97 protein-coding genes and 2 pseudogenes (1 of these 99 only partly in view) are annotated in these 115,343 nt (G+C 60.4%); 54 read left to right on the top strand and 45 right to left on the bottom strand.

Features of this window, described 5'->3' with window-relative positions; translation table 11 throughout:
• Positions 1–67: 67 nt before the first annotated feature.
• Positions 68–688 (bottom strand): outer membrane lipoprotein chaperone LolA, encoded by a 621-nt coding sequence (lolA, locus tag V9L13_RS03180; protein ID WP_338801435.1) that lies wholly within the window; start codon positions 686–688, stop codon positions 68–70.
• A 78-nt stretch (positions 689–766) separates the two neighbouring features.
• The gene (locus tag V9L13_RS03175) at positions 767–3,175 is read right to left on the bottom strand and encodes a DNA translocase FtsK 4TM domain-containing protein (protein ID WP_338801434.1); all 2,409 of its coding nucleotides are present in this window, start codon (positions 3,173–3,175) and stop codon (positions 767–769) included.
• Between the two features lie 309 nt (positions 3,176–3,484).
• Here V9L13_RS03175 and trxB point away from each other — a divergent pair, with 309 nt between their 5' ends.
• From trxB to infA, 4 genes are all read left to right on the top strand, one after another.
• Entirely contained in the window at positions 3,485–4,444 is a 960-nt protein-coding gene (trxB, locus tag V9L13_RS03170; RefSeq protein ID WP_338801433.1) for a thioredoxin-disulfide reductase, read from the top strand.
• Between the two features lie 62 nt (positions 4,445–4,506).
• Positions 4,507–5,187 carry a leucyl/phenylalanyl-tRNA--protein transferase gene (gene aat / locus V9L13_RS03165; protein ID WP_338801432.1) on the top strand — a complete coding sequence of 227 codons (681 nt, stop codon included), beginning with the start codon at positions 4,507–4,509 and terminating at the stop codon, positions 5,185–5,187.
• A gap of 57 nt (positions 5,188–5,244) precedes the next feature.
• Positions 5,245–5,952, top strand: coding sequence for an arginyltransferase (locus V9L13_RS03160; protein WP_226501327.1), 708 nt, complete (start codon positions 5,245–5,247; stop codon positions 5,950–5,952).
• A 112-nt stretch (positions 5,953–6,064) separates the two neighbouring features.
• A complete protein-coding gene (infA, locus tag V9L13_RS03155) occupies positions 6,065–6,283 on the top strand; it encodes a translation initiation factor IF-1 (RefSeq protein WP_002553999.1) in 219 nt (72 codons plus the stop codon).
• Positions 6,284–7,338: 1,055 nt separating this feature from the next.
• Here the strand turns inward: infA and clpA are convergent.
• Both clpA and clpS read right to left on the bottom strand, forming a co-directional pair.
• On the bottom strand, positions 7,339–9,609 hold the full coding sequence (clpA, locus tag V9L13_RS03150; RefSeq protein WP_003223837.1) for an ATP-dependent Clp protease ATP-binding subunit ClpA: 2,271 nt from the start codon (positions 9,607–9,609) through the stop codon (positions 7,339–7,341).
• Between the two features lie 30 nt (positions 9,610–9,639).
• Positions 9,640–10,023, bottom strand: a complete 384-nt coding sequence (gene clpS, locus V9L13_RS03145) for an ATP-dependent Clp protease adapter ClpS (RefSeq protein WP_338801431.1) — start codon at positions 10,021–10,023, stop codon at positions 9,640–9,642.
• Positions 10,024–10,247: 224 nt separating this feature from the next.
• Here clpS and cspD point away from each other — a divergent pair, with 224 nt between their 5' ends.
• A complete protein-coding gene (gene cspD / locus V9L13_RS03140) occupies positions 10,248–10,529 on the top strand; it encodes a cold shock domain-containing protein CspD (protein WP_338801430.1) in 282 nt (93 codons plus the stop codon).
• 81 nt (positions 10,530–10,610) lie between these two features.
• On the opposite strand, the gene icd is transcribed toward cspD, so the two are convergent.
• Entirely contained in the window at positions 10,611–11,867 is a 1,257-nt protein-coding gene (gene icd / locus V9L13_RS03135) for an NADP-dependent isocitrate dehydrogenase (protein WP_338801429.1), read from the bottom strand.
• Positions 11,868–12,348: 481 nt separating this feature from the next.
• On the opposite strand from icd, the gene V9L13_RS03130 reads away from it, so the two are divergent.
• From V9L13_RS03130 to nuoN, 22 genes are all read left to right on the top strand, one after another.
• Positions 12,349–14,574: an NADP-dependent isocitrate dehydrogenase gene (locus tag V9L13_RS03130; RefSeq protein WP_103486068.1), complete on the top strand. Its 2,226-nt coding sequence runs from the start codon at positions 12,349–12,351 to the stop codon at positions 14,572–14,574.
• Between the two features lie 199 nt (positions 14,575–14,773).
• Positions 14,774–15,220, top strand: coding sequence for an NUDIX hydrolase (locus V9L13_RS03125; RefSeq protein ID WP_003223828.1), 447 nt, complete (start codon positions 14,774–14,776; stop codon positions 15,218–15,220).
• Positions 15,221–15,279: 59 nt separating this feature from the next.
• Positions 15,280–16,404, top strand: a complete 1,125-nt coding sequence (gene mnmA, locus V9L13_RS03120; protein WP_338801427.1) for a tRNA 2-thiouridine(34) synthase MnmA — start codon at positions 15,280–15,282, stop codon at positions 16,402–16,404.
• Positions 16,401–17,024, top strand: coding sequence for a high frequency lysogenization protein HflD (hflD, locus tag V9L13_RS03115; RefSeq protein WP_003223824.1), 624 nt, complete (start codon positions 16,401–16,403; stop codon positions 17,022–17,024). Before mnmA ends, hflD begins: the two co-directional genes overlap by 4 nt.
• Before the next feature lie 127 nt (positions 17,025–17,151).
• Positions 17,152–18,522 carry an adenylosuccinate lyase gene (purB, locus tag V9L13_RS03110; protein WP_003223822.1) on the top strand — a complete coding sequence of 457 codons (1,371 nt, stop codon included), beginning with the start codon at positions 17,152–17,154 and terminating at the stop codon, positions 18,520–18,522.
• 86 nt (positions 18,523–18,608) lie between these two features.
• Positions 18,609–19,781, top strand: a complete 1,173-nt coding sequence (locus tag V9L13_RS03105; protein ID WP_003223820.1) for a cupin domain-containing protein — start codon at positions 18,609–18,611, stop codon at positions 19,779–19,781.
• Complete coding sequence (locus tag V9L13_RS03100) at positions 19,774–20,199, top strand: GNAT family N-acetyltransferase (protein WP_003223818.1); 426 nt, start codon at positions 19,774–19,776, stop codon at positions 20,197–20,199. Before V9L13_RS03105 ends, V9L13_RS03100 begins: the two co-directional genes overlap by 8 nt.
• A gap of 243 nt (positions 20,200–20,442) precedes the next feature.
• Positions 20,443–21,180, top strand: a complete 738-nt coding sequence (locus V9L13_RS03095; protein WP_201138135.1) for a secretin N-terminal domain-containing protein — start codon at positions 20,443–20,445, stop codon at positions 21,178–21,180.
• A gap of 473 nt (positions 21,181–21,653) precedes the next feature.
• Positions 21,654–22,979, top strand: coding sequence for an isocitrate lyase (gene aceA / locus V9L13_RS03090; RefSeq protein WP_003223815.1), 1,326 nt, complete (start codon positions 21,654–21,656; stop codon positions 22,977–22,979).
• Between the two features lie 643 nt (positions 22,980–23,622).
• The gene (locus tag V9L13_RS03085) at positions 23,623–24,036 is read left to right on the top strand and encodes an NADH-quinone oxidoreductase subunit A (protein WP_003223812.1); all 414 of its coding nucleotides are present in this window, start codon (positions 23,623–23,625) and stop codon (positions 24,034–24,036) included.
• Positions 24,037–24,046: 10 nt separating this feature from the next.
• Positions 24,047–24,721: an NADH-quinone oxidoreductase subunit B gene (locus V9L13_RS03080; protein WP_003223809.1), complete on the top strand. Its 675-nt coding sequence runs from the start codon at positions 24,047–24,049 to the stop codon at positions 24,719–24,721.
• 72 nt (positions 24,722–24,793) lie between these two features.
• A complete protein-coding gene (gene nuoC, locus V9L13_RS03075; protein WP_338801426.1) occupies positions 24,794–26,578 on the top strand; it encodes an NADH-quinone oxidoreductase subunit C/D in 1,785 nt (594 codons plus the stop codon).
• 2 nt (positions 26,579–26,580) lie between these two features.
• Positions 26,581–27,078 carry an NADH-quinone oxidoreductase subunit NuoE gene (gene nuoE / locus V9L13_RS03070; RefSeq protein ID WP_003223804.1) on the top strand — a complete coding sequence of 166 codons (498 nt, stop codon included), beginning with the start codon at positions 26,581–26,583 and terminating at the stop codon, positions 27,076–27,078.
• Complete coding sequence (nuoF, locus tag V9L13_RS03065) at positions 27,075–28,430, top strand: NADH-quinone oxidoreductase subunit NuoF (protein ID WP_103520971.1); 1,356 nt, start codon at positions 27,075–27,077, stop codon at positions 28,428–28,430. The genes nuoE and nuoF overlap by 4 nt, the downstream gene beginning before the upstream one ends.
• 135 nt (positions 28,431–28,565) lie before the next feature.
• Positions 28,566–31,280: an NADH-quinone oxidoreductase subunit NuoG gene (gene nuoG, locus V9L13_RS03060; protein ID WP_338801425.1), complete on the top strand. Its 2,715-nt coding sequence runs from the start codon at positions 28,566–28,568 to the stop codon at positions 31,278–31,280.
• A complete protein-coding gene (gene nuoH / locus V9L13_RS03055; protein ID WP_003223797.1) occupies positions 31,277–32,284 on the top strand; it encodes an NADH-quinone oxidoreductase subunit NuoH in 1,008 nt (335 codons plus the stop codon). The genes nuoG and nuoH overlap by 4 nt, the downstream gene beginning before the upstream one ends.
• Before the next feature lie 11 nt (positions 32,285–32,295).
• Positions 32,296–32,844, top strand: coding sequence for an NADH-quinone oxidoreductase subunit NuoI (nuoI, locus tag V9L13_RS03050; protein WP_003223795.1), 549 nt, complete (start codon positions 32,296–32,298; stop codon positions 32,842–32,844).
• A gap of 9 nt (positions 32,845–32,853) precedes the next feature.
• Positions 32,854–33,354 carry an NADH-quinone oxidoreductase subunit J gene (gene nuoJ / locus V9L13_RS03045; protein WP_003223793.1) on the top strand — a complete coding sequence of 167 codons (501 nt, stop codon included), beginning with the start codon at positions 32,854–32,856 and terminating at the stop codon, positions 33,352–33,354.
• 3 nt (positions 33,355–33,357) lie between these two features.
• Positions 33,358–33,666, top strand: a complete 309-nt coding sequence (gene nuoK / locus V9L13_RS03040; protein WP_003223790.1) for an NADH-quinone oxidoreductase subunit NuoK — start codon at positions 33,358–33,360, stop codon at positions 33,664–33,666.
• Entirely contained in the window at positions 33,663–35,516 is a 1,854-nt protein-coding gene (gene nuoL, locus V9L13_RS03035) for an NADH-quinone oxidoreductase subunit L (RefSeq protein ID WP_201138137.1), read from the top strand. The genes nuoK and nuoL overlap by 4 nt, the downstream gene beginning before the upstream one ends.
• 39 nt (positions 35,517–35,555) lie before the next feature.
• Positions 35,556–37,088: an NADH-quinone oxidoreductase subunit M gene (nuoM, locus tag V9L13_RS03030; RefSeq protein WP_338801423.1), complete on the top strand. Its 1,533-nt coding sequence runs from the start codon at positions 35,556–35,558 to the stop codon at positions 37,086–37,088.
• A 7-nt stretch (positions 37,089–37,095) separates the two neighbouring features.
• Positions 37,096–38,559, top strand: coding sequence for an NADH-quinone oxidoreductase subunit NuoN (gene nuoN, locus V9L13_RS03025; RefSeq protein ID WP_338801422.1), 1,464 nt, complete (start codon positions 37,096–37,098; stop codon positions 38,557–38,559).
• A 190-nt stretch (positions 38,560–38,749) separates the two neighbouring features.
• Here nuoN and V9L13_RS03020 read toward each other — a convergent pair whose 3' ends face one another.
• Complete coding sequence (locus V9L13_RS03020) at positions 38,750–39,214, bottom strand: GNAT family N-acetyltransferase (RefSeq protein WP_338801421.1); 465 nt, start codon at positions 39,212–39,214, stop codon at positions 38,750–38,752.
• Positions 39,215–40,139: 925 nt separating this feature from the next.
• On the opposite strand from V9L13_RS03020, the gene V9L13_RS03015 reads away from it, so the two are divergent.
• Positions 40,140–41,465 (top strand): OprD family porin, encoded by a 1,326-nt coding sequence (locus tag V9L13_RS03015; RefSeq protein ID WP_338801420.1) that lies wholly within the window; start codon positions 40,140–40,142, stop codon positions 41,463–41,465.
• A 158-nt stretch (positions 41,466–41,623) separates the two neighbouring features.
• On the opposite strand, the gene V9L13_RS03010 is transcribed toward V9L13_RS03015, so the two are convergent.
• The 8 genes from V9L13_RS03010 to V9L13_RS02975 form a co-directional block, all read right to left on the bottom strand.
• Positions 41,624–42,145, bottom strand: a complete 522-nt coding sequence (locus V9L13_RS03010) for a hypothetical protein (protein WP_338801419.1) — start codon at positions 42,143–42,145, stop codon at positions 41,624–41,626.
• Positions 42,103–42,393 (bottom strand): DUF1778 domain-containing protein, encoded by a 291-nt coding sequence (locus V9L13_RS03005; protein ID WP_041073246.1) that lies wholly within the window; start codon positions 42,391–42,393, stop codon positions 42,103–42,105. The genes V9L13_RS03010 and V9L13_RS03005 overlap by 43 nt, the downstream gene beginning before the upstream one ends.
• Positions 42,394–42,683: 290 nt before the next feature.
• Positions 42,684–43,064, bottom strand: a complete 381-nt coding sequence (locus tag V9L13_RS03000; RefSeq protein WP_095138906.1) for a DUF6124 family protein — start codon at positions 43,062–43,064, stop codon at positions 42,684–42,686.
• A gap of 460 nt (positions 43,065–43,524) precedes the next feature.
• Positions 43,525–43,857 (bottom strand): DUF2790 domain-containing protein, encoded by a 333-nt coding sequence (locus tag V9L13_RS02995; protein ID WP_103521748.1) that lies wholly within the window; start codon positions 43,855–43,857, stop codon positions 43,525–43,527.
• Positions 43,858–43,937: 80 nt separating this feature from the next.
• Positions 43,938–44,141 (bottom strand): co-regulatory protein PtrA N-terminal domain-containing protein, encoded by a 204-nt coding sequence (locus V9L13_RS02990; protein WP_338801418.1) that lies wholly within the window; start codon positions 44,139–44,141, stop codon positions 43,938–43,940.
• A gap of 212 nt (positions 44,142–44,353) precedes the next feature.
• On the bottom strand, positions 44,354–47,503 hold the full coding sequence (locus tag V9L13_RS02985) for a CusA/CzcA family heavy metal efflux RND transporter (protein ID WP_338801417.1): 3,150 nt from the start codon (positions 47,501–47,503) through the stop codon (positions 44,354–44,356).
• 15 nt (positions 47,504–47,518) lie between these two features.
• Positions 47,519–48,721 (bottom strand): efflux RND transporter periplasmic adaptor subunit, encoded by a 1,203-nt coding sequence (locus tag V9L13_RS02980; protein WP_338801416.1) that lies wholly within the window; start codon positions 48,719–48,721, stop codon positions 47,519–47,521.
• Positions 48,722–48,770: 49 nt separating this feature from the next.
• Positions 48,771–50,018, bottom strand: coding sequence for a TolC family protein (locus V9L13_RS02975; RefSeq protein ID WP_338801415.1), 1,248 nt, complete (start codon positions 50,016–50,018; stop codon positions 48,771–48,773).
• 412 nt (positions 50,019–50,430) lie between these two features.
• Here V9L13_RS02975 and V9L13_RS02970 point away from each other — a divergent pair, with 412 nt between their 5' ends.
• The 3 genes from V9L13_RS02970 to V9L13_RS02960 all read left to right on the top strand — a co-directional run bounded on the left by V9L13_RS02970 (position 50,431) and on the right by V9L13_RS02960 (position 53,133).
• A complete protein-coding gene (locus V9L13_RS02970; protein WP_003223767.1) occupies positions 50,431–51,105 on the top strand; it encodes a heavy metal response regulator transcription factor in 675 nt (224 codons plus the stop codon).
• Positions 51,102–52,535 (top strand): heavy metal sensor histidine kinase, encoded by a 1,434-nt coding sequence (locus tag V9L13_RS02965; RefSeq protein ID WP_338801414.1) that lies wholly within the window; start codon positions 51,102–51,104, stop codon positions 52,533–52,535. The genes V9L13_RS02970 and V9L13_RS02965 overlap by 4 nt, the downstream gene beginning before the upstream one ends.
• A 394-nt stretch (positions 52,536–52,929) precedes the next feature.
• Entirely contained in the window at positions 52,930–53,133 is a 204-nt protein-coding gene (locus tag V9L13_RS02960; RefSeq protein WP_259698377.1) for a type II toxin-antitoxin system prevent-host-death family antitoxin, read from the top strand.
• 305 nt (positions 53,134–53,438) lie between these two features.
• Here V9L13_RS02960 and V9L13_RS02955 read toward each other — a convergent pair whose 3' ends face one another.
• Genes V9L13_RS02955 through V9L13_RS02930 form a run of 6 tightly spaced genes read right to left on the bottom strand, consistent with a single transcriptional unit; the run spans position 53,439 to position 59,393 of the window.
• Positions 53,439–55,181, bottom strand: coding sequence for an ABC transporter substrate-binding protein (locus tag V9L13_RS02955; protein ID WP_338801412.1), 1,743 nt, complete (start codon positions 55,179–55,181; stop codon positions 53,439–53,441).
• A 45-nt stretch (positions 55,182–55,226) separates the two neighbouring features.
• On the bottom strand, positions 55,227–55,499 hold the full coding sequence (locus V9L13_RS02950) for a DUF2160 domain-containing protein (RefSeq protein ID WP_338801411.1): 273 nt from the start codon (positions 55,497–55,499) through the stop codon (positions 55,227–55,229).
• Positions 55,500–55,509: 10 nt separating this feature from the next.
• Positions 55,510–56,310 carry a carbohydrate ABC transporter permease gene (locus tag V9L13_RS02945; protein WP_003223758.1) on the bottom strand — a complete coding sequence of 267 codons (801 nt, stop codon included), beginning with the start codon at positions 56,308–56,310 and terminating at the stop codon, positions 55,510–55,512.
• 10 nt (positions 56,311–56,320) lie between these two features.
• Complete coding sequence (locus tag V9L13_RS02940) at positions 56,321–57,187, bottom strand: sugar ABC transporter permease (RefSeq protein ID WP_338801410.1); 867 nt, start codon at positions 57,185–57,187, stop codon at positions 56,321–56,323.
• A complete protein-coding gene (locus V9L13_RS02935; protein WP_338801409.1) occupies positions 57,184–58,299 on the bottom strand; it encodes an ABC transporter ATP-binding protein in 1,116 nt (371 codons plus the stop codon). Before V9L13_RS02935 ends, V9L13_RS02940 begins: the two co-directional genes overlap by 4 nt.
• On the bottom strand, positions 58,299–59,393 hold the full coding sequence (locus V9L13_RS02930) for an ABC transporter ATP-binding protein (RefSeq protein WP_338801408.1): 1,095 nt from the start codon (positions 59,391–59,393) through the stop codon (positions 58,299–58,301). Before V9L13_RS02930 ends, V9L13_RS02935 begins: the two co-directional genes overlap by 1 nt.
• A gap of 383 nt (positions 59,394–59,776) precedes the next feature.
• On the opposite strand from V9L13_RS02930, the gene V9L13_RS02925 reads away from it, so the two are divergent.
• Both V9L13_RS02925 and uppP read left to right on the top strand, forming a co-directional pair.
• The gene (locus tag V9L13_RS02925; protein WP_338801407.1) at positions 59,777–61,624 is read left to right on the top strand and encodes a sigma-54-dependent Fis family transcriptional regulator; all 1,848 of its coding nucleotides are present in this window, start codon (positions 59,777–59,779) and stop codon (positions 61,622–61,624) included.
• Between the two features lie 253 nt (positions 61,625–61,877).
• A complete protein-coding gene (uppP, locus tag V9L13_RS02920) occupies positions 61,878–62,750 on the top strand; it encodes an undecaprenyl-diphosphatase UppP (RefSeq protein ID WP_003223749.1) in 873 nt (290 codons plus the stop codon).
• A 60-nt stretch (positions 62,751–62,810) separates the two neighbouring features.
• Here uppP and cysS read toward each other — a convergent pair whose 3' ends face one another.
• Complete coding sequence (cysS, locus tag V9L13_RS02915; RefSeq protein WP_103522141.1) at positions 62,811–64,193, bottom strand: cysteine--tRNA ligase; 1,383 nt, start codon at positions 64,191–64,193, stop codon at positions 62,811–62,813.
• Between the two features lie 21 nt (positions 64,194–64,214).
• A complete protein-coding gene (locus V9L13_RS02910; RefSeq protein ID WP_064586979.1) occupies positions 64,215–65,915 on the bottom strand; it encodes a glutamine--tRNA ligase/YqeY domain fusion protein in 1,701 nt (566 codons plus the stop codon).
• A gap of 250 nt (positions 65,916–66,165) precedes the next feature.
• On the opposite strand from V9L13_RS02910, the gene V9L13_RS02905 reads away from it, so the two are divergent.
• Positions 66,166–66,672 carry a peptidylprolyl isomerase gene (locus V9L13_RS02905; protein ID WP_003223743.1) on the top strand — a complete coding sequence of 169 codons (507 nt, stop codon included), beginning with the start codon at positions 66,166–66,168 and terminating at the stop codon, positions 66,670–66,672.
• A complete protein-coding gene (gene lpxH, locus V9L13_RS02900) occupies positions 66,669–67,421 on the top strand; it encodes a UDP-2,3-diacylglucosamine diphosphatase (protein ID WP_045122383.1) in 753 nt (250 codons plus the stop codon). The genes V9L13_RS02905 and lpxH overlap by 4 nt, the downstream gene beginning before the upstream one ends.
• A gap of 125 nt (positions 67,422–67,546) precedes the next feature.
• Here the strand turns inward: lpxH and V9L13_RS02895 are convergent, their stop codons facing one another.
• The 8 genes from V9L13_RS02895 to V9L13_RS02860 all read right to left on the bottom strand — a co-directional run bounded on the left by V9L13_RS02895 (position 67,547) and on the right by V9L13_RS02860 (position 80,240).
• Positions 67,547–69,076: a DHA2 family efflux MFS transporter permease subunit gene (locus V9L13_RS02895; RefSeq protein ID WP_103485343.1), complete on the bottom strand. Its 1,530-nt coding sequence runs from the start codon at positions 69,074–69,076 to the stop codon at positions 67,547–67,549.
• 237 nt (positions 69,077–69,313) lie between these two features.
• Complete coding sequence (locus V9L13_RS02890; RefSeq protein WP_103485344.1) at positions 69,314–70,516, bottom strand: HlyD family efflux transporter periplasmic adaptor subunit; 1,203 nt, start codon at positions 70,514–70,516, stop codon at positions 69,314–69,316.
• A 15-nt stretch (positions 70,517–70,531) separates the two neighbouring features.
• Positions 70,532–72,001, bottom strand: coding sequence for an efflux transporter outer membrane subunit (locus tag V9L13_RS02885; RefSeq protein WP_103522140.1), 1,470 nt, complete (start codon positions 71,999–72,001; stop codon positions 70,532–70,534).
• Entirely contained in the window at positions 71,991–72,473 is a 483-nt protein-coding gene (locus tag V9L13_RS02880) for a MarR family transcriptional regulator (protein WP_045122382.1), read from the bottom strand. Before V9L13_RS02880 ends, V9L13_RS02885 begins: the two co-directional genes overlap by 11 nt.
• Positions 72,474–72,710: 237 nt before the next feature.
• Positions 72,711–74,030: a hypothetical protein gene (locus tag V9L13_RS02875; protein ID WP_338801406.1), complete on the bottom strand. Its 1,320-nt coding sequence runs from the start codon at positions 74,028–74,030 to the stop codon at positions 72,711–72,713.
• A gap of 94 nt (positions 74,031–74,124) precedes the next feature.
• Positions 74,125–77,799: a translocation/assembly module TamB domain-containing protein gene (locus V9L13_RS02870; RefSeq protein ID WP_338801405.1), complete on the bottom strand. Its 3,675-nt coding sequence runs from the start codon at positions 77,797–77,799 to the stop codon at positions 74,125–74,127.
• Entirely contained in the window at positions 77,796–79,523 is a 1,728-nt protein-coding gene (locus tag V9L13_RS02865; protein ID WP_338801404.1) for an autotransporter assembly complex family protein, read from the bottom strand. Before V9L13_RS02865 ends, V9L13_RS02870 begins: the two co-directional genes overlap by 4 nt.
• A gap of 66 nt (positions 79,524–79,589) precedes the next feature.
• Positions 79,590–80,240 (bottom strand): GNAT family N-acetyltransferase, encoded by a 651-nt coding sequence (locus V9L13_RS02860; protein WP_007912451.1) that lies wholly within the window; start codon positions 80,238–80,240, stop codon positions 79,590–79,592.
• Between the two features lie 303 nt (positions 80,241–80,543).
• On the opposite strand from V9L13_RS02860, the gene xthA reads away from it, so the two are divergent.
• On the top strand, positions 80,544–81,356 hold the full coding sequence (xthA, locus tag V9L13_RS02855; protein WP_003223715.1) for an exodeoxyribonuclease III: 813 nt from the start codon (positions 80,544–80,546) through the stop codon (positions 81,354–81,356).
• A gap of 244 nt (positions 81,357–81,600) precedes the next feature.
• Positions 81,601–82,935, top strand: a complete 1,335-nt coding sequence (locus V9L13_RS02850; protein WP_338801403.1) for a phosphate ABC transporter substrate-binding/OmpA family protein — start codon at positions 81,601–81,603, stop codon at positions 82,933–82,935.
• Positions 82,936–83,066: 131 nt separating this feature from the next.
• On the opposite strand, the gene V9L13_RS02845 is transcribed toward V9L13_RS02850, so the two are convergent.
• Positions 83,067–84,296, bottom strand: a complete 1,230-nt coding sequence (locus tag V9L13_RS02845; protein WP_003223710.1) for an acyl-CoA dehydrogenase — start codon at positions 84,294–84,296, stop codon at positions 83,067–83,069.
• 157 nt (positions 84,297–84,453) lie between these two features.
• On the opposite strand from V9L13_RS02845, the gene V9L13_RS02840 reads away from it, so the two are divergent.
• The 4 genes and pseudogenes from V9L13_RS02840 to V9L13_RS02825 all read left to right on the top strand — a co-directional run bounded on the left by V9L13_RS02840 (position 84,454) and on the right by V9L13_RS02825 (position 87,029).
• The gene (locus tag V9L13_RS02840; protein ID WP_045122379.1) at positions 84,454–85,383 is read left to right on the top strand and encodes a LysR family transcriptional regulator; all 930 of its coding nucleotides are present in this window, start codon (positions 84,454–84,456) and stop codon (positions 85,381–85,383) included.
• A gap of 197 nt (positions 85,384–85,580) precedes the next feature.
• The gene (locus V9L13_RS02835) at positions 85,581–85,982 is read left to right on the top strand and encodes a MerR family DNA-binding transcriptional regulator (RefSeq protein ID WP_007951507.1); all 402 of its coding nucleotides are present in this window, start codon (positions 85,581–85,583) and stop codon (positions 85,980–85,982) included.
• Positions 85,982–86,098 (top strand): annotated as a pseudogene (locus tag V9L13_RS02830) (DUF4381 domain-containing protein); the annotation flags it as partial. The gene V9L13_RS02835 and the pseudogene V9L13_RS02830, both read left to right, overlap by 1 nt.
• 31 nt (positions 86,099–86,129) lie before the next feature.
• Positions 86,130–87,029, top strand: a complete 900-nt coding sequence (locus V9L13_RS02825; RefSeq protein WP_003223706.1) for a hydroxymethylglutaryl-CoA lyase — start codon at positions 86,130–86,132, stop codon at positions 87,027–87,029.
• Between the two features lie 666 nt (positions 87,030–87,695).
• Here V9L13_RS02825 and V9L13_RS02820 read toward each other — a convergent pair.
• Complete coding sequence (locus V9L13_RS02820) at positions 87,696–89,393, bottom strand: AMP-binding protein (protein ID WP_338801402.1); 1,698 nt, start codon at positions 89,391–89,393, stop codon at positions 87,696–87,698.
• A 297-nt stretch (positions 89,394–89,690) separates the two neighbouring features.
• Between V9L13_RS02820 and V9L13_RS02815 the strand changes: the two genes are divergently transcribed.
• The 4 genes from V9L13_RS02815 (at position 89,691) to V9L13_RS02800 (ending at position 95,359) form a co-directional block, all read left to right on the top strand.
• Positions 89,691–90,854, top strand: a complete 1,164-nt coding sequence (locus V9L13_RS02815; protein WP_338801401.1) for an isovaleryl-CoA dehydrogenase — start codon at positions 89,691–89,693, stop codon at positions 90,852–90,854.
• A gap of 13 nt (positions 90,855–90,867) precedes the next feature.
• Positions 90,868–92,475, top strand: coding sequence for a carboxyl transferase domain-containing protein (locus tag V9L13_RS02810; protein ID WP_338801400.1), 1,608 nt, complete (start codon positions 90,868–90,870; stop codon positions 92,473–92,475).
• A 119-nt stretch (positions 92,476–92,594) separates the two neighbouring features.
• A complete protein-coding gene (locus tag V9L13_RS02805; RefSeq protein WP_003223699.1) occupies positions 92,595–93,410 on the top strand; it encodes a gamma-carboxygeranoyl-CoA hydratase in 816 nt (271 codons plus the stop codon).
• A complete protein-coding gene (locus tag V9L13_RS02800) occupies positions 93,410–95,359 on the top strand; it encodes an acetyl/propionyl/methylcrotonyl-CoA carboxylase subunit alpha (RefSeq protein WP_338801399.1) in 1,950 nt (649 codons plus the stop codon). The genes V9L13_RS02805 and V9L13_RS02800 overlap by 1 nt, the downstream gene beginning before the upstream one ends.
• A gap of 39 nt (positions 95,360–95,398) precedes the next feature.
• Here V9L13_RS02800 and V9L13_RS02795 read toward each other — a convergent pair whose 3' ends face one another.
• Complete coding sequence (locus V9L13_RS02795; RefSeq protein WP_003223693.1) at positions 95,399–96,058, bottom strand: S24 family peptidase; 660 nt, start codon at positions 96,056–96,058, stop codon at positions 95,399–95,401.
• A gap of 131 nt (positions 96,059–96,189) precedes the next feature.
• Between V9L13_RS02795 and V9L13_RS02790 the strand changes: the two genes are divergently transcribed.
• Complete coding sequence (locus V9L13_RS02790) at positions 96,190–96,528, top strand: DUF3077 domain-containing protein (protein ID WP_003223691.1); 339 nt, start codon at positions 96,190–96,192, stop codon at positions 96,526–96,528.
• A 219-nt stretch (positions 96,529–96,747) separates the two neighbouring features.
• Here the strand turns inward: V9L13_RS02790 and V9L13_RS02785 are convergent, their stop codons facing one another.
• The gene (locus V9L13_RS02785) at positions 96,748–96,912 is read right to left on the bottom strand and encodes a hypothetical protein (RefSeq protein ID WP_157160359.1); all 165 of its coding nucleotides are present in this window, start codon (positions 96,910–96,912) and stop codon (positions 96,748–96,750) included.
• Between the two features lie 96 nt (positions 96,913–97,008).
• On the opposite strand from V9L13_RS02785, the gene V9L13_RS02780 reads away from it, so the two are divergent.
• Positions 97,009–98,160, top strand: coding sequence for a M14-type cytosolic carboxypeptidase (locus V9L13_RS02780; RefSeq protein ID WP_338801398.1), 1,152 nt, complete (start codon positions 97,009–97,011; stop codon positions 98,158–98,160).
• Positions 98,161–98,309: 149 nt separating this feature from the next.
• Positions 98,310–99,509: an MFS transporter gene (locus V9L13_RS02775; protein ID WP_103520331.1), complete on the top strand. Its 1,200-nt coding sequence runs from the start codon at positions 98,310–98,312 to the stop codon at positions 99,507–99,509.
• Here the strand turns inward: V9L13_RS02775 and V9L13_RS02770 are convergent.
• Together V9L13_RS02770 and V9L13_RS02765 are read right to left on the bottom strand one after the other, a co-directional pair.
• The gene (locus tag V9L13_RS02770; RefSeq protein ID WP_003223686.1) at positions 99,506–100,051 is read right to left on the bottom strand and encodes a cytochrome b; all 546 of its coding nucleotides are present in this window, start codon (positions 100,049–100,051) and stop codon (positions 99,506–99,508) included. The genes V9L13_RS02775 and V9L13_RS02770 overlap by 4 nt on opposite strands.
• Complete coding sequence (locus tag V9L13_RS02765; protein ID WP_338801397.1) at positions 100,048–101,142, bottom strand: catalase family peroxidase; 1,095 nt, start codon at positions 101,140–101,142, stop codon at positions 100,048–100,050. The genes V9L13_RS02770 and V9L13_RS02765 overlap by 4 nt, the downstream gene beginning before the upstream one ends.
• A gap of 157 nt (positions 101,143–101,299) precedes the next feature.
• Here V9L13_RS02765 and V9L13_RS02760 point away from each other — a divergent pair, with 157 nt between their 5' ends.
• The 3 genes and pseudogenes from V9L13_RS02760 to V9L13_RS02750 all read left to right on the top strand — a co-directional run.
• Entirely contained in the window at positions 101,300–101,806 is a 507-nt protein-coding gene (locus tag V9L13_RS02760; RefSeq protein WP_338801396.1) for a sigma-70 family RNA polymerase sigma factor, read from the top strand.
• Positions 101,803–102,558: an anti-sigma factor gene (locus tag V9L13_RS02755; RefSeq protein ID WP_338801395.1), complete on the top strand. Its 756-nt coding sequence runs from the start codon at positions 101,803–101,805 to the stop codon at positions 102,556–102,558. The genes V9L13_RS02760 and V9L13_RS02755 overlap by 4 nt, the downstream gene beginning before the upstream one ends.
• A pseudogene (locus V9L13_RS02750) lies at positions 102,543–102,665 on the top strand (metal ABC transporter ATP-binding protein); the annotation flags it as partial. The gene V9L13_RS02755 and the pseudogene V9L13_RS02750, both read left to right, overlap by 16 nt.
• Before the next feature lie 17 nt (positions 102,666–102,682).
• Here V9L13_RS02750 and V9L13_RS02745 read toward each other — a convergent pair.
• From V9L13_RS02745 to V9L13_RS02715, 7 genes are all read right to left on the bottom strand, one after another.
• Positions 102,683–103,654 carry a spore coat U domain-containing protein gene (locus tag V9L13_RS02745; RefSeq protein ID WP_338801394.1) on the bottom strand — a complete coding sequence of 324 codons (972 nt, stop codon included), beginning with the start codon at positions 103,652–103,654 and terminating at the stop codon, positions 102,683–102,685.
• Positions 103,651–106,008: a fimbria/pilus outer membrane usher protein gene (locus V9L13_RS02740; protein ID WP_338801393.1), complete on the bottom strand. Its 2,358-nt coding sequence runs from the start codon at positions 106,006–106,008 to the stop codon at positions 103,651–103,653. The genes V9L13_RS02745 and V9L13_RS02740 overlap by 4 nt, the downstream gene beginning before the upstream one ends.
• A 257-nt stretch (positions 106,009–106,265) precedes the next feature.
• Positions 106,266–107,054 carry a molecular chaperone gene (locus V9L13_RS02735; RefSeq protein ID WP_338801392.1) on the bottom strand — a complete coding sequence of 263 codons (789 nt, stop codon included), beginning with the start codon at positions 107,052–107,054 and terminating at the stop codon, positions 106,266–106,268.
• Positions 107,055–107,088: 34 nt separating this feature from the next.
• On the bottom strand, positions 107,089–107,589 hold the full coding sequence (locus V9L13_RS02730) for a spore coat U domain-containing protein (RefSeq protein ID WP_003223672.1): 501 nt from the start codon (positions 107,587–107,589) through the stop codon (positions 107,089–107,091).
• A 4-nt stretch (positions 107,590–107,593) separates the two neighbouring features.
• Positions 107,594–108,130 (bottom strand): spore coat protein U domain-containing protein, encoded by a 537-nt coding sequence (locus V9L13_RS02725; protein ID WP_338801390.1) that lies wholly within the window; start codon positions 108,128–108,130, stop codon positions 107,594–107,596.
• Positions 108,131–108,150: 20 nt separating this feature from the next.
• Positions 108,151–108,684: a spore coat U domain-containing protein gene (locus V9L13_RS02720; protein ID WP_201138164.1), complete on the bottom strand. Its 534-nt coding sequence runs from the start codon at positions 108,682–108,684 to the stop codon at positions 108,151–108,153.
• Positions 108,685–108,788: 104 nt separating this feature from the next.
• Positions 108,789–109,310, bottom strand: coding sequence for a spore coat U domain-containing protein (locus V9L13_RS02715; RefSeq protein WP_338801389.1), 522 nt, complete (start codon positions 109,308–109,310; stop codon positions 108,789–108,791).
• Positions 109,311–109,596: 286 nt separating this feature from the next.
• On the opposite strand from V9L13_RS02715, the gene zapE reads away from it, so the two are divergent.
• Positions 109,597–110,718, top strand: a complete 1,122-nt coding sequence (gene zapE, locus V9L13_RS02710) for a cell division protein ZapE (protein WP_338801388.1) — start codon at positions 109,597–109,599, stop codon at positions 110,716–110,718.
• Positions 110,719–110,933: 215 nt separating this feature from the next.
• A complete protein-coding gene (locus tag V9L13_RS02705; RefSeq protein ID WP_338801386.1) occupies positions 110,934–112,247 on the top strand; it encodes a protein kinase in 1,314 nt (437 codons plus the stop codon).
• Between the two features lie 123 nt (positions 112,248–112,370).
• Here the strand turns inward: V9L13_RS02705 and V9L13_RS02700 are convergent, their stop codons facing one another.
• Positions 112,371–113,075, bottom strand: a complete 705-nt coding sequence (locus V9L13_RS02700) for a YebC/PmpR family DNA-binding transcriptional regulator (RefSeq protein WP_003223660.1) — start codon at positions 113,073–113,075, stop codon at positions 112,371–112,373.
• Positions 113,076–113,296: 221 nt separating this feature from the next.
• On the opposite strand from V9L13_RS02700, the gene tssI reads away from it, so the two are divergent.
• Complete coding sequence (gene tssI / locus V9L13_RS02695) at positions 113,297–114,682, top strand: type VI secretion system tip protein TssI/VgrG (protein WP_338801385.1); 1,386 nt, start codon at positions 113,297–113,299, stop codon at positions 114,680–114,682.
• Positions 114,683–115,208: 526 nt separating this feature from the next.
• Here tssI and V9L13_RS02690 read toward each other — a convergent pair.
• Positions 115,209–115,343, bottom strand: partial view of an FAD-dependent oxidoreductase gene (locus V9L13_RS02690; RefSeq protein WP_338801384.1) — the end only. 1,257 nt of this gene lie beyond the right edge of the window; the window shows 135 of its 1,392 coding nt (coding positions 1,258–1,392); its start codon lies off the right edge, out of view — the gene reads right to left on this strand; its stop codon occupies positions 115,209–115,211.

Below are 115,343 nucleotides of genomic sequence, written 5' to 3'. Positions count from 1 at the left end.
TCGCAGCCCATCGGGGATGAATCCCCTCGCCACAAAAGCCCCTTCACAGAACTACAGGGCTGAGGACTTATTCCTGGATAACGTCAGCACCCTTCGGGATGTCAAACTTGAACTTCGACGCCGATACAGGTTCGTTGGCCTTGACCCCGGTGAACAGGATGTTGGTGCGCTGACCGACGCTGTCGATCAGTTGCATGTCATTGACCAGACCATTACGGAACGACAGGCGCAGGCTGTCGAACAGGGTGTCCTTGGTTTTCGGCTTGAGGGTGAAGTCGATCACGCCGCCCGCCTCTTTCGCGCTGATCTCAAAGCTCTGGCTGATCTTCGACACATCACCGGACAGCAGCAGCGCCGGGGTCTGGGTCAGACGTTCGTCGAGCTTCTTGATGGTGGCCTGTTCCAGGTCAGGGTCCCACAGGGTGACTTTCTTGCCATCGGAGACCATGGTCTGCTCGTTTGGCGCTTCGGTGTGCCAGTAGAACAGGCCCGGACGCTGCAGAACCATATCACCGCGAGTTTCCTGCAACTGCGTGCCGCTGCCGTCGAGGGTCAGCTGGGAAAAATTCGCGGTCAGGGTTTTCGATGTTTCCAGCAATTGGGTCAGGCGCGCCACGTCTTTGTCATCGGCGTGGGCCGTGAAAGTGGTCAGCGCCAGTACTGGCAACAGCATGCGGATAAGACGCATGGGAGTCCTCTTGAATACTTGTGGGGAGGGGACGGCGCGTCATTGCGCCATCCTTTGTTGCAAATCGGAGCGGCCGAATCAGTCGCGCATCGGGCCCGGGGCCAGCACTTCACGCGAACCGTTGGTGTTCATCGCAGTCACCACGCCGGCCATTTCCATGGCTTCGATCATGCGCGCAGCGCGGTTGTAACCGATCTTCAGCTTGCGCTGTACCGCGGAAATCGACGCCCGACGGCTTTCAAGCACGAACTGCACGGCTTCGTCATACAGCGCGTCGGTCTCCGGATCATCACCGTCGCCGCCACCGCTGCTGCCTTCAAAACCGCTGCCCGCCTCTTCGACACCGTTGAGGATGTCATCGTTGTATTCCGGTGCGCCACGCAGTTTCCAGGCTTCCACCACGCGGTGTACTTCATCGTCGGAAACGAACGCGCCGTGAACCCGGATCGGCAGGCTGGTGCCCGGCGGCATGTAGAGCATGTCACCGTGACCGAGCAGTTGCTCGGCACCGCCCTGGTCGATGATGGTCCGCGAGTCGATCTTGCTCGACACCTGGAACGCCATCCGCGTCGGGATGTTGGCCTTGATCAGACCAGTGATCACGTCCACCGAAGGACGCTGGGTAGCGAGGATCAAGTGAATACCGGCGGCACGCGCCTTCTGCGCGATACGGGCAATCAGTTCTTCAACCTTCTTGCCGACGATCATCATCATGTCGGCGAATTCGTCGACGACCACGACGATGGTCGGCAGCTTCTGCAGCAGCGGCGCTTCGTCGTGAATGCTTTCGCGCTTGTACAGCGGATCGCTCAACGGCTCGCCGGCGTCCTGCGCTTCCTTGACCTTGGCGTTGAAGCCGGACAGGTTACGCACGCCCATCTTCGCCATCAGCTTGTAGCGGCGCTCCATCTCGGCAACGCTCCAGCGCAGGGCGTTGGCGGCGTCCTTCATGTCGGTGACCACTGGGCACAGCAGGTGCGGAATGCCTTCGTAGATCGACAGCTCGAGCATTTTCGGGTCGATCATGATCAGCTTGGCGTCTTCCGGGCCAGACTTGAACAGGATCGACAGGATCATCGCGTTCACACCCACCGACTTACCGGAACCGGTCGTACCAGCGACCAGCAGGTGCGGCATCTTCGCCAGGTCGGTGATGACCGGTTTGCCGCCGATGTCGTGGCCCAGAGCGAGGGTGACTGGCGATTTGAAGTTGTCGTACTCGGGGGTCGACAGCACTTCGGAGAAACGCACGATCTGCCGGTCTTCGTTGGGAATCTCGATACCGACCGTGGTCTTGCCCGGAATCACCTCGACCACCCGCACACTGGTCACGGCCAGCGAACGTGCAAGGTCTTTGGCCAGATTGGCGATGCGGCTGACTTTGACGCCGGCGGCAGGCTGAATTTCGTAACGGGTAATCACCGGGCCCGGATGGATCGAGTCCACGGTGACTTCGACGCCGAACTCCTTGAGCTTGATCTCCAGCAAGTGGCCGACCGCTGCCAGGGATTCCGGCGAATAATTAAGTTGTTTCTTTTCCGCAGGATCGAGAATCGAGATCGGCGGCAAGGTGCCTTCGACGGCGCTGTCGACGAACAAAGGCGCCTGCTTTTCTTTCTGCACGCGCTTGCTAGGCTCGGGCGCCTTGACCGGAGCCGGGGCGATGACCGGCGGCACCTGCTTCTCGCGATCGGACATGTGCTTGCTCAGGGCCTGTTCGCGCTCGATCAGGCGCTCCTTGACCTTGGCCTGTTCACGCTTGTCGGTAACGGTCGGCGCCACCACGTCGTGGACGCGATCATCGACTTCACGCAGCTGCGCAACCAGTTGCTTACGCTCGGTACGCGCCGACCACCAGCGGTTGACCGCGCCCTGGAACAATTCGAACAGGTCCAGAGTGATCTTGCCGGTGACGTCCATCACCTTGAACCACGACAGGTCAGTGAATACGGTCAGGCCGAACAGGAACAACGCAATGAACAGCAGCGTGCTGCCCTGGATATTCAGCGCGTTACGCGCCAGATCACCGAGACTTTCCCCCAGCGCCCCGCCCGCACCCGCCGGCAGCCCGGTGGCCGCATGGAAATGGATATGCGCCAGCGCGGCGCCCGACAGCACCAGGAACACCAGACCGATCAGACGCCAGGAGAACAGCCAGCCGCTCCACTGCCACGGCTCGTGACGTTGACGGAAGATCTGATAGGCCTTGACCGCCAGCAGCAACGGGAAAATGTATGCGAAATAACCCAGCACCATGAACAGGATGTCGGCGCTGTAGGAACCGGCCGGGCCGCCGAAGTTCTGCACGTCGTCGATCTTGCTGTTATGGCTCCAGCCCGGATCGTCCTTGCCGTAGGTCAGCAAGGCCATCATCAGGAACAGGCACAAGGCACCGATGGCGATCAATGCACCTTCCTTGAGCCGGTAGTGCAATTGCTGGCGCCAGAGCGGAACGACTGTTTTTGGTGCTGCGGTGGATTTCTTCAAAACGCTTCTTTTCCTGCGCCCGGGGCGCGTCCATCTATTGAATGACGATAAAAAACTGCCCAATCCAGGCAGGTAAAAAAGTGAACCGGCGCAACTGAGACTACTTTTAACACTGTGCCGCTGCTTTTATAAACACAGCTATAAACACTGCGCACGGCGAATATTCTGTAACAGTCCGGCATTGTACGGGTTTGTGCGGCTGATGCCATGCTTCAAAACCCTTAGCTGAGCATAGCCAATCCCACAAACCCTGCGGTTCAATTTGAGCATGCATTGTCTTTTGTGACAAAGGCTTATGAGGTGTATTTGATGAACGCAGCGAAGCATTCACGCCTGATCATTCTTGGCTCCGGCCCTGCCGGTTACAGCGCCGCCGTATACGCCGCCCGCGCCAACCTCAAACCCGTGGTGATTACCGGCCTGCAGGCCGGTGGCCAGCTCACCACCACCGTCGAAGTCGACAACTGGCCCGGCGACGTCGAAGGCCTGACCGGCCCGGTACTGATGGAGCGCATGCAGAAACACGCCGAGCGCTTTGCCACAGAGATCGTTTACGACCACATCCACACCGCCAAGTTGCAGCAGCGCCCGTTCGAACTCATCGGCGATAGCGGCACCTACACCTGCGACGCGCTGATCATTGCCACCGGCGCTTCGGCGCAGTATCTGGGACTACCCTCGGAAGAAGCCTTTGCCGGCAAAGGGGTGTCGGCCTGCGCGACCTGTGACGGCTTCTTCTACCGCAATCAGGTGGTCGCGGTGGTGGGCGGCGGCAACACCGCCGTCGAGGAAGCGCTGTACCTGTCGAACATCGCCAAAGAGGTGCACTTGATCCACCGTCGCGACAAATTGCGCTCGGAGAAAATCCTTCAGGACAAACTCTTCGAAAAAGCCGCCAACGGCAACGTTCGCCTGCACTGGAACCAGAATCTGGATGAAGTGCTGGGCGACGCCAGTGGCGTGACCGGTGCACGCCTGCGTGACAGCCACACAGGCAAAACCCGCGAGTTGCCGCTGGCCGGCGTGTTCATTGCCATCGGCCACAAACCCAACACCGACCTGTTCCAGGGCCAGTTGCCGATGCGTGACGGCTATCTGTTGGTCAGGGGCGGCAATGACGGTGACGCCACCGCCACCGAGATTCCCGGCGTCTTCGCTGCCGGCGACGTGGCCGACCACGTTTATCGCCAGGCCGTGACCTCGGCGGGAGCCGGCTGCATGGCGGCACTGGACGCGGAGAAGTATCTGGACGACATTCCTGTCATTTAACGGCACACTTTATCGCGGGCCTCATGCCCGCACCGCCCTCCCCTTCTGCAAGCCTGGACGCCATGCTGACTTGGTTACAACGCAATTCCCTGACTTTCCCACCTCTGGAAAAGGCCATGCGCGATCCCAATGGATTGCTGGCTGCCGGTGGCGACCTGTCCGCCGATCGCTTGGTGCAGGCTTACCGGCATGGCTGTTTTCCGTGGTTCTCCGAAGGCCAGCCGATTCTCTGGTGGTCTCCGGATCCGCGCACCGTTCTGTTTCCCGACGAACTGCACGTCTCGCGCAGCCTCGGCAAACTGCTGCGCCAGCAACGCTATCAGGTGACCTTCGATCAGGATTTCGCAGCCGTCATTCGCGCCTGCGCTGCACCACGGGACTACGCCGACGGTACCTGGATCACCGAAGCCATGCAGGACGCCTACCTCGAACTGCACCGCCGCGGCTTCGCCCATTCGGTCGAGGTCTGGGATCAGGGCCAACTGGTCGGCGGCCTGTATGGCCTGGCGATGGGTCATCTGTTTTTCGGCGAATCGATGTTCAGTCGCGCCGACAATGCCTCCAAATTTGGCTTTGCAACGCTGGTGCAGCACCTGAAAGAAGCCGGATTCGTCCTGATTGACTGCCAGATGCCGACCGATCATCTGCACAGCCTTGGCGCGCGGGCGATCCCCCGCCGCGAATTCGCCGACTATCTGGCTCGCCACCTGGATCAACCCAGTCGTGCCACCTGGGTTTGCTGAGCGACTTTTGCGCGCGTGGCTTACACTTAATTCACCAGCTTATCCCGAGGGTTGATCATGACCGAGTTGGCGCGCTTGAAGTTCTATGCCACTCAGCCTCATTCCTGCAGTTATCTGCCCGAGGAGCAGGCGACGACGCTGTTCCTCGACCCTAGTCAGCCCATGGATGTGCATGTCTACGCAGACCTGTCGGAAATGGGTTTTCGTCGCAGCGGCGATCATCTGTATCGACCTCATTGCCAGAATTGCAATGCGTGCGTGCCTGCGCGCATCCCGGTGGCGCAGTTCAGCCCCAACCGCCAGCAGAAACGCATTTTCAAACGCAATGCCGACCTGCAGGTGCGCCCGGTAAAACCGCACTTCAGCGAAGAATATTTCGATCTGTACCAGCGTTATATCGAGCAGCGACATGCCGATGGCGACATGTACCCGCCGAGCCGCGACCAGTTTTCAACCTTCCTGGTACGTGACCTGCCCTTTTCGCGCTTCTACGAATTTCGTCTCGACGGACGGTTACTCGCCGTCGCCGTCACCGACTTGCTGCCCAACGGCTTGTCGGCGGTCTATACGTTTTACGAGCCTGACGAAGAGCGCCGCAGCCTGGGGCGTTTCGCAATCCTGTGGCAAATCGCTGAAAGTCAGCGCCTGGGACTGGAGGCGGTGTATCTCGGTTATTGGATCAAGAACTGCAAAAAGATGAACTACAAGACCCAATATCGCCCCATCGAATTGCTGATTAATCAGCGCTGGGTGATCCTGAACTAATCGCAAGCCGTAAACCCCTTGGCTTGAACCCCCTTTTTCGGGCACAATGCACGCCGCTTTTGCCTGGCGCAGTTGCACCGGGCCATTCATTGGACACCGAGGGCTTTACTGCATGTCGAAAGAAGACAGCTTCGAAATGGAAGGCACTGTCGTCGACACCCTGCCCAACACCATGTTTCGTGTGGAGTTGGAAAATGGGCACGTCGTAACCGCGCATATCTCCGGCAAGATGCGCAAGAACTACATTCGTATTCTTACCGGTGACAAAGTGCGCGTCGAGCTGACGCCCTATGACTTGAGCAAAGGGCGCATCACTTACCGCGCTCGCTAATCAAGTCAATACAAGACGCCCGGTTTATGCCGGGCGTTTTTGTTTGTCTGCGATTTGGGGTTTGGGTTTGGGTTTTGGGTGTATATCCGTTGCTGCGGTAACGGCCTCCTATGGTTTCGCTCTTACAGCGAGTCACCTTTTCCAAACGCCGAAAAGGTAACCCAAAAGGCTTCCCCCGGCGTACGGCACTTCGCTGAGGCTCAGTGTTCCCTCGCTACGGTGTCCATCCGGGGGCATCGCCTACGGTTTGCTTCGCTGCACCTCCTCTCGATGGATGCGGCTTCGCCGCATGGCGCTGCGCGCCCACCCCCTGATGGACACCTTCGCTCGGCCTGCCGAAGGGGATGAAGATCAAAAGCCACATCAAAAGCCAAAGCCAAAGCCAAAGCAGATCAAAAAATCACAGCCTTCGGCAGTTCCTGCATGGTACTGGATGCGTTCAGTTAGAAATTGGTCGGCTGGCAGGCCGCCTTCGCGAGCAAGCCCGCTCCCACAGTGGATTGGGGTAGGCAGTTGGAGATTGGTAGGCTGGTTGGCCGCCATCGCTGGCAGGCCAGATCCCAAAGTTGGGCCGGGTGCATCCGCAAGAGATTGGTCGGCTGACAGGCCGCCATCGCCAGCAGGCTGGCTCCTACAGTTCAGATTGCGTGCCGCCCTCTGCGGCGAAGCCGCCCCACTCAACACAATGAGCGTTAGCTCGAGTACCGCTTTTGATTTTGATCTCAGGGCCCGTCGGCAGGCTGAGTGGAGGGATTTATCCGGGGGTGGGAGCGCAGCAACCGTTTGGCGCAGCCAAACACAGCGAGAGGAGGTGCAGCGAAGCAAACCGTAGGCGCTGCCCCCCGGATGAATCCCGGAGCGAAGGAACCCGAGCCTAAGCGAGGGCCGAACGTCAGGGCACAGACCTTTTGGTTACTTTTGGGGCGTTTGCCAAAAGTGACCCGCCGTAAGGGCGGAACCCTAAGCAGCCATAACCGCAGCAACGGATATACACCCAAAACCATCAGCCAACAAAAAGGCGCCCGAAGGCGCCTTCCAAACCAACAACCAAGCCGTCAGGCCATCTCAGCCGTAGTCTCGAAGTCAAACGTCAACTCACCATCCTTGATGTCGATGTGCACCACACCGCCATGCTCGGCCAGCTCGCCAAACAGAATCTCTTCCGCCAACGGACGCTTGATCTTGTCCTGAATCAGACGCGCCATCGGACGCGCGCCCATGGCCGAATCGTAGCCACCGGCCGCCAGCCAACTGCGCGCCGCATCGGTAACCTCCAGCAACACACGCTTGTCTTCCAGCTGCGCCTGCAGTTCGGTAAGGAACTTGTCCACCACACTTTTGATGACCTCATGACTGAGGCGACCAAACTGGATAATGGTGTCCAGACGGTTACGGAATTCCGGCGTGAAGCTCTTCTTGATCACTTCCATCGCATCAGACGAGTGGTCCTGATGGGTGAAACCGATCGAAGCACGCGCCGCGGTTTCGGCGCCGGCGTTGGTGGTCATGATGATGATCACATTGCGGAAGTCCGCCTTGCGCCCGTTGTTGTCGGTGAGCGTACCGTGGTCCATCACCTGCAGCAGCAGGTTGAAGACTTCCGGATGCGCCTTCTCGATTTCATCGAGCAGCAATACGCAGTGCGGTTGCTTGGTGATCGCTTCGGTCAACAGACCTCCCTGATCGAACCCGACATAGCCTGGAGGCGCACCGATCAGACGCGATACGGTGTGACGCTCCATGTACTCGGACATGTCGAAGCGAACGAGTTCGATCCCCAGTGCCTTGGCCAATTGCCGCGCAGCTTCGGTTTTACCGACACCGGTCGGACCGGCGAACAGGAACGAACCGACTGGCTTGTCAGGCGACTTGAGGCCGGCGCGGGACAGCTTGATCGCAGTCGACAGCGAATCGATGGCTGCGTCCTGACCAAACACCGTCAGCTTCAGGTCACGTTCCAGGTTACGCAGCAGTTCCTTGTCGGAGCTGGTGACGTGTTTCGGCGGAATCCGCGCGATCTTCGCCACGATGTCTTCAACCTGCGGCACGTCAATGCGCTTCACGCGTTTATCGGCCGGTTGCAGGCGCTGATAGGCACCCGCCTCGTCGATCACGTCGATGGCCTTGTCCGGCATATGCCGGTCATTGATGTAGCGCGATGCCAGTTCAGCAGCGGCGCGCAACGACTCATCGCTGTATTCGATGTTGTGGTGCTGCTCGAAACGCCCTTTCAGGCCGCGCAGGATACCGATGGTGTCTTCCACCGAGGGCTCGACGACATCAACCTTCTGGAAGCGTCGTGCCAAGGCCCGATCCTTCTCGAAGATGCCGCGAAATTCCTGGAACGTGGTCGAGCCAATGCAGCGAATGTCGCCAGACGACAGCAGCGGCTTGAGCAGGTTCGAGGCATCCATCACGCCACCGGACGCAGCACCCGCACCGATGATGGTGTGAATTTCGTCGATGAACAGGATCGCCTGCGGACGTTTTTTCAGTTCATTGAGCAGCGCCTTGAAGCGCTTCTCGAAATCACCGCGATACTTGGTGCCTGCAAGCAGGGCACCGAGATCGAGCGAATAGACGACGCTGTTGGCCAGCAGATCCGGCACCTGGTTGTCGACAATGCGCTTGGCCAGGCCTTCGGCAATCGCGGTTTTACCCACGCCCGCCTCGCCGACCAGCAGCGGATTGTTCTTGCGCCGACGCGCCAGAATCTGCGCGACACGCTCGACTTCCATCTCGCGGCCGACCAGCGGATCGATCCGACCCTGGCGTGCGAGTTCGTTGAGATTGCTGGCATAAGCATCCAGCGGATTGCCTGAAGAAGAAGACTCACCGCCCTCGTCGTCCTGCATATCTTGTTCACCTTCAGAGTGATCGCCGTGCCCTGGCACTTTGGAAATGCCGTGGGCGATGTAATTGACGACATCAATGCGCGCAACGCTCTGCTGTTTCAGCAGGAATACGGCCTGACTCTCTTGCTCACTGAAGATGGCAACCAGCACGTTGGCGCCGGTTACTTCGCGCTTGCCCGAGCTCTGTACATGAAAGACAGCACGTTGCAGTACACGCTGGAAGCCCAGGGTTGGCTGGGTTTCGCGATCTTCGTCATGGACGGGGATCAGTGGCGTGGTGGAGTCGATGAACTCCTGCAGGTCGTGCTTGAGTTTGTCGAGGTTTGCGCCGCAGGCACGCAATACGGTGGCGGCAGCCTCATTGTCCAATAGGGCCAGCAGCAGGTGTTCGACGGTCATGAATTCATGACGCTTCGAACGAGCCTCCTTGAAGGCAAGATTGAGGGTGACTTCGAGCTCGCGGTTTAACATAGCTTCACCTCATACCCAAGTGGTCGGCGATTAACCGTCCTTCTCGATTTCACAGAGTAGCGGATGCTGGCTTTCCCTGGCGTACTGGTTGACCTGCATGGCCTTTGTCTCGGCGATGTCGCGGGTAAACACTCCACATACTGCCCGTCCTTCTGTGTGAACGGCCAGCATGACCTTGGTCGCCAGCTCGCGATTCAGGTTAAAAAACACCTCGAGCACTTCGACGACGAAATCCATCGGTGTGTAGTCATCATTGAACAAAACCACCTTGTACATCGGCGGCGCCTGTAACGCAGGCTTTGCTTCCTGAACAGCAACGCCTGCCGAATCGTCGTCGTGCTCCTCTAGATGATCCTTTTGGAGAAGCGGGCGATCCTGATTGAATGTTAGTCGAATCTGGCTGATTGCATGCATGGAAAGAAAGGTTCGTCAGTTGTGCAAATACAGTGGTGGGGGCGGCTGTACACCTTTTCAACTCCGACTGCCCGGTCACCTTGACTATCGGGAAAACGGTGTTACAACCAATAGAGCCCACAGTGGGTAAAAAAGATCCGCGGAGTCAATCCTTTTAACGGATTAGATTGCGGATGTCCTGGATGATACTCCAGCGATGGAGTCTGTTGCAGAGGGATTTGAGCATGGCTGTCGGCAAGGTCAAGTGGTTCAACAATGCCAAGGGGTTTGGATTCATTATCGAGAACGGCCAGACAGAAGACCTGTTTGCCCACTACTCGGCTATCAAGATGGATGGCTATAAAACTCTGAAGGCAGGCCAAGAGGTGTACTTCGAACTCCTTCAAGGCCCCAAAGGCCTGCACGCAATCGCGATTCAGGACAAAAAAACAGTGGACGCTGTGGGTGCAGCAGGAGCCGCTGCCGCCGCAACCGGCGCCATCAGCCACGCTACAGTCGTGAGCTGAACAACCTCACTCAAGAAACCCGACCATAAAAAACCGCCTGACCCAATTCAACGAGTCAGGCGGTTTTTATGTGCCCGCGTTTTACATATGCGAAATCAGCGCATCCCCAAAGCCCGAAGAAGACACCAGCGTGGCACCGTCCATCAGACGCTCGAAGTCATAGGTCACGGTCTTGGCCTTGATGGCGCCGTTGGTGCCCTTGATGATGAGATCCGCCGCTTCGGTCCAGCCCAGATGACGCAACATCATCTCGGCCGACAGAATCACCGAACCCGGGTTGACCTGGTCCTTACCGGCGTACTTCGGCGCGGTACCGTGGGTCGCCTCGAACATGGCCACGGTGTCGGAAAGGTTGGCACCCGGCGCGATACCGATACCGCCCACTTCCGCCGCCAGGGCGTCGGAGAGGTAGTCACCGTTGAGGTTCAGCGTGGCAATCACATCGTATTCGGCCGGACGCAACAGGATCTGCTGGAGCATGGCGTCGGCGATGGCATCCTTGACGATGACTTCACGGCCGGTTTTCGGGTTCTTGAATTTCATCCATGGGCCGCCATCGAGCAGCTCGGCGCCGAATTCTTCCTTCGCCACCTCGTAACCCCAGTCCTTGAAGGCACCTTCGGTGAATTTCATGATGTTGCCCTTGTGCACGATGGTCAGCGACTTGCGGTCGTTGTCCACCACGTATTGCAGGGCCTTGCGCACCAGACGCTTGGTGCCTTCCTTGGAAACAGGCTTGATGCCGATCCCGCAATCCTGGTCGAAACGGATCTTGGTGACGCCCATTTCTTCTTTCAGGAACTTGATGACCTTGGTGGCCTCAGGGGAGCCGGCCTTCCATTCGATACCGGCATAAATGTCTTCGGAGTTCTCGCGGAAGATCACCATATCGACGTCGCCAGGCTTTTTCACCGGGCTCGGTACACCTTCGAACCACACCACGGGACGCAGGCATACATAAAGGTCGAGTTGCTGACGCAGGGCTACGTTGAGGGAGCGGATGCCACCACCGACCGGGGTGGTCAGCGGGCCCTTGATGGAGACCACGTAATCCTTGACGGCGTCCAGGGTTTCCTGGGGCAGCCAGGTGTCCTGGTCATAGACCTGAGTCGCTTTTTCGCCAGCATAAACCTCCATCCAGGAAATCTTGCGCTTACCCCCGTAGGCCTTGGCCACGGCAGCATCAACCACTTTGATCATCACCGGGCTGACGTCGACGCCAATGCCGTCACCTTCAATGAAGGGGATGATCGGGTTATCAGGAACATTGAGAGAATGGTCTGCATTGACGGTGATTTTGTCGCCGACGGCTGGAACCTGAATCTTCTTGTAACCCATGCTGAACTCCATTGTTTGGATTGAACATCTGGCTTGGTTCGAGCGTAACCCAGTTAAATCAACACGCAAACCCTCTGTTCACGGCGCGGCCACATCTGGTTTCGTACAAGCCTGAAAGCAAAGGGAAAAGCGCCAAACTCAAGCATTCGCAGCGACTCTACGCCCCACCCGCCCCTGCGACCTTTAGACCAATGGACGAGAATCGTTGCATATGAACCATCGGCAGATTGCCAGCTACCTATGTATAATGCCGCCCGCTGACCAAAGGGTCACGACGGCTGGCCTCTCTAGCACGAGACTTTCCGCCTGATTGGTCGGGTTGTTACCGCAGTCCGACTGCTTGACGCTCTACTGATGCACCCAACATCACCGCGAAGAATCTCGACATTCGGTTCATGGATGACTTTGAACGAACGCGCTTACCCGGCGCCCCTCGAGTTTCTGCGCACGCTTTAGCAAAGAAGAGAGAGTTAATCCGAATATGCCCACCCGCTCGAAGATCATCTATACCTTCACCGACGAAGCCCCAGCCCTCGCCACCTATTCCCTGCTGCCGATCATCGAGGCTTACACCGCCTCGGCCGATATCGCCGTGGAAACCCGCGATATCTCTCTTGCAGCGCGCATCCTGGCCAGCTTCCCCGAGCAACTGGGCGACAAAGCCGTAGCCGACCACCTCGCCGAACTGGGCGACCTGGCCGTTACGCCTGAAGCCAACATCATCAAGCTGCCGAACATCAGTGCTTCGGTGCCTCAGCTGCAAGCAGCAATCAAAGAGCTGCAAGCCCAGGGTTACAACCTGCCGGACTACCCGGAAACCGTGACCAACGACGCCGAAAAAGAAGCCAAGGCGCGTTACGACAAGGTCAAGGGCAGCGCCGTGAACCCGGTTCTGCGTGAAGGCAACTCCGACCGCCGCGCCCCGCTGTCGGTAAAAAACTACGCGCGCAAGCACCCGCACAAAATGGGCGCCTGGGCCAAAGACTCCAAGTCCCACGTAGCTCACATGAGCACCGGCGATTTCTACGGCAGCGAAAAAGCTGCCCTGATCGACGCCGCTGACGCTGTGAAAATCGAGCTGATCGCCAAAGACGGCACCGCGACCGTCCTGAAAGAAAAAACCAGCGTTCAGGCCGGCGAGATCCTCGACTGCGCCGTGATGAGCAAAAACGCCCTGCGCGCGTTCATCGCCGCTGAAATCGAAAGCGCCAAGGCCCAGGGCGTGCTGCTCTCGGTTCACCTGAAAGCGACCATGATGAAGGTCTCCGACCCGATCATGTTCGGCCAGATCGTTGCCGAGTTCTATAAAGACGCCCTGACCAAGCACGCTGACGTGCTGGCCCAGATCGGCTTCAACCTGAACAACGGCATCGGCGACCTGTACGCTCGCATCAAGGCCCTGCCGGCCGAGCAGCAAGCGCAGATCGAAGCGGACATCGCAGCGGTCTACGCCGCGCGTCCGTCGCTGGCGATGGTCAACTCCGACAAGGGCATCACCAACCTGCACGTGCCGAGCGACGTCATCGTCGACGCCTCGATGCCGGCGATGATCCGTGACTCCGGCAAGATGTGGGGCACCGACGGCCAGTTGCACGACACCAAGGCCGTGATCCCGGATCGTTGCTACGCAACCATCTACCAGGCCGTGATCGAAGATTGCAAAGCCAACGGCGCGTTCGATCCGACCACCATGGGCAGCGTGCCGAACGTTGGCCTGATGGCGAAGAAAGCCGAAGAGTACGGCTCGCACGACAAGACTTTCCAGATCAAGGCTGACGGCGTGGTTCGCGTCACCGACAGCAAGGGCAACCTGCTGATGGAACAGACTGTTGAAGCCGGCGACATCTTCCGCATGTGCCAGACCAAAGACGCGCCGATCCAGGACTGGGTCAAACTGGCCGTCAACCGCGCTCGCGCCAGCAGCACCCCGGCGATCTTCTGGCTGGACCCGATGCGCGCCCACGACGGCGTAGTGATCGAGAAGGTTCAGGCTTACCTGAAGGATCACGACACCAGCGGTCTGGACATCCAGATCATGGCGCCGGTCGATGCCATGAAGTACACCCTGCAGCGCACCCGCGAAGGCAAGGACACCATCTCGGTGACCGGCAACGTACTGCGCGACTACCTGACTGACCTGTTCCCGATCATGGAACTGGGCACCAGCGCCAAGATGCTGTCGATCGTGCCGCTGATGAACGGCGGTGGCCTGTTCGAAACCGGCGCCGGCGGTTCGGCGCCGAAGCACGTGCAGCAACTGGTTGAAGAGAACTTCCTGCGCTGGGATTCGCTGGGCGAATTCCTGGCTCTGGCAGCGTCCCTCGAGCATTTGGGTGTGAACTACAACAACCCGAAAGCGCTGGTTCTGTCGAAAACCCTGGATCAGGCCACCGGTCAGTTCCTCGACAACAACAAGTCGCCATCGCGCAAAGTCGGCAACATCGACAACCGCGGCAGCCACTTCTATCTGGCGATGTACTGGGCTCAGGCCCTGGCCGCCCAGACCGAAGACGCTGCACTGCAAGCGCAGTTCGCGACCCTGGCCAAAACCCTGACCGAGAACGAGGCGACCATCGTTGCCGAGCTCAACGCCGTGCAGGGCAAGCCAGTGGACATCGGCGGTTACTACCACGCCGATGCCGAGCTGATCAGCAAGGCCATGCGCCCAAGCGCAACCTTCAACGCGGCGATTGCTGCGCTGGTTTAAGGTTGTAATGCTGTAAAGAAGCCCCGGCCCAGTGCCGGGGTTTCTATTTCCGAACACAACACAAAACCCCTGTGGGAGCGGGCTTGCTCGCGAATGCGGTTTATCATTCAACATTGTCATTGACTGACCCACCGCATTCGCGAGCAAGCCCGCTCCCACAGGGGGATTGAGTTTTAATCTGGATATTGAGGAAGGTTTTATGGAGTGGCTCCCCCACATCACCGTCGCCACCATCGTCGAAGACAACGGCCGCTTCCTGATGGTCGAAGAACACAAGGCCGGGCGTAACGTGCTCAATCAGCCGGCCGGCCACCTTGATCCGAACGAAACCCTGATCGAAGCTGCCGTCCGCGAAACCCTCGAGGAAACCGGCTGGGACGTCGAACCCACCGGCGTGGTCGGGATTTACCTGTACACCGCGCCGAGCAACGGCGTGACTTATCAACGCGTGTGCTTCAGCGCCAAAGCGGTGAAACACCACCCGGACTATCAACTCGACGATGGCATCGTCGGCGCCAAGTGGTTGACCCGCAGCGAATTAATCGCCCAGCGCGACAACTGGCGCAGCGAGCTGATCATCCGTTGCATCGACGACTATCTGGCCGGCCATCACTTCAGTCTCGAACTGATCCGCCCTTCTCTTTAGCCTTGAGGCCGTGAGCCTGATAGAATCGCGTCCTTTTTCAAGACACTCATTGAATCCCTATGCGTGATCCAGCCCCTTCTGACACATCCAAGAAGCGCGTCATTGTCGGCATGTCCGGCGGCGTGGACTCTTCCGTTTCCGCTCTCCTGCTGATCGAGCAGGGTTACGAGGTGGAAGGCCTGTTCATGAAGAACTGGGAAGAAGACGACGGAACGGAATACTGCACCGCCATGGACGACCTGGCGGATGCCCAGGCCGTGTGCGACAAGATCGGCATCAAGCTGCACACCGCCAACTTCGCCGCCGAGTACTGGGACAACGTGTTCGAGCACTTCCTGGCCGAATACAAGGCCGGTCGCACGCCGAACCCGGACATCCTGTGCAACCGCGAGATCAAGTTCAAGGCGTTCCTCGACTACGCCATGATGCTTGGCGCCGACCTGATCGCCACCGGCCACTATGTGCGCCGTCGCGACATCGATGGTCGTACCGAACTGCTCAAGGGCCTCGACCCGAACAAGGACCAGAGCTACTTTCTGCACGCTGTCGGCGGCGAACAGATCGCCAAGACCCTGTTCCCGGTCGGTGAACTGGAAAAGCCCGAAGTTCGCGCCATTGCCGAGAAATACGAGCTGGCGACCGCCAAGAAGAAGGATTCCACCGGGATCTGCTTCATCGGCGAGCGACGTTTCAGCGACTTCCTCAAGCAATACCTGCCGGCGCAACCGGGCGAGATCAAGACCACCGAAGGCGAAGTCATCGGCCGTCACCACGGCTTGATGTACCACACCATCGGCCAGCGTCAGGGCCTGGGCATCGGCGGCCTGAAAGATGCCGGCGACGAGCCGTGGTACGTGCTGCGCAAGGATCTGGACACCAACGAGCTGATCGTCGGCCAGGGCAACAACCATCCGTGGCTGTTCTCCAGCGCCCTGCTCGCTTCGGAAATCTATTGGGTCAACCCGATCGACCTGAGCCAGCCGCTGCGCCTCACCGCCAAAGTGCGTTATCGCCAGAGTGATCAGGCCTGCACCCTGGAAAAAACCGTCAGCGGCTACCGCGCCGTGTTCGACGAACCGCAACGCGCAGTGACCCCGGGCCAGTCCGTGGTGTTCTACGACGGTGAAATCTGCCTCGGTGGCGGCGTGATCGAAGTCGCCGAGCCGTGGAGCGGCCAGGCATGAGCCCGACTCAGGAGCAACTGACGGCGCTGGGCGGCGTGTTTCTCGCCGCCGTGCTGGTCGACCGCATTGCCAAGACCGGGCAGACCAGTGAGGCCGGCCTGAGCTGCATGCTCGGCAGCCTGCTGGTGCGCGACCCGAAAGACACACTGGATGTGTACGGTGGCGACGACCTCAATCTGCGCGAGGGTTATCGGGCATTGATCGGCGCTCTCGAGCGCGACCCGAGCACCCTGCAACGCGAACCGCTGCGCTATGCCCTGTCGATGCTCGGCCTGGAACGCCAACTGGCCAAACGTGACGACATGCTCGACACCATTGGCAAGCGCCTGCCGCAGATCCAATCGCAAGTCGAACACTTCGGCCCGGCCCACGAAAACGTGATCGCCGCCTGCGGTGCGCTGTATCAGGACACCCTGAGCACACTGCGCCAGCGGATTCAGGTACATGGCGACATGCGCAACCTGCAGCAACCGAGCAACGCCTCGAAGATCCGCGCCCTGCTGCTGGCCGGCATCCGTTCGGCACGCCTGTGGCGACAGCTCGGCGGGCACCGCTGGCAGTTGGTGATCAGCCGGCGCAAGCTGCTCAAAGAGCTGTATCCGTTGATGCGCAGCGAGTAAATCGTCGCGCAATAAAAGTTTTGTAGTCTGTAGCGCGTAATACGCCGGTCAGTTGGCAACGGACCGGCGGATTTTTTCATGTATGATACGCGCCCCATTTCGTTGCCCGACTGTCCGAGAACACCCCATGCAGCTCTCTTCGCTCACTGCGGTTTCCCCTGTTGACGGCCGCTACGCCGGCAAAACCCAGGCCCTGCGCCCGATTTTCAGCGAGTACGGCCTGATCCGTGCCCGCGTCCTGGTTGAAGTGCGCTGGCTCCAGCGCCTGGCCGCCCACGCCGGCATCCCGGAAGTGCCAGCCTTCTCCGCCGAGGCCAACGCCGTTCTCAATGAACTGGCTGAAAACTTCTCGCTGGAGCACGCCGAGCGCGTCAAAGAGATCGAGCGCACCACCAACCACGACGTCAAGGCGATCGAATACCTGCTCAAGGAGCAGGCGGCCAAGCTGCCGGAGCTGGCCAAGGTCAGCGAATTCATCCACTTTGCCTGCACCAGCGAAGACATCAACAACCTGTCCCACGCCCTGATGCTGCGCGAAGGCCGTGACGACGTGATGCTGCCGCTGATGCGCCAGACCGCCAACGCCATCCGCGAACTGGCGATCCGTTTCGCCGACGTGCCGATGCTGTCGCGCACCCACGGTCAGCCGGCCTCGCCGACCACCTTGGGCAAAGAACTGGCGAACGTGGTTTACCGTCTCGAGCGTCAGATCGCTCAAGTCGCTGCCGTGCCGCTGCTGGGCAAGATCAACGGTGCCGTGGGCAACTACAACGCGCACCTGTCGGCCTACCCGCAGATCGACTGGGAAGCCAACGCCCGCGCCTTCATCGAAGACGAGCTGGGCCTGGGCTTCAACCCGTACACCACGCAGATCGAACCGCACGACTACATCGCCGAGCTGTTCGACGCGATCGCACGCTTCAACACCATCCTGATCGACTTCGACCGTGACATCTGGGGCTACATCTCCCTGGGTTACTTCAAGCAGCGCACCATCGCTGGCGAAATCGGTTCGTCGACCATGCCGCACAAGGTCAACCCGATCGACTTCGAAAACTCCGAAGGCAACCTGGGCATCGCCAACGCACTGTTCCAGCACCTGGCGAGCAAACTGCCGATCTCCCGCTGGCAGCGCGACCTGACCGACTCCACCGTACTGCGCAACCTCGGTGTGGGCTTCGCTCACAGCGTGATCGCCTACGAAGCCAGCCTCAAAGGCATCAGCAAACTGGAGCTCAACGAGCAGAAGATTGCTGCTGACCTCGACGCCTGCTGGGAAGTGCTGGCCGAGCCGATCCAGACTGTGATGCGCCGCTACAACATCGAAAACCCGTACGAAAAGCTGAAAGAACTGACCCGCGGCAAGGGCATCAGCCCGGAAGCGCTGCAGACTTTCATCGACGGCCTGGACATGCCAGCCGAAGCGAAAGCCGAGCTGAAACAGCTGACTCCGGCCAACTACATCGGCAACGCTGTGGCGCAAGCCAAACGCATCTGATTCACCGCTTGACCCGTTTGAGACGCCCGGCCGCGCCGGGCGTTTTTATTCCCGTCTGAAAAATGCTTTTTTTCAATAGGTTACACATGAATCCTGATACTCCTCTTCAACTTCTGGGCGGTCTCACGGCGCGCGAATTCATGCGCGATTACTGGCAGAAAAAGCCGCTGCTGATCCGTCAGGCCATTCCTGACTTCGAAAGCCCGATCGACGCCGATGAACTGGCCGGCCTGGCCCTGGAAGAAGAGGTCGAGTCGCGCCTGGTGATCGAGCACGGCGAGCGTCCGTGGGAGCTGCGTCGCGGCCCGTTCGCCGAAGACGAATTCAGCAAACTGCCGGAAAAAGAGTGGACGCTGCTGGTTCAGGCCGTTGATCAATTCGTCCCGGAAGTCAGCGAGCTGCTGGAAAACTTCCGCTTCCTGCCGAGCTGGCGCGTCGATGACGTAATGATCAGCTTCGCCGCCCCGGGTGGCAGCGTTGGTCCGCACTTCGACAACTACGACGTGTTCCTGCTGCAAGGCCACGGCCAGCGCAACTGGAAGATCGGCCAGATGTGCGACTCCGAGAGCCCGCTGCTGCAACACGCGGATCTGCGCATTCTCGCCGAATTCCACGAGACCGAAGAGTGGGTGCTGGAACCGGGCGACATGCTCTACCTGCCGCCGCGCCTGGCTCACTGCGGTGTCGCCGTGGACAACTGCATGACCTACTCGGTCGGCTTCCGCGCCCCAAGCGCCTCGGAAGTGCTGACCCACTTCACCGATTTCCTCAGCCAGTTCCTGACTGACGAAGAACGCTACACCGACGCCGATGCGAAACCGGTCAGCGATGATCCACATCAGATCCAGCACGACGCACTCGGCCGCCTGAAAAGCCTGCTCGCCGAGCACATGAGCGACGAGCGCCTGCTGCTGACCTGGTTCGGCCAGTACATGACCGAGCCGCGCTACCCGGAACTGGTGGTTGGCCCGGAAGACGTTGAAGAAGATGACTTCCTCAATGCCCTGCAAGACGGCGCGGTGCTGATCCGCAACCCGAGTGCGCGCCTGGCCTGGTCGGAAGTCGATGACGACCTGCTGCTGTTCGCCAGCGGCCAGAGCCGTTACCTGCCGGGCAAGCTGCGCGAGCTGCTGAAGATGATCTGCGCCGCCGATGCGCTGCACGTCGACAACCTCGGCGAGTGGCTGAACGACGAAGACGGTCGCGGCCTGCTGTGCGAGCTGGTCAAACAAGGCAGCCTGGGATTTGCCGATGAATAAGATTCGCGTACGTGTCGCAGACTGGCAAAAGGACAACGCCGAGATCCGGCGCATTCGTGAAACGGTGTTCATCGCCGAACAATCGGTGCCACCCGAGCTTGAATGGGACGCCGATGACGCGACCGCCGTGCATTTTCTGGCGTTCGAAGGCGACTTTCCGATCGGCACCGCCCGCCTGCTGCCCGACGGGCACATTGGCCGGGTTTCGGTGCTGAAGGACTGGCGCGGCATGAAGGTAGGCGATGCGCTGATGCAAGCGGTCATCGCTGAAGCCGAAGCCCGTGGCCTGCAGCAGCAGATGCTCAGCGCCCAGGTACAGGCCACGGCGTTCTATGAGCGTTTGGGCTTCAGCCTGGTCAGCGAGGAATTCCTTGAAGCCGGGATTCCGCATGTCGATATGGTTCGCCATTCGGCCTGAGACCGCGGCGCGGCTTTCGCGAGCAAGGTCGCTCCCACAGTTGATCTGCATTAGACACAGATTGTGTGTCAGACAGAGATTCAATGTGGGAGCGAGCTTGCTCGCGAAGAGGCCAGCAAAAACACCACAAAACGCCCCGACATCAACCGATGCCGGGGCGTTTTGCTGTCTACGATTCAACTTGCCCCACCCCGGGCCGACAAACTGGCAATATCAAGCCTTTCGAAAGCGGAGATAACGGACATGTCCCTACGCACCCTGCTCACCACCCTGCTGCTCGGCTGCAGCCTGTCGGTGATGGCAGCCACAGAAATCGTGCCTCTCAAGTACCGCACCAGTGCCGACATGCTGCCGATGGCGCAGGACTTCATCGGCAAGGACGGCCAGGTCAGCGCCTACGGCAACCAACTGATCATCAAGGCTGAGCCTGACAAGATCCAGGAAGTCAAAGCGCTGATCACCCAGCTCGACACTGCACCCAAGCGCCTGCTGATCACGGTCGACACCAACGAAAACAACCAACAGAACACTGGCGATCAACAAACCCGGATCATCAACTACAGCACCGCCAGCCGTGATGGCGGCATCCAGCAGATTCAGGCCAGCGAGGGCGCGCCGGCGCTGATCCAGGTCGGCCAGAGCGTGCCGATCACCAGCAGCCAGAGCAATTCCTACGGCGATTACAGCAGCCAGACGCAATATCGCAACGTCACCCAGGGTTTCTACGTGACAGCCAGCGTCACCGGCGACATCGTTCATCTGGCGATCAGCACCAATCGTGACCGAATGAGCCAGGAACGTCCCGATGTAGTGAACGTGCAAAGTACCGACACAACCGTCAGCGGACGCTTGGGCGAATGGATCACCCTGGCCGGGGTGAACCGCGAAACCCAGGCCGACAAACAGGGCGCGACCCGCAGCTACTCGACTCAAGGCCGGGATGACATGACGCTGCGGGTCAAAGTCGATTCCCTGGACTAAAGCACCGAAAACTGACTGATTAGTCGTATTAGACGAAAGATGTAGTGCTTGAAAAAAAGCACTACAAAACGTTTGACGGACCAAAAAAGCGAAGGCATGATGGCCTCGCTCCCGCTAATCAGAGGCCCTGGCAAGGGCCTTCGAAGCGATGTTCGCACCTACCCCGCGAACCGCTTCGTGTCTGTACCGCCCACAAGGTGTGTTTGACGAGGTTGTCGACTGGAACGAAGTTGTCCCGAGGGACGGAAGCGTTATTAGGTAACCCGGCACCACACTGATGTTCGTACCAAGGCCCACGACGCCTGAATGCGCCCGCAGTCCGCCTTTACCTGCTCACTTCCCCTCGAGCCCATCGTTCATCCCGTCGCCTCCCCCGCCGAATCCGACTTGACCACCTAAGCTTCTGGTCAGCGAGCGCAGGAATTTTCCACCGCAGAACAACTTTTCATAAAGACGCGACGAGGTTTATCTCCATGGCACTGACACGCGAACAGCAAATTGCAGCCCTTGAAAAAGACTGGGCTGAAAACCCGCGCTGGAAAGGCGTGACTCGCACTTACTCCGCTGCTGACGTCGTCCGTCTGCGTGGCTCGGTTCAACCTGAGCACACTTTCGCGAAAATGGGCGCCGAGAAGCTGTGGAACCTGGTGACCCAGGGTGCCAAGCCGTCCTTCCGCCCAGAGAAAGATTTCGTCAACTGCATGGGCGCCCTGACCGGCGGCCAGGCTGTTCAGCAGGTCAAGGCCGGTATCCAGGCGATCTACCTGTCGGGCTGGCAGGTGGCTGCGGACAACAACTCCGCAGAATCGATGTACCCGGACCAGTCGCTGTACCCGGTGGACTCGGTGCCAACCGTGGTCAAGCGCATCAACAACTCGTTCCGTCGTGCCGACCAGATCCAGTGGAAAGCCGGCAAGAATCCGGGCGACGAAGGCTACATCGACTACTTCGCACCAATCGTGGCTGACGCTGAAGCCGGTTTCGGCGGCGTGCTGAATGCCTACGAGCTGATGAAGAGCATGATCGAAGCAGGCGCCGCCGGCGTTCACTTCGAAGACCAACTGGCTTCCGTGAAGAAATGCGGCCACATGGGCGGCAAGGTACTGGTTCCGACTCAGGAAGCGGTACAGAAGCTGACCGCTGCTCGTCTGGCGGCTGACGTTGCCGGTACGCCGACCATCATCCTGGCCCGCACCGACGCCAACGCGGCTGACCTGCTGACTTCGGACTGCGACCCGTACGACCAGCCATTCGTGACTGGCGAACGTACTCAGGAAGGTTTCTACAAGGTTCGTGCCGGCCTGGATCAGGCAATCGCCCGTGGTCTGGCTTACGCGCCTTACGCCGACCTGATCTGGTGCGAAACCGCCAAGCCGGATCTGGAAGAAGCCCGTCGCTTCGCTGAAGCGATCAAGAAGGAATACCCGGACCAACTGCTGTCGTACAACTGCTCGCCTTCCTTCAACTGGAAGAAAAACCTGGACGACGCGACCATCGCCAAGTTCCAGCGCGAACTGTCCGCCATGGGTTACAAGCACCAGTTCATCACCCTGGCCGGCATTCACAACATGTGGCACAGCATGTTCAACCTGGCGCACGACTACGCCCGCAACGACATGACTGCCTACGTGAAGCTGCAGGAGCAGGAATTCGCTGACGCCGCCAAGGGTTACACCTTCGTGGCTCACCAGCAGGAAGTGGGCACCGGCTACTTCGACGACATGACCACCGTGATTCAGGGTGGCTCGTCCTCGGTGACCGCGCTGACCGGTTCGACCGAAGAAGAACAGTTCCACTGATTCGGCTTCGCTGAGCAAACGGCCTTTGCGGATCGGATGGAAAGCTAACCGCAAAGCCGCAAGACTGACGCCCCGACTGGTTCGGGGCGTTTTTTTTGCCTGCCGATTTCCCAAAGACCACAATCCCCCTGTAGGAGTGAGCCTGCTCGCGATAGCGGTGGGTCAGTCAATGCAGGTGCTAGCTGACAAACCGCTATCGCGAGCAGGCTCACTCCTACAGGGATCGACGTCGCCCGGACAAAAACATTGATCCAGAGCGGTATGAACGCCAGAAAAATCAGCTAAAACTGGCGCCACCGCTACTTGCAGTAACAGGCATATAAGACAACTTCCTGATTACTGCACCGCTAAACAGTTACAAAACCACTCCAAACGATATTAATTATCATTTAGCGACAACTATGTTCGTTACATTTCCTACAAAACATAATTGGCAGAATCCCGGCTAATGCCCGCAACGCATGGCCTGCAGGGCATTGGAGGTGCGCTATGTCCTTATTCCAATAAATAATTTCGCTATAGGAATTTTACTTGCCGGGTGTTTAGCCATAAAATCAGCGCGATTGATTGCTGCGACATATCGTCACTGCCTTATTTCTTTATCAAGCTCAGAGACCTTTGCTCTCTGTTAAGGATTACCAGCATGCCCGAAGCGACAGGACTCATGGCCCACAACTGGGGCTTTGCCATTTTCCTTCTGGGTGTAGTCGGCCTGTGTGCCTTCATGCTCGGCGTCTCCAGCCTCCTCGGGTCAAAAGCCTGGGGCCGCAGCAAAAACGAACCGTTCGAGTCCGGCATGCTACCTACCGGTGGCGCCCGCTTGCGGCTCTCAGCCAAATTCTATCTGGTCGCGATGCTGTTCGTGATCTTCGATATCGAAGCCCTCTTTCTCTTTGCATGGTCTGTGTCCGTCCGCGAAAGCGGCTGGACCGGATTCGTCGAAGCTCTCGTTTTCATAGCAATTCTGTTGGCAGGTCTTGTCTACCTGTTCCGAGTGGGCGCCCTTGACTGGGCTCCGGAAGCTCGTCGCAAGCGGCAGGCGAAGCTGAAACAATGAGGCTTTGGCAATGCAATACAATCTCACCAGAATCGACCCCGATGCTCCTAACGAGCAGTATCCGATTGGCGAACGGGAAACCGTTTCCGATCCGTTAGAGGATCAAGTTCACAAAAACATTTTCATGGGCAAGCTCGAAGACGTGCTGAGTGGCGCGGTCAACTGGGGGCGTAAAAACTCCCTGTGGCCGTACAACTTCGGCCTTTCGTGCTGCTACGTGGAAATGACCACCGCCTTCACGGCGCCCCACGACATCGCGCGCTTTGGCGCCGAAGTGATCCGGGCATCACCGCGTCAGGCCGACTTCATGGTTATCGCCGGTACCTGCTTCATCAAGATGGCGCCGATCATTCAGCGTCTCTACGAGCAGATGCTCGAGCCGAAGTGGGTTATCTCCATGGGTTCGTGCGCCAACTCCGGTGGCATGTACGACATCTACTCCGTGGTTCAAGGGGTGGACAAGTTCCTGCCCGTGGACGTCTACGTACCTGGCTGCCCGCCTCGTCCAGAAGCATTCCTTCAAGGCTTGATGCTGTTGCAGGAATCGATTGGACAGGAGCGTCGTCCGCTTTCCTGGGTCGTTGGCGACCAAGGCGTTTATCGCGCCGACATGCCTTCGCAAAAGGAACAGCGCCGCGAACAGCGAATCGCAGTCACCAACCTGCGCAGCCCTGACGAAGTCTGATCCAGTCTGTTCTTACAAAGAAACGAGAAGCTGGCTTCATTCTTTACGTTGACCGAAAGCGAAAAAATAACCATGACTACAGGCAGCGCTCTGTACATCCCGCCTTATAAGGCAGACGACCAGGATGTGGTCGTCGAATTGAACAACCGTTTTGGCGCCGAAGCGTTCACCGCTCAGTCGACCCGCACCGGTATGCCGGTGCTGTGGGTGGCGCGCGCCAGACTTGTCGAAGTCCTGACCTTCCTGCGCAACCTGCCCAAGCCGTACGTCATGCTCTATGACCTGCACGGCGTGGACGAGCGTCTGCGCACCAAGCGTCAAGGGCTGCCATCGGGCGCCGACTTCACCGTGTTCTATCACCTCATGTCGCTTGAGCGTAATAGTGACGTGATGATCAAAGTCGCTTTGTCCGAAAGCGACCTGAGCTTGCCGACCGTCACCAGCATCTGGCCGAACGCCAACTGGTACGAGCGTGAAGTCTGGGACATGTTCGGCATCGACTTCAAAGGCCACCCGCACCTGTCGCGCATCATGATGCCGCCGACCTGGGAAGGTCACCCGCTGCGCAAGGACTTCCCGGCGCGCGCCACCGAATTCGATCCGTTCAGCCTCAACCTCGCCAAGCAGCAGCTTGAGGAAGAAGCCGCGCGCTTCCGTCCTGAAGACTGGGGCATGAAGCGTTCCGGGGCCAACGAGGACTACATGTTCCTCAACCTGGGCCCGAACCACCCTTCGGCGCACGGTGCGTTCCGCATCATTCTGCAACTCGATGGCGAAGAGATCGTCGACTGCGTACCGGACATCGGTTACCACCACCGTGGCGCCGAGAAGATGGCCGAGCGTCAGTCCTGGCACAGCTTCATCCCGTACACCGACCGTATCGACTACCTCGGCGGCGTGATGAACAACCTGCCGTACGTGCTCTCGGTCGAGAAACTGGCCGGCATCAAGGTCCCGGAGAAGGTCGACGTCATCCGCATCATGATGGCCGAGTTCTTCCGGATCACCAGCCACCTGCTGTTCCTGGGGACCTACATCCAGGACGTCGGCGCCATGACCCCGGTGTTCTTCACCTTCACCGACCGCCAGAAGGCGTACACGGTGATCGAAGCCATTACCGGTTTCCGTCTGCACCCGGCCTGGTACCGCATCGGTGGCGTCGCCCACGACCTGCCGCGCGGCTGGGACAAACTGGTGAAAGACTTCGTTGAATGGCTGCCAAAACGCCTCGACGAATACACCAAGGCGGCCCTGCAGAACAGCATCCTCAAAGGTCGGACCATCGGCGTCGCGCAGTACAACACCAAAGAAGCCCTGGAATGGGGTGTCACCGGTGCCGGCCTGCGTTCGACCGGTTGCGACTTCGACCTGCGTAAAGCGCGTCCGTACTCCGGCTACGAGAACTTCGAGTTCGAAGTACCGCTGGCCGCCAACGGCGATGCCTACGATCGCTGCATGGTCCGCGTCGAAGAGATGCGCCAGAGCATCAAGATCATCGACCAGTGCCTGCGCAACATGCCGGAAGGCCCGTACAAGGCGGATCACCCGCTGACCACGCCGCCGCCGAAAGAGCGCACGCTGCAGCACATCGAAACCCTGATCACGCACTTCCTGCAAGTTTCGTGGGGCCCGGTCATGCCGGCCAACGAATCCTTCCAGATGATCGAAGCGACCAAGGGCATCAACAGTTATTACCTGACGAGCGACGGCGGCACCATGAGCTACCGTACCCGGATCCGCACTCCGAGCTTCCCGCATCTGCAACAGATCCCTTCGGTGATCAAAGGCAGCATGGTCGCGGACTTGATTGCGTACCTGGGTAGTATCGACTTCGTTATGGCCGACGTGGACCGCTAAGCATGAACAGCACGCTTATCCAGACAGACCGTTTCACCTTGAGTGAAACCGAGCGCTCGGCCATCGAGCACGAGTTGCATCACTACGAAGACCCGCGCGCGGCGTCGATCGAAGCCCTGAAGATCGTTCAGAAAGAACGCGGCTGGGTGCCGGATGGCGCCCTGTACGCGATCGGCGAGATCCTCGGCATCCCGGCCAGCGACGTTGAAGGCGTGGCGACGTTTTACAGCCAGATCTTCCGTCAGCCGGTCGGCCGCCACATCATTCGCGTCTGCGACAGCATGGTCTGCTACATCGGCGGCCACGAGTCGGTGGTCAGCGAAATCCAGAACAATCTGGGCATCGGCCTGGGTCAGACCACCGCCGACGGTCGTTTCACCCTGCTGCCTGTCTGCTGCCTCGGCAACTGCGACAAGGCACCGGCGCTGATGATCGACGACGACACCTTTGGCGACGTGCAGCCTGCCGGCGTGGCCAAACTGCTCGAGGGCTACGTATGACCCTGACATCTTTCGGTCCTGCCAACCGCATCAAGCGTTCGGCCGAGACTCACCCGCTGACCTGGCGTCTGCGTGACGACGGCGAAGCCGTGTGGCTCGACGAATACCAGGCCAAGAACGGTTACGCCGCTGCGCGCAAAGCCTTCGCAGACATGGCTCAGGACGACATCGTCCAGACCGTGAAAGACGCCGGCCTCAAAGGTCGCGGCGGTGCAGGCTTCCCCACTGGCGTGAAGTGGGGCCTGATGCCCAAGGACGAATCCATCAACATCCGCTACCTGCTGTGCAACGCGGATGAAATGGAACCGAACACCTGGAAAGACCGCATGCTGATGGAGCAACTGCCCCATCTGCTGATCGAAGGCATGCTGATCAGTGCCCGCGCTCTGAAAACCTACCGTGGCTACATCTTCCTGCGTGGCGAGTACACCACCGCCGCCAAGCACCTCAACCGTGCCGTGGAAGAAGCCAAGGCGGCAGGTCTGCTGGGCAAGAACATTCTGGGCAGCGGCTTCGATTTCGAGCTGTTCGTGCACACCGGCGCCGGGCGTTACATCTGCGGTGAAGAAACCGCACTGATCAACTCCCTCGAAGGCCGCCGCGCCAACCCGCGCTCCAAGCCGCCCTTCCCTGCCGCCGTTGGCGTGTGGGGCAAGCCGACCTGCGTAAACAACGTTGAAACCCTGTGCAACGTGCCGGCGATCATTGCCGACGGCGTTGACTGGTACAAATCGTTGGCCCGCGAAGGCAGCGAAGACATGGGCACCAAGCTCATGGGCTTCTCCGGCAAGGTCAAGAACCCTGGCCTGTGGGAACTGCCATTCGGCGTCACCGCTCGCGAGCTGTTCGAAGACTACGCCGGCGGCATGCGCGACGGTTACAAGCTCAAGGCCTGGCAGCCAGGTGGCGCCGGTACCGGTTTCCTGTTGCCGGAACACCTCGACGCACAAATGTACGCCGGCGGCATCGCCAAAGTGGGTACCCGAATGGGTACCGGCCTGGCGATGGCGGTGGACGACAGCGTCAACATGGTTTCCCTGCTGCGCAACATGGAGCAGTTCTTCGCTCGCGAATCCTGCGGTTTCTGCACCCCGTGCCGTGATGGCTTGCCATGGAGCGTCAAGCTCTTGATGGCCATCGAAGAAGGCCGCGGTCAGCCAGGCGACATCGAGACCCTGCTGGGTCTGGTCGGCTTCCTCGGCCCAGGCAAGACCTTCTGTGCTCACGCACCGGGTGCCGTGGAGCCGTTGGGCAGTGCCATCAAATACTTCCGTCCAGAGTTCGAAGCCGGTATCGCGCCTGCAAGCGCCGCCGTCCCGCCTCTGGCAAGGCCGATCACAGTCGGCGCGTAAACGCTTAAAAGGCGAAGGGTCCGTGCCCTTCGCCTTTCGTCCGATGACGCCTTTCGGGGCTGACTGGATTCGGACGGATAACAAGATTCCATTAGCCACGCCCGCTGACACCGGGCCAACGAAGACCTTTGAACCATGGCCACTATCCACGTAGACGGCAAAGCGCTCGAAGTCGACGGGGCAGACAACCTGTTACAGGCATGTCTGTCGCTGGGCCTCGACATCCCTTATTTCTGCTGGCACCCCGCGCTTGGTAGCGTCGGGGCCTGCCGCCAGTGCGCGGTCAAGCAGTACACCGACGAGAACGACACCCGTGGTCGCATCGTCATGTCCTGCATGACCCCTGCCACCGACAACACCTGGATCTCCATCGACGATGAAGAATCCAAGGCGTTCCGCGCCAGTGTTGTCGAATGGCTGATGACCAACCACCCGCACGACTGCCCTGTGTGCGAAGAAGGCGGTCACTGCCACCTGCAAGACATGACGGTGATGACCGGCCACAACGAGCGCCGTTATCGTTTCACCAAGCGCACCCACCAGAACCAGCAACTGGGCCCGTTCATTTCCCACGAAATGAACCGCTGCATCGCCTGCTACCGCTGTGTGCGTTTCTACAAGGACTACGCCGGCGGCACCGACCTCGGTGTATTCGGCGCCCACGACAACGTGTACTTCGGTCGCGTTGAAGACGGCACCCTCGAAAGCGAATTCTCCGGCAACCTCACCGAGGTCTGCCCGACCGGTGTGTTCACCGACAAGACTCACTCCGAGCGCTACAACCGTAAATGGGACATGCAGTTCTCGCCGAGCATCTGCCATGGCTGCTCCAGCGGTTGCAACATATCCCCGGGCGAGCGTTACGGCGAACTGCGTCGCATCGAAAACCGCTTCAACGGTTCGGTGAACCAGTACTTCCTGTGCGACCGTGGCCGTTTCGGTTATGGCTACGTCAACCGCACCGACCGTCCACGTCAGCCAATGCTGGCCGACGGCACCAAGCTGGGTCTGGATCAGGCGCTGGACAAGGCGGCCGATCTGCTGCGCGGGCGCAACATCGTCGGTATCGGTTCGCCACGTGCCAGCCTCGAAAGCAACTACGCGCTGCGTGAACTGGTCGGCGCCGAGCACTTCTACTCCGGTATCGAGGCCTCCGAACTGGAGCGCATCCGTCTGGTCCTGCAAGTGCTCAAAGACAGCCCGCTGCCCGTGCCGAACATGCGCGACATCGAAGACCACGACGCCGTTTTCGTCCTCGGTGAAGACCTGACCCAGACCGCCGCCCGTATGGCGCTGTCCCTGCGTCAGTCGGTCAAGGGCAAAGCTGAAGACATGGCCGAAGCCATGCGCGTGCAGCCGTGGCTCGACGCTGCGGTGAAGAACATCGGTCAGCACGAACTGAACCCGCTGTTCATCGCCAGCCTGGCCGAAACCAAGCTCGACGACATCGCTGAAGAATGCGTTCACGCCGCTCCCGACGATCTGGCGCGCATCGGTTTCGCCGTGGCCCACGCGCTGGACGCCAGCGCCCCTGCCGTTGAAGGTCTGGACGCGGAAGCCCAGGAACTGGCCAAGCGCATTGCTGATGCCCTGCTCGCGGCCAAACGTCCGCTGATCATCGCCGGTACTTCGCTGGGCTCCAAAGCCTTGATCGAAGCGGCGGCGAACATCGCCAAAGCCCTGAAGCTGCGCGAGAAGAACGGTTCGATCAGCCTGATCGTGCCGGAAGCCAACAGCCTTGGCCTGGCCATGCTCGGTGGCGAATCGGTCGACGCGGCGCTGCAAGCCGTGATCGATGGCAAGGCCGACGCCATCGTCGTGCTGGAAAACGATCTGTACACCCGCACCTCGAAAGCCAAGGTCGATGCCGCGCTGAACGCTGCGAAAGTAGTGATCGTTGCCGACCACCAGAAGACCGCCACCACTGACCGCGCGCAACTGGTGCTGCCAGCGGCGAGCTTTGCTGAAGGCGACGGTACGCTGGTCAGCCAGGAAGGTCGCGCCCAGCGCTTCTTCCAGGTTTTCGATCCGCAATACATGGATGCGAGCATTCTGGTTCACGAAGGCTGGCGCTGGCTGCACGCCCTGCGCTCGACCCTGCTGAACCAGCCGATCGACTGGACGCAACTCGACCACGTCACCGCTGCCGTGGCGTCGAGCACCGAGCAACTGGCGCGCATCGTCGACGCCGCACCGTCTGCCGCGTTCCGCATCAAGGGTCTGAAACTGGCGCGTGAGCCGCTGCGTTATTCCGGTCGCACCGCGATGCGCGCCGACATCAGCGTTCACGAACCGCGTACCCCGCAAGACAAAGACACCGCGTTTGCCTTCTCCATGGAAGGTTACTCGGGCTCGGCCGAACCGCGTCAGCAGGTGCCGTTTGCATGGTCGCCGGGCTGGAACTCGCCGCAAGCCTGGAACAAGTTCCAGGACGAAGTCGGTGGTCACCTGCGTGCTGGCGACCCGGGCACCCGCCTGATCGAAAGCGCCGGCGATTCGCTGAACTGGTTCGCCGCTGCTCCGCGCGCCTTCAACCCGGCGCCGGGCACCTGGCAAGCCGTGCCGTTCTACCACCTGTTCGGCAGCGACGAAAACTCGTCGAAAGCCGCGCCGGTGCAGGAACGCATCCCGGCTCCGTACGTGGCTCTGGCCAAATCCGAAGCGGATCGCCTGGGCGTCAACGACGGTGCTCTGCTGAGCCTGAACGTGGCCGGCCAGACCCTGCGTCTGCCGCTGCGCATCAATGAAGAACTGGGCGCTGGTCTGGTGGCCTTGCCTGCGGGCATCGCCGGCATTCCACCGGCATTCGCCGGCCTGTCCGTCGACAGTCTGCAGGAGGCAGCGCAATGACCTGGTTCACCCCTGAAGTGATCGATGTGATCCTGACGGTCATCAAAGCCATCGTGATTCTGCTGGCCGTCGTGGTCGCGGGCGCGTTGCTCAGCTTTGTCGAACGTCGCCTGCTGGGCTGGTGGCAGGACCGTTATGGTCCGAACCGCGTTGGCCCGTTCGGCATGTTCCAGATCGCCGCCGACATGCTGAAGATGTTCTTCAAGGAAGACTGGACCCCGCCGTTTGCCGACAAGGTGATCTTCACCCTGGCACCGGTGGTGGCCATGTCCGCCCTGCTGATCGCGTTCGCGATCATCCCGATCACCCCGACCTGGGGCGTGGCGGATCTGAACATCGGCCTGCTGTTCTTCTTCGCCATGGCCGGTCTGTCGGTCTACGCGGTGCTGTTCGCCGGCTGGTCGAGCAACAACAAGTTCGCCCTGCTCGGCAGCTTGCGTGCCTCGGCGCAGACCGTGTCCTACGAAGTGTTCATGGGCCTGTCCCTGATGGGCATCGTGGTGCAGGTCGGCTCGTTCAACATGCGCGACATCGTCGAGTACCAGGCGCAGAACCTGTGGTTCATCATTCCGCAGTTCTTCGGCTTCTGTACCTTCTTCATCGCTGGCGTCGCCGTGACTCACCGTCACCCGTTCGACCAGCCGGAAGCGGAACAGGAACTGGCCGACGGTTACCACATTGAATACGCCGGTATGAAATGGGGCATGTTCTTCGTCGGTGAATACATCGGCATCATCCTGATCTCGGCGCTGCTGGTCACCCTGTTCTTCGGTGGCTGGCACGGTCCGTTCGGCATCCTGCCGCAACTGTCCTTCGTCTGGTTCGCACTGAAGACCGCGTTCTTCATCATGCTGTTCATCCTGCTGCGCGCTTCCATCCCGCGTCCGCGTTATGACCAGGTGATGGATTTCAGCTGGAAATTCTGCCTGCCACTGACCCTGATCAATTTGCTGATAACCGCTGCGGTTGTGTTGTGGAACACACCTGCGGTTGCGGTTCAGTGAGGATTTGACCCATGTTCAAATATATTGGCGACATCGTTAAGGGTACCGGTACCCAGTTGCGCAGCCTGGTCATGGTCTTCGGCCATGGCTTCCGCAAGCGCGACACCCTGCAATACCCGGAAGAGCCGGTCTACCTGCCGCCACGCTACCGTGGTCGCATCGTCCTGACCCGTGACCCCGATGGCGAAGAACGTTGCGTAGCCTGCAACCTGTGCGCCGTGGCGTGCCCGGTAGGTTGCATCTCGCTGCAGAAAGCTGAAACCGAAGACGGTCGCTGGTACCCGGACTTCTTCCGTATCAACTTCTCGCGCTGCATTTTCTGCGGTCTCTGCGAGGAAGCCTGTCCGACCACCGCAATCCAGCTGACCCCGGATTTCGAGATGGCCGAGTTCAAACGTCAGGACCTGGTGTACGAGAAAGAAGATCTGCTGATCTCCGGCCCCGGCAAAAACCCTGATTACAACTTCTATCGTGTTGCAGGTATGGCAATCGCTGGCAAGCCGAAAGGCTCTGCGCAGAACGAAGCCGAACCGATCAACGTGAAGAGCTTGCTGCCTTAAGGAAGAACGATGGAATTCGCTTTCTATTTCGCATCGGGTATCGCGGTGGTGTCCACGCTTCGTGTGGTCACCAACACCAACCCTGTGCACGCCCTGCTCTACCTGATCATCTCGTTGATCGCCGTGGCCATGACCTTCTTCGCACTCGGCGCACCGTTCGCCGGCGTGCTGGAAGTGATCGCCTACGCCGGCGCCATCATGGTGCTGTTCGTGTTTGTGGTGATGATGCTGAACCTGGGTCCTGCCTCGGTTCAGCAGGAACGCACCTGGCTTAAGCCCGGTATCTGGGCCGGGCCGGTGATTCTCGCCGCCCTGCTGCTGGCCGAACTGCTGTATGTGCTGTTCGCTCACCAGAGCGGTCAGGCCATCGGCCACACCACCGTCGATGCAAAAGCCGTGGGCGTCAGCCTGTTCGGTCCGTATCTGCTGGTGGTCGAACTCGCCTCGATGCTGCTGCTCGCCGCAGCCGTCACGGCGTTCCATTTGGGCCGTAACGAGGCGAAGGAGTAAGACATGCCTGCTATCCCTCTCGAACATGGTTTAGCCGTCGCCGGCATCCTGTTCTGCCTTGGTCTGGTCGGCCTGATGGTCCGCCGCAACATTTTGTTCGTGTTGATGAGTCTGGAAGTGATGATGAACGCCTCTGCCCTGGCCTTCATCGTTGCAGGCGCCCGTTGGGGCCAACCGGATGGACAGATCATGTTCATCCTGGTGATCAGCCTGGCAGCCGCCGAGGCCAGTATTGGCCTGGCGATCCTGCTGCAACTGTATCGCCGCTTCCACACGCTCGATATCGACGCTGCCAGTGAGATGCGCGGATGAACCTAATCTTTCTGACTTTCGTATTCCCTCTGATCGGTTTCCTGCTGCTGTCGTTCTCCCGTGGACGCTGGTCGGAAAACCTCTCGGCGCTGATCGGCGTGGGTTCCATTGGCTTGTCGGCGATTGTCGCCGCCTACGTCATCTGGCAATTCAACGTCGCGCCTCCCGAGGGCGGTCACTACACCCTGGTCCTGTGGAAGTGGATGGCGGTCGAAGGCTTCAAGCCTGACTTCGCCCTCTACATCGACGGCCTGTCGATCACCATGCTCGGCGTGGTGGTGGGCGTGGGTTTCCTGATCCACCTGTTCGCGTCCTGGTACATGCGCGGCGAAGCGGGTTACTCGCGCTTCTTCTCGTACACCAACCTGTTTATCGCCAGCATGCTGTTCCTGGTGCTCGGCGATAACCTGTTGTTCCTGTACTTCGGCTGGGAAGGCGTGGGTCTGTGCTCGTACCTGTTGATCGGTTTCTACTACAGCAACCGCAACAACGGTAACGCCGCACTCAAGGCCTTCATCGTGACCCGGATCGGCGACGTGTTCATGGCCATCGGCCTGTTCATCCTGTTCCAGCAAGTGGGCACATTGAACATTCAGGAACTGCTGGTGTTGGCACCGCAGAAATTCCAGGTCGGCGACTTCTGGATCACCCTGGCGACCTTGATGCTGCTGGGTGGTGCGGTCGGTAAATCGGCGCAACTGCCACTGCAAACCTGGCTTGCGGACGCAATGGCCGGTCCGACCCCGGTGTCGGCACTGATCCACGCTGCAACCATGGTGACCGCCGGTGTCTACCTGATCGCCCGTACCCACGGTCTGTTCACCCTGGCGCCGGAAATCCTGCACCTGGTCGGCATCGTCGGTGGTGTGACGCTGGTTCTGGCGGGTTTCGCCGCACTGGTACAAACCGACATCAAACGCATCCTCGCCTACTCGACCATGAGCCAGATCGGCTACATGTTCCTGGCGCTGGGCGTTGGTGCCTGGGATGGCGCGATTTTCCACCTGATGACCCACGCCTTCTTCAAGGCCCTGCTGTTCCTTGCGTCCGGTGCGGTGATCGTTGCCTGCCACCACGAGCAGAACATCTTCAAGATGGGCGGTCTGTGGAAAAAACTGCCACTGGCCTACGCCAGCTTCATCGTCGGTGGTGCTGCACTGGCCGCCCTGCCACTGGTCACCGCAGGCTTCTACTCCAAGGACGAAATCCTTTGGGAAGCGTTCGCCAGCGGCAACCACGGTCTGCTCTACGCAGGTCTGGTCGGCGCGTTCATGACTTCGCTGTACACCTTCCGCCTGATCTTCATCACGTTCCACGGTGAAGCCAAGACTGAAGCCCACGCCGGTCACGGCATCGCTCACTGGCTGCCACTGTCGGTACTGATCGTGCTGTCGACCTTCATCGGCGCCATGATCGTTCCACCGCTGCACGGCGTACTGCCTGAGAGCGTTGGCCATGCCGGTGGCGAAGCCAAGCACAGTCTGGAAATCGCTTCGGGCGCCATCGCCCTGGCCGGTATCCTGCTGGCGGCCCTGCTGTTCCTCGGCAAGCGTCGCTTCGTGACGGCGATCGCCAACAGCGGCATCGGCCGTTTCCTTTCGGCCTGGTGGTTCGCTGCCTGGGGCTTCGACTGGATTTACGACAAACTGTTCGTCAAGCCGTACCTTGCGATCAGCCATGTACTGCGCAGAGACCCGCTCGACCAGACCATCGGTCTGATCCCGCGTATGGCCAAAGGCGGTCACACCGCCCTGAGCCGCACCGAGACCGGTCAACTGCGTTGGTATGCCGCCTCGATGGCTGCTGGTGCCGTGCTGGTAATCGGCGCCATCGTGCTGGTAGCGGTCTGATATGAACCTTGCGAATTTGCGAAAGGAAACGAGCCCGTCATGATTCTGCCTTGGCTAATCCTGATCCCCTTCATCGGCGGCCTGCTGTGCTGGATGGGTGAGCGCTTCGGCGCTACCCTCCCCCGCTGGATTGCGCTGTTGACCATGACCCTGGAACTCGCCCTCGGCCTCTGGCTGTGGGCCCACGGTGACTATTCATTTGCTCCGGCGCCTGGCGCCGATCCGACCTGGGCGCTCGAGTTCAAGCACGTCTGGATCCAGCGCTTCGGCATCAACGTGCACTTGGCCCTCGACGGCCTGTCGCTGTTGATGATCCTGCTGACCGGCCTGCTGGGTATCCTCTCGGTACTCTGCTCGTGGAAAGAGATTCAACGTCACGTTGGCTTCTTCCACCTGAACCTGATGTGGATCCTGGGCGGCGTTATCGGCGTGTTCCTCGCCCTCGACCTGTTCATGTTCTTCTTCTTCTGGGAAATGATGCTGGTGCCGATGTACTTTCTCATCGCGCTCTGGGGTCACAGTTCTTCGGACGGCAAGAAAACCCGGATCTACGCAGCGACCAAGTTCTTCATCTTCACTCAGGCTTCCGGCCTGATCATGCTGGTGGCGATCCTCGGTCTGGTGCTGGTCAACTTCAACAACACCGGCGTGATTACCTTCAACTACGCCGACCTGTTGAAGACCAAGATGTCGATGACCACCGAGTACATCCTGATGCTCGGCTTCTTCATCGCCTTCGCGGTCAAGCTGCCAGTCGTACCGTTCCACTCGTGGTTGCCTGATGCCCACGCCCAGGCGCCGACTGCCGGTTCCGTCGACCTCGCCGGTATCCTGCTGAAAACCGCGGCTTACGGTCTGCTGCGTTTCGCCCTGCCGCTGTTCCCGAATGCTTCGGCCGAGTTCGCGCCGATCGCCATGACCCTCGGTCTGATCGGGATCTTCTACGGTGCGTTCCTCGCTTTCGCGCAAACCGACATCAAGCGTCTGATCGCCTTCTCGTCCGTTTCCCACATGGGCTTCGTACTGATCGGCATCTACTCCGGCAGCCAACTGGCGCTGCAGGGTGCCGTGATCCAGATGCTGGCGCACGGTCTGTCAGCCGCGGCACTGTTTATTCTCAGCGGTCAGCTGTACGAGCGTCTGCACACCCGTGACATGCGTGAGATGGGCGGTCTGTGGTCGCGTATCGCTTACCTGCCGGCGATCAGCCTGTTCTTCGCCGCCGCCTCGCTGGGCCTGCCGGGTACCGGTAACTTCGTCGGCGAGTTCCTGATCCTGATCGGTACGTTCGCCAGTGCGCCATGGATCACCGCGATTGCCACCTCCGGTCTGGTGTTCGGTTCGGTCTACTCGCTGATCATGATCCACCGTGCCTACTTCGGTCCGTCGAAATCGGATTCGATCCTGCACGGCATGGACGGTCGCGAACTGATCATGGTGCTGGGCCTTGCGGTGCTGCTGGTTTACCTCGGCGTCTACCCGCAACCGTTCCTCGACACTTCCGCCGCCACGATGCATGGCGTGCAGCAGTGGCTCGGCACCGCCTTCACTCAACTCGCTTCGGCCCGGTAAGAGCGCTATGGAATTCACGATTCAACACTTTATTGCGCTTGCGCCACTGTTGATCACCAGCCTCACCATTATCGTGGTGATGCTGGCAATCGCCTGGCGCCGCAACCACTCGCAGACCTTCCTGATCTCGGTCGCCGGTCTGAACCTGGCCTTGCTGTCGATCCTGCCAGCCCTGAAAGTCGCGCCTCTGGCCGTGACGCCACTGCTGCAAGTCGACACCTTCGCCTGCCTGTATATGGCGCTGATCCTGGTCGCCACCCTCGCCTGTGTAACCCTCGCCCACGCCTACCTCGGCGATGGCGGTTCGGGTTACCCGGGCAACCGTGAAGAACTGTACCTGCTGATCCTGATGGCCGCCGCCGGTGGTCTGGTTCTGGTCAGCGCGCAGCACCTGGCCGGGCTGTTCATCGGTCTGGAACTGCTGTCGGTACCGGTCTACGGTCTGGTGGCTTATGCCTTCTTCAACAAGCGTTCGCTGGAAGCCGGCATCAAGTACATGGTGCTGTCGGCGGCCGGTTCCGCGTTCCTGTTGTTCGGTATGGCCCTGCTCTACGCTGACGCCGGCACCCTGAGCTTCAACGGTATCGGTCAGGCCCTGGCTACCACCAACCTGCCGAGCTCGCTGGCGCAGTTGGGTCTGGGCATGATGCTGATCGGTCTGGCGTTCAAGCTGTCGCTGGTACCGTTCCACCTGTGGACCCCGGATGTCTACGAAGGTGCTCCGGCACCAGTCGCCGCGTTCCTCGCCACGGCGTCGAAGGTTGCCGTGTTCGCGGTGATGGTGCGTCTGTTCCAGATCTCCCCTGCTGCCAGCAGTGGCGTGCTGAGCGACGTGCTGAGCGTGATCGCCATCGCTTCGATCCTGTTCGGTAACCTGCTGGCCCTGACCCAGAGCAACCTCAAGCGTCTGCTCGGTTACTCGTCCATTGCGCACTTCGGCTACCTGCTGATTGCCTTGGTGGCGAGCAAGGGTCTGGCGGTGGAAGCCATCGGCGTGTACCTGGTCACCTACGTGATCACCAGCCTCGGCGCATTCGGCGTGATCACTCTGATGTCTTCGCCGTACAACGGCCGTGACGCCGACGCGCTGTACGAGTACCGCGGCCTGTTCTGGCGCCGTCCGTACCTGACCGCCGTACTGACCGTGATGATGCTGTCCTTGGCCGGTATCCCGCTGACTGCCGGCTTCATCGGCAAGTTCTACATCATCGCTACCGGCGTCGAGTCGCACCAATGGTGGCTGGTCGGTTCGCTGGTACTGGGCAGCGCCATCGGCGTGTTCTACTACCTGCGCGTGATGGTCACCCTGTACCTGATCGAACCGAACCTGCGCCGCCACGACGCCCAGCTGCACTGGGAACAGAAGGCTGGCGGCGTAATGCTGCTGGCCATCGCCCTGGTCGCTTTCTTCCTGGGTGTGTACCCGCAGCCATTGCTGACTCTGGTTCAGCAGGCGGGTCTGACGGGCTGATATTCGGCTGGCTGGAAACGGAAACGGCACCTTCGGGTGCCGTTTTTGTTTTACGGATTCTATGTAGCAACAAATAACCTGTGGCGAGGGAGCTTGCTCCCGCTGGGACGCGAAGCGGCCCCGCTGTTCAGTTGAGAAGTGGGGCCTGCTACGCAGTCCAGCGGGAGCAAGCTCCCTCGCCACAATGGCATCACAGTTTCTTCACCATTGGCACGCAGGCCAGTTGCAAACCTGAAGGCGATTGATAAATCGCACTCTCCTCCCCGACATAACCACAGCGACGATAAAAGTCGACCGCATTCAACGTCGCGTCTAGACACACCTCGGTCAGCCCGAGATTCCGCGCCAGATCTTCGAGAAAGAACAGAACACGCTTGCCCAGCCCACGCTGCATGAAATCCGGGCGAATGAAGATCGCGCCGATTTCACGGTAATCCAGATCGAGCATGCCGGTCGCTACAGCCTCACCCTCAATGCAGCCCAGATAAAAGTGTTTTTCCATCAGCGTGTCGTAGCCGTCTTTGGCCGCCCCTTTGGTCCAGTCGAGCATTTGCTGCTGGCTGTAGGCACCGATGCATTGGTGCCGGATGGCCAGGCGCCGAATGTCGAACGCGATCCAGGCATCGTCCGGGGTAGCTCTTCTGATGTCGAACATTTCTCTCTCCATGAGGTATGTGCGGACGGGAATGAACCTGCGAAGGTAACAGCCATTTCTGCACAAATGTGGATCAATCAGTCCACATTTCCACAGATGCCGTGGCAAACCCGGATCATTGTGGGAGCGTGGCTTGCCCGCGAAGGCGTCGGCACATTCAATATCTTCATTGACTGACACTCCGCTTTCGCGAGCAAGCCCGCTCCCACAGGTTACGTGTCGTTCACAGCCCTTATGGCAACCCCGATTACCGTGGGAGCGTGGCTTGCCCGCGAAGGCGTCGGCACATTCAATATCTTCATTGACTGACACTCCGCTTTCGCGAGCAAGCCCGCTCCCACAGGTTACGTGTCGTTCACAGCCCTTATGGCAACCCCGATTACCGTGGGAGCGTGGCTTGCCCGCGAAGGCGTCGGCACATTCAATATCTTCATTGCCCGACACTCCGCTTTCGCGAGCAAGCCCGCTCCCACAGGTTACGTGTCGTTCACAGCCCTTATGGCAACCCCGATTACCGTGGGAGCGTGGCTTGCCCGCGAAGGCGTCGGCACATTCAATATCTTCATTGACTGACACTCCGCTTTCGCGAGCAAGCCCGCTCCCACAGGTTACGTGTCGTTCACAGCCCTTATGGCAACCCCGATTACCGTGGGAGCGTGGCTTGCCCGCGAAGGCGTCGGCACCTTCAATATCTTCATTGACTGACACTCCGCTTTCGCGAGCAAGCCCGCTCCCACAGGTTTGCGTGGCGTTCACAAAACCCAGGTTCAGCCACATGACGAAATTGTAATTCCCCCATCACCTTGGCGTTATCCGCAGCTTGCAACGATGTGACCCGGCGACCAATGCCGGCGGGCCTTTGCCCGTCGAACAATAAAACCACGCCGACGCACGTTCCCGTTCTGCCGAACCCAAGGAGTGTTTGATGGTTAACAATACAAAAATGTCGATGGCCGCTTTAGCGGTGGTGGTCGGCTCCGGGCCGTCCATGGTGTTTGCAGAAGACAAGCCTGAGGGCTTTGTCGAAGGCAGCAGCCTGACGGTGCTCAACCGCAACTTCTACTTCAATCGTGATCATCGCGACGGCCAGTCCAGCCCCACCGGCAACGGTTATTCCGAAGCCTGGGCGCATGCGGTGATCAGCAAGTTCGAATCCGGTTTCACCCAAGGCACCGTCGGGGTCGGTGTCGATGCATTTGCCATGCTCGGCTTGAAACTCGACACCGGTGACGGCCGCAACGGCGGGCGCAGTTCGTTCGATGTGCTGCCGGTCAACAGTGACGGCCAGGCGCGGGATGAATACACCAAGATCGGTGGCGCCGCCAAAGTGCGGGCCTTCGATACCGTGGTCAAGGTCGGTGATGTGTTCCCGGCCAACCCGGTGGTGGCCGCAGGTGATTCGCGCCTGCTGCCGGAAAGCTTTCGCGGTGTGACGGCGTCCAACACCAGTATCGACGGTCTGTCGATTCAGGGCGGTCGTTTGCATGCGATGAGCCAACCGGTGTCCAGCGACATGCGCGAAAATTTCGCCACGTTCTACGCCGGCCCGGTCAATTCGCCGTGGATCGCTTATGGCGGGGGCGACTACGTGCTGAACAAGAACCTCAGTTTCAGCCTGTACTCCAGCCGCCTCAAGGATGCCTGGAACCAGTATTACGCCGGCACCGCTTGGACCTATCCACTGACGGACGACCTGTCGCTGTTCGGCGGCCTGAACTATTACAAGGCGGTCGACGAAGGCAAGCAACTGCTCGGCGAGTTCGACAACAACATCTGGAGCGGCCGCGTCGGGGTGAAACTCGGTGCGCACTCCGTCGCCCTCTCCCACCAGCGCAACAACGGCAATGACGACTTCGATTACCTGCGCCAGTCCGACTCGATCTTCCTCGATAACTCGATCCAGTACAGCGACTTCAACTCGCCGAAGGAACGTTCGTGGATGGTGCGCTACGACCTCGACATGAGCCCTTACGGCGTACCCGGTCTGTCGTTCATGACCCGTTACGCACGCGGCACCGACGCCGACTACTCCAACGCCAACGCCGTGTACATGCGCCGCGATGCCGAAGGCAATCCGCTGACCGACCAGAAGCGCTGGGAGCGCGACGTCGAAGTCAAATACGTGGTGCAGAGCGGTTCGATGAAAGACCTGTCGCTGCGTTTGCGCCAGGCCACCACCCGCGCCACGGCGTTCGAGTCGGATCTGGATGAAGTGCGGGTGATTGTCGAGTATCCGCTGGCGATTCTTTGATTACGCGGCTGATGCAAATTCACCTTTAGAAGCTCCTTGCTCCTTTGGTAAGAGGTGAATCTTTTGGCGTCCTTCGGGGCGCCTTTTTTTGCTTTGCGGTCGCGACATAATCAACCCGCTATCAAGACAACCTAGCGGGTAGCTGATTAAGCCGAGCTTTAGCGTAAAGGCAGCATCAGGGTTATAGGGGAAATGTCGGGGCACGGAATGAATCCCGCGTACTTGATATAAAAGCTCGACAGCCGATCATTCAAGGGATGAACAATTATCGCGCTGGATCCGATCGACTGAGACGCGTTGAGGGCTCTTTCAATCGCATCTTGCAGTAAATCGACAGCGAAACCTTGGCCCTGAGCTTCGCGCGTTACCCCCATACGCCCCAATAGAGTGACCGGATGGACACTGGGCGAGTTGCGTTGACGGCTTTTCGGCATGACGCTGGCGCGGGCGACTGATCCGCTGGATAGCGTGTAGTAGGCCATCACATTCGACGTACCTTTGAGGCAACTGACGTACACAACAGCCTGCTTGGTGGATTGGGCTTTTCGCGCCTTCCTCTGCAGGTATTGGTCAATGGTCACCTCACCAGAATCGAAGGCATCAAGTTCGTGTTGGTCGTTGAGCTTCTCGGGCGCGGTCAACTCCAACGTTTTGGACGAGCGAGCAGTTGGTGCAGGCATTCGTTACCTCGAGCCGGATTGGCTTCAATAGCCTGTTCGAATGCGTCAAATGCGCTGTCGTCGAGAAGGAACAGTCGTTTATCCAGAATCACCTCTTCAGCTTTTTGGCAGGCAGCTTCCAGGATAAAACTTGTGCGATCACGACCAGACATGGCGGCTGCCAAATCGATCAGATTACGTTTCTTTTCGTCCGCTCTCATGTTGATTGGAACGGGTTTGGATTTTTCAACGCTTTCAGTTGTGGACATGTGTTCTGTTTCCCATCTGGGTAGGTGATGTTGGAACTGGAGCCTCCTTATGGCGTTAGCACATCAGCTTTTGTTTACTTTTCATTTTCTGACTCCTTGAGTGGCCCGGAGAGGTTCAGGCCATGCTCTTAACGTGAGATCTAACGTTTGAGGTACGAAGCCATGAGAGCGGCTTCGGAGTCGATTCTATACCGACCGTGTAGCTAATGCATATACGCGTATAGCTTTCAGATACACGGTCATTTTATTCAGGTCTGGCGAGAAAAGGATCCTCGTCAAAGGACCTTCGCCTACGTCGCGACTTCCACGTTATCCAGCGCTTTGTTCACCGCCAGTTCACCGAGCATGACCACCTGCGCGATGCCGAGCAGCGTCTTGCGATGCGTGCCCTCCAGCAACGCGGCGAAGTCGCCGAGCATCACCGTGGCCGAGGCCAGGGATTCGCAGGCGTTGGCCAGCAGGGATTCGGTGTCGGCGTTGGGATTGACCAGAAACAGCGCGTTGGCGGTGTAAGGCGTGGCCATGATGGGCGCTGCGGGCTTGAGGTAGTAGTCGAGGGCGCGCTCGGCGGCTTCGTGGAGTTTGTGGGTGTCGATGGCGGCGTAGGGGGATGTTGGATCGGGGTCTGCAGCAGCGTTCGCTTCGGGCGGATTGGGTGTTGGCTTTTTCATAATGTTTTCACTCAGCTTGACGGTGGAGCTGGCCCTTTCGGTTCCACGCGAAGGGGTGGCAGCTGTACGCAGGTTGGAACCCGGGCAACTGAGCAAAACCCGACAGACTCGAAGTCTCCCGCGCACAGCCGCCATAACGGAGTGCACACATGAAAGTGCGCAAGCATACGTCATGAACGGTGCGTTTTGCGTCAGTTAACCGAGGGGTTCCAATCCCGATCGCTGATTTGGCAGCGACCCACACAGGCTAGAGAGCGGACGTCCGAGGGACAACCTGAAAACATTGTGGGAAGGCTCAGCTTTTCCCACACAACCTTTAAACATTCCGAATCTAAATACAGATCGTGATACTGAAAATGTGCCCCGTGTAGGAGCTGCCGAAGGCTGCGATTTTTTGACTTTGAAGACCAAGATCAACAGATCGCAGCCTTCGGCAGCTCCTACAGGGATTAGGTGTTGGTTAGCCACCACTGTTGCGGCACACGCCTGCCACGCTGTACTTGAGCGTATTGAGCTGCCCTTGCGAGTCTTCGTAAGTCATGGCCGTCGGCACCACCGAGCAAGCCGGCTGCGGCTTCACCACGCTGACGATTTTCACCACGTCGAGCTGCATGCCGTATTCGTATTCCTTGACCACCGGCGCCGCTTTGCCGCGCTCGGCCGCGTATTGTTCCATGGCTTTGGCGTTGGCGCTGAAAGCGCGCTCGAAGGTGCGATCACCGCCGCCCTCGGCCAGTGCATTCACGGACATCGCCATGACGCTGGCGAACACGATCGACTTAAGCATTTTCATCTCCATTTCCTTCCCTTCCAGGCCCGAAAAAAAGCCCGGCATCGATGCGCGATGACGGGCTTGCGCAGGTTCAGGCAGCGTTAAAGATCCTGAGTTTTCTGGTCGTTCTTTTCATTGACCACCACCGGGTTGGCAGCGGTTTTTTCCTTGGCCACGAACAGCTCCACGGCGCGGTCGTTGGCGGTCATCATCCGGTCGAAGGTGCGGTCACCACCGCCTTCGGCGATGGCCAGTGACGACAGCATCAGGGCGGTTGCGAAGGCACTCAGTTGGGCGAATTTCATAGTTGACTCCTCGTTTAAGTAACTGACGGGATCAAGGTAACAAGGTGAACCTTTCGTGACGGTGGCGGGGGAATTACATATCCGTTATCTGCCGGATCAGTGCACGGAACCCATGTGGGAGCGGGCTTGCTCGCGAAAGCGGTGTGTCATCCAACATTGATGTCGACTGACACGGCCTCTTCGCGAGCAAGCCCGCTCCCACAGGAGATCACCTACTCAGACGGTACGGTGCCCTCATCCCGGCGATGGGCGATCTGGTACAGCGCGGGCAAGATCAGCAACGTGAGGATCGTCGAGGACAGAATCCCGCCGATCACCACGGTTGCCAGTGGCCGCTGCACCTCGGCGCCGGTGCCGGTCGCCAGCGCCATCGGAATAAACCCCAGCGACGCCACCAGCGCGGTCATCAACACTGGCCGCAAGCGCGTCAGCGCGCCGACGTTGATTGCCTCCGACAGTGAGCGCCCTTCCTCGCGCAAATTGCGAATGAACGCGATCATCACCAAACCGTTGAGCACCGCCACCCCGGACAACGCGATAAACCCCACGCCAGCGGAAATCGACAACGGAATATCCCGCAGCCACAGCGCCATCACCCCGCCGGTCAAGGCAAACGGAATCCCGGTAAACACCAGCAAGCCGTCCTTCAGATTGTTGAACATCATGAACAGCAACCCGAACACCAGCAGCAACGCCACCGGCACCACGATCTGCAAGCGCTTGGCCGCCGATTGCAGTTGCTCGAACTGCCCGCCCCAATTGGTCCAGTAACCGGCCGGCACCTGCACCTCGCGCTCGATCACCGCACCCGCCTCGCTGACGAACGAGCCGATATCCCGCCCGCGCACGTTGGCGCTGACGATCACCAGACGCTTGCCGTTCTCGCGGCTGACCTGGTTCGGCCCGAGCACCAGATCGAGGCTGGCGACGTCCTTCAGGGCGATAAAACCGATCTGGTTCGCCGCACCACTCAGCGCCGGCACCGGAATCAGCAGCGCCGACAAGCCGTCGATGTCCTTGCGCATCGCGTCGGACAAGCGCACCACCATGTCGAAGCGCCGATCGCCCTCGTACAAGGTGCCGGCCTGACGCCCACCGACGGCCACAGCGATGGTGTCCTGCACATCGCCGACATTGAGTCCATAACGCGCCGCCTTGTCGCGGTCGATGTTGATGGTCAGCACCGGCAACCCGGTGGTCTGCTCGACCTTCACTTCAGAGGCACCGTTAACCTTCTGCATCGCGGCCGCGATCTTCGCCGCCGTGGCGTTGAGCACGTCCATGTCATCGCCGAACACCTTGACCGCGACATCGCTGCGCACGCCGGAGATCAGTTCGTTGAAGCGCAACTGGATCGGCTGCGACAGCTCATAGTTGCTGCCCGGCAACATCGCGGCGGCTTGTTGCAACTCGGCCATCAGGGTTTCGCGGGACTTTTTCGGGTCTGGCCATTGGTCCTTGGGCTTGAGCATCACGTAGCTGTCGGAGATGTTCGGCGGCATTGGGTCGGAAGCAATTTCCGCCGTACCGGTGCGGGCGAACACCCGTTCAACCTCCGGCACTTTGGCCAGGATCAACGTTTCCAGGCGCTGCTGCATATCCACCGATTGCGTCAGGCTGGTGCCCGGCACACGCAGCGCTTGCAGGGCGAAATCCCCCTCACTGAGGCTCGGCACAAACTCGCTGCCCATGCGGCTGGTGAGCACGCCGCTGAGCACGATCACCGCCAACGCCGCGCCCACGGCCACCGCGCGATGCGCCATGACCCAGGCCAACGCCGGCGCATACACCCGACGGGCGCCGCGCATCACCGCACCCTCCTCTTCCTTGACCTTGCCGGTGACGAACAGCGCAATCGCTGCCGGCACAAAGGTCACCGACAGCAGCATCGCACCGAGCAGCGCGATGACCACGGTGAACGCCATCGGGTGGAACATTTTCCCTTCGACGCCGCTCAACGCGAAGATCGGCAGGTACACCACCATGATGATCAACTGGCCGAAAATCAGCGGTCGGCGCGCCTCTTTTGCTGCGGCAAAGACTTCCTTGAAACGCTCGGCACGGGTCAGCAAGCGCCCGTGATGCTGCTGCGCGTGGGCCAGGCGGCGCAGGGTGTTTTCGACGATCACCACCGCACCGTCGACGATGATCCCGAAGTCCAGCGCACCGAGGCTCATCAGGTTGGCGCTGACCTTGTTGCTGAACATCCCGGTGAAGGTGAACAGCATCGACAGCGGAATCACCATCGCGGTGATCAACGCGGCGCGGATGTTGCCGAGGAACAGGAACAGAATCGCGATCACCAGAATCGCGCCTTCGATCAGGTTCTTTTTCACCGTGGCGATGGCTTTGTCGACCAGGTGCGTGCGGTCATACACCGGCACGGCGATCACGCCTTGCGGCAAGGATTTGTTGATCTGTTCGAGCTTGCTGGCCACCGCTTGCGAGACGGTGCGGCTGTTCTCGCCGATCAACATGAACACCGTGCCCAGCACCACTTCACGACCGTTTTCGGTGGCGGCACCGCTGCGCAACTCACGGCCGATTTCCACGCTGGCGACGTTCTTCACCCGGATCGGCGTGCCGTCGACGTTGGCCATGACGATGTTGGCGATGTCTTCGGTACTCGCCACCTGCCCCGGTGCGCGGATCAGCAATTGCTCGCCGCTGCGCTCGATGTACCCGGCGCCGACGTTGGCGTTGTTGCGCTCCAGCGCGGTGATCAGATCGGTGAGGGTGAGCTTGTACGCGGCGAGGCGTTTCGGGTCCGGCGCGATCTGGTATTCCTTGGCAAACCCGCCGATGGTGTTGATCTCGGCGACACCCGGCACGTTGCGCAATTGCGGCTTGATGATCCAGTCCTGAATCACCCGCAGATCGGTCGGCGTGTAGGCGCTGCCGTCTTCCTTCAGCGCGCCCTCCTGGGCTTCCACCGTCCATAAAAAGATCTCGCCGAGGCCGGTAGAGATCGGCCCCATCACCGCTTCCGCGCCTTCGGGCAATTGCTCCTTGGCGATCTGCAAACGCTCGTTGACCAGTTGGCGAGCGAAGAACAGGTCGGTGCCGTCCTTGAAAATGACGGTGACCTGCGACAGGCCCGAGCGCGACAGCGAACGGGTCTGCTCCAGCGCCGGCAACCCGGCCATCGCGGTTTCAATCGGGAAAGTAATGCGCTGCTCGGTCTCCAGCGGCGAGAACCCGGCGGCGCCGGTGTTGATCTGCACCTGGACGTTGGTGATGTCGGGCACGGCGTCGATCGGCAGCTTTTGATAACTGGCGATGCCGAGGCCGGCCATGAGCAGAACGGCGAGCAACACGATGATGCGCTGCTCGATGGCAAACTGGATCAGGCGTTCGAACATGGGAACCTTCCAGAATTAATGACTGTGCTCGGCTGAGGCTTTGCCCAGCTCCGACTTGAGGACGAAGCTGCCGGCGCTGGCGACTTGCACGCCCGGTTCCAGCCCTTGGGTGACTTCCACGTGGCCGGCTGCGCGGCTGCCCAGCTCGACGGCCTGCGCCTTGAAACCGTCATCGGTGCGCACGAACACCGTGGGTTTGTCCTCGACGGTCTGGATCGCGGTTTCCGGCACGGCGACTTTGGCCTGGCGGCTCTCGGTGGCGACCCGCGCGGTGACGAACAGCCCCGGGCGCCACGAGCCTTTAGGGTTTTCCACGGTCACGCGCACGGTCGCGGTGCGGGTCTGTTCGCCGAGCAGGCTGCCGACGTACGCCACGCTGCCGCTCACTTCGGCTTTCAATTCCGGCGCGCTGACGGTGACCGGTTTGCCCACCTGCACCTTGGTCAGATCCTTGGGCGAGACACCGAAGGTCACCCACACGCGAGACAAGTCCGAAAGGGTAAACGCCGCCGTGGTTTCATCGACCACCTCGCCCGGCGTCAGGTGTTTTTCCACCACCACGCCGTCGAACGGTGCGCGCAGTTCGTAGCGATTGCCGCCGGTGGCGACCACGCTGCCGCTGAGTACGCTGATTTTCTGCCGGGCGTTGTTCATGGCGATTTCCGCCTCTTCCAACGCCTGCTTCGCCTGGAGGAAATCCTGTTCGGCGGAGATCTTGTCCTGCCAGAGCTTTTTCTCGCGTTCGTAGGTGGTGCGCGCCAACGCCAAGCGACGTTGCGCGGCAGCCTGCTCGCTGCGCTGATCGGAAATCTGCTGACTGGCGATCACTGCCAGCAACTGGCCCTTCTTCACCGCTTGCCCGAGGTTGACCGCCACCGACTCGACCACCCCCGGCACGCGCGGCACGACGTGCGCGGTGCGGTCTTCGTCGAAGCGCACTTCGCCGGGGAACGACAGGCCGAGACTGATGCTCTGCGTCCGCGCCTCGGCCAGTTGAATGCCTGCCGCCGCGATCTGCTCGGTACTCAATTCGATGTGGCCTTCTTCGGCATGTTCGCCTTCGGCGGCCGCGCCCTCCTCGGCGTGATCGGCGTGATCGGCGTGCTCCGCCGCTTCATCAGCATGCGCGTCGATATTTGAATTGGCCGGCCACATCGAGCCGATGCCAATGCCCAGCGCCAAGGTCGCGACCGCGACCACCAGCAGTTTTTTATCCATGGAAACTCCTCTGCGCCGTGCCATCGCGCAGTTGTCTGAAAAGTGAAATTCAAGGGCTGACGCTGAGGTCGCCGTAGATCCGTTCGAGGCGCACGCGGGCGTCGGTCGCCTCGCTGACGGCCTGGATGTATTGGCTGCGCGCGGCAATCAGGGTGCGCTGGGCGTCGAGCACATCGAGGAAGCCGAATTTGCCCATTTCGAAACCACGGGTGGCGCTGTCCACTGCACTTTGTGCGGCGGGCAGGATGCTCTGGTTGAACGCGTTGACTTCGCCATTGGCGGTCTGCCATTGCTCAAGGCTGGTCTGGACTTCGGTGCGCAAACGCAGCTCGGTGGCGTTGCGCAGATCCCGCGCCTGATCGCTGCGCCGTGCGGCGGCGAGCACGTTGCCCTGATTACGGTTGAACAGCGGAATCGGCATCGACAGCCCGACCACGTTGACCCGCTCACGCTCGGTTTCGCTGTACTGGCTGCCAATGCTCACGGTCAGGTCGGGAATGCGCTGCGACTTTTCCAGGCCCAACGATGCTTCGCGTTGATCAATCTGCAGTTTCGCCAGACGCAGCTCGGCGGTCTGGTTCAGACGCTCGAGCAAACGACTGGGCGGCGGCAGCGTGGCGAGGTTTTGCGTCGCGGCTTGCACATTGGTCGAAGTCGGCAACGGTGCGCCCATGACTTGTGCCAGTTGCTGATAGGCGTTGGCCTGATCGCGCTCGGCGCGGCTCACCTCCAGGCGCACCTCCGAGAGCTGCACTTGCGCCCGCGTGCCTTCGACCGGCGACGACTTGCCGGCCTCGATCCGCCCCTGAGCAACGCGCACACCGTGCTCGGCCAGTTGCAGTGACTGGCGCGACAGCTGCAAGCGTTGCTGCGCGGTTTGCGCGCTGTTGAACGCCTGGATCACATCGGCGCGCAAGGCATTGCGTTTGCGCTCCAGTTCGATACCGGCAGCGTCCTGCGCACGGCTGGCGACATCGATGCGCGCGCCGCGTTTGCCGCCCAGTTCAATCGGCTGGCTGAGCATCACCGTGGTAGTGCGCGAGTCGCGTCGGGTGTCTTCGGCTTCCCACGACACCTCGGGGTTGGGGATCAGTCCAGCCTGTTGGCGGTCGCCCTCGGCTATGCCGATTTCCCACTGCGCGGCCGCGAGATCGGGGTTGCCGGCGAAGGCACTTTGCAGCGCCTGATCCAGCGTCAGGGTCGATGCGCTGGCCAGGCTGCTGCACGCCAACAACAAGAGGCCACTGGCGGTTTTGTTCAGGCGTGATCGCGCCGTCAGTTCGATTAAACCGGGCAATGGAGGGCTTCCTTTAATTCAGGATTTTTCGATGCCGCCAAGTTAGGGTTTTGAACTTATCGACAAGGTGACTGGAACATTACAAATCCGTTATCCACGGTTTGGCAAAGTTGTTTTGTTCTAGGATGCGAAGTGCAAACGGCTTTGTCGTAATACATGGAAACAAATACTCGGTAGTTATCTGCCGAACAGCACTTGCCTGAATGCAATACATGTCTGCTGGCGCATTCAAGCTGCGACAGGCTGTCGCGGATGGCCGTTTTAAAGGCCTCCGAGATTGACCCTGTAGCCACTACAGCCTTTACCGTGTTCGTCATTCAGTTATTCAACTGCGTCCGGAAGAACTTACAAAAACCATAATTTTCCCGGCCACCTTAATTAAATATCCCTTAAATAAAAGTGGTGATAGATCATGCGAATCCTTGTCGTCGAGGACGAGCTTAAAGCTGCCGAATACTTGCATCAGGGTTTGACCGAAAGTGGTTATATCGTTGACCACGCCGCCACCGGTGCCGATGGATTGCATCTGGCGCAACAGCAGGCGTATGACCTGATCATTCTCGACGTGAACTTGCCGGAACTGGACGGCTGGGGGGTGCTGGAACAACTGCGCCGCACCCACTCGACGCGGGTGATGATGCTCACCGCGCGCGGGCGGCTGGCGGACAAGATTCGTGGTCTGGATCTGGGCGCCGACGACTATCTGGTCAAGCCGTTCGAGTTTCCCGAACTGCTCGCGCGGGTGCGCACCCTGATGCGCCGCAGCGAAAACATCCCGGTGCCGCAGGTGTTGAAGGTCGCCGATCTGGAGCTTGATCCGGGCCGCCATCGGGCGTTTCGTGGCGAGCAGCGCATCGACCTGACCACCAAGGAATTCGCCCTGCTGCATCTGCTGATGCGCCAGTCCGGCGAGGTGCTGACCCGCACTCAGATCATCTCACTGGTGTGGGACATGAATTTCGACTGCGACACCAACGTGGTCGAAGTGTCGATCCGGCGCTTGCGGGCGAAGATCGATGACCCGTTCGACAACAAACTGATCCACACCCTGCGCGGTGTCGGCTACGTGCTGGAGGCGCGGGAATGAAGCCGGCCAGCCTGTCGATGCGCCTCGGTTTGACCGTGAGTATTCTCGGCGCGCTGTTGGTGGTGTTTCTGGCGATCCTCGCCTATTTCGCTCTGACCCATGAGCTGAATGCGCTGTCCCGCGACAGCCTGGACAAGAAGATGGCGCAGGTTGAACACAGCCTGTCGCTGTACGTCGACGCCAATGAAGTCAGTGGCAAGCCGCACATTCTGCTCGATCAGGTCATGGGCCATGACAACCTGACGCTGACGATTTATGACCGTTCGAACCTGCGTTCGCCGCTGCTCAAGTCCGGCTCAGGACTGAAGGATCCGCGCGCCGAGTTACGCGCGGTGCAAGCTGCCACCGAGCAATTGACCTACAGCGACAGCACCGATGGCGAGGGTGCAAAATTCCTTACCGCGTCAAAGCTGATTCGCCTCAAGGACGGCAGCCGCGTGCCGGTGCTGCTGTCGATGGACAACGCGCATGATCAGGCGCTACTCAGCGCCTACCTGCGCTCGACGCTGATTGCCTTGCCGCTGTTGCTGGTGTTCATCGGCCTGACGGCGTGGGGCGCGGTGCAGCGCGGATTGGCGCCGCTGCGCGAGTTTCGCAAAGTGGCGGCGAGGGTCTCGACGCAGGATCTGGAGCATCGGCTGTCGGTGGTGAACATGCCGCAGGAGTTGAGCGAACTGGCGCAGGGCATCAACTTCATGCTGCATCGGCTGGATGCCGGGGTGCAGCAGTTGTCGCAGTTCTCCGATGACCTGGCGCACGAACTGCGCACGCCGATCAACAACCTGATGGGCAAGGCCCAGGTGACGCTGTCTCGCGAGCGCACGACCGAGGAGTACAAGGACGTGCTGGTGTCCTGCACCGAGGAGCTTGAGCGCGTGGCGCGGATTGTTTCCGACATGCTGTTTCTCGCGCAGGTCAGTCATCCGTCGGCATTGGCGCCGTTTGAATCGGTGGCGCTAGAGGATGAAGCGGCGAAGGTCGCGGAGATGTTTTCGCTGTCGGCGCAGGACAAGCAGATTCATATGAACGTTGTCGGCAGCGCATCGGTGCTGGGCGATCGGCTGATGATCCAGCGGGCGATTTCCAATCTGCTGTCCAACGCGCTGCGTCATTGCCCGAACGGCAAAACCATCACCTTGCTGATCGAGCAAGGCGCGACGCAGGCTTCACTGCTGGTCAGCAATCCCGGCGCCGGCATCGAGGCGCAACACCTGCCGCATCTGTTCGACCGCTTCTACCGCGTCGACAGCGCCCGCTCGCGCTCACAGGGCAGCACCGGGCTGGGGCTGGCGATTGTGCGCTCGATCATGAGCCTGCATCAGGGAGTGGCGGAGGTGAAGAGCTTGCCCGGCGTCATGACCGTATTCCGCCTCGGTTTTCCCGCGGCGACACCCATGGCACCATCGCTTGCAGGCAAGCTCCCACAGTGATTTGCGGGGTACTCAGGTTTTGTGAACACCACTGAAACCTGTAGGCCTTCGCCTGCTCACGATGGCGGTGGGCCCTTCAACATCTGCACTGCCTGATACTCAGCCTTCGCGAGCAGGCTCGCTCCCACAGGGACAGTAGTCATTCACAAAATGTGTGGACGCCGCCAAAACCTGTGGGAGTGAGCTTGCTCGCGAAAGCGTCGGATCAGGCGATATCCATGTTGAATGTCAGAATGGGAATCGGAAGTTTTGTACGATTTTTTACCGATACGCTCTCGTCTCCGCACAAACTCCGAAAGCTCCCGCCCTAACATCCGCCTCGTCCTACAGCCAGCCTTGAGTGGGTAGTTTTATGGTGAAGGTCTTTGCATGTAGAAGAACGATGGGGGGCACTATGAGCAGAGACATGTTTTGTGAGTTGGTTGCAGAAATCGAGACTTTGGCAGTCCAAGGTCGGGCGCAGCGCCTTCTCGCTCACACAGGAAAAACCGGCACACCACGAATTGGCGCTATGAAAGGCAAGTTGGTGCTGCCTGAAGATTTCGATTCGCCATTGCCTGACGCCATGCTTGATACCTTTGAAGAAACTCAAGCATGAAGCTGGCATTGACCGATGCCCTTTAGTAGCTGCTGCAGTGGGCAGGGTATTTTTGAGTTTTGTGAACACCACTGCAATCTGTGGGATTGCTTGCCTGCAAGCGATGGCGGCGTGTCAGTCACTATCCATGCTGAATGGCAGACCGTATTCGCGAGCAAGCTCGCTCCCACAGTAATCTCGATTGTGATCGGCATTTATGAACGATACAGATCCAGTGTGGGAGCGAGCCTGCTCGCGAAAGCGGTAGATCAGGCAACAAAAAAAACGGCACCTCACGGTGCCGTTTGCTTTTCACACATCAACCATCACTTACGCGCATCCGCCCACGATTTCAGCAGTTCGTTGTAGCTCACGGTCTCGCCCTGCGGCTTCTCGTTGGCCAGTTTCGGTTTCGGTGCGCCCGGTTGGTCGAACCAGTATTGCGCGTCGCGTTCCGGGTTCATTTTCGGGGCGCACACTGCTTGGGCCTTGGAGCGTTCGAGGCGGGTCATGATCGCGTCCTGATCCTTGGCCAGGCCATCCAGCGCTTGCTGCGGGGTCTTCTCGCCGCTGGCCGCTTCGGCGATGTGGCTCCACCACAGTTGCGCCAGACGCGGATAGTCCGGCACGTTGGTCCCGGTCGGGGTCCATTGCACGCGGGCCGGGCTGCGGTAGAACTCGACCAGCCCACCAAGTTTCGGTGCCAGATCGGTCATCGCCTGCGAGTTGATGTCCGACTCGCGGATCGGCGTCAGGCCGACGATGGTTTTCTTCAGCGACACGGTTTTCGAGGTCACAAACTGCGCGTACAGCCACGCCGCCAGTTTCTGTTTCTCAGGCGTGGATTTCATGAACGTCCACGAACCCACGTCCTGATAACCAAGCTTCATGCCCTCCTCCCAGTACGGCCCGCGCGGCGACGGCGCCATGCGCCACTTCGGTGTGCCATCGGCATTCATCACCGGCAGGCCCTGCTTGGTCATGTCGGCGGTGAACGCGGTGTACCAGAAAATCTGCTGGGCGATGTTGCCCTGCGACGGCACCGGGCCAGACTCGGAGAAGGTCATGCCCGCCGCTTCCGGTGGCGCGTAGGCCTTGAGCCAGTCAACGTATTTCTGCGTGGCGAACACTGCCGCCGGGCCGTTGGTGTCGCCGCCGCGGGTCACGCTGGAACCAACCGGGTGGCAATCCTCGACGCGAATCCCCCACTCGTCCACCGGTAAACCATTGGGAATACCCTTGTCGCCGCCACCGGCCATGGAGAACCAGGCATCGGTGAAACGCCAGCCCAGCGAAGGGTCTTTCTTGCCGTAGTCCATGTGCCCATAGACGCGTTTGCCGTCGATTTCCTTGACGTCTTCGCTGAAGAATTTGGCGATGTCTTCATAAGCCGACCAGTTCACCGGCACGCCCAATTCGTAGCCGTACTTTTCCTTGAACCTGGCTTTCAGGTCCGCCCGTTCGAACCAGTCGGCGCGGAACCAGTACAGGTTGGCGAACTGCTGGTCGGGGAGTTGGTAGATCTTGCCGTCCGGCGCCGTGGTGAACGAGATGCCGATGAAGTCCTTGATGTCGAGCGTCGGCGAGGTGAAGTTCTTGCCTTCGTTGGCCATCAGGTCGGTGATCGCCTCGGTCTTGCCGTAGCGAAAGTGCGTACCGATCAGGTCCGAGTCGTTGACCCAGCCGTCGTAGATGCTCTTGTCCGACTGCATCACCGTCTGCAGTTTTTCCACCACGTCGCCTTCCTGCAGCAGGTCGTGGGTCAACTTGATCCCGGTGATTTCGGTGAAGGCCTTGGCCAGCACTTTGGACTCGTATTCGTGAGTGGTCAGGGTCTCCGAGACCACTTTGATGTCCATCCCGCGAAACGGCTCGGCGGCCTTGATGAACCACTTCAATTCATCGAGTTGCTGTTCGGGCGTCAGGGTCGATGGCTTGAATTCGCTGCCGATCCATTTTTTCGCAGCGTCCTCATAGGCATCGGCCCAGGCCGATGCGCTCAAACCGCTGAGTGCCAGCACGGCCGCCAATGAAATGCTATGTCGCAGCTTATTGTTTTTGTCGAACATAGAGACCTCCTGTTTGAGTTACGGAGCACGATTGCCGAGAGTCGACTAGCCCCAACGCATCACAACCAACAGCCACACCAGAGACAGCGCGGACGCTACCCAGATGCTCCAGTCGGTGACGCCGATTACCAGCAGATGCAGGTAGGCGCTGCCGAGAAGACCGATGAACAAGCGATCGCCACGGGTGGTGGCAATCGGCAGAAAACCTCGCCGCAGAATGCTCGGCGAACGCAACTCCCAAGTGGTCATGCCGACCAGCAGCAAGCCAATGGCGATGAAGAAACCCGCCGTAGGGGCCGTCCAGCTCATCCATTCCATCATTCGTTCCTCATACACGACCCAGAGCAAAGCCCTTGGCCACATGATTGCGCACGAACCAGATCACCAACATGCCCGGCAGGATGGTCAACACCCCCGCCGCCGCCAGTACGCCCCAGTCGATGCCAGAAGCGGAGACCGTGCGGGTCATCACCGCGGCAATCGGCTTGGCGTTCACCGAGGTCAGCGTGCGCGCCAGCAGCAGTTCGACCCAGGAAAACATGAAGCAGAAAAACGCGGTGACGCCGATGCCGGAGCCGATCAGCGGGATGAAAATCTTCACGAAGAATTTGGGAAAGCTGTAGCCGTCGATGTAGGCGGTTTCGTCGATTTCCTTGGGCACACCGGACATGAAACCTTCGAGAATCCACACCGCCAATGGCACGTTGAACAGGCAGTGCGCCAGCGCCACGGCGATGTGCGTATCGAACAGGCCAATCGACGAATACAGCTGGAAGAACGGCAACAGGAATACCGCCGGCGGCGCCATGCGGTTGGTCAGCAGCCAGAAAAACAGGTGCTTGTCGCCCAGAAAGCGATAGCGCGAAAACGCATACGCTGCCGGCAACGCCACGCTCAGGGAGATGACGGTGTTGAGTGTCACGTAGTACGCCGAGTTGATGTAACCGCTGTACCAGCTCGGATCGGTGAAAATCACCTTGTAGTTCGCCAGCGTGAAGTTCTGTGGGAAAAGCGTCAGGCCACCGAGGATTTCGGTGTTGCTCTTGAACGACATGTTCAGCAGCCAGTAGATCGGCACCAGCACGAACAGGATGTAGATCAGCAGCGGGAAAAGCTTTGTTTTGCTCATGGCCGGGCCCTCAGCGGTTGGCGTCGGAATGGGTCATGGCGGTGTAGAACAGCCACGAGACCAGCAGAATGATCAGGAAGTACACCAGCGAAAACGCCGCCGCCGGCCCCAGATCGAATTGGCCTACGGCCATCTGGGTCAAGGTCTGACTCAAGAAGGTCGTGGCATTGCCCGGCCCGCCGCCGGTGAGCACGAACGGCTCGGTGTAAATCATGAAACTGTCCATGAAGCGCAGCATTACCGCGATCAGCAGTACGCTTTTCAGCTTGGGCAAGTGGATGTGGCGGAACACTGCCCACGCCGAGGCGCGGTCGATCCGCGCCGCCTGGTAATACACGTCAGGAATTGCGCGCAGCCCGGAGAAACACAGCAACGCCACCAGCGACGTCCAGTGCCAGACGTCCATCACCAGCACCGTGACCCAGGCGTCCATGGTATTGGCCGCGTAGTTGTAGCTGATGCCCAGCGCGTTCAGGCTCGAGCCGAGCAAGCCAATGTCGGCGCGGCCGAAGATCTGCCAGATGGTGCCAACCACGTTCCACGGAATCAGCAGCGGAATCGCCAGAATGATCAGCACCACCGACGACCAGCGCCCCTTGGTCGGCATGGTCAGGGCGATGGCGATGCCCAGCGGGATTTCGATCAGCAGCACGCAGGCCGAGTAGATGAACTGACGCAGCAATGAGTCGTGCAGACGTGGATCGAGCAGCACCTGGCGATACCAGTCGGCACCGACGAAGTAGCGGCTGGACTGGTCGAAGATGTCCTGCACCGAGTAGTTGACCACGGTCATCATCGGGATCACCGCACTGAACGCCACCAGCAGAAACACCGGCAACACCAGCCACCAGGCCTTGTTGTTCTGCACCTTGTTCATGGCTGCACCTCGGTAAGGTCGGTGTCGTCCAGGAGGAATTCGTCGGCGTAGACCATCAGCCACTGCGCCGGAAAACTGATGTACGCCGTGCCCTGGGGCACCGGTTTGTCTTCGGCCAGACGCACCTTCAACGGCGCACCATCGAGGTCGAGGGTGAGGATCTTGTAGGTGCCGAGGTCTTCGACGTGAACCACCCGCGCCTGCATCGCCTCGTCAAACGGCTCGTCCCAGACATGGATGAACTCGGGGCGGATGCCGACCTTCAGATTTTTCCACTGGCCGTGTTCGATGTGTCGTTGCAAGGCGTCGGACAACGGCAGGTGCGTCGAGGCGAAACCGACCCCGCCCGGTTGCGGCTGCACCTCGATCAGGTTCATCCCCGGGCTGCCGATGAAGTAGCCGACGAAGGTGTGACTCGGCCGCTCGAACAATTCCCGGGGCGTGCCGAACTGCACGATCTGCCCGCCGTACATCACCGCGATCTTGTCGGCGAAGGTCGAGGCTTCGAGCTGATCGTGGGTCACATAGACCATGGTGATGTTGAACTGCTCGTGGATCTGCTTGAGCTTGCGTCGCAGCTTCCACTTCAGGTGCGGGTCGATCACCGTCAGCGGCTCGTCGAAGAGGATCGCCGAGACGTCGTCGCGCACCAGGCCACGGCCCATGGAGACTTTCTGTTTTTCGTCGGCGGTGAGGTTGCGCGCCTTCTTGCTCAGCAGGTTTTGCAGGTCGAGGACTTCGGCGATTTCCTGCACCTTGCTGTGCACTTTCGCTTCGGCCATGCCTTGATTTCGCAGGGGGAAGGCGAGGTTGTCGAACACGGTCATGGTGTCGTAGACCACCGGAAACTGGAACACTTGGGCGATGTTGCGCTTCTCTGGGGTCAGGTCGTTGACCGCTTTGCCGTCGAACAGCACATGCCCTTGCGAGGGACTGAGCAGGCCAGAAATGATGTTGAGCAAGGTCGATTTGCCGCAGCCCGATGGGCCGAGCAAGGCATAGGCGCCGCCCTGCTCCCAGATGTGGTCCATCTCGCGGATCGCGTAATCGTCAGGCCCGCTCGGGGTTTTGCTGTAGCTGTGGGCGAGGTGCTGCAAACGGATTTCGGCCATCAGGCAACCCTCGCGACACGCTGGCCCGGTGCCTGCACCAGACGGCCCTGCGCATCGAACACGAACAGTTTGTGGGTCGGGATATAAATGCGGATCGGTGCATCGACGTCGTATTCGTGCACCCCCGGCAGATGCAGCACCAGCAGGAAATGTTCGTTGCGCACATGCAGGAAGGTTTCCGAGCCGCTGATCTCCGCCACTTCGACGGTGACCGCCAGTTCCAGATCGTCATCGTTGCTCGGCACCAGCGAGATATGGCTGGGGCGCACGCCAAAGCGGAACTCGCCGTCACCCACCGGGCGCAGGTCGACGTTCAACGGGAAGTGCACGAAGTTGGCGAAGCTGACTTCGTTGCCGGCGATGCGCCCGGGCATCAGGTTGATCGGCGGCTCGGAGAACAACTCCGCCGCCAGCACGGTTTGCGGCTGGTGGTAGACCGAGGTCGATGGGCCGCTCTGGATCACCCGGCCCTCGTGCAGAATCGTCGTGGTGCCGCCCAGCGCCAACGCTTCGTTGGGTTCAGTAGTGGCGTAGATCGCAATGGTGTGGCGCAGCTTGAACAGCTCGCGCATTTCCTGGCGCAGCTCTTCGCGCAGCTTGTAATCAAGGTTAACCAGCGGCTCGTCGAACAGGATCAACTCGGCATCCTTGACCAGCGCCCGGGCCATCGCCGTGCGCTGCTGTTGGCCGCCGGACAGCTCCAGCGGATAGCGCTGCAGAAACTTCTCGATGCGCAGCATCCGTGCGGTTTCCTGCACCTTGCTGTGGATGATGTCCTTGGCAACACCGGCCTGGCGCAACGGCGAGGCAATGTTCTCGAACACGGTCATGGTCGGGTAGTTGATGAACTGCTGATAGACCATCGACACATTGCGCAGGCGCACCGGGCGCTGGGTGACGTCGACGCCGTTCATCAGGATGCGCCCGCTGTCAGGCTTGTCCAGACCGGCCATCAGGCGCATCAGACTGGTTTTGCCGGACAGCGTGCGGCCGAGCAGAACGTTGAAGGATCCGGGTTCGAATGTCAGGCAGGCATCGTCGATCCAGGTCTGGCCCTCGACGGTACGGCTGACGTGCTCCAGGGTGAGTGACATGGCTCGGCCTTTTTTATTATTGGAGTCAAGCGACCTGTGCAGCAGAGCGACATTCGTGCCAGAAATGGCAAGTGGTTGATTTGTCGTGAAAAGCACCGAAAACGTGGGGAATGGGTGTTCATGACTGAACAGATTTGAACAGTCTGGCGATTGACAATGAACAATCGTGAACAACACTCTGTGAACGCCTTTTGCCCAGATTTCCTGAACACCGAAGATCCAATGTGGGAGCGGGCTTGCTCGCGAAGGCGGTGTGTCAGTCGATATAAATGTGTTTGATATATCGCCTTCGCGAGCAAGCCCGCTCCCACAGTTTTGATCTGTGTTGGTTTTGAAAGCAGTGCCATAACAACAATAAAAATGCCCTTCAGAGGCTGACCACCATGGCCGCACCTACCCCGCCGCTGTCCCACGACGCGATCGTCCAGAACTCCTGGCAACGGTGCCGCGCGTTCGGCCTCAGCCACCAAAGCAGCCCGGCGTTCGATCAATTGCCCGCCTCCGGCATCGCGCATTTACTCGACCGTCATCATTCACTGGTGCAGACCACCCACCAGGAAGTCCTGCCCTATTACGAAAACATCCTCAGCAACTCCAATTGCCTGATCATGCTCGCCGACCATCAGGGCCAAGTGCTGACATCGTGGGGCACTCAGCGCTTTATCGAGCCGAACCTCGCCCGTGGGTTTAGCGCCGGAGCGAGCTGGATGGAGCGTTCAAGCGGCACCAATGCGATCGGCACCGCGCTGGCCTGCGAACAAGCGGTGCACATCGAACACGATGAACATTTCCTTAAGGCCAATCGCTTCATGACCGGCTCCGCCGCGCCGATTTTCGACGCCGAGCGCAAGGTCATCGCCGTACTCGATGTGTCCAGCGACAGCTACCTGCCGCCCTCGCACACCCTGGGCATGGTCAAGATGATGAGCCAGACCGTGGAGAACCGGCTGATCCTCAACCTGTTCCATGGCCAGCACTTTCAACTGACCTTCAACACCGGGTTGAACAATCTCGACAGTCAGTGGGCCGGTTTGCTGATTTTCGATGAGAGCGGTCAGGTGCTGTCGGCCAACCGGCGGGCGGACAATCTGCTCGGCGTGCGCCTGTCACGGGTCAGTATCGAGAGCCTGTTCAACGTGTCGCTATTGGAGCTGTTGAATCAGCCTGAAGGCTTGCCGTTCGCCCTGCAGACCACCGGGCGCAACCGTTTTCAGTGTTTATTGAAGCGCCCGCAACAGGCGCCGATTCAGGCTCGGGTATTTGCCGAACCCAAGCCCGCCGCAGCGCCGCTCAAAGTGCCGGGAACGATCAGCCTCAGTTCCCTGCATTTTGGCGACAGCCGCGTGGAAAAAGCCGTGCGTCAGGCCGAGCGCCTATTGGAGAAAGACATTCCGCTGCTGATCCACGGCGAAACCGGGGTTGGCAAGGAGGTCTTCGTCAAAGCCCTGCATCAGGCCAGCTCACGCAGCAAACAGGCATTCATCGCCGTCAACTGCGCGGCGATCCCGGCCGAACTGGTGGAATCGGAACTGTTCGGCTATGAAAAAGGTGCGTTCACCGGTGCCAACCAGAAAGGCAGCATCGGCCTGATCCGCAAGGCTGACAAAGGCACCCTGTTCCTCGACGAAATCGGCGACATGCCATTGCCGACGCAGGCGCGGTTGTTGCGGGTGTTGCAGGAGCGCTGCGTGCAACCGGTGGGCAGCAGCGAGTTGTTCGCAGTGGACTTGCGAATTATCTCGGCGACTAACCGCTCGCTCAGGGAGCAGGTGCAACTGGGGCGGTTCCGCGAGGATTTGTACTACCGCATCGGCGGACTGACCTTGGAGTTGCCACCGTTGCGCGAGCGCAGCGATAAGGAGGCGCTGTTCAAACGCCTATGGGAGCAACATCGCGAACCGACGCAATGGGCCGGGCTGAGCCGTGAAGTGCTGGAGCTGTTCACCCGGCATCCATGGCCGGGCAATCTGCGCCAGGTCAGCAGCGTGATGCAGGTGGCTCTGGCGATGGCCGAGGAACAACCGGTGCGGCCGGAGCATCTGCCGGATGATTTTTTTGTCGATCTGGAGATGGAGCCGGTGGAATTGGCGCCGCCGCTAGGGGTTGATCTGAACGATGCCGAGGCGTTGAGCCGCGAATTGCTCGCGGCTGGGGGCAATATTTCGCATCTGGCGCGGCGGTTGGGGGTTAGTCGCAATACCCTTTACAAGCGCTTGCGCCAGGCTGAGTGACAGGGTGGCTGAACCGGCCTCTTCGCGAGCAAGCCCGCTCCCACAGGGGCCCCGTGTCGTACACAAAAATCAGACATGACAAAAATCCAATGTGGGAGCGGGCTTGCTTGCGAAGGCGTCAGACCAGTCACCCCACAACTATCAATCCGCCCCCATTGACCGAACCGACTAGACTGTGACGAAATGTTTCAGTTTTTCGCCATGCCATTGATTCAGACACCTCCCTCCTCCTGATTTTCACAGGATAAGTGCTTTGACCAACATCTGTTCCACCGGCCTTGATATCGGTTTCGCCTCGCTGGATTACCTGCAGATCGGCTTCCTCGGCATTATTCAAGGCATCACCGAGTTGCTGCCCGTTTCTTCCACCGCGCATATGCGCATCGTCCCGGCCCTGCTCGGCTGGCCGGATCCCGGCTCGGCGTTTTCCGCGGCCATGCAGCTGGCTGCACTGGCGGCGGTGGTCAGTTATTTCTGGCGCGACGTCAAGCAAGTGGTCGGTGGCAGCGTCGACGCGGTGCGCCAACGGGATTTCAACAACCGCTGGTTCATCCTCGCGGTGGCCATCGTGCTGGCGACCATACCCATCGGCATTGCCGGCATTGCGCTGTCCTCGACGCTCAACGCCTGCAACTCGCCTCTTCGAGGCCTGATGGTGATCGGGATTTCCTGCGTGGTCATGGCGGTTCTGCTGGCCGCTGCCGAACTGTCGTGCCGGCATCGGCGCACCGTCGACGAAATGCGTCTGCGTGATGCGCTGATCGTCGGCATTGCGCAGATTGGCGCGCTGATTCCCGGAGTGTCGCGCTCCGGCTCGACGCTCACGGCGGCACTGTTTCTCAACTTCAAGCGTGAAGAAGCGGCGCGGTTTTCATTCCTGCTCGGGCTGCCGGCGATCGCCCTCGCCGGTCTGAAAGAGTTGTGGGTGCTGTTCCATGCCGACCTTCCAGCCGCCGTTTGGGGGCACCTGATTTTCGGTCTGGTGATTGCCAGCATCTCGGCGTTCTTCGCGATCTGGGGCCTGATGCGCTTTCTGGAGAAATTCTCCACCTGGCCATTCGTCATTTACCGCGCGGTGCTGGGGATTTTCCTGATCGTCGCGGTCAGCACAGGGGCTTTGAGCTGACGCCCGCCAGAAAAAACAAAACCCGCACACGGCGGGTTTTGTTTTAAGCGGATCAAGCAATCAGTCAGCCAGACGCCAGGTCGTGCCGCCCTTGCCGTCTTCCAGCACCACGCCCATGGCAGTGAGCTGGTCGCGGATGCGGTCGGATTCGGCCCAGTCCTTGCCGGCGCGTGCCGCCAGACGTGCAGCAATCAGTGCGTCGACTTCAGCCGCATCGACACGCCCTTCGGCGCCCGCTTGCAGGAAGTCATCGGCTTCCAGTTGCAACACCCCCAGCACGCTCGCCAGTTCTTTCAGACGTGCCGCCAGACCGGCCGCTGCATCGAGATCGCTCTCGCGCAGGCGGTTGATCTCACGCACCATCTCGAACAGCACCGCGCAGGCTTCCGGCGTGCCGAAGTCGTCGTTCATCACCGTGGTGAAACGCTCGACGAAGGCTTCGCCGCCGGCCGGGGCGACGCTCGGCAGGCCTTTCAGCGCATGGTAGAAACGCTCGAGAGCGCCCTTGGCGTCCTTGAGGTTGTCTTCCGAGTAGTTGATCGCGCTGCGGTAATGGCTCGACACCAGCAGGTAACGCACGACCTCCGGATGGTACTTGTCGAGCACGTCGCGAATGGTGAAGAAGTTGTTCAAGGACTTGGACATCTTCTCGCCATTGATACGGATCATGCCGCAATGCATCCACGCGTTGGCGTAGGTCTTGCCGGTAGCCGCTTCGCTCTGGGCGATTTCGTTTTCATGGTGCGGGAACTCGAGGTCGCTGCCGCCGCCATGAATGTCGAAGGTCTCACCGAGGCAGCAGGTGGACATCACCGAGCACTCGATGTGCCAGCCCGGACGCCCGGCGCCCCACGGCGATTCCCAGCTCGGCTCGCCCGGCTTGGCGGCTTTCCACAGGACGAAGTCCAGCGGGTCTTCCTTCGACTCGTCGACTTCGATGCGTGCACCGATGCGCAGGTCTTCGATCTTCTTGCGCGACAGCTTGCCGTAGCCCATGAACTTGGCGACGCGGTAGTACACGTCGCCATTGCCCGGGGCGTAGGCGTAGCCCTTGTCGATCAGGGTCTGGATCATCGCGTGCATGCCCGGAATATGATCCGTGGCACGCGGCTCCATGTCCGGCTTCTTGATGTTCAGGCGCGCTTCGTCTTCGTGCATCGCCGCGATCATGCGCTCGGTCAGCGCGTCGAACGACTCACCGTTCTCGCGGGCACGATTGATGATCTTGTCGTCGATGTCGGTGATATTGCGCACGTAGGTCAGGTCGTAACCGCTGAACCGCAACCAGCGGGTCACCAGATCGAACGCGACCATGCTGCGGCCGTGGCCGAGGTGGCAGTAGTCGTACACGGTCATGCCGCACACGTACATGCGCACCTTGTTGCCATCCAGCGGCTTGAAGACTTCTTTGCTCTTGGTGAGCGTGTTGTAGATCGTCAGCACGTTAATTTCCTTGACGCAGAATCACTGGCCCCACGAATCACGCAGGGTCACGGTACGGTTGAATACCGGCTGACCTGGTTTCGAGTCCTTGATGTCGGCAACGAAGTAGCCTTCGCGCTCGAACTGGAAACGGTCTTCCGGCTGTGCATTGCCCAGCGATGGCTCAGCACGACAACCGGTCAGCACTTGCAGTGAGTCAGGGTTGATGTTGTCGAGGAAACTCGCGCTGTCTTCGGCCTTCTCCGGGTTCGGAGAACGGAACAGGCGATCGTACAGACGCACTTCGCACTCGATGCTGGCAGCCGCCGGCACCCAGTGGATCACGCCTTTGACCTTGCGGCCTTCAGGGTTCTTGCCCAGGGTGTCCGGATCGTACGAGCAACGCAGCTCGACGATGTTGCCGTCGGCGTCCTTGATCGCTTCGTCGGCACGGATCACGTAGCTGCCACGCAGACGCACTTCGCCGTTCGGCTCGAGGCGCTTGTAGCCCTTTGGCGGTTCTTCCATGAAGTCATCGCGGTCGATGTAGATTTCACGGGCGAACGGCAGCTTGCGCACGCCGAGTTCTTCTTTCTGCGGATGACGCGGCAGTTCGAGGTTTTCGACCTGGTCTTGCGGGTAGTTGGTGATCACGACTTTCAACGGACGCAGCACGCACATGGCACGCGGGGCGTTCGCGTCGAGGTCCTGACGGATGCTGAACTCGAGCATGCCGAAGTCGACCACGCCATCGGAACGGTTGGTGCCGATCATGTCGCAGAAGTTGCGGATCGAAGCCGGCGTGTAGCCACGGCGACGGAAGCCGGACAGCGTCGACATGCGCGGGTCGTCCCAGCCGTTGACGTGCTTTTCATCGACCAGTTGCTTGAGCTTGCGCTTGCTGGTGATGGTGTAGTTCAGGTTCAGACGGCTGAATTCGTACTGGCGCGGGTTGGCCGGCACCGGCAGGTTTTCCAGGAACCACTCGTACAGCGGACGATGGCTTTCGAATTCCAGGGTGCAGATCGAGTGGGTGATGCCTTCGATGGCGTCGGACTGACCGTGGGTGAAGTCATAGTTCGGGTAGATGCACCACTTGTCACCGGTCTGATGGTGATGGGCGTGGCGGATGCGGTACATGATCGGGTCGCGCAGGTTCATGTTCGGCGAGGCCATGTCGATCTTCGCGCGCAGCACGCGGGCGCCGTCCGGGAACTCACCGGCACGCATGCGCGCGAACCAGTCGAGGTTCTCTTCCACCGAACGGTCGCGGAACGGGCTGTTCTTGCCCGGCTCGGTCAGGCTGCCACGGTATTCCTTGGCCTGCTCAGGGGTCAGGTCGTCGACGTAGGCCTTGCCGGCCTTGATCAGCTCGACCGCCCAGTCATGCAACTGGTCGAAATACTGCGAGGCGTAGCGCACTTCGCCGGACCACTCGAAGCCCAGCCATTTGACGTCGCTTTCGATCGCGTCGATGTATTCCTGGTCTTCCTTGGCCGGGTTGGTGTCGTCGAAACGCAGGTGCGTGACGCCGCCGAACTCCTGGGCCAGGCCGAAGTTCACGCAGATCGACTTGGCGTGGCCGATGTGCAGGTAGCCGTTGGGCTCAGGCGGAAAACGGGTGACGATCTGGGTGTGCTTGCCCGAGTCCAGGTCTGCCTGGATGATCGGCCGCAGGAAATTGACCGGCACGGCAGGGCCGGACTTGGCATTCGAGGTAGGGTCGACAGTGGGCTTGCTCATAGGATCCTTGACTTACATGTGCGCGGCCGCAAAGGGGGCCAGACAAAACAAAGCCGCTATCATAGCCGATGCTGTCAAGGGCCTGACAGAGCGCGGCCTATAAAGGAGCGCATTTAATCGCCGGGATATGAAAAACAGCCTCGAAATTCGCGCCTGTCACGCTAAACTGCGCACCTTGGCCGATGCAGGCTGAACCGGTCATGGGGCTGAATGTCCCATAACCACGAATTCCTTATAAAGAGTAGCGATCATGACTCAAGTCAAACTGACCACCAACTACGGCGACATCGTCATCGAACTGGACGCGGAAAAAGCGCCGATCACCGCTGCCAACTTCCTCGAATACGTTAAAAACGGTCACTACGAGAACGTGATTTTCCACCGCGTCATCAAGGGTTTCATGATCCAGGGCGGCGGTTTCGAGCCTGGCATGCAGGAAAAGAAAGACAAGCGCCCGAGCATCCAGAACGAAGCCGACAACGGCCTGAAGAACGAGAAGTACACCCTGGCCATGGCCCGCACCATGGATCCACATTCGGCCTCGGCGCAGTTCTTTATCAACGCCACCAACAACAGCTTCCTCAACCACACCGCCAAGACCGCTCAGGGCTGGGGTTATGCCGTGTTCGGTAAAGTCGTTGCCGGTACCGATGTCGTCGACAAGATCGAAGCCGTTGCCACCACTTCCAAGGCCGGTCACCAGGACGTGCCGAAAGACGACGTGATCATCGAGAAAGCCGAGATCATCGAAGCGTGATATTGCTGATTTCAGACTTGCATCTGGAAGAGGAGCGCCCGGACATCACCCGGGCGTTTCTGGATTTGCTCGCCGGACGCGCCCGCTCGGCGAGTGCGTTGTACATCTTGGGCGACTTTTTCGAGGCGTGGATTGGCGACGACGCCATGACGCCCTTCCAGCGTTCCATCTGCCAGGCTCTGCGCCAATTGAGCGACAGCGGCACGGCGATTTTTCTGATGCACGGCAACCGCGACTTCCTGCTCGGCAAAGCCTTCTGCAAAGAAGCCGGCTGCACGCTGTTGAAGGACCCGAGTGTCGTGCAGTTTTACGGCGAGCCGGTGTTGTTGATGCACGGCGACAGCCTGTGCACCCGCGATGTCGGCTATATGAAGCTGCGGCGCTACCTGCGCAACCCGATCACCCTGTTCATCCTGCGCCACCTGCCGCTGAGCACCCGCCACAAACTGGCGCGCAAGCTGCGCAGCGAAAGCCGTGCGCAGGTGCGGATGAAGGCCAATGACATTGTCGATGTCACGCCGGAAGAGATTCCGCGGATCATGCAGCAATACGGGGTGAAAACCCTGATCCACGGCCACACCCATCGTCCGGCGATCCACAAGCTGCAGCTCGGCGAGCAGGCGGCGAAGCGGATTGTGCTGGGGGACTGGGATCGTCAGGGTTGGGCGTTGCAGGTGGATGAGAATGGGTATGCCCTGGCACCGTTCGACTTCGCTCCGCCACCACAACTGGCAGCACCTGCCAACTGACACAACACAAAACCCAATGTGGGAGCGGGCTTGCTCGCGAAGGCGGTGGTTCAGTCGACATCTCTGCTGAATGACACACCGCTTTCGCGAGCAAGCCCGCTCCCACATTTTTGACCGCGTTTTGCTCAGTGACCGCTGGCAGCCGGGCCGGCCTTGGCCGCAAATGGCGGTTTCGCCAGCCACACAATCAGAATCAGCCCCATGAACCCCCAGCCCAGCAACGTGAAGTAATCCACGGTGGAGAGCATGTACGCCTGGCTGGTGAGGATCTGATCCATCTGCGCGTACGCCGATTGGCTAGCGCCGCCTAAATGATTCAACGTCTCGCGGGTCGCCGGTTCGAAGGTGCTGATGCTTTCGCTCATGTAAGCATGATGCTGATTGGCGCGGCGAATCCAGATCCACGTGGTCAGCGATGCCGCAAAGCTACCGCCCAGAGTCCGCAGGAAGGTGGCCAGGCCAGCACCGTCGGCAATCTGGCTCGGCGGCAGGTCGGACATCAGGATGCTCAGGGTCGGCATGAAGAACAGTGCCACGCCGATGCCCATGAACAGCTGCACCAGAGCGATGTGCTGGAAGTCCACCTGGTTGGTGAATCCGGCGCGCATGAAGCAGCTCAGGCCAATCGCCAGGAACGCCAGACCAGCCAGCAGGCGCAGGTCGAACTTGTTCGCGTACTTGCCGACAAACGGCGACAGCAGCACCGGCAGAATCCCGATCGGCGCCACCGCCAGACCGGCCCAGGTCGCGGTGTAACCCATCTGGGTTTGCAACCACTGCGGCAGGATCAGGTTGATGCCGAAGAACCCGGCGTAACCCAGCACCAACACCAGCGTGCCGATGCGGAAGTTGCGGTAGGCGAACAACCGCAGGTTCACCACCGGGTGCTGGTCGGTCATTTCCCAGATGACGAACACCGCCAGGGCGATCACCGAAATCGCCGCGCCGATGATGATGAAGTTCGATTCGAACCAGTCCAGGTCATTGCCCTTGTCGAGGATCACCTGCAACGCGCCGACGCCGATGATCAGCGAGATCAGGCCGACGTAATCCATCGGTTGGCGACTGGTTTCCACCGGGCGCTTGGCCAGTTGCGAGCGCACCACCATCACCGCAAAGATGCCGATCGGTACGTTAATGAAGAAGATCCACGGCCAGCTATAGCTGTCGGTGATCCAGCCGCCGAGAATCGGCCCGGCAATTGGCGCAACCACCGTGACCATCGCCAGCAATGCCAGAGCCATGCCGCGCCTCGCGGGGGGATAGACCGCAATCAACAGGGTCTGTGTCATCGGGTACAGCGGCCCGGCCACCAGGCCTTGCAGCACACGGAAGCCGATCAGTTCCGGCATCGACGTGGAGATACCACAGAGAAACGAGGCCAGCACAAACAGAATGGTCGCCCAGAGAAACAGCTTCACCTCGCCGAAACGCCGACTGAGCCAGCCGGTCAGCGGCAGCGCAATGGCGTTGCTCACGGCAAACGAGGTGATGACCCAGGTGCCCTGCTCCGAACTCACGCCCAGGTTGCCGGAAATGGTCGGCAAGGCCACGTTGGCAATGGTGGTGTCGAGCACTTGCATGAAAGTCGCCAGCGACAGGCCGATGGTGCTGAGCAACAGGCTGGGCGGCGTGAAAGAGGCATTATTGCTCATTGTGAATCCTATGAAACCGGGTTGACGCCCTGTCTGTTACAGACACAGCAGCCCTTGTGGGGAAAAATCAATGTTGAAAGGAAACACTGTGGCGAGGGGATTTATCCCCGATAGGCCGCGAAGCGGCCCCTCCTTTGATTCAGAAAAGCCGGGCCTGCTGCGCAGTCCATCGGGGATAAATCCCCTCACCACAGTAAATCTCATCACCTTGAGAACCTGTTCCCACAGGGGAAAGATTCAGCGTTGCGCGGTTTTACTCACCGCCGCGCTGTTGTCGTGGATCAGCTGCGCAATCATCGCGTCGGCTTCGGCCAGTTGCTGCTCGTAAACGTTGGTGGTGAACGAGGCCTTTTGCGGCGGTTGCTGGGCAAGCACCGGACCGCTCTGGTCGTGCAGGTTCACTTCAACGTTGGTCGACAGACCGACCCGCAGCGGATGCTTGGCCAGCTCTTCGGCGTTGATGTGAATCCGCACTGGCACACGCTGGACGATCTTGATCCAGTTACCGGTGGCGTTCTGCGCCGGCAACAGAGCAAACGCGCTGCCGGTACCGGCGCCGAGGCTGTCGACGGTGCCGCTGTACTTCACGCTGCTGCCGTAGATGTCAGACTCGATGTCCACCGGTTGGCCGATGCGCATGTCACGCAGTTGGGTTTCCTTGAAGTTGGCGTCGATCCACAGCTGATCCAGCGGGATCACCGCCATCAGCGCGGTGCCCGGCTGCACGCGCTGACCGAGTTGCACGGTACGTTTGGCGACGTAACCGGTGACCGGCGCAATCAGGGTGCTGCGAGCGTTGGTCAGGTAGGCCTGGCGCAGTTCAGCAGCAGCCTGCATCACGTCCGGGTGCGACGAAACCACGGTGTCATCGACCAGCGCGCTGGTGGTTTTCAGTTGCTGTTTGGCGTTGGCCAGGGCGTTTTGCGCCGAGGTCAGGTCATCGCGGGCGTGGGACAGTTCTTCCTGGGAAATCGCGCCGCCAGCAGCGAGGTTCTTCCGGCGGTTGTAGTTGTCCTGAGCCTTCTGCACTTCAGCCTGTTGCGCGTTGACCTGGGCTTTCATGCCATCGACGTTGCTGTACAGGCCGCGCACCTGACGCACGGTGCGCGCCAGTTTCGCCTGGGCACTTTGCAGACCGACTTCGGCATCGTTGGGGTCGAAGTTGATCAGCACCTGGCCTTCGTGGACCAGATCGCCATCGTCAGCGCCAATGCTGACCACGGTGCCGGTGACCAGCGGGGTGATCTCAACGACGTTGCCGTTGACGTAGGCGTCGTCGGTGCTTTCGTTGAAGCGCCCGATGAATTCGTGATACGCCCAGACGCCGGCCCCGGCGAGCAGAACCACGACGGCCAGCACCAGCAGCATGACTTTGCGCTTGCGTGGATTACCGGTGTCGGGTGTGTTGTCTTGAGTTTGAGTGTTTTCGGCAGTGGCCATGACAAATACCTGAAATTAGTTGTGCGACGTGGCTGGGGTGGCGTTGGCTGCGGTCAGGGTTTCACCCTGAAAGCCGCCGCCCAGCGCTTGCATCAGTTGAATCGACAGGTCGATCTGCTCGGCATTGAGGTTGGCCAACTGACGCTGGGCCTGCAGCAATTGCTGCTCGATGCTGAGCACGTCCAGGTAGTTGCCGATGCCGGAACCGTAACGCTGGACGACGGTGTTGTAAGAGTCCTGGGCAATCTCGGTGGCGTGTTGCTGCGCCCCGATCTGCCGGCCGATGTCACGCAACTGGTTGATCGTGTCGCTGACATCACCCAGTGCTTTCACCAGGCTTTTGTTGTACTGCGCCACCGCCAGATCGTAATCGGCGTCGCGCGCATCGAGGTTGGCGCGCAGGCGCCCGCCGTCGAAGATCGGCACCGAGATGGTCGGGGCGATGCTGAAGAAGCGACTGGCCGACCCGAACATTGCGTCACCCAACAAGGATTCGGCACCGGCAGACGCCGTAAGGTTCAGGTTGGGATAGAAGCGGGTTTTCGCCGAGTCGATGTCTTTGCTCGCCGCCTCTACGCGCCAGCGCGCAGCGACCAGATCCGGACGCCGACCGAGCAGTTCCGCCGGCAATACCGACGGCACGGCCACGGCGCTGGCTTGCAGGACTTTCGGCCGGGCAATTTCGTTGCCGCGATCCGGGCCTTTGCCGAGCAGCACGGCCAGGGCGATTTTCGCGCTGTTCAAGCGCTTTTCGGCATCGATCAGGCTGGCTTCGGAACTGGCTTCCAGACTCTGGGTTTGCTGGAACTGGTACTGGCTGTCGATCCCGGCACTCAAGCGGCGCTGGCTCAGATCGAGCATCTGTTTGGTGCGTTTCAGATCGTCGTTGGCCAGGTCGTAGACGATGTGCGCCTGTCCCAGATCGCTGTAGGCCCGGGCCACGTCGGCGGCGAGGGTCAATTGCGCGGCCTGACGGTCGACTTCGGCAGCGCGGGCCTGACCGAGTGCGGCTTCCCAGGCATCTCGCTGGCCGCCCCACAGGTCGAAGTTGTAATTGAAACCGGCGCTGATATTGCGCACGGTGGCATAGGCATCGCCCTTGCCCAGCGGATCCTGATCCTTAGCCAGCCGCGAACGGCTGATACCGGCGCTGGCGTCGAGGGTCGGGTAACGCTCGGCATCGGCAGCATAAGCGGCGGCGCTGGCCTGATGCGCTCGGGCTTCGGCGATCTGCATGTCCGGACTGTCATGCAGGGCTTCGCGGATCAGACCGTCGAGTTGTGGGTCGCCAAGGCTGGTCCACCAGTCGCTTTTCGGCCATGCCGCCGGCGACAGGGTCACACCGTTGAGGGACTGTCCGACTTTCAGGCTTTTCGCATCAAGGTTTTTGCCTTGAGTGTCGAGGCCGCTGTAATTGGCGCAGCCGGCGAGGATCATCGCCGACAGCACCAGGGTCAGGCTGCTGCGCAAGGTTTTACTGCTCATTGTGTTCACCTAAGCGCTGGATGGTGATCGGGTCACCGGCGGCCAGCAGGATTTTCTTGAGGATGTATTCCAGAGTCTTCAACTCGTCCGTAGTGACGGCGCCGGCCAGTTCATTCATTGCATCGGCGCCGATGTGCGGCAGACGATCGGCCAGTTGCTGGCCCTGCTCGGTGAGTTTGAGCTGCACCTGACGGCGATCGCCTTCGCTGCGTTGGCGAGCCAGGAAACCTTTCTGTTCCAGACGATCGAGCATGCGTGTCATCGAACCGCTGTCCAGCGACAGATGCCGGCACAGCTCGGCCGGAGTATCGACGCCGTACTGGGCCATGATGATCAACACCTTGAACTGCGCGGCGGTGATGCCGTGGGGGTCCATGTGGGTGTCGATGATCTTGTCCTTGAGCAGCGCGGCACGGCCCAGCAACAGGCCGAGATGGCAATGCTTGAATTCGTCCGGGGTGAAGTGCTTCATGTGCTCACCTAATAACTGCCTAGGCAGTGAATGTATGTCGAGATGTTACTGCCTAGGCAGCGAATGTCAACGTAATAGTTAGGTTGCTTTGTAATTAGTTGACCAGTGGACTGGGTTTTTGTGTTGCCCGCACTGACGCTTTCGCGAGCAAGCTCGCTCCCACAGGGATCTCATGCATACATGGATCAATGTGGGAGCGAGCTTGCTCGCGAAGGCAGCGACTGGGTGTAACGTCGGTCAGGATTTGTCGGAAGGATGCACAGATGGCGGCTGGAGGGGATGCACTTCACGCCCGCGCAAGGCCGTCAGCGCATAACCGCAAGCGCGTTTGATCACCGCATACATGCTGTGCCAGCCCGGCGGTGCGGGCTCGATCGCGGCATGCAGCGCGAGTGCATAGTCGAGCACCAGACCGGGCGTCCAAGCCATAACTTCGGCGCGCTTGCGCACTTGCGCCGCCACCCAGAACTCGGGGCTGACGATCACTCGGGCGAAGTCGAACATGCTCGAATGCCCGCGATTCATCGCCCCTTCAAGGGCCGCTTCGAGGCTATGGGCGACGGCACTGGAACAGTTGCGGCTGGTGAGGTTGTACGTGCTGTTCTGCCGGTATTCGCTCCAGAACGCCTGCAGTCGCCGGGCGTCGTAATGAGCAAAACTGACCTGAACCGAAGACGGACACCAGTCCGCCACCTCACCCGCATAGTCAGGCAGGAACCGGCCGTCGACATCATTGTTCGGCGTCGCCCGCAGCAATCGCACGAAATCCCCCGCCGAACGATCGATGTCATCCAGCGGGTAATGGCTGATGTAAATGTCCGGGCCGCATTCCAGGGCCGCGTGGCCGGCAGAAATCACACCGTTGATGTCGACCGCGGCGATATAACGATTGAGCAGGCGGTTGCGCACCAGAGTGTCATCAACGGTGCCGCTGGGTGTCCAGACATGGATCACCAGCGCGGTGCTGGGGGCCGGCCCACCGACCGAGGCCGGACTCGCCAACGGTGGCTGGTGCTTGAAGCGCAGTGACTGGCGCAACAACGCGCAGCCCGAAAGAAAGATGCTCATGCCAATGCAGAACGGCACCGTGCCCTTATACAGCGTCGGATACGGTTCAAGGATGAACAGGCCAAAGGTGATTTCGAACAATCCGGTGAGCAGCGACAATCGCCAACCGACAAAGCGCACCACCACCGCCGCCGCCAGCCGAAAGCCGCCATCGAGCAGAAACGCCACACCGAACAGCACTGCCAGAATCAGGCTGGCGACATGTTGCCGGTCGACGATCAGCAGCCCAAGCAGCAGGAACGCCAGACCGCGGGCCTTGCGCAAAGCGGCGGCGGTGCCGGTCTGCGGTGCCGGCACCAACAGAATGATCAGGGCCTCGAGCAACAGCAGATAGCCGAAGACATGCAGCGGAAAATACAGCACACCGTCCAGCGCATCGATGAAGATCGCCACCCCGGCCGCGCCCCAGACAATGCCGGTCAGCGCCAGTGCTGACCAACGCTTGCGGACAAAGTCATTACCGAGCAAGACCATACTCAAGCGGACCATAGGCGCAACCGGCAAGGTTTTGAGGGTTCGGTGAGTCTAATACATCCTGAAAAAACCGGATCGCAGCGTCACGACCCGGCCATTGGCCACGCTTTCAGAAATCGCGCTTATAGAAAATATCCAGCGAACTGGCGACACCGCTGGCCGCTTCGAGATAAACCTTCTTGCTCAGCTTGTAACGCAGCGCAATGGTGTTGGCCGGTTCGAACACACCGACGCCATAACGCAGGCTGAGTTTCTCGGAGATATTGCCGCTGGCGACCACGCTGGTGGTGTTGCCGCTGCCTTGGGTGTCGAGTTGGAAGTCCTGAATCCCCAGGTCTTTGGCCAGACTGCTGGTGACCCCGGAACTGCCCATCAAGCCGAGGCCAAGTGCAGCCTGGGCGAGCATGTTGTTGTCCTCGCCGTTGCTGCTCAACGGACGACCGAGCACCAGATACGACAGCGCCTGCTCCTGGCTCATGGCCGGCTCGGAGAAAATTTGCGTGGTCGGCTGCTCGGCGCTGCCGCTCAGACGAATACCGGCGATCACGTCATCGGTCTGGCGGATCGCTTCGATGTCCAGATACGGCTGGTCGATGGGACCAGCGAACAACAGCCGTGCACGCCGAACCGTCAGGCGCTGGCCGTAGGCGCGGTATTTGCCGTCGTTGAGCCACAGCTCGCCACGGGTGTCCATGTTGTCGCCGATGTGCACATGACCTTGCAGGTTGGCGGTCAGGCCGAATCCGGCGAAGCTGAGTTTGTCGTCACCGACCACCACGTCGATGTCCATCTTCATGGCCATCGGCGGTTTACCCTCTTCGGTCTGCGCACCAACGATGATCGTGTCATCGGAGACTTTAACCGTGGAGGGCGGCAGTTCGCGGACGGTGATTTCGCCTCTGGGTACCAGCACTTTGCCGGCAATCTTCAGCTCGTCGCCGGCCATGGAGATTTTCAGATCCGGCGCCACTTCCAGCTTGGCATACGGCTCGACGGTGACCGGCAATTGCGTGCCCTTGAGCGCCACATCGACCATCAGCGCCTGACCCCAGGCGACGTTGCCGTTCAGACTGCCCTGCCCGGTCTTGCCACTTTTCCAGCCGCCGTCCAGACGCACGGACTCGCCGGCAATCACTGCTTGCAGTTGCAGGTCTTTGAGTTCCATCGGCAGCTCGGCGCCGGAGACTTCGCCGTCGCTGAGTTTCACCGTGCCGTTGACCAGCGGCGCCAGCAGCCCGCCGGAAATCGTGCCGCTGCCGTTCAGGCGCCCGGTGAGTTTCTCGACCATCGGTACAAACGGCCGCGCCACCGACAGGTCCAGGCCGGAGAGCCGGAACGAGCCGTTCAACGGCTTGTTCTTTGCGACCGGGTTCAACTGCGCCTGCACCATCAATTCACCGAGCTTGCCGCCGACGAAATTGAGATCGGTGTCGATCCGCTTCGGTGTGAGTTTGCTGGTGAGCTTCAGGGTCTGGTACGGGAAGTCCAGCCACTGATCCTTTTCCTTCATGCGCAAAGTGCCGCCGCTGGCGTCGACGCTGACCACGCCGTTCGGGCCGCTGGCCGGCAGATCCAGTTGCAGATCGGCGTTGAGCTTGCCCTGCCAGGCAAAGTCTTTCGGCAACCATTGTGCGAGGCTTTCGATCGGGAACTGCTTGAGGTGGTAGCGCAGTTTCGGTTCGGGCAGCAGCCGCTGGTCTTCACCGCACAGGCTGGCATTGCCGGACATCCAGCAATGCGCGCCGAAGTTGATCTTGCCGTCAGCCAGACGCTCCAGTTTGGCCGGGTTCTGCAGTTTCCAGTCCTGGCCGCCGGCCTGAATATCGCCGCTGGCCAAACGACCGCGCCAGTTGCCGTTGTCCAGATTGCCGTCCAGACCGAGGGCCAGCTTGAGCTTCGGCCCGAGCAGGTCGAGGTTGAGTTTCTGGCGCTTGATGTCGCCTTGGGCGCTGGCGGTCAACACGCCCAAATTGGTATCGCCGGCCTGAATGCCGCTGCCCTTCAAGTCGATCTTCGCCCGTTGCGCACTGTCGAGCGTGGCGTCGAGGTTGAGGCTTTGCAGACGATTGTCCTGGAACGCCAGTTGCGAACCTTGCAGCTCGAGCTTGCCTTGCGGCGCCTGGAGCGTTCCGGCGACATTGACCTGACCGTTGACCTGCCCGCGCAACTGCGGCCAGAGCTGGGCCAGACGCGTCAGTTTGATGTCGATCTGGCCAGTGAGTTTCTGTTGCAGGCTGCCCTTGCCGCTGATGCTGTTGTCGCCGAGGCGGATTTGCAGGGCGTTGAGATTCCACTGTTCACCGGCGCCGTCAGCCTTGGCTTGCAGCACCGCCGGCTGTCCGCGCAGTTTGCCCTTGAGGTCGAGGTCGGCGGTGAGGCTCAGGCGCTCGTTCTTCATTTCGCCTTTGCTGCGCAGCGGCCCGGCCAGGGTGCCCGGCAACTCCGCGACCCAGTACGCCGGGTTCAGCGCCGAAAGATCCAGCGCCGTGTCCCAGGCGATGCCGTCGGCGAATTGCACGTTCACATGCCCTTCAGCCTTGCCCTGACCGGCCTGCATTTTCAGTTGCGGCAAAGCGATCTGTTTCAGGCTGCCACTGAACGGACTGCTCAGGCTGAACGCCCCCGCCGGGCCATCGAGGTCGGCGGCGAAGTTACCGAGGTATTGGCCATCGGTGTAGGAGACTTCGCCAGTGAAGGTGCGCAAGGCGACTTGCGGCTCGTCAATCTCGGGATACAACCGGTGCCACGGAAAATCCTGCCAGTTGATGTTGGCCTGAGCGCTGAGGCCCTTGCTCCAGTCAACGCTGCCGGTGAGTTTGAGACTTTGCTTGTCGTTGGCACTGAGGTCGAGGCCGGCGATCTGCGCGCCGCTGGCATCGACCTTGCCTTTGAGCAGCAACGCCACCGGGCCTTTTTCGGCGGGCAGCGTGGCGTTGCCGAGCAATTGGTAACCGTTTTTCAGGTCACCTTCCCCGGTCAAAACCAGTTGATTGAATTGCAGAGTGTCCGGCAGATCGGCGCTCGGTTTGAATGCCTCGGAGGTGATGCGCACCCTGGCCGGGAGGTTTTCTGCCAGCGGCTGCAGCTCGCCGCTCAACTGGCCGTCGAGGTAGCCACGGCTGTCGGCATGCAGGTTGAGGGTTTTCAGCAGATCGCCGTCGACTTTCAACGCCAGTGTCCATGGGCCTGCGCCCGGAGACGGCAGGGTCAGGTCACCGGTGATGTTCAGCGGCCAGTTGCCGGTCGGTTGCAGCAGGCCGGAGAGGTTCAGGCTCAGATCGTCGCGCTGCAGTTTCACGCTATCGATCTGCATACCTTGGGCGGTCCAGTGCGCCGCCAGTTGCAGGCCCTTGAGCTGCTCGCTGCCGTTGAACAGCAGGCTGCCGACCTGCACGTCACCCAGTTCGATGGCCACCGGCAATTGCAGATCCGGCAGTTTGATCGGGCCGCTCTCGCTGGTTTCTTCACTCGGCGGGAATTGCAGGATCACCTGATCAGCCTTGAGCTGTTCGATGCACAGCGTCATGCGGGTCAGGCACAGCGGCGACCAGGCGAAGATCGGCCGGTTCAGTTCGACCCGGCTGCTGCCCTGCTGCCACAGCAGGTGGTCGGCGCTCCATTGTCCGCCGAGACGGCCCTGGAAATTCTCCACGCTCAGACCCGGCACCAGGCCCAGCGCCCAACGGCTGCCGGCCTGCGTTCCGAGTACCGCGCTGATGCTCAGTACGATCAATAACACCAGCGCCAACAGCGCCAGAGCGGTAATTTTCAAACCACGCTTCACAGCTCAGGCCCCATGGAAAAGTGCAGCCGGATGCCGCCGTCGTCGTCCAGCGCGTGGGCCAGGTCGAGGCGGATCGGCCCCACCGGCGAGACCCAGCGCACACCGATACCGACCCCGGTCTTGAGGTTCGGCAGTTCGAGTTTGTTGAAGGAGTTGCCCTGGTCGACGAAGGTCGCGACCCGCCATTTTTCGGCGATCGAATATTGATACTCGACACTGCCGGCAACCATGTAGCGACCACCGATGCGGTCGCCTTCGGAGTTTTTCGGGGACAGGCTCTGGTAGTCGTAACCGCGCACGCTTTGGTCGCCACCGGCGAAGAAGCGCAACGACGGTGGCACCGAGTTATAACCGTTGGTGGCGCTGCCGCCGACCTGCACCCGCCCGAGGAAGCGGTGGTTGTCGAACACGGTGGTCAGGCCTTTGATCAACGCCGTGCCATACAGCAGATTGTTGTCAGAGCCGAGACCTTCCTTCGCCACTTTGCTTTCAAAGGTCAGGCGATAGCCGTTGTGCGGGTCGATGCGGTTGTCGCTTTTCAGGTACGAATAACTGATACCGGGCATCAACAAGGTACTGAGACCGGAGTCGTCACCGAGCTGATATTCCTCACGCTGCCATTTCAGCGAGATGACCCGCTGCCAGCCGCTGGGCAACTTGCTGTGCCATTCGGGACCGAAGGTCAGCAGCTTGCTCAGGGTGTCGGAGCCGTCGATGTCTTCATATTGGTAACCACCGGCCCAGCGCAGCTTGTCGGTCAGCGGTGGATCGAGCGGGATGTCATAGAACAGCCCGACGTTCTGCCGTGGCGCCGACAACTCGGCTTCCCAGCCATAGCTGTCGCCCTGCGGGTTGACCCAGTGGCGGGTCCAGTTGGCCTTGATCCGCGGGCCGACGTCGGTCGAATAACCGAGGCCCAGGCCCATGGTGCGCGGTTTGCGGGTGTCGAGTTTGACGTCGACCGGGATCACGTCGTTTTTCGCCGCCGTCGGCGCCGCATCGACGCGCACGCCTTCGAAATAGCCGCTCGATTGCAGGTCGCGGTTGAGTTCGGCGATCAGCTCGGAGTCATACGGGTCGCCAGCCTTGAACGGCACCATGCGTTGCAGCAGGTCTTCGTCGAAGGGTGTGTCGCCCTCGAAACTGACTTTGCCCAGCGCATAACGCGGGCCGCTGTCGTAGATCAATTCAACGTCGGCCACCCCGGCCCGCGGGTCGACCAGGAGTTTCTGGCTAGTGAAATGGCCACTGAAAAAGCCGAAGCGCGAGGCCTGATTCTGGATCAGGCGTTTGGCGTCTTCATAACGCCCATGGTTGAGCACCGCGCCGGACTTGAGCGTATCGCTGCTCGGCACACGAAAGGATTTGAGGGAGGCGGCAGGCCCGTCGACGCGCACGGTGACGTTGCGCAGGCGTATCGGCTCACCGGGATCGATGTTCAGCACCAGGCGCGGTTTTTCGCCGCCTTTGACGTCACTGTCGATCTGCGGCTGGTAGTAGCCCAACGCCTGGGCAGCTTTGCGCGCCTGCTCTTCAGCCCCGCGACTGAAGCGTAGCAAGGCTTCTTCGTCACGGTCGCCGAGGCTGCCGATATAGCCTTCTATATTGGCTTTAAGTTCATCGTTGGACGGTTTGATCCGCACGTCCAATTCACTTTGCGCCAGCGCCGCGCAGCTGGTTAACAGCATGAGCACGCCACTGGTAAATCTTCCTGGAAACTTCATAGGCGCGGATGCTATCACGGGCTTGGGAGCGTGATAGAACAGGAAATTTCCGAAAAAGTTCTATGGCTAAGCCGTTGCAGTTTGTAACACCTGCGGATTGGCATGGAAAAACACGTGCTCGCGCACCGGGCCGACGGCAACTTCGCCAATCTCCTCATAACCCTGACGTTTGTAGAATTCCAGGTAACGCGGGTTGCCGGTGTCGAGCACCACGCCTTGCGAGGTTTCGTCCACTGCGCACCAGTTGTGCACCGCCGTCAGCAACTGCTCGCCGAAGTGTTTGCCTTGAAACTGCGGATGAATCCCCAGCAGCGGCAGCATGTGCACCGAATCGCTCGGTACGCAGGCGGCCACCGCATCGTGATATTCCAGATAGCGCCGGGTGCAGCGAAAACCGGTGCTGAGCACCATGCGCAAGCGCCACGCCCAACTCTCGGTAATCCCAAGACGACGCTGCGGCGGCGCGATCAGGGCGATGCCGATCAAACGGTCGTTGACCAGCAGGCCGATGGCCGGCAGATCCTGCAGAAAATGCTGTTTGACCAACTCACGCACCGTGGCCCGCACGCGTTGCTCGTAGCCCGGCCGTTCGGCTTCGAACAGATAGCCGAAAGTCGGCTCGTGGCGATAGGCCTGATACAGCAGCGATCGGGCTTCGCGCGAGTAACCGCGGTCGAGCATGTGGATGTCGGCGATGGCGGTCTGGGTTTCAGGCATGACGGTGATTCTCCCCCGGGGCGCGGCTCAAATGGCTGCGCTCTTGTTGGTACGAACCTTTTGCGGGTGGCGCAGTTCCCCACAGGTATAGCCCAAGCCAGGCTCTTCATCGACTCGACTGCCGCTTTCGCGAGCAAGCCCGCTCCCACATTTGGAATGCATTCCCCTGTGGGAGCGGGCTTGCTCGCGAAGAGGCCGGTTCAGACAACATCTATCTGGCAGACAAAAATGATTTCTCCCACCCCACACTGGCCCCCATCCCACATGTCAGCTAGCATCGCCCTTTTGCCAGGACTGCCGACCATGAAGATTGTTTCCTTCAACATCAACGGACTGCGCGCCCGTCCGCATCAGTTGGCAGCGCTGATCGAAAAGCATCAGCCGGACGTGATCGGCCTGCAGGAAACCAAGGTCCACGACGACCAGTTCCCGCTGGAAGAAGTGCGGGCGCTGGGCTATCACGTTTATTTCCACGGCCAGAAAGGCCATTACGGCGTCGCCCTGCTTTCGCGCAAAGAGCCGATTGCCATTCACAAAGGTTTCGCCACCGATGAAGAAGACGCGCAGCGCCGCTTTATCTGGGGCACCTTCGCCGACGCCAATGGCGTGCCGGTGACCATCATGAACGGCTACTTCCCGCAAGGCGAAAGCCGCGACCACCCGACCAAATTCCCGGCCAAGCAACGCTTTTACAGCGACCTGCAAACCCTGCTGGAAAGCCAGTTCCACAACGAACAGCCGCTGGTGGTGATGGGTGATGTGAACATTTCCCCGGAAGACTGCGACATCGGCATCGGTCCGGACAACATGAAGCGCTGGCTGAAAACCGGGAAATGCAGCTTCCTCCCGGAAGAGCGCGAGTGGATGGCCCGCCTGAAAAACTGGGGCCTGACCGACAGCTTCCGCCACCTGAACCCGGACGTGACCGACATGTTCAGCTGGTTCGATTACCGCAGCCGTGGGTTTGAAGATGAGCCCAAGCGTGGCCTGCGCATCGACGTGATCCTCGCTTCCCATGGCTTGCTGCCACGGGTCAAGGATGCAGGCGTGGACTATGAACTGCGCGGGATGGAAAAACCGTCGGATCATGCGCCGATCTGGCTGGAATTGAGCTGATCTCAAGCTTTAAGGGATCCTTGTAGGAGTGAGCCTGTGGTGAGGGGATTTATCCCCGATGGGCTGCGAAGCGGCCCCAGTCGTCTCTAGTAGATCGAAATGAAGATTTTGGGTCGGCTTCGCCAACCATCGGGGATAAATCCCCTCACCACAGGCTCACTCCTACATTGGATCCCTGTCATGTTTTGGTCATGCACCTGACTTAATCTCCCCGGCAATCCCCTTGGCCTGATTCGGTGCCGGCATGACCCTGCGTGTTCTGTTCGCTTTTCTGTCGAGTGCATGGCTGACGGTCAGTGCCGCCGCCCTGCCCATCCCTGAAAACGGCCCGGCGCTACGTATTCAGGGTTCCAACACCATCGGCGCCGATCTCGGCCCGGCGCTGGTCGAAGGTTTTCTGCAGGACCAGGGTCTGCTGAAAATCCACCGCGAAAACCCCGATACCGCCAACGAACAACACATCGTCGGCCAGACAACCGAGGGCAAACGGGTGGTGGTGGAAGTCGCCGCCCATGGTTCCAGCACCGGTTTCACTGCACTGAAAACCGCCAGCGCCGACCTTGCCGCCTCCTCCCGTCCAATCAAGGACAGCGAACTGCTGGGCCTGCAATTTCTCGGCGACCTGAAAAGTCCCGCCGCCGAACAGGTGATCGCCATCGATGGCCTGGCGATCATTCTCAATCCCGCCAACCCGCTGCAGCAACTGGACACCGAGCAACTGGCGCGGATATTCGCTGGCGAGGTGAAAACCTGGGAAGACCTCGGCGGTCGCGGCGGTGCGATTCATTTATATGCGCGGGATGATCAGTCCGGCACTTACGACACGTTCAAGGAACTGGTGCTGGGCCGTCGTGGGAAAAGTCTGAGTTCCACTGCGAAACGCTTCGAATCCAGCGAGCAATTGTCCGATGCGGTGAGCAGCGATCCGCAAGGTATCGGTTTTATCGGTCTGCCTTACGTGCGCCAGGCCAAAGCCGTGGCAATCGCCGATGGCGCATCGCAATCGATGTTGCCGCTCAATAGTCTGATCGCGACGGAAGACTATCCGCTGTCCCGCCGCTTGTTCTTTTATCTACCGCCCAGCAACCAGAATCCCTGGGCGTCGGCACTGGTGGCCTTTGCGCAAAGCCCACAGGGCCAGAAGATCGTCGCGGCCAATGGTTTCATCAGCCAGACCGTGCGTGCCATGACCGTCACGCCGAATGTGCTGATGCCCGAGGGTTATCAATCCCTCAGCCGTCACGCCCAGCGTCTGACGGTGAACTTCCGCTTTGAGGAAGGCAGCGCGAATCTGGACAACAAGGCACGGCAGGATCTGGCGCGCGTGCTCGACTATATAAAGCGCCACGACAAGACTGAGCGCGCAGTGACGCTGGTGGGGTTTGGTGACGAGAAAGACGATCCGGCACGGGCCGATCTGCTGTCGAAGCTGCGGGCGATGGCGGTGCGCCGCGAACTTGTGAAAAACGGCGTGGTGCTGCGCGAGGTACGCGGGTTTGGCGCGCAGATGCCGGTGGCGACGAACAGCGCGGATGAAGGCAGGATCAAGAATCGGCGGGTTGAGGTTTGGGTGTACTGAACCTGATGCAGGTGTGCTGGATGCATGGGCCCCTTCGCGAGCAAGCCCGCTCCCACTTTTGATCGCATTCTTCCAGTCGGAATGCGGTCGAATGTGGGAGCGGGCTTGCTCGCGAAGCCGGCGACGCGGTCTTAATGACCGCTCCGCAACATCTCCTTCGGCACATATTTGCCGATCTCGAACTTGCCGATCGCCGCGCGGTGCACTTCGTCCGGGCCGTCGGCCAGGCGCAGGGTGCGCTGCATGGCGTACATGTAGGCCAGCGGGAAATCGTTGGAGACCCCGGCTCCGCCGTGAATCTGGATCGCCCGGTCAATCACCCGCAGGGCCACGTTCGGCGCAACGACCTTGATTTGTGCGATCTCGCTCTTCGCCACTTTGTTACCGACGGTGTCCATCATGTACGCCGCTTTCAGGGTCAGCAGGCGCGCCATGTCGATTTCCATCCGCGAGTCGGCGATCTTGTCGACGTTACCGCCCAGACGTGCCAGCGGTTTGCCGAACGCGGTGCGGCTCACCGAACGCTTGCACATCAATTCCAGTGCGCGTTCAGCCATGCCGATCGACCGCATGCAGTGGTGAATCCGTCCTGGGCCAAGGCGACCCTGAGCGATTTCAAAACCGCGACCCTCACCGAGCAGAACGTTTTCGTACGGCACCCGCACGTTGTCGAACAGCACTTCGGCGTGGCCGTGCGGTGCATCGTCGTAACCGAAAACTGGCAGCGGACGGACGATTTTCACCCCGGGGGTGTCGACCGGCACAAGGATCATCGAGTGCTGGGCGTGGCGCGGTGCGTCAGGGTTGCTCAGGCCCATGAAGATCAGAATCTTGCAGCGCGGATCGCAGGCGCCGGAAGTCCACCACTTCTTGCCGTTGATCACCCATTCATCACCATCACGCACGGCGCGGGCGGCCATGTTGGTGGCGTCGGACGAGGCCACGTCAGGCTCGGTCATGGCGAACGCCGAGCGGATCTCGCCGCGCAGCAGCGGTTCGAGCCAGCGCTGTTTCTGTTCTTCATTGGCGTAGCGCACCAGCACTTCCATGTTGCCGGTGTCCGGCGCTGAGCAGTTGAACGGCTCCGGCCCTAACAGCGAACGGCCCATGATTTCCGCCAGCGGGGCGTATTCCAGGTTGGTCAGGCCGGCGCCGAGTTCCGATTCCGGCAGGAACAGATTCCACAAACCTTCGGCCTTGGCCTTGGCCTTGAGCTCTTCCATGATCGCGGTCGGCTGCCAGCGATCACCCTCGGCAACCTGGCGTTCGAACACGGCTTCGGCCGGGTAAACGTAAGTGTCCATGAACGCGGTCACGCGCTCACGCAGTTCTTGCACCTTGGGCGAATAAGCGAAATCCATGAGCAATTACCTTCTATGGGCAGAGGTTGTTCAGATCATGCAATCGATGCTAGAACAGCGTTGATAATTTACCTAGCCTATTCTCGGCGTGTATAAACATTCATCACCGATATATGATCCGCTGATCGTCAGCCCCTAGAACAAGAGAAGCCGCGTTATGAATCTGAGTAAGGTCGACCTCAACCTTTTCATCGTCTTCGACGCGATTTACACCGAAGCCAACCTCACCCGCGCCGGGCAGATTGTCGGCATCACCCAGCCGGCGGTGTCCAACGCGCTGGCGCGGTTGCGCGAGACCTTCAACGATCCGCTGTTCGTGCGCACCGCCCAGGGCATGGTGCCGACGCCGATGGCACAGAACATCATCGGCCCGGTGCGCAACGCGCTGTCGTTGCTGCGGGTGTCGGTGCAGGAGAGCCGGATTTTCAATCCGGCCCAAGCGGTGAAGACTTATCGCATCAGCATGACCGACCTCACTGAAGCAGTGATTCTGCCGCCGCTGTTCCAGCGTTTGCGGCGTCTGGCGCCGACGGTGATCATCGAGAGCTTTCTGTCCAAACGCCGCGAGACCACCAAGGAACTGGCCGCCGGACGTCTGGATTTCGCCGTGGATGCACCGCTCAACACCGACCCGCAGGTGCGCCACGTCAAGCTGATGGAAGACCGTTACGTCTGTGCGATGCGCAAGGGCCATCCGCTGGCGGGCAAGGAAAAACTCAGTCTCGATGATTACCTGTCGCTGACTCACATTCACATCTCCAGCCGCCGCAGCGGTCTGGGTTATGTCGATCTGGCGCTGGGCAAAATGGGCATTCAGCGCAAGATCGCCCTGCGCTCGCAGCATTACCTGATGGCATCGCAGGTGATGCAGCAGACCGACATGGTGATGACCGTGCCCGAGCGTTTCGCCCGGCGTAATGACTTGCATGCATTCAATCTGCCGGTCAACGACGTGCCCCCGGTGGAGACCCACCTGTACTGGCACGAGAGCACCGATCAGGACCCGGCGAACCGCTGGATGCGCGAGCAGATGATCGAGTTGTGCCAGCAGGTGACGGCGCATGAGAAGAAGCTCGATAAGGTGTAAGGCTGGCAACCGCGTTATCGTTCTTCGCGAGCAAGCCCGCTCCCACATACGACCGCGTACCACCAGATGGAACGCGACCGAGTGTGGGAGCGGGCTTGCTCGCGAAGAGGCCAGCACTCGCGCCACACATTTTGAACCTTGACGTAAACGTCAACTCGCCATTAGCTTAGCGCCAAGACCTTTTTCCGAGCGCTTTCATGAGCAGCCAGACCTACAGCATTTCCGACCTCGCGCGCGAGCTGGACATCACCACCCGGGCGATCCGCTTTTATGAAGAACAAGGCCTGCTCAGCCCTGAGCGCCGAGGCCAGGAACGTATCTACTCGCCACGCGACAAGGTCAGCCTGAAACTGATCCTGCGCGGCAAGCGCATCGGTTTCTCGCTGGCCGAATGCCGCGAACTGATCGAACTCTACGACCCATCCAGCGGTAACACCAAACAGCTCAACAGCATGCTGGCGAAAATCAGCGAACGCCGCGAACAGCTCGAGCAGCAGTTGCTCGACATCGAACAGATGAAACTGGAACTCGATACCGCTGAAGAGCGCTGTGTGCAGGCGTTGGAGCAGACACTCAAGAGCCAGCAAGTAGCGCAGTAATCAGCCACAACTCATTCCCTGTGGGAGCGGGCTTGCTCGCGAAGGCGGAGTGTCAGGCGACAAATTTTGTATCTGATACACCGCCTTCGCGAGCAAGCCCGCTCCCACAGGGACCTCATGTAATTCCGAAAATGAGCAGGTCAACCCATGTCCCTCCCCTCCCAAGTACGCCTGATCGAAGTCGGCCCGCGCGATGGCCTGCAGAACGAAGCCCAACCGATCAGCGTCGCTGACAAGGTGCAACTGGTCGACGCCCTGAGCGCCGCCGGCCTTGGCTATATCGAAGTCGGCAGTTTTGTCTCACCGAAATGGGTGCCGCAGATGGCCGGGTCCGCCGAGGTGTTCGCGCAGATCCAGCGCAAGCCCGGCGTGACCTATGGCGCACTGGCGCCGAACCTGCGCGGTTTTGAAGACGCGCTCGCTGCCGGGGTCAAGGAGGTGGCGGTGTTCGCCGCCGCTTCAGAGGCGTTCTCGCAGCGCAACATCAATTGCTCGATCAGCGAAAGCCTGGCGCGCTTCGCACCGATCATGGAAGCCGCGAAACAGCACGGCGTTACCGTGCGCGGTTACGTGTCCTGCGTGCTCGGCTGCCCGTATGAAGGTCAAGTCGCGCCGGAACAAGTGGCGATGGTCGCCCGCGAGTTGTACGCGATGGGCTGCTACGAAGTGTCCCTCGGCGACACCATCGGCACCGGCACCGCAGGCGCCACGCGGCGGTTGTTCGAAGTGGTGTCGGCGCAAGTGCCACGGGAAAAACTCGCCGGCCATTTCCACGACACTTACGGCCAGGCGATGGCCAACATCTATGCCAGCCTGCTGGAAGGCATCGCGGTGTTCGACAGCTCTATCGCCGGCCTCGGCGGCTGCCCGTACGCCAAAGGCGCGAGCGGTAACGTCGCCACCGAAGACGTGGTGTACCTGCTCAATGGTCTGGGCATCAAGACCGGTATCGACCTGGACGCCTTGATTGCGGCGGGTCAGCAGATCAGTGCGGTGCTCGGTCGTCCGAGCGGTTCGCGTGTCGCCAAGGCTCGCAGCGCACAGTGAGGGCGAAGGTGTTACCGCTGTGTCCGAAACGTGGGCATAGACGAGTAACACGGAAACAAATTGTCTGGTTTGCCCTGAAGGAAAAATCCTTCAAAAAACTCAAACCATTGATTTATAAGGGTTTTTAAAAGTTGGCACGGCTTCTGCTATCTCTATGGCATAACAAGAATAAAAAGCAGCAAACCAATAAAAATAAGACGTACCGACTCTGACATAACAAAAACAACACGGCAGAGACGCAGCTAACAGATTTTTTTGGAGAAGGTGTGCTTTTCAGGGTGCTCTCAGGAGTGACCCGCAACCGGGCAGAGAACAATAAAACTACCTTCAGGTAGCTCCCGAATCGGTTGGATCGTTTAACGAGAAAGCAGATCAGCGCTCAAAAAAATACGTTTGCTCTTGACCCCGGATGGGGGTCGCCAAAAACAGCGGTAAAGGGCCACGGTTGCCAAAAACAACAACAGACCGCCCCTCAATAATAAGAAAGAGCACGCGACGACAAAATTAAAGGGGAGCTTCGGCTCCCCTTTGTGCTTTCTGTGATTCCTGAAAATACTCTATCTCCATTGTGGGAGCGGGCTTGCTCGCGAATACGGTGTATCAGGTACAAATTTGTCGCCTGACACTCCACATTCGCGAGCAAGCCCGCTCCCACAGGGATTGTGCTTACCGCTCGACTGTTTTCAGTTCTTCGATACTGATCTCACGCATCCGGAATTTCTGGATCTTGCCCGTCACCGTCATCGGAAACTCTTCGACGAACTTGAAGTGCCGTGGCGTCTTGAAGTGCGCGATGCGCTCCTTGCACCAGGTTTGCAACTCCAGCTCGGAAGCATTGTGGCCGGGGTGGAATTTGATCCAGGCGACAATTTCCTCACCGTAACGCGAGCACGGAATGCCGATCACCTGCACATCCGCCACCGCCGGGTGGGTGAAGAAAAACTCCTCCAGCTCACGCGGGTAAATGTTCTCGCCACCCCGGATGATCATGTCCTTATTGCGCCCGGCGATGTTCACGTAACCCTCATCGTTCATGCTCGCCAGATCGCCAGTGTGCATCCAGCCTGCCTCATCGATGGCTTCTGCTGTGGCTTGCGAGTTGTTCCAGTAGCCGAGCATCACGCTGTAACCGCGGGTGCAGAGCTCACCGATGGTGCCGCGCGGCACCAGGTTGCCGGCCTCGTCGATGATCTTGCTTTCCAGTTGTGGCTGGGTACGGCCGACGGTGGTCACGCGCAATTCCAGTTCGTCGTTTGGCCCGGTCTGCAGCGACACCGGACTGGTCTCGGTCATGCCGTAGGCGATCTGCACTTCGCTCATGTGCATCTCGCTGATGACCCGACGCATGACTTCGATCGGGCAAGTCGCGCCAGCCATGATCCCGGTGCGCAGACTCGACAGATCGAATTCGCCGCGCAGCGGTTGATCGAGCATGGCAATGAACATGGTCGGCACACCGTACAGGCCGGTGGCTTTTTCTTCGGCGACGGTTTGCAGGGTCAGTAACGGGTCGAACGCGTCGTTGGGATAAATCATGGTGCTGCCGTGGGTGATGCAGCCGAGGTTGCCCATGACCATGCCGAAGCAGTGATACAGCGGCACCGGGATCACCAGGCGGTCGCTCGGGGTCAGGCCGATGCTTTCACCGACCATGTAACCGTTGTTGAGGATGTTGTAGTGACTGAGGGTCGCGCCCTTGGGGAAACCGGTGGTGCCGGAGGTGTACTGGATGTTCACCGGTTGATCGAAGTGCAGGCTGTCGCTGCGTTCGCGCAATTGTTCGGGCGAAACACTGCTCGCCAGATCGGCCAGTTGCGACCACGGCAGGAAGCCGGATGGCGGCTGCGCATCGAGGCTGATCACCCCGCGCAAATCCGGCAGGCTTTCGCTACGCAACTGGCCGATGGATTGCTCTGCCAGTTCCGGCGCCAGCCCTTGCAGCATGGCGTGGTAGTTGGAGGATTTGAACGCGCCGGCGCAGACCAGCCACTGGCAACCGGACTGCTTGAGCACGTATTCCAGTTCGGAGCTGCGGTAGGCCGGATTGATGTTGACCAGAATCACGCCGATCTTCGCGGTGGCGATTTGCGTGATGCACCACTGCGCACAGTTCGGCGCCCAGATACCGAGCCGATCCCCCGCCTGCAAACCCAGCGCCAGCATGGCCCTGGCGTGCAGATCCACACTATCGGCCAGTTGCTGCCAGGAGTAGCGCAACTGCTGATGACGCACCACCAGCGCCTCGCCGTGGGGGTGTTGCGCGACAGTCTGGTCGAACTTCTGCCCGATGGTCATCGCCAGCAAGGCTTTGTCCTGGGAACCACGGGTGTAGCTGCGCTGCGGGTTTGCACTGGGTTGATCCATGACGACCCCTATTGTCTTTATTAGTGGGTTTACCGGGATTTTGCTTCGGGTGGGAGCGGGCTTGCTCGCGAATGGGGAGGATCAGTCGCCAGATGTATAGGCTGACCACTGCATTCGCGAGCAAGCCCGCTCCCACCAAAAGCACTCCGCTTTCAATCTTGACCTGCCCCTACTCTCGCTCAAGTTGACGTTAACGTAAAGGGTGATTGACAGCCATTCGCCACAGGCTTACGTTAACGTAAAGGTGAGAGCCATTGACCGCCCTCCCCACCCTATAAAAAAGCCAAAAGGTGACCCATGAGCTACCCATCCCTGAACTTCGCCCACGGTGAAATCATCGACATGCTGCGCGATCAGGTTCAGTCCTTCGTCGCCGATCAGATCGCCCCACGCGCTGCGCAGATCGACCGCGACAACCTGTTCCCCGCCGACATGTGGCGCAAATTCGGTGACATGGGCCTGCTGGGTATCACCGTGCCGGAAGAGTACGGCGGTGCGGGTCTGGGTTACCTGGCGCATGTGGTGGCGATGGAAGAAATCAGCCGTGGCTCGGCCTCGGTGGCACTGTCCTACGGCGCGCACTCCAACCTCTGCGTCAACCAGATCAACCGCAACGGCAACCACGAACAGAAAAGCAAATACCTGCCGAAGCTGATCAGCGGCGAACACGTCGGCGCCCTCGCCATGAGCGAGCCGAACGCCGGTTCCGACGTGGTCTCGATGAAATTGCGCGCCGACAAGCGCGGCGACCGCTTCGTGCTCAACGGCAGCAAGACCTGGATCACCAACGGCCCTGACGCCAACACCTACGTGATCTACGCCAAGACCGACCTGGAAAAAGGCCCGCACGGCATTACTGCGTTCATCGTCGAGCGCGACTGGAAAGGCTTCAGCCGCAGCAACAAGTTCGACAAGCTCGGCATGCGCGGTTCCAACACCTGCGAGCTGTTCTTCGATGACGTCGAAGTGCCGGAAGAAAACATCCTCGGCGTGCTCAACGGCGGCGTGAAGGTGTTGATGAGCGGCCTCGACTACGAGCGCGTCGTGCTCTCCGGCGGCCCGACCGGCATCATGCAGTCGTGCATGGACCTGATCGTGCCGTACATCCACGACCGCAAGCAGTTCGGCCAGAGCATCGGCGAATTCCAGCTGATCCAGGGCAAGGTCGCCGACATGTACACCCAGCTCAACGCCAGCCGCGCCTACCTGTATGCAGTCGCTCAGGCCTGCGAGCGTGGCGAAACCACGCGCAAGGACGCCGCCGGGGTGATCCTCTACACCGCCGAGCGCGCCACACAAATGGCCCTTGATGCGATCCAGATTCTCGGCGGTAACGGCTACATCAACGAATTCCCGGCCGGGCGCCTGCTGCGTGACGCCAAGCTGTACGAAATCGGCGCGGGCACCAGTGAGATCCGGCGCATGCTGATCGGCCGCGAACTGTTCAACGAAACCCGCTAAAACGGAGCTGCACATGGCTATCCTGCATACCCAGCTCAATCCCCGTTCAGCGGAGTTCGCCGCCAACAGCGCGGCGATGCTTGAACAGGTCGACGCGCTGCACACCCTGCTCGCCCAAGTGGCGCAGGGCGGCGGCGCGAAAGCCCAGGAACGTCACACCTCGCGGGGCAAGTTGCTCCCGCGCGAACGCATCAACCGCCTGCTCGATCCGGGCTCGCCGTTTCTCGAGATCAGCCAGCTCGCCGCGCACGCGGTGTATGGCGAAGACGTTCCCGCCGCGGGCGTGATTGCCGGGATCGGCCGGGTCGAAGGTGTCGAGTGCATGATCGTCGCCAACGACGCGACGGTGAAAGGCGGCTCGTACTACCCGCTGACCGTGAAAAAACACCTGCGCGCGCAGACCATCGCCCAGCAGAACCGCCTGCCGTGCATCTATCTGGTGGACTCGGGCGGCGCCAACCTGCCGCGTCAAGACGAGGTGTTCCCGGATCGCGAGCACTTTGGCCGGATCTTCTTCAACCAGGCCAACATGAGCGCCATGGGCATTCCGCAGATCGCCGTGGTCATGGGTTCGTGCACCGCGGGCGGCGCCTATGTGCCGGCGATGGCGGACGAAGCAATCATGGTGCGCAATCAGGCAACGATCTTCCTCGCCGGCCCACCGCTGGTGAAAGCCGCGACCGGTGAAGTGGTCAGCGCTGAAGATCTTGGCGGTGCCGATGTGCACTGCAAGATTTCCGGGGTCGCCGACCATTACGCCGAGAGCGACGAACACGCCCTCGCCCTCGCCCGCCGCAGCGTCGCCAACCTCAACTGGCGCAAACTCGGCGAGGTGCAGCAGCGCACGTCGATTGCGCCGCTGTACGCCAGCGACGAGTTGTACGGTGTGGTTTCGGCCGATGCCAAGCAACCGTTCGACGTACGCGAAGTGATTGCACGACTGGTCGACGGTTCGGTGTTCGATGAATTCAAGGCGCTGTTCGGCACCACGCTGGTCTGCGGTTTTGCGCACTTGCATGGCTACCCGATCGCGATCCTCGCCAACAACGGCATCCTCTTCGCCGAAGCCGCGCAGAAAGGCGCGCACTTCATCGAACTGGCCTGCCAGCGCGGCATTCCGCTGCTGTTCCTGCAGAACATCACCGGGTTCATGGTCGGCCAGAAATACGAGGCCGGCGGCATCGCCAAGCACGGCGCGAAACTGGTGACCGCCGTGGCCTGCGCCAAAGTGCCGAAATTCACCGTGATCATCGGCGGTAGCTTCGGCGCCGGTAACTACGGCATGTGCGGGCGCGCTTACGATCCGCGTTTCCTGTGGATGTGGCCGAATGCGCGCATCGGCGTGATGGGCGCCGAACAGGCCGCGGGCGTGTTGGTGCAGGTCAAGCGCGAGCAGGCCGAACGCAGCGGCCAGACCTTCAGCGCCGCGCAGGAGGCCGAGATCAAGCAACCGATCCTCGATCAGTACGAAGAGCAGGGGCACCCCTACTACTCCAGCGCACGGCTGTGGGACGACGGCGTTATCGACCCGGCGCAGACTCGCGACGTGCTGGGCCTGGCTTTGTCCGCGTCGTTGAACGCACCTATCGAACCGAGCCGCTTCGGCGTGTTCCGGATGTGATGCTTTTTTGTGGGAGCGGGCTTGCTCGCGAAAGCGGTGTATCAGTCGACGTATCCGCAACTGACAGACCGTCTTCGCGAGCAAGCCCGCTCCCACAGAAACCGTGGAGACGGAAGAATATGAGCGACTTCAACACCCTCGAACTACACAACGATCCACGGGGTTTCGCCACCCTGTGGCTCAATCGTGCGGAAAAGAACAACGCGTTCAACGCCGAAATGATCCGCGAACTGATCCTCGCACTGGACAAGGTCGCCAGCGACGCCAGCCTGCGTTTCCTTCTGCTGCGCGGGCGTGGCCGGCACTTCAGCGCCGGCGCCGATCTGGCGTGGATGCAGCAATCGGCTGAACTCGATTACCACACCAATCTGGACGATGCTCGCGAACTGGCGGAGCTGATGTACAACCTCGCCAAGCTGAAAATCCCGACCCTGGCCGTGGTGCAGGGTGCGGCGTTCGGCGGTGCGCTGGGGCTGATCAGTTGCTGCGACATGGCGATCGGCGCCGACGATGCGCAATTCTGTCTGTCGGAAGTGCGCATTGGTCTGGCGCCGGCGGTGATCAGTCCGTTCGTGGTGCAGGCCATCGGCGAACGTGCGGCGCGTCGTTATGCGCTGACTGCCGAGCGCTTCGGTGGGCAGCGGGCGCGGGAAATCGGTTTGTTGTCCGAAAGCTACCCGGCCGCCGAGCTTGATCAAGCCGTCGAACAATGGATCGACAACCTGCTGCTCAACAGCCCCGCCGCGATGCGCGCCAGTAAAGATCTGCTGCGCGAAGTGGGCAACGGCGCGCTGACCCCGGCCCTGCGCCGTTACACCGAAAACGCCATCGCGCGCATCCGCGTCAGCCCCGAAGGCCAGGAAGGCCTGCGCGCCTTTCTGCAAAAACGTGCGCCGAGCTGGCAAGCCGCAACCACCACCAAGGAGCCGCGTTGATGAGCGCACCTGTTCTCACCACCCTGCTGGTGGCCAACCGCGGCGAGATCGCTTGCCGGGTCATGCGTACCGCCAAGGCGCTGGGCCTGACCACCGTCGCCGTGCACAGCGCCACCGACCGCGAAGCGCGGCATAGCCGCGAAGCGGATATCCGCGTTGATCTCGGCGGCAGCAAAGCCGCCGACAGCTATCTGCAAATCGACAAGCTGATCGCGGCGGCCAAGGCCAGCGGCGCGCAGGCGATTCACCCGGGTTACGGCTTTCTGTCGGAGAACGCCGGCTTCGCCCGTGCCATTGAACAGGCCGGACTGATTTTCCTCGGTCCGCCCGCCTCGGCCATCGACGCGATGGGCAGCAAGTCCGCAGCCAAGGCGCTGATGGAAACCGCCGGTGTACCGCTGGTTCCGGGCTATCACGGCGAGGCGCAGGATCTCGAAACCTTCCGCGAGGCCTGCGCACGCATTGGTTATCCGGTGCTGCTCAAGGCCACGGCCGGTGGCGGCGGTAAAGGCATGAAAGTCGTCGAGGACGTCAGCCAACTGGCCGAAGCTCTGGCCTCGGCACAACGTGAAGCGCAGTCGTCGTTCGGCGATTCGCGGATGCTGGTGGAGAAATACCTGCTCAAACCGCGCCATGTGGAAATCCAGGTGTTCGCTGACCAGCACGGCAACTGCCTGTACCTCAACGAGCGTGATTGCTCGATCCAGCGCCGGCACCAGAAAGTCGTCGAAGAAGCCCCGGCCCCGGGCCTGACCCCGGAACTGCGCCGGGCCATGGGCGAAGCGGCTGTGCGTTCGGCGCAGGCGATCGGTTATGTCGGCGCGGGAACCGTGGAGTTCCTCCTGGATGCGCGCGGCGAATTCTTCTTCATGGAGATGAACACGCGCCTGCAGGTCGAGCACCCGGTCACCGAAGCGATCACTGGCCTCGATCTGGTGGCGTGGCAGATTCGTGTGGCGCGTGGTGAAGCGTTGCCGATCACCCAGGATCAGGTGCCGCTCAAGGGTCATGCGATTGAAGTGCGGCTGTATGCAGAGGATCCGTCGAATGATTTCCTGCCCGCCACCGGGCGTCTGGAGCTTTACCGCGAATCGGCTGCAGGGCCGGGGCGGCGGGTTGATAGCGGGGTTGAAGAAGGTGACGAGATTTCGCCATTCTACGACCCGATGCTCGGCAAGCTGATTGCCTGGGGCGAGGATCGCGAGCAGGCGCGGCTGCGCCTGTTGAGCATGCTCGATGAGTTCGCGATTGGCGGTTTGAAGACCAACATCAACTTCCTGCGGCGGATCATTGCGCATCCGGCATTTGCCGCTGCGGAGTTGGATACCGGGTTTATTCCGCGTTATCAGGAAACGCTGCTGCCGGCTCCGGGTGAACTGAGTGATGGGTTCTGGAATACGGCAGCGCAGGCTTTCGCGCAGAGTTTGCCGGGTACTGTTCGGGCGGATGATCCGGGGTCGCCGTGGGCGTTGAACAATGGTTTGCGCGCCGGTCTGCCGGCAGAAGTCACTTTGCATTTGAGCTGCGAGGGCCAGGATCGGGCACTGACACTGAATAGCTCAGGCAACGCCACACTGTCCGGTGAAGCACTGGTGGTCGAGCACGATGGCGTACGCCGTGTCCTGCGGGCAATTCGTCAGGGCGATTCGCTGTACCTGCAATGGGACGGCGAGTTGCGGCGCATTCAGGCATATGACCCGATCAGCGCCGTCGACGCCAGCCACAGCCATCAGGGCGGTCTGACCGCGCCAATGAACGGCAGCATCGTGCGGGTGTTGGTGGAGGCCGGGCAGTCGGTCGAAGCCGGTGCGCAACTGGTGGTGCTGGAAGCGATGAAGATGGAGCACAGCATCCGCGCGCCCCATGCGGGAGTGATCAAAGCGCTGTATTGCCAGGAAGGTGAAATGGTCGGCGAAGGCAGCGCTTTGGTTGAACTGGAAGCCGTGTAAATGGGAGATCGATCCTGCGCAAAACGAGGATCGATCTGACTAGAAACGCGCCGTAGCCTGAACCACCACGCCGATGATTCGACACTCGTCGGTCAACAGAGCCTTGGGCCAGGTCGGATTGAGCGGTACCAGGTAACGCTGGCCGCCCTCTTCGTCGAGCTTGCGAAAGATCGCTTCATCGCAGCCTTGCCACTGGGCAATCACCAGTTTGCCGGGCACCGCTTCCACTTCCGGATCGACCAGGATCAACATGCCTTCGGCGATGCTCTGGCCCGAAGGTGCGGTCATCGAATTTCCCGTCACCGTCAGCCAGAACGCCGCGCCACGGGCGTGATAATCCGTCAGTTCGAAACGCTGCTTGTCAGGCGTCGCGGCGTAAGTCGTGGATGCACCCTCACGCACTTCGCACGGGGTGTGCCAGTCACTGACCGGATAGCGGAAATACGGGTTGTACTTCTGCGCCAGTGGCATCTCGTCATCGTCGACTTCCTGCGGTTCGCGAATCACCAGCACCACTTCCAGGAAGTCCATGCCCAGCGCCTGCAACACGCGGTTCATTTCCGTGATGCCCGGCTCGCGACGTTTGTTCAGCCAATGGCCGATCCCGCCCTGGGACATGCCGACGCGCTCTCCGAGCTCTGTTTGAGTGATTTTGAGTTCACTCATCTTGGCCTTGACCAACTCAATCCATTTATCCATGTGCGGCACCTTACTCGGCCCGCCTTCGGCCGGCAAAACACATATTGTAGTATTTAAATTCTGGTCACAACTACGCATCGTACTATGCTGAAAGCACGGACTTTCAATCGAACAAGGAGTGACCCTTCACCATGAATATCAGCAGTAAAGACTTGCCCGACCTGCAAATGGACACCACGTTCACCTCCCCTCAGGGCAACGCAGCAGCGCAGCGAGCACTGGACTATTACTTGAAACCAGCTGTGTCAGAACCCGAAGTCGACGAGCGTTTTTTCGATGTGAAACGCCACCTCAGTGGCGAAGAGGCTCTGGTGCACGCCTCGGATCTGCTGCGCTGCGCAGCCGCCACCGCCTTCAAGGCAGCCGAAAACCTGCAAGGCGCAAGCCGTGACCTGGCATTTTCGGTGGTGCATATGGTGGATATGGCGCGAGCGATGGTCGATCATTCAATTGATGGCGAGCAGCTCTGAAGAACACGAGAAACGAACGGACAGGAAAGAATTTTCCAATCGCGCAGATAAAAACGTTTGACTTGCAAATGATAATGATTATTATTGCAAGCAACTGGTCGCGAGATCAGTCGATGGAACAGAGACCTTAGGTCGGTCTCTGAACTATCTCCTCATCAGGCTAATCACGGTTTTTGACCCGGCTTTTTGCCGGGTCTTTTTTTTGCCCGTTGTTCGGGCTTATGGCTTCAGGCTAATGAAGTCTTTGGATGCTGCAAATTCGATGGCGCGGATAATATCAAAAGAATATCGCTTGGCAAGCTCAGCCCGGCCGGATTGGGGCAAACCAATGACAATTAGCACTTGAGAATCAATTGCACAGTCTCTAAGCTGCTTGCGCGTCATGGAAGACGCCCCCCACCGCAAGCCGCAATTTCCCTCGGTTTCCCTCCAGTCTTGCGTGTAAAGTAGCCGCCATAAAAATCATATTCAGGAATCGATATGACCGTGGCCAAATCTTCGTTCGACATCAGCGCCAATTTCGACAGCGGCAACATCCAAGTCATCGACATCTCCAATCCGCTCAACCCGGTTCTGGCCATTCGCCCCGATACCCGCAGCGCGCATTTTCAGTGGTTCCACTTCAAGGCCAGCGGCCTGCATGTTCATCAGGAACACTGGTTTCGCCTGGTCAACGCCAGCCAGTCCTCTTACAACAAAGCCTGGACCGGCTATCAGGCCGTCGCTTCCTACGACCACGTCAACTGGTTCCGCATTCCCACCAGTTTTGAAGGTGACAGCCTGCGCTTTTGCCTCGAAGCCGAGCAAACCCATGCCTGGTTCGCCTACTTCGAACCCTACAGCCGCGGTCGTCATGACTGGCTGATCGAGCAGGCGCTGACCAAGGCCGGCACCGAACTGCTGGCCACCGGCAAGAGCGTCGAGGGTCGTGACATTCAACTGCTACGCAAGGGCAGCGGTGCCGAAGGTCAGCGCAAAGTCTGGATCATCGCGCAACAGCACCCGGGCGAGCACATGGCCGAATGGTTCATGGAAGGCGTGATCGAGCGCCTGGAACGCCACGACGATCCCGTGCTGAACACGCTGCTCGCCAGTGCCGACCTGTATCTGGTGCCGAACATGAACCCGGACGGCGCCTTCCACGGTCACCTGCGCACCAACGCCATTGGCCAGGACTTGAACCGTGCCTGGCAGAGCGCCAGTCAGGAGGTCAGCCCCGAAGTACTTTTCGTACAGCAGCAAATGGAAAAGTACGGCGTCGATCTGTTCCTCGACGTACACGGTGATGAGGAAATCCCCCACGTGTTCACCGCCGGTTGTGAAGGCAACCCGGGTTACACGCCGCGCATCGAGAAGCTCGAAGAGCATTTCCGCACCCACCTCAAACACACCACCAAAGACTTCCAGACCAAGTACGGCTACACCCGCGACGAACCGGGCCAAGCCAACATGACCCTGGCCTGCAACGCTGTAGGCCAGAAATACGACTGCCTGTCGCTGACCCTGGAAATGCCTTTCAAGGATCACGATGACCATCCGAACAAAGAAACGGGCTGGTCCGGCAAGCGCTCGAAACAGTTGGGCAAGGATGTGCTGACCACCATCGCCGATATGGTCGACACCCTGCGCTGATCCCTCCCCCGCTCCACCCAAAGATCGCAGCTTTGTCTGCGATCTTTTTTTTGCGCAATCAAACGCCACGACCAACAAGGTTGCAAATTAAAACCAGAATGCTTAACGTGATTCTGGTTTTAATTTGAAACCCAAAAAGGAATAAGGGCATGCAATCTCAACCCCTCAAAAGCAGCGTGGTGCTGCTGTTCGCCATCGCCTGTGGACTGGCCGTGGGCAACGTGTATTACGCGCAGCCGCTGCTGGACGCCATGGCCGAGGCCTTCGCCATGTCGCCAGCCACCATCGGCATCGTCATCACTTTGACGCAGATCGGCTATGGCATCGGTCTAGTGTTACTGGTGCCACTCGGCGACCTGCTCAACCGACGCCGACTGATCGTCACCCAGACCCTGCTCTCGGCCGCCGCGCTGTTGATGATCGCGCTGGCGCCCAGCAGCGTGTGGTTGTTGCTCGGCATGACCCTGACCGGCTTGCTCGCGGTGGTGACGCAAGTGCTGGTGGCGTACGCCGCGACACTGGCGATCCCGGCGCAGCGCGGTCGCGTGGTCGGCGTGGTCACCAGTGGCATCGTCGTCGGCATTCTGCTTGCTCGCACGATTGCCGGGGCCATGGCTGATCTGGCGGGTTGGCGCGCGATCTATCTGCTGTCTGCGGGTCTGACGCTGCTCATGGCGCTGCTGCTGTTGCGCGTATTGCCCAAGGATGAAGCCGCGCAGCCCGCGAGCCGTTACGGCGCGCTGATCGCTTCGGTGTTCAGTCTGTTCCGGCAAGAGCCGGTGCTGCGCCAACGGGCAATTCTCGCGTTGCTGACCTTCGCCAGCGCCATGGTCCTGTGGACGCCGATGGTACTGCCGCTGGCCGCTCCGCCGCTGTCGTTGTCGCACAGTGAAATCGGCCTGTTCGGCTTGGCCGGCGCCGCCGGTGCACTCGCCGCCGCGCGTGCCGGACATCTGGCTGATCGCGGCCTCGGCCAATGGGTCAGTGGTCTGTCGCTGCTGCTGATGCTCGCTTCGTGGCTGCCGATCGCCCTCACCCAGTCCTCGTTGTGGGCGCTGTTGCTGGGGGTGATCACCCTCGATCTGGGCTTGCAGGCCGTGCATGTCACCAGCCAGAGCATGATCTACAGTGTGCGTCCCGAAGCGCAAAGCCGCCTCACCGCCGGCTACATGCTGTTCTATTCGATCGGCAGCGCATTGGGCTCGATTACCTCGACGGCGATGTACGCCTGGGCTGGCTGGACCGGCGTGTGTCTGCTTGGCGCCGCTATCAATGCAGTGGCGCTGGGTTATTGGTGGTTGACCCTGAAAAGTGGCGCCCCCCAGCGGTGCGCCACACAAGCGGGTTAATCGCGATCGCGACCGCGCAACATGCTGTCGAGCACCTCGTCGCGGCGCACCCAACCGTGGAACAGCGCCGCCGCCAGGTGCAACAGCACCGTCAGGAACAACAGGTACGCCAGATAGCCATGCGCCTTGCGCAGCAGGGCAAACACTTGCGCATCGGCCGGCAGGATCGACGGCAATTGCAGGGTATTGCTCAGCATCACCGGCTCACCCGACGCACTGATCATCGCCCAACCGAGCACCGGCAGCACCAGCATCAACGCGTACAACAACACATGCGAAGCCTTGGCCGCCATCACCTGCCAGCCCGGCAGATCGGCCGGCAGCGGCGGCTGTCGGGTAGAAAACCGTACCAACAGGCGCACGACCACCAGCAGCAAAATCGCGATACCAAGAGGTTTATGCAGATGAATCAGCCATTCATGCCGCTGTGAAACCGAAGTGACCATGCCGGCGCCAATGAACAACATGGCGATGATCATCAGCGCCATCAGCCAGTGCAGCAGCCGCGCCAACAGCGCGAAATGAGTCGGTTGCGTGCTCATGGGCGAGCCTCCTGACGGGCGGCGGGCAATTGGCTGACTTCACTGGTACGCCGCAGATAGGAATCGGCATAACCGGCGGAACGCGCGGCGAGCAGCGGGTCGTCGGAGCCTTCGATACCAGCCGGCAGCACCAGCGGATCGTAGTTGATGTCGCGGCATTCGCCGCTGAGCTGCGGCTGAGTTTTCTCCAGCACCAGCGTGCCGGCGTTGATCACCTTGCGGCCCTCGGGCCAGGTTTTGCTGGCGTCATTCACCGGATCACCGGGGTTGGCCAGGGTGATATTCAGCTGCCAGCGCAGCGGCCCTTCGGCCAGACGCTGCACCAGATCCTTCTCGAGAAAATCCGCACCTTCCGGCGCCGAGGCTCCGGCGGCATCACGCGCCAGTGGCGTGACACTCCAACGCACCGCCTGCTTCTGCCCACTGGCGTTGACCAGATAGAACGCATTGACGCTGTTGTAGGTTTCAGTGGCATAGCTGGCCGACGGTTTGGCGGTCTTCACCCAGGTCAGAAACGGCACGGCTTCCGGGTGGGCGGCGAAGAATGCCGGCACTTTCGATGGATCCGGTTTACCTGTGGCCGGATCCGGCGACTGTGCCTGCTGCAGTTGGTAGAACGCCTCGGGAGTGCCGACCGGGAACACCGGCATGCTGTTCATCCCGGTGCGCCATTGCTGACCATTGGCTTGAGTGAAACGCAGCGCCAGACTGCGGATCGGCACACTGGTGTCCGGGGCGTAGGGATTCCCCGCCGGCAAGGCGAAGCGCCCGACTACCGGGGTCTGCGCCTCGCTGAACACCTGCGCGGCAGAAAACGCCCGCGCCTCGCCACTGCTCTCGAAATGCCCGATCACGCACACGCCCTTGGCGTGGTTGCGCCGAAACCCGGGATGCACGCCGTTATTTTTTTCCAGTACATCGACCAGCGCCTTGGGCGTCAGACGTTGTGGGTCAAGATTACCGTGCACGTAGGCAAACGCCCCGGCGACAGCGGCAACGACCACGGCAATCGCCGTCAGGCGCAACACTGTGCTCGCGGCACTCAAGGGCGGGCGCGGCGGCCTGCCCGGCGGTGAAGTGCGATCAACCATGAATAACTCCAGGGCCATCGGCCACAAGTAGGAAGAATCAGCAAGACGCACCCCATCGGGATTTATTCCATGGCCCGGTATTTATTTTTCCGAACGTGGAATAACCTCGAACGGCAGACGTCTCCCTAGTCCACAGCGTAGTGACTAGCAGAAATTCATGAGCGAATTCGACGAACATTTGAGAGAAATCATTCCCAGATTGCGCCGCTTTGCCGTGTCACTGACCCGCAACAGCAGCAGCGCCGACGATCTGGTACAGGCCAGCCTCGAGCGGGCCCTGTCCGGCTGGGGCGCAAAACGCGCCGAGGGTGATGTGCGCGCATGGCTGTTCGCGATCCTCTATCGGCAGTTTCTCGACGCCCATCGGCGCTCACGCCGTTATGCGCGAATGCTCGAATTCTTTACTGGTCGCGACGACGCCGAGCCCTCGACCGAACGCACAGTCATCGCCCAATCCACCTTGCGAGCCTTCGATCGTCTGCCCACCGAGCAACGCGCTTTGTTGCTGATGGTCTCGGTCGAAGGCCTGAGCTACAAGGAAGTCGCCGAAATCCTTAACGTCCCCACCGGCACTGTGATGTCGCGCCTGTCCCGCGCCCGCCAGGCCCTGCGCCAGCTCAGCGACGGCGAAATCAGCAGCCCTTCTTTGCGGATACTCAAATGATCAGCATGCCTCCCAGTGAGCGTGACCTGCACGCTTACGTCGACCATCAACTCAACGAGGACGACCGGCGGGTACTCGACGCCTGGCTGGTCAATCATCCGGAAGAGGCGGCGCAGGTTCGCGCCTGGCAGCACGACGCCCAGCTACTGCGCGCGGCACTCGGTGGTGCATTGCAGCAACCGGCCAATCCGGCGCTTGAACCGGCGCTGATCCGCGAGCGTCTCAAGCGTCAGTCGCGACGTCATCTGGCCAGCGCGGCGGTGTTGCTGATCGCGATCGGCATCGGCGGTTTCAGTGGCTGGCAGGCGCGGGAAATGACCCTCGTACGCTCTTCCACGCTACCGATGACCGATGCCTTGCAGGCCTATCGATTGATTGCCCAACAGGGAATTCTGCCGGCGGACTACAAGGTTGCCAGTGAGGGCGACATGCAGCATTGGCTCGACCGCTATTTCACCCGGGCCAGTCGCTTGCCGGATCTGAAATCCGCCGGCTTTGAGCCGGTCAGCGGTCGTCTGCTCAGCACCGATGAAGGCCCGGCGGCGATGGTGGTGTATGAGGATCGCAGCGGCCACAAGATCAGTTTCTACGTGCGACCACCGGGACCTGAAAACACCTTCCTGCCACGCGGCAGCCGCAGCGACGGCGATCTGCAGGCCGATTACTGGTCCGGTGGCGGATACAACTATGCGCTGGTCAGCCCGACGGACTCGCCGGCGGCGCAGGTGCTCAAGCAATCACAACCTTTCTGATTCTGCTGTATACCCCTGTGGGAGCGGGCTTGCTCGCGAAAGCGGCAGATCAGTCGACAACATTGTTGAATGACACACCGCTTTCGCGAGCAAGCCCGCTCCCACAAGGGGGTCATCGCCTGATTCAGAAGCCGACATCGAGCACCACATTATCCAGATACGTCCCCGCCGGCGGCGTGGTCTGGTCGGTGTAGATTTTAGCGTTGTAGTTGAAGATCTGGCTGCCGGTGCCCAAGCCATTGCCGGGATTGACCTCGGCATCGGTGCTCGACCGGCGCGCACTGCCGACACTGCCCCAACGAGTGTTGCCGGCGCTTTTGAAGATGTCGTAGGCCAGATAATTACTCCCGGAAATCATCCGTCGTCGCCCGCCGACACTGACCGGATTCTGCCCGTCGCTCAAACCGACCGTGTAGGCACTGCCCTTGGTACAGGCCAGATTGATCGTCTGCCCGGTCACCGGGGTAAAGGCGCTGATCACCGGTGCGCTGCCGAAGGCAATGTTCGGCGCGGTAATCGTGCAGTCGTTGGACACGGTCAGGTTCACGGTCAACGTCGCGGTACCGCTATTGATGTCGCGCCCCAGACAAACACTGCCGATACCGATCCCGGAGCAGTAATTCCAGCTCCAGAAAATGCTCAGGGTTTCCGTATAGACCCCGGCGGCGACGTTGCTGCCAATGGTCGTGCCCAGATACAGCGGCACGGTTTTTGGGGTCGTGCCATTGAGCAGTCCCAAGGCGTCAATGATGCCGTTGCGCGCGAAGTCATAGGCGGTGCCGCGAGTCACCGGATAGCTGGTGCTGTTGTTGGCGTAGATCGTGTAGCCGATGACGTCGCCGGTCGGCCCGAGCAAGCCGCTCTGGGTCGAAGTGATGGTGGCGTAGAAATGATCGTTGCTGGTCAGCAATGACAGCAGCGAACCGGTACAACTCAACCCGGCGTTGAGCGTGGAACTGGGCTGCGTCGTGGTGCGCACGGCAATCGAGCTGATCGAACCGAACGCTGCCGGCGTGGTGCTGACCACCGAGCACAGGGCCTGCGCCGCCCCCGGCAGCAGCAACGCCAGACAAAGGCAGACTCGGGCACCGATCATTGGCACACCAGCGGGCCGATCAGCGGCACTTGGCTTTGCTGCGTATCCACGTCGAATCGGGCCTTGCAGGTCTTGCCGTCGGCCAGTGTCACCTGCAACGAATTCTGTGCCTGCAGGTTTTCCAGATAGACCAGACCATCCCAGCCCACCACCGTGCGCGTACCGCTCTGTTCGTGCAGCACCCCCGCCCCCAAAGGCAGTTCGCGTTGCTGCGCATCCACCAGCACGATGCTCGCGGCAACCACCCGCGTCAGTGGAAACTCCAGCAGATAGCCGCTGCCACGGCGAACGGCAATGCGCTGTTCGACATTGGGGCTGCGCACGTTGGCGGGCAAATTCAGCGGATCGATTTCGTATTTGCCACGGTAGTAGGCGCTACTCCACGGCACCAGCAAGTGACCGTTTTTATCGGTCTGACCGACCTGCTGGTTTTCGTAGCGCACCGGAATATCGGCGAAACCGTCGGTGCTGACCACTACAAACGCGTCATCGATGCGATTGGCGGCGAACACTTGCCGGTCCATCCACACCAGCGAGCCACTGGCGTCGGCCCAGCGGGTTTCAGCCTCCGAAGTGCCATAGACACCGGCCTGCAATTGCACCGATTGCAGACGCCAGGTCACGTCGGCCTGACGATAATCCGCGCCGTCACCCTTGGCGTAACCCAGATTGAAGCCGACTCCGCCCTCAGTCGGCACCGAGCGGCTGTAATTGACCCGCTGCTGACTCTGCCCGGTCTTGCTGCGTTCACTGCTGATCGCCAGGCTGCCGCGCAGATCGAACGGGATCACCAGTTGCGCCTGCACCGCCCAGTTGCTGTCGCCCATCTCGCGGTTGGCCGACAGATAGACGCTGCTGTTGCGCCACAGCGGTTTGCTCCAACTCAGGTTGAGCAGACGCGTGCGCGAATCGTCCGCCGCGCGCACATCGAAATAACCGGCGCCGAGGCTTCCCCAGCGGTCGAGACTGACACTCAGGGTCGCCTGCTCGCTGCGCCGACTGAGGCTGATGTAAGGGCTGTCGATCACGCTCAGGTCGGCGTATTGGTCGCGACGTTGCAGGCGTTGATAGGAAAAGCTGTAGCGTTGGCTGCTGTACTGATAACCGAGGCTCAATTGCTGGCCGCCGTCGCCGTCGAAGCGGCTTTGGCTGACCGCGCTGTTGAGTACACCGAAATTGCCCAGGCGCAAGTTGCCGCCAATCCCGCCGAGGGTCAGCGAGTCAGCCGCTTCGGCGTGGCTTTCCAGGGTGAAGCTGTCACTGACGCCGTAACGCAGGCTGCCGGAAGATACCCCGGTGCCGTAGCTGAAATCTTTCAAGCCGTAGTCGCGGCGCAAGGTACCGGCGGCCACCGAGAAATCGCTCAGGCCTTTTTGCAGCAGGCTGCTGGTGACGTAGAACGGCACCGTGGTCGAGACCTGCCGACCCAGCGCGTCAGTGGTCACCACCACGGCTTCGCCGGCACCGTTGATGAACGGAATGTTGGTCAACGTGTACGGCCCCGGTTGCAGATCGGTGCTGCTGGACTTGTAGCCGTTGATGAAAAGGTCCACGGAGGATGGCACCGCCGCTTCACCGGCAAATTGCGGCAGCGGATAGGTCACCAGGTCCGGGCGCACGGCAAAATCCCGGGAAAACTGCACACCACCCAGACGCACCGAATTGCTCCACGGCAAGGCGCCGCTGATCACGTCACCTGCCTCGTAGGTGAGCATGCGTTCGTCATCGGAATAGCGCCAGGTGCTGTCATAGCGCAGATACCCGTTGTTCAGCGTGCTGGCGGCATCGCCGGACAAGGTGCGTCGGTATTGCCCGGTGTTGGACAAGGTGCCCCAGCTGTCGAACAGCCGTACCTCGTTCCACGCCGCCAGATAGGTGCCGCCATCGTCGGTGTCATTGAGGTACAGGTCATAGTTGAGCAGCGCGCCAAAACTGCTCAGCGCCGGGGTGCGCGGGTAGTTCTGCCGATTGCCGATCAATTGCTCTGGCAGCCACTGCGGCGGCACATCGAGCAGCAGGCGCTGGCCGACGCTGTCGTAATCACTGTGCAAGCCCGGCAGACTGTCGAGATCGACTTCAGCCCCCACATTGTCCGGCAGCTTCATGCCGGTTTCCTGCAGCGCACTGGTCGGCAGAAACAGGCGCCCATCGCGCTGCTGCACCGCCACCACCCGCCCGGTATTCATCTGATTGACCACCAATTCCAGAAACAGCTGTGCATCACTCACGGCCTCCATGCCGCTGGGAGGCGGCGGCAATTCACCGGCCCCGGATGGTTGAACGAACATCAGGCAACAGGCGCCGCCGATGAGCCACAACGGACGCTGAATACGACGAGCCCATCCCGGGCTCATACACGCTTTACGTCCGTCAATGGACTTGATCCTCCTGATGCCACGCTTGCCTGAGCCAGTTATCTTTCTCTGGTTTATTGACGACACGATGCAATTCATTGTGGCGAGGGAGCTTGCTCCCGCTCGGCGGCGCAGCCGTCGTCAGAAGTGTTTATGCGGACTACCTGACACTGCGCGCGCGCCTGACTTGGGGCTGCTTCGCAACCCAGCGGGAGCAAGCTCCCTCGCCACAAAAGTCCTCGGCATTGGCTCCTTGTTCAGCGTCCCGGCGCAATGCTCTGCACCTGCGCCCCGCCATTGACCCGCACCTGCAACGCCGACTCGCTCGCCAACGGCCCCGGTGCCGGCCAGCGCATCACCGCGCCCGGCAGCACATACCCCAGCAGCCCCTCGGCCAATGGCTTGCTTTGCCCACCCTGCTTGATCGCCACGTCGGTCAGCCGTGCGTGTACCGCGCCCTGGTTACGCACCTCGACGTACGGCCGACCGTCCACCGCCACCGTGCGCCAGCTCAGCTGCGGCACACCGATACCTTTGGGATCACGCGGGCGGGTGCTGTCCTCCTTGCTCCACAGCCCCGCGCCGTAAGCAAACAACGGCACCGAATAGCGCATCTGGAAGCGGATCGCCGCCGCAGTTTTGCCGCCCTCGGCAGCCGGCGGCTGAGCGGAAGGGATTTCGTCGATGATGATCCGGTAGGCCAGTTCCTGCCCCGGTGGCACATCCTTGGTTCGGGTCAGACGCACCAGTTGTTTCTGCCCCGGTTCGATCTTCGCCACCGGTGGGCTGCCGATCACGTCGCGCTGGTTCTGGTATTGCTCCTCAAAGCCGCTCTGGCTCCAGCCGAACACACGGATCTGCAGGTTGGCGGTTTCCGTGCCACGGTTTTCCAGCCACAACGCACTGGCCTGTTGATCGGCTTCCAGCACCGGATCGATCGGCCAGATCAACACCGAACTGGCGGCCTGCGCACTGCCACCCCCGAGCATGACCAGTGCCAGCATCGCGCACCGTACAACCCAATGCTGTGACGTAACTGCCCCCATGAACCTGCTCCTTGTCGGCCATCCAAACGTCGTCTCACCACGACAGTTGCACCTGCAACACGTCGCTATACGTCCCCCCAGGCTGATTGCCCGGCAATTGCACCTGACCGTAAATCGGCAGGCTGATGTTGTTCGCATCGCTATAGGCCACCGCCACGCTCTGACCGATGCCCAGGCTCTGGCTGTAAGCCGCATCACGAAACAGCGCGTAAGCCACCCGCGCACTGCCGCTGTTGATCTGCATATGGCGGCCGCTGCTGTTGTACTGGCCGCCATCGACGCTCATGTTCAATGTCACTCCGGGCGTGCATTGCAGCTGCACGCCCCCGGTCAGTGCGACTTGCACCGTGCCAGTGGCCAGGGCCGAGTGCGAACCGAAATTCAGCCCGCCGTAATTCGACACCCCGCCGACCACCAGGCACCCCGGCGTGATGGTGGCGCTGACCTGAAAGCTCTGGCTGGTCGCCGCCCCCAGCGGCAGCGGCACACTGCCCGCACAGAGCAGGAGCAGCGCGGCGCAGAGCTGACGGCGCATGGCATCAGAACGTCAGTTGCACGGCGATGGTGTCGATGTAGGTTCCGGCCGGCAAACCAGCCTTGCCTTTGGCCTGACCGTAGATATTCACCGTCTGCGCCGTACCGGTGCTGGGAGCCAGATTGATCGTGCCGTTGACAGGCAGCAGCGTCGAGAACCCGGAGTCGGTGTACAAGTCGTACGGCACGTAATTGGCGACGCCGTCGTACAGTGCCCTGGCGCCCCCCGTCGATTTTCCGTCATTGGCACCCGCGCCTACCGTGACAGTAGGTGTGGTACCACTGGAACACAGAATCGACAGCGCTCCGCCGCCACCGCCCAACACCTGTCCGGTGGCGGTGGTGAACAGGCTGTTGGCGGTACCGAAGTTCAACGCACCGAAGTTCAACCCGGTGGTGCCCCCGGCTCCGTTGACCTGACAACTGCTGGTCAGGATCAGGCTGGAAGTGATCTGGCCAGTAACGGTGGTGGCGGCATTGGCACTGGAAACCAGCGTCAGGCCGAGCAATGACAAACCTATCCTTGATGCAAACTTGCGCATGGTGTCCGTCCTCTACGGGGTTACCAGTCGAGCGTCACCGTCAGGGTGTCGGTATAGACCCCTGCCGGAACCGCGCGGGTATTCGCCACCACCGAGCCAAATACCGGAATGGGTATCTGCGCACCGCTGGTGACAGCGAAATTGTGCTGTTGGCCAATGCTGTAGCTCTGGCTGCCGGAAGCATCCAGATAGAGTTGATAAGGGATGGTCTGGCGACCATTGCTCAGGCGCCGGGTATTGCCATCACCGTGGGTACCACCGTTGATGGTGACGGTGAAACCGGTGACCGATGGGTTGCAGGCAACATTGAGTCTGCCGCTGCTGTCAGCGTCGAGACTGGCCTTGATCGGCGCAGTCCAAGTCGGCCCCTGCAGCCCGAAATCGAGGGAGCCGAGATTGCCGACCGGGGTTCCAGGACTGGATCCGTTGGTGACTTCGCACCCGGCAATCAGGATCAGCCGCGCATGTATCTGCCCACTCACCGCCGCCTGTGCGTCGTCAGCGAGCAACAGCAGCGTAGCCGTGGCGATGACCATCCAGTGTTTGCCTGTCATTGCGCCCTTCCTACTCCTTCAGGATGCCTGCGAAACTCGCGTCCATCATTGAACGCCCCTTCCCTGCGCAACCCGCCTCCAGCGGATTGCCTGAAATCCTGCACTCACCAGGTCACGGTGACCTTGACCAGATCCGAATACCGATTGACCTGTGGCACCTGCGCCAAGTGCTCGATTCGCCCATACAGCGGCAGCTCCACCGTTCCGGTGTCCGGCACCCGACCGCTGACCGGCACGTCCACCACCAGCGGCACCCGCCGCGCCGCGTCCTGATACAGCCGGTAAGGAATCGGTTGGCTCCCCGCCGCCCCCACCATGTAGCGAACCTCGCCGACCCCGCCATGCAGACCGCCGTCGACACGCAGTTGATACGGCGTGTCGGGGTTGCACTCCAGGCGCGGCAAGCGCTGGTTGGTCAGCGCCGCACCCAGTGGCCCGGCCGGATCATCGAGGCGCGCCGTGCTGCCGAAATCCAGCACGCCCAGTTGTTCGATACCCGCCTCGCGCTGCTGGCCGATCAGTTGGCAACCGCGCTGCACGTCAACGCGAACCTCGACCTGAAGCTCCGCCGCGTATACCGAGCCCCCAAGCCACCCGAGCAGGGCCACCACCACACGTGTAATCACTGCCTCATTCCTTGTGAGGGAACACCCGGATGACGTTACTGTGTTTCAGGTTAGCAACGGTCGACGAATCCGCCAGTCGATTGGATCCATGGATCTGCCGGGATATGTTTCGAAAGTTTGGCAACACGGCGAATTACATCGCTGAAAAAAGCTATACGCCCCGCACAAAGTTGTTCAGTTATCGCCCACAGTCGACGAACCGCGATGGAAGCTCGGCGCAGCCTCTGGTTACACTACGTCGCCGCGCTCCCGGGCGCCGGTCTGATGAACACGGAGTGACTGCACAGTGCCCTCTCGAGCGCCCAAACGATCGCCACTGGCCCCGCGCTGGTCGGCGTTGCGCCGCTGGTTCGCCAAAGGCAGGCCAGCCAACGCCGGGCATGACGCCATTGCCCGCTCGATCCACGAATACTTCCGGCAAAAGGCCCATGGTCAGGGTTACACCCTCAGCCACAGCCAGCAGCGGGTGATTGATTGCATGGCACAGCAGGCCAGCCTGTTGTTCGGCGCCAGCGCGCAAACGCCGCCGAGCCTGTACCTGCATGGTGCGGTCGGACGCGGCAAGAGCTGGCTGCTCGACGGTTTTTTCCAGGCACTGCCGACCACGCAGAAGCAGCGTGTGCATTTCCATGCGTTCTTCGCCCGGCTGCATCAGGGCATGTTCGACCATCGCGAACAGGACGATGCCCTCGCCGTCACCCTCGACGAGCTGTTGGACGATTGTCGGGTTCTGTGTTTCGACGAATTTCATGTGCATGACATCGGCGATGCGATGCTCATTACCCGCCTATTCAAGGCCTTGTTCCAGCGCGGCATTCTGTTGCTGGTAACCTCCAACTATCCGCCGGAAGGCTTGCTGCCCAACCCGCTCTATCACGCGCGTTTCAAACCGGTGATCGATTTGATCAACGCGCGAATGCAGGTCATGGAAGTCGGCGGCCCCCACGATTACCGCAGTCAGGCGAGCAATCATGCGCATCAGTTGTTCACTCAAGGCCACTATGTGTGGCCGGCCACCACGACCCAGCGCCAGGCCTTGAACCTGCCGCCGCAGGGTGCGCCGGCCATTACCTTGCCGGTGGGCACCCGGCACTTTCAGGCACGTCTGTGCGAGGGCCGCACCGTCGGCTTCACGTTCAACGATGTGTGTGAGCAAGCGACGGCGGTGATGGATTATCTGGAACTGTGTCGGCGCTTCGACCGCTGGATCATCGATGATCTGCCGGAACTGGATGAGTGCTCGATTGCCGCGCAACAACGCTTCATCAACCTGATCGACGTACTCTACGACCAGGACAAACACCTGACTCTGCTTAGCCGCTTGCCACTGCGCGAGGCGCTCGGCGGCAATGCCATCGACCTGGCGCGCACACGCAGCCGTTTGGGGCAGTTGCAGGAAATCCACTGAGCCCATTGATCACCATTGTGGGAGCGGGCTTGCTCGCGAAAGCGGAGTGTCTCTGACAAATCACTGATTGACAGGACGCCTTCGCGAGCAAGCCCGCTCCCACCGAGGATCAGGGTGTTGTCCAGGTTCAGATCAGTGCAAATTCCGGCTTTGCCGCTATCATGTCGCCCATTCCGAGCGCTCGGCGCTTCTTTCCCTGGACAGTGAACACCTACATGCACACCCTTGCTCAATTGCGCGCCGGCGAGTTGTCGGGCATTACCCGGCTTGATCTGTCTTGCGGTCTGACCGAGTTTCCCCGCGAAATTTTCGAGCTGGCCGACACGCTGGAGGTACTCAACCTCAGCGGCAATGCCTTGAGCAGCCTGCCCGACGACCTGCATCGCCTGACCCGAATGCGCATTCTGTTCTGCTCGGACAACCACTTCACCGAGGTACCAGCCTGTGTCGGCCAATGCACGGCGCTGACGATGATCGGCTTCAAGGCCAACCGCATCAGCCACGTGCCGGGCGCAGCACTGCCGCCGCTGCTGCGCTGGTTGATCCTGACCGACAACTGCATCGAAACCCTGCCGACCGAACTGGGTGAGCGTCCTTACCTGCAAAAACTGCTGCTGGCCGGCAATCGCCTGCAAACGCTGCCAGCCTCCATGAGCCAATGTCACCGTCTGGAGCTGATCCGCATCGCCGCCAACCGCTTGCGCGAACTGCCGCAATGGTTGCTGACCCTGCCAAGCCTGACCTGGCTGGCCTATGCCGGTAATCCGCTGGAAACCGAAGCCGACGCCGCCGCGCTGGAAGCCACGCCGCTGATCGACTGGTCGGCGCTGCGTCTGGAGCAACGCTTGGGCGAAGGCGCTTCGGGGGTGATTTCCCGGGCATTGTGGCAGCGCGCCGACGGCTCGCAGGTGGCGGTCGCAGTGAAGCTCTATAAAGGTGAAATGACCAGCGACGGGTCGCCGCTGCACGAGATGAACGCCTGCATCACCGCCGGCCTGCACCCGAACCTGATTCGCGTGGAGGGCCGCATTCACGATCATCCTGACGGCCAACATGGCCTGGTGATGCAACTGATCGATCCGAGCTTCCGTAACCTCGCGGCATTGCCAAGCCTGGCCAGTTGCTCGCGGGATGTGTATGCCGAGGATTGCCGGTTCAGTGAAGAGGTGGCGTTGAACATTGCCCGAGGCATCGCTTCGGCGGCTGAACACCTGCATCAACAGGGCATCACCCACGGCGATCTCTACGGCCACAACATTCTGTTGAACGATCAGGGCGATTGCTTGCTGGGGGATTTCGGCGCGGCGTCGTTCCATGCCACCACCGACAACCCGGAAACCCGGGCGCTGCAACGCATCGAAGTGCGGGCGTTCGGGATTCTGCTCGGGGAATTGCTGGCGCGCATCGACTCAGGGTTGAGCGATGAGCGGCGCGAGCGGCTGCAAGCGCTGGAACAGCGTTGCTGTCAGCCGGATGTGCTGGCGCGACCGGGGTTCAGCGAAGTGATCGAGGTGCTGGAAAAGCTGTAACTGACGCAAATCCTGTGGCGAGGGCGCTTGCTCACGCTGGACGGCAAAGCCGTCCCAAAAACAACGACTGCTGGGCAGCCGAGCGGGAGCAAGCTCCCTCGCCACAGTTATCTTTGCAACAGATCAGCCCGCCAGACCAACAAACATGTCCTGCACATCGTCATGGTTGTCGAGGCCTTCCAGGAACGCTTCAACTTCAGCCATCTGCTCGGCACTCAGGCCGCTGACCGGGTTCTTCGGCTGGTAGCCGAGTTTGGCCGACAGCACAGTGAAACCTTGCTCAGGCAGGGCCTTCTGTACGGCGTCGAGGTCGGTCGGATCGGTCAGGAACAGGGTCGCGCCCTCTTCGCCCGGTTCGAAGTCCTGGGCACCGGCCTCGATCGCGGCCATTTCCGGATCGGCGTCCGGGGTGTCCGGCGCAGCTTCGATCATGCCGACGTGGTTGAAATCCCAGGCCACCGAACCGGAAGCACCCAGTTGGCCCTTACGGAAGGCCACGCGAATTTCTGCGACGGTGCGGTTGATGTTGTCGGTGACGCACTCGACGATCAACGGAACCTGATGCGGCGCGAAACCTTCGTACGTCACGCGGTGGTACTGCACGGTTTCGCCCAGCAGGCCGGCGCCTTTCTTGATGGCGCGGTCCAGGGTTTCCTTGGGCATCGAAGCTTTCTTGGCCTGTTCGACCACCAGACGCAGGTGTGCGTTGGTGGCGGTATCGGCACCGTTGCGGGCAGCGATGGTGATTTCTTTCACCAGTTTGCCGAAGATCTTGCCCTTGGCGTTGGCTGCCGCTTCTTTGTGTTTAACCTTCCACTGTGCGCCCATTACTCACTCTCTTGATCTGTGGCGCCGAGACATCTATTGGCCGACGCGTGGCGCCAAGTTTATACGGCCTAAAGTTGGCAATCGACCAAAAATATTCATTGTTGAATCGACATCTTCACCACACCTTGTAGGGCGATTCTGAAAACCACACTAGCCATGACCATTCGTGCTCGCGTTTTCGTACCCTCTGCCGTCCGTATTGCCCCACAGAGCCCGTACGAATGCTCAATGACAAGGAAAGCCCTTTCACCCTGACCCTGAGTGACGGCCAACTGTGCCTGCCGGTGCTGCGTTTCAGCGGCAAGGAGGCACTGAATCAGCCTTTTCGTTTCGAGATTGACGTGATCGGCCTGGCCCCCGCCCTGCCGCCGGGAAGCCTGCTGCGCCAACCGGCGTTCCTGCGTCTGGGCGTCGATCACGGGATTCATGGCCTGATCCACAGCGTCAGTTGCGAACATCGCGCCAGCCACCGTATCGGCTACCGGCTGACGCTGGTCCCGCATCTGCTGAGTCTGGAGCAGTCGCCGCGGCGCCGGGTCTTCGTGCAAGCGAGTGTGCCGACGATCCTCGCGCAATTGCTCGGCGAACATGAACTGCCGGCGGACAGTTACCGGATCGAGATGAGCGTCGGCCAATACCCACCAAGGGAATTTTGCCTTCAGTTCGAGGAAAGCGACCTGGCCTTCATGCAACGACTGTGTGAGGAGGAAGGCATTCACTATCACTTCGAACATCGCCCGCAGGGGCATGTCGTGGTGTTTGCCGATGACAACCTGAGCCTGCCGCAGGAACCATTGCCCGTGCCGTTTGCCGTGACCGACGACACGCCGCCACCGCGCATCAGCACCCTGTTGCAACGCCATGACGCGACACCCGTCATGGCCGCGCACAGCATTCGCAACCGGGGCCAGGAGATCAGCGCCGCAGACGCGGCCAACCACCCCGTGCCCGCGCTCACACCGTTGAACCTGTCGGGCGAACAGCGCCACGCCGAACAACGCAGCCGTCGTCACCTGCAGCGCCAACGCTGCCAGTCGCGCACGATCCGGGGCAGCTGCGATTGCAGTGCACTGCGCAGCGGCCATCTGCTGCAGATCAGCGGGCACCCGATCAATGCCTTCAACGAACAATGGCTGATCACCGAACTGCACCATCAAGGTCAGCACCCTTCGATTCTTGATCCGACTACGGGTGTGCATCGCTACCAAAACGACTTTACTGCCCTGCCTTGGTCGAGCGATTTCCGCCCGCCTCTGGCACAGCCACGTCCGAACATCGGCGGCTATCACCTGGCGCAAGTGCTGGGATCGCCCGGCCAGCCAGCGCCACTGGACGATCGCGGGCGCATCGGCGTCAGCCTCTGGCCGACGCAGACCGCTGAGTCTGCATGCCTGTGGCTGCCGATCGCGCTGACCGGCGCCGGCCAACTCGCCGCCCACCAGTTACCCCGCGCCGGCAGTGAAGTGTGGGTGAGCTTCCTCGACAGCGACCCGGATCGACCGATCCTCTGCCTCGCCAACCCGCGGCCCGCGCCACCGACCCAAACGCCGCCACCGCGCGACAGCAGCCTGTTGCTCGATTGGCTGCTCCATGGCGCCGATCCGTAAGCGCCGCAGAGATTGAAATGAGTACAGCGGCCGGAACCTGGTTGGCTGGAAGGTTGCTATCGCGAGCAGGCTCACTCCTACAGTGGGAATAAGTCTGTTCAGTTAGAGAATGGTCGGCTGTCAGGCCGCCATCGCCAGCAGGCTGGCTCCTACAGCTCAGAGAGCGTGCCCCGCATGCGGCGAAGCCGCCCCACTTAACACAATGAGCGTTAGCTCGAGTAAAGCTTTTGATCTCAGGGCCCGTCGGCAGGCTGAGTGGAGGGATTTATCCGGGGGTGGGAGCGCAGCGACCGTTTGGCGCAGCCAAACACAGCGAGAGGAGGTGCAGCGAAGCAAACCGTAGGCGCTGCCCCCCGGATGAATCCCGGAGCGAAGGAACCCGAGCCCAGGCGAGGGCCGAACGTCAGGGCATAGACCTTTTGGTTACTTTTGGGGCGTTTGCCAAAAGTGACCCGCCGTAAGGGCGGAACCTTAGGAGGCCGTTACCGCAACAACGGATATGCCCCCATAAATCAAAGCCCCCCAATCACCCCTTGTCAGCCTTCCCCGCCGCCGCCGCAAACCTCGCCAACCGCACATCCAGATGCCGCGGCCGCCGCCCATGATCCTCAGCCCGCTCCTTGCGCCGAATCGCATTACGCACCATCAACGACCCCAGATA

Source organism: Pseudomonas sp. RSB 5.4, from assembly GCF_037126175.1.
GTDB classification, from domain to species: Bacteria; Pseudomonadota; Gammaproteobacteria; order Pseudomonadales; family Pseudomonadaceae; genus Aquipseudomonas; species Aquipseudomonas fluorescens_H.
Note: the sequence above shows the minus strand (reverse complement) of the source record. Positions and strands in the feature narration are given on the sequence as shown.

What these genes read in the sequence shown, in the direction of transcription:
- V9L13_RS02850 (WP_338801403.1), top strand. Translation starts at nt 81,601, where the DNA reads ATGACCCTGCGTGTTCTGTTCGCTTTTCTGTCGAGTGCATGGCTGACG.
- V9L13_RS02785 (WP_157160359.1), bottom strand. Translation starts at nt 96,912, where the DNA reads ATGACGCGCAAGCAGCTTAGAGACTGTGCAATTGATTCTCAAGTGCTA.
- trxB (WP_338801433.1), top strand. Translation starts at nt 3,485, where the DNA reads ATGAACGCAGCGAAGCATTCACGCCTGATCATTCTTGGCTCCGGCCCT.
- V9L13_RS02780 (WP_338801398.1), top strand. Translation starts at nt 97,009, where the DNA reads ATGACCGTGGCCAAATCTTCGTTCGACATCAGCGCCAATTTCGACAGC.
- V9L13_RS02770 (WP_003223686.1), bottom strand. Translation starts at nt 100,051, where the DNA reads ATGAGCACGCAACCGACTCATTTCGCGCTGTTGGCGCGGCTGCTGCAC.
- V9L13_RS02980 (WP_338801416.1), bottom strand. Translation starts at nt 48,721, where the DNA reads ATGGATAAAAAACTGCTGGTGGTCGCGGTCGCGACCTTGGCGCTGGGC.
- nuoJ (WP_003223793.1), top strand. Translation starts at nt 32,854, where the DNA reads ATGGAATTCGCTTTCTATTTCGCATCGGGTATCGCGGTGGTGTCCACG.
- V9L13_RS02700 (WP_003223660.1), bottom strand. Translation starts at nt 113,075, where the DNA reads ATGGGCGCACAGTGGAAGGTTAAACACAAAGAAGCGGCAGCCAACGCC.
- aat (WP_338801432.1), top strand. Translation starts at nt 4,507, where the DNA reads ATGCTGACTTGGTTACAACGCAATTCCCTGACTTTCCCACCTCTGGAA.
- V9L13_RS03000 (WP_095138906.1), bottom strand. Translation starts at nt 43,064, where the DNA reads ATGAAAAAGCCAACACCCAATCCGCCCGAAGCGAACGCTGCTGCAGAC.
- V9L13_RS03130 (WP_103486068.1), top strand. Translation starts at nt 12,349, where the DNA reads ATGCCCACCCGCTCGAAGATCATCTATACCTTCACCGACGAAGCCCCA.
- V9L13_RS02875 (WP_338801406.1), bottom strand. Translation starts at nt 74,030, where the DNA reads ATGGTCCGCTTGAGTATGGTCTTGCTCGGTAATGACTTTGTCCGCAAG.
- V9L13_RS03095 (WP_201138135.1), top strand. Translation starts at nt 20,443, where the DNA reads ATGTCCCTACGCACCCTGCTCACCACCCTGCTGCTCGGCTGCAGCCTG.
- V9L13_RS02925 (WP_338801407.1), top strand. Translation starts at nt 59,777, where the DNA reads ATGGCCGCACCTACCCCGCCGCTGTCCCACGACGCGATCGTCCAGAAC.
- V9L13_RS02745 (WP_338801394.1), bottom strand. Translation starts at nt 103,654, where the DNA reads ATGATCGGTGCCCGAGTCTGCCTTTGTCTGGCGTTGCTGCTGCCGGGG.
- xthA (WP_003223715.1), top strand. Translation starts at nt 80,544, where the DNA reads ATGAAGATTGTTTCCTTCAACATCAACGGACTGCGCGCCCGTCCGCAT.
- V9L13_RS02755 (WP_338801395.1), top strand. Translation starts at nt 101,803, where the DNA reads ATGATCAGCATGCCTCCCAGTGAGCGTGACCTGCACGCTTACGTCGAC.
- purB (WP_003223822.1), top strand. Translation starts at nt 17,152, where the DNA reads ATGCAGCTCTCTTCGCTCACTGCGGTTTCCCCTGTTGACGGCCGCTAC.
- V9L13_RS02970 (WP_003223767.1), top strand. Translation starts at nt 50,431, where the DNA reads ATGCGAATCCTTGTCGTCGAGGACGAGCTTAAAGCTGCCGAATACTTG.
- tssI (WP_338801385.1), top strand. Translation starts at nt 113,297, where the DNA reads ATGCTCAATGACAAGGAAAGCCCTTTCACCCTGACCCTGAGTGACGGC.
- V9L13_RS02955 (WP_338801412.1), bottom strand. Translation starts at nt 55,181, where the DNA reads ATGTTCGACAAAAACAATAAGCTGCGACATAGCATTTCATTGGCGGCC.
- V9L13_RS02790 (WP_003223691.1), top strand. Translation starts at nt 96,190, where the DNA reads ATGAATATCAGCAGTAAAGACTTGCCCGACCTGCAAATGGACACCACG.
- V9L13_RS02775 (WP_103520331.1), top strand. Translation starts at nt 98,310, where the DNA reads ATGCAATCTCAACCCCTCAAAAGCAGCGTGGTGCTGCTGTTCGCCATC.
- V9L13_RS02760 (WP_338801396.1), top strand. Translation starts at nt 101,300, where the DNA reads ATGAGCGAATTCGACGAACATTTGAGAGAAATCATTCCCAGATTGCGC.
- V9L13_RS02935 (WP_338801409.1), bottom strand. Translation starts at nt 58,299, where the DNA reads ATGGCCGAAATCCGTTTGCAGCACCTCGCCCACAGCTACAGCAAAACC.
- V9L13_RS02965 (WP_338801414.1), top strand. Translation starts at nt 51,102, where the DNA reads ATGAAGCCGGCCAGCCTGTCGATGCGCCTCGGTTTGACCGTGAGTATT.
- nuoM (WP_338801423.1), top strand. Translation starts at nt 35,556, where the DNA reads ATGATTCTGCCTTGGCTAATCCTGATCCCCTTCATCGGCGGCCTGCTG.
- cspD (WP_338801430.1), top strand. Translation starts at nt 10,248, where the DNA reads ATGGCTGTCGGCAAGGTCAAGTGGTTCAACAATGCCAAGGGGTTTGGA.
- V9L13_RS02740 (WP_338801393.1), bottom strand. Translation starts at nt 106,008, where the DNA reads ATGAGCCCGGGATGGGCTCGTCGTATTCAGCGTCCGTTGTGGCTCATC.
- hflD (WP_003223824.1), top strand. Translation starts at nt 16,401, where the DNA reads ATGAGCCCGACTCAGGAGCAACTGACGGCGCTGGGCGGCGTGTTTCTC.
- V9L13_RS02885 (WP_103522140.1), bottom strand. Translation starts at nt 72,001, where the DNA reads ATGAGCAGTAAAACCTTGCGCAGCAGCCTGACCCTGGTGCTGTCGGCG.
- nuoE (WP_003223804.1), top strand. Translation starts at nt 26,581, where the DNA reads ATGAACAGCACGCTTATCCAGACAGACCGTTTCACCTTGAGTGAAACC.
- V9L13_RS02735 (WP_338801392.1), bottom strand. Translation starts at nt 107,054, where the DNA reads ATGGGGGCAGTTACGTCACAGCATTGGGTTGTACGGTGCGCGATGCTG.
- V9L13_RS03020 (WP_338801421.1), bottom strand. Translation starts at nt 39,214, where the DNA reads ATGTTCGACATCAGAAGAGCTACCCCGGACGATGCCTGGATCGCGTTC.
- V9L13_RS02890 (WP_103485344.1), bottom strand. Translation starts at nt 70,516, where the DNA reads ATGGCCACTGCCGAAAACACTCAAACTCAAGACAACACACCCGACACC.
- V9L13_RS02945 (WP_003223758.1), bottom strand. Translation starts at nt 56,310, where the DNA reads ATGAGCAAAACAAAGCTTTTCCCGCTGCTGATCTACATCCTGTTCGTG.
- V9L13_RS03015 (WP_338801420.1), top strand. Translation starts at nt 40,140, where the DNA reads ATGGTTAACAATACAAAAATGTCGATGGCCGCTTTAGCGGTGGTGGTC.
- V9L13_RS02835 (WP_007951507.1), top strand. Translation starts at nt 85,581, where the DNA reads ATGAGCAGCCAGACCTACAGCATTTCCGACCTCGCGCGCGAGCTGGAC.
- V9L13_RS03105 (WP_003223820.1), top strand. Translation starts at nt 18,609, where the DNA reads ATGAATCCTGATACTCCTCTTCAACTTCTGGGCGGTCTCACGGCGCGC.
- V9L13_RS02815 (WP_338801401.1), top strand. Translation starts at nt 89,691, where the DNA reads ATGAGCTACCCATCCCTGAACTTCGCCCACGGTGAAATCATCGACATG.
- nuoG (WP_338801425.1), top strand. Translation starts at nt 28,566, where the DNA reads ATGGCCACTATCCACGTAGACGGCAAAGCGCTCGAAGTCGACGGGGCA.
- V9L13_RS02985 (WP_338801417.1), bottom strand. Translation starts at nt 47,503, where the DNA reads ATGTTCGAACGCCTGATCCAGTTTGCCATCGAGCAGCGCATCATCGTG.
- nuoC (WP_338801426.1), top strand. Translation starts at nt 24,794, where the DNA reads ATGACTACAGGCAGCGCTCTGTACATCCCGCCTTATAAGGCAGACGAC.
- V9L13_RS02950 (WP_338801411.1), bottom strand. Translation starts at nt 55,499, where the DNA reads ATGGAATGGATGAGCTGGACGGCCCCTACGGCGGGTTTCTTCATCGCC.
- clpS (WP_338801431.1), bottom strand. Translation starts at nt 10,023, where the DNA reads ATGCATGCAATCAGCCAGATTCGACTAACATTCAATCAGGATCGCCCG.
- nuoF (WP_103520971.1), top strand. Translation starts at nt 27,075, where the DNA reads ATGACCCTGACATCTTTCGGTCCTGCCAACCGCATCAAGCGTTCGGCC.
- V9L13_RS02720 (WP_201138164.1), bottom strand. Translation starts at nt 108,684, where the DNA reads ATGACAGGCAAACACTGGATGGTCATCGCCACGGCTACGCTGCTGTTG.
- V9L13_RS03010 (WP_338801419.1), bottom strand. Translation starts at nt 42,145, where the DNA reads ATGCCTGCACCAACTGCTCGCTCGTCCAAAACGTTGGAGTTGACCGCG.
- V9L13_RS02810 (WP_338801400.1), top strand. Translation starts at nt 90,868, where the DNA reads ATGGCTATCCTGCATACCCAGCTCAATCCCCGTTCAGCGGAGTTCGCC.
- V9L13_RS02840 (WP_045122379.1), top strand. Translation starts at nt 84,454, where the DNA reads ATGAATCTGAGTAAGGTCGACCTCAACCTTTTCATCGTCTTCGACGCG.
- V9L13_RS02725 (WP_338801390.1), bottom strand. Translation starts at nt 108,130, where the DNA reads ATGCGCAAGTTTGCATCAAGGATAGGTTTGTCATTGCTCGGCCTGACG.
- V9L13_RS02800 (WP_338801399.1), top strand. Translation starts at nt 93,410, where the DNA reads ATGAGCGCACCTGTTCTCACCACCCTGCTGGTGGCCAACCGCGGCGAG.
- V9L13_RS02805 (WP_003223699.1), top strand. Translation starts at nt 92,595, where the DNA reads ATGAGCGACTTCAACACCCTCGAACTACACAACGATCCACGGGGTTTC.
- V9L13_RS02930 (WP_338801408.1), bottom strand. Translation starts at nt 59,393, where the DNA reads ATGTCACTCACCCTGGAGCACGTCAGCCGTACCGTCGAGGGCCAGACC.
- nuoH (WP_003223797.1), top strand. Translation starts at nt 31,277, where the DNA reads ATGACCTGGTTCACCCCTGAAGTGATCGATGTGATCCTGACGGTCATC.
- clpA (WP_003223837.1), bottom strand. Translation starts at nt 9,609, where the DNA reads ATGTTAAACCGCGAGCTCGAAGTCACCCTCAATCTTGCCTTCAAGGAG.
- nuoN (WP_338801422.1), top strand. Translation starts at nt 37,096, where the DNA reads ATGGAATTCACGATTCAACACTTTATTGCGCTTGCGCCACTGTTGATC.
- mnmA (WP_338801427.1), top strand. Translation starts at nt 15,280, where the DNA reads ATGCGTGATCCAGCCCCTTCTGACACATCCAAGAAGCGCGTCATTGTC.
- V9L13_RS02880 (WP_045122382.1), bottom strand. Translation starts at nt 72,473, where the DNA reads ATGAAGCACTTCACCCCGGACGAATTCAAGCATTGCCATCTCGGCCTG.
- aceA (WP_003223815.1), top strand. Translation starts at nt 21,654, where the DNA reads ATGGCACTGACACGCGAACAGCAAATTGCAGCCCTTGAAAAAGACTGG.
- V9L13_RS02905 (WP_003223743.1), top strand. Translation starts at nt 66,166, where the DNA reads ATGACTCAAGTCAAACTGACCACCAACTACGGCGACATCGTCATCGAA.
- V9L13_RS02860 (WP_007912451.1), bottom strand. Translation starts at nt 80,240, where the DNA reads ATGCCTGAAACCCAGACCGCCATCGCCGACATCCACATGCTCGACCGC.
- nuoI (WP_003223795.1), top strand. Translation starts at nt 32,296, where the DNA reads ATGTTCAAATATATTGGCGACATCGTTAAGGGTACCGGTACCCAGTTG.
- icd (WP_338801429.1), bottom strand. Translation starts at nt 11,867, where the DNA reads ATGGGTTACAAGAAGATTCAGGTTCCAGCCGTCGGCGACAAAATCACC.
- V9L13_RS02730 (WP_003223672.1), bottom strand. Translation starts at nt 107,589, where the DNA reads ATGCGCCGTCAGCTCTGCGCCGCGCTGCTCCTGCTCTGTGCGGGCAGT.
- V9L13_RS03085 (WP_003223812.1), top strand. Translation starts at nt 23,623, where the DNA reads ATGCCCGAAGCGACAGGACTCATGGCCCACAACTGGGGCTTTGCCATT.
- V9L13_RS03080 (WP_003223809.1), top strand. Translation starts at nt 24,047, where the DNA reads ATGCAATACAATCTCACCAGAATCGACCCCGATGCTCCTAACGAGCAG.
- V9L13_RS03100 (WP_003223818.1), top strand. Translation starts at nt 19,774, where the DNA reads ATGAATAAGATTCGCGTACGTGTCGCAGACTGGCAAAAGGACAACGCC.
- V9L13_RS02990 (WP_338801418.1), bottom strand. Translation starts at nt 44,141, where the DNA reads ATGAAATTCGCCCAACTGAGTGCCTTCGCAACCGCCCTGATGCTGTCG.
- lolA (WP_338801435.1), bottom strand. Translation starts at nt 688, where the DNA reads ATGCGTCTTATCCGCATGCTGTTGCCAGTACTGGCGCTGACCACTTTC.
- V9L13_RS02910 (WP_064586979.1), bottom strand. Translation starts at nt 65,915, where the DNA reads ATGAGCAAGCCCACTGTCGACCCTACCTCGAATGCCAAGTCCGGCCCT.
- V9L13_RS02825 (WP_003223706.1), top strand. Translation starts at nt 86,130, where the DNA reads ATGTCCCTCCCCTCCCAAGTACGCCTGATCGAAGTCGGCCCGCGCGAT.
- V9L13_RS02865 (WP_338801404.1), bottom strand. Translation starts at nt 79,523, where the DNA reads ATGAAGTTTCCAGGAAGATTTACCAGTGGCGTGCTCATGCTGTTAACC.
- nuoL (WP_201138137.1), top strand. Translation starts at nt 33,663, where the DNA reads ATGAACCTAATCTTTCTGACTTTCGTATTCCCTCTGATCGGTTTCCTG.
- V9L13_RS02845 (WP_003223710.1), bottom strand. Translation starts at nt 84,296, where the DNA reads ATGGATTTCGCTTATTCGCCCAAGGTGCAAGAACTGCGTGAGCGCGTG.
- nuoK (WP_003223790.1), top strand. Translation starts at nt 33,358, where the DNA reads ATGCCTGCTATCCCTCTCGAACATGGTTTAGCCGTCGCCGGCATCCTG.
- V9L13_RS02995 (WP_103521748.1), bottom strand. Translation starts at nt 43,857, where the DNA reads ATGAAAATGCTTAAGTCGATCGTGTTCGCCAGCGTCATGGCGATGTCC.
- V9L13_RS02705 (WP_338801386.1), top strand. Translation starts at nt 110,934, where the DNA reads ATGCACACCCTTGCTCAATTGCGCGCCGGCGAGTTGTCGGGCATTACC.
- V9L13_RS02795 (WP_003223693.1), bottom strand. Translation starts at nt 96,058, where the DNA reads ATGGATAAATGGATTGAGTTGGTCAAGGCCAAGATGAGTGAACTCAAA.
- V9L13_RS03160 (WP_226501327.1), top strand. Translation starts at nt 5,245, where the DNA reads ATGACCGAGTTGGCGCGCTTGAAGTTCTATGCCACTCAGCCTCATTCC.
- infA (WP_002553999.1), top strand. Translation starts at nt 6,065, where the DNA reads ATGTCGAAAGAAGACAGCTTCGAAATGGAAGGCACTGTCGTCGACACC.
- V9L13_RS03005 (WP_041073246.1), bottom strand. Translation starts at nt 42,393, where the DNA reads ATGTCCACAACTGAAAGCGTTGAAAAATCCAAACCCGTTCCAATCAAC.
- V9L13_RS03125 (WP_003223828.1), top strand. Translation starts at nt 14,774, where the DNA reads ATGGAGTGGCTCCCCCACATCACCGTCGCCACCATCGTCGAAGACAAC.
- V9L13_RS02765 (WP_338801397.1), bottom strand. Translation starts at nt 101,142, where the DNA reads ATGGTTGATCGCACTTCACCGCCGGGCAGGCCGCCGCGCCCGCCCTTG.
- V9L13_RS02895 (WP_103485343.1), bottom strand. Translation starts at nt 69,076, where the DNA reads ATGAGCAATAATGCCTCTTTCACGCCGCCCAGCCTGTTGCTCAGCACC.
- V9L13_RS02820 (WP_338801402.1), bottom strand. Translation starts at nt 89,393, where the DNA reads ATGGATCAACCCAGTGCAAACCCGCAGCGCAGCTACACCCGTGGTTCC.
- V9L13_RS02960 (WP_259698377.1), top strand. Translation starts at nt 52,930, where the DNA reads ATGAGCAGAGACATGTTTTGTGAGTTGGTTGCAGAAATCGAGACTTTG.
- V9L13_RS02940 (WP_338801410.1), bottom strand. Translation starts at nt 57,187, where the DNA reads ATGAACAAGGTGCAGAACAACAAGGCCTGGTGGCTGGTGTTGCCGGTG.